This is a genomic window from Actinocorallia sp. B10E7 (assembly GCF_039871655.1).
Classification (GTDB): Bacteria; Actinomycetota; Actinomycetes; order Streptosporangiales; family Streptosporangiaceae; genus Actinocorallia.
Window position 1 is genome coordinate 55,685 of sequence record NZ_JBDPLZ010000015.1, and the last position, 92,811, is coordinate 148,495.

The 92,811-nt window shown below is 71.4% G+C and carries 87 protein-coding genes, 1 rRNA gene and 1 pseudogene (1 of these 89 running past the window's edge); 33 read left to right on the plus strand and 56 right to left on the minus strand.

Features of this window, described 5'->3' with window-relative positions; all coding sequences use genetic code 11:
* Positions 1-151: the 3' end of a TrkA family potassium uptake protein gene (locus ABGB12_RS32680; RefSeq protein WP_347684005.1), read on the plus strand. It extends 509 nt beyond the left edge of the window; the window shows 151 of its 660 coding nt (coding positions 510-660); the start codon falls outside the window, past its left edge; it ends in the stop codon at positions 149-151.
* Between the two features lie 75 nt (positions 152-226).
* Here ABGB12_RS32680 and ABGB12_RS32685 read toward each other — a convergent pair whose 3' ends face one another.
* From ABGB12_RS32685 to ABGB12_RS32730, 10 genes are all read right to left on the minus strand, one after another.
* Positions 227-598 (minus strand): metal-sulfur cluster assembly factor, encoded by a 372-nt coding sequence (locus ABGB12_RS32685; protein ID WP_347684007.1) that lies wholly within the window; start codon positions 596-598, stop codon positions 227-229.
* Positions 595-1,059, minus strand: coding sequence for a Fe-S cluster assembly sulfur transfer protein SufU (sufU, locus tag ABGB12_RS32690; protein ID WP_347684009.1), 465 nt, complete (start codon positions 1,057-1,059; stop codon positions 595-597). The genes ABGB12_RS32685 and sufU overlap by 4 nt, the downstream gene beginning before the upstream one ends.
* A gap of 4 nt (positions 1,060-1,063) precedes the next feature.
* Positions 1,064-2,326, minus strand: coding sequence for a cysteine desulfurase (locus ABGB12_RS32695; RefSeq protein WP_347684011.1), 1,263 nt, complete (start codon positions 2,324-2,326; stop codon positions 1,064-1,066).
* Between the two features lie 5 nt (positions 2,327-2,331).
* The gene (gene sufC, locus ABGB12_RS32700; protein ID WP_347684012.1) at positions 2,332-3,078 is read right to left on the minus strand and encodes a Fe-S cluster assembly ATPase SufC; all 747 of its coding nucleotides are present in this window, start codon (positions 3,076-3,078) and stop codon (positions 2,332-2,334) included.
* A 1-nt stretch (position 3,079) separates the two neighbouring features.
* Positions 3,080-3,412 carry a non-heme iron oxygenase ferredoxin subunit gene (locus ABGB12_RS32705; RefSeq protein ID WP_347684013.1) on the minus strand — a complete coding sequence of 111 codons (333 nt, stop codon included), beginning with the start codon at positions 3,410-3,412 and terminating at the stop codon, positions 3,080-3,082.
* Positions 3,409-4,533: a Fe-S cluster assembly protein SufD gene (gene sufD / locus ABGB12_RS32710; protein WP_347684014.1), complete on the minus strand. Its 1,125-nt coding sequence runs from the start codon at positions 4,531-4,533 to the stop codon at positions 3,409-3,411. The genes ABGB12_RS32705 and sufD overlap by 4 nt, the downstream gene beginning before the upstream one ends.
* Positions 4,533-5,945 (minus strand): Fe-S cluster assembly protein SufB, encoded by a 1,413-nt coding sequence (sufB, locus tag ABGB12_RS32715; RefSeq protein WP_347684015.1) that lies wholly within the window; start codon positions 5,943-5,945, stop codon positions 4,533-4,535. Before sufB ends, sufD begins: the two co-directional genes overlap by 1 nt.
* A complete protein-coding gene (locus tag ABGB12_RS32720; protein WP_347684016.1) occupies positions 5,942-6,682 on the minus strand; it encodes a metalloregulator ArsR/SmtB family transcription factor in 741 nt (246 codons plus the stop codon). Before ABGB12_RS32720 ends, sufB begins: the two co-directional genes overlap by 4 nt.
* A gap of 137 nt (positions 6,683-6,819) precedes the next feature.
* Positions 6,820-8,064 (minus strand): arginine deiminase, encoded by a 1,245-nt coding sequence (locus ABGB12_RS32725; protein ID WP_347684017.1) that lies wholly within the window; start codon positions 8,062-8,064, stop codon positions 6,820-6,822.
* An 85-nt stretch (positions 8,065-8,149) separates the two neighbouring features.
* On the minus strand, positions 8,150-9,061 hold the full coding sequence (locus tag ABGB12_RS32730) for a F0F1 ATP synthase subunit gamma (protein WP_347684018.1): 912 nt from the start codon (positions 9,059-9,061) through the stop codon (positions 8,150-8,152).
* A gap of 153 nt (positions 9,062-9,214) precedes the next feature.
* Between ABGB12_RS32730 and ABGB12_RS32735 the strand changes: the two genes are divergently transcribed.
* From ABGB12_RS32735 to ABGB12_RS32750, 4 genes are read left to right on the plus strand one after another with little or no spacing between them, the layout of a single operon-like run.
* Entirely contained in the window at positions 9,215-10,129 is a 915-nt protein-coding gene (locus tag ABGB12_RS32735) for an ABC transporter ATP-binding protein (RefSeq protein WP_347684019.1), read from the plus strand.
* Positions 10,126-10,908, plus strand: coding sequence for an ABC transporter permease (locus ABGB12_RS32740; protein ID WP_347684020.1), 783 nt, complete (start codon positions 10,126-10,128; stop codon positions 10,906-10,908). Before ABGB12_RS32735 ends, ABGB12_RS32740 begins: the two co-directional genes overlap by 4 nt.
* Positions 10,905-11,801: an EamA family transporter gene (locus ABGB12_RS32745; RefSeq protein WP_347684021.1), complete on the plus strand. Its 897-nt coding sequence runs from the start codon at positions 10,905-10,907 to the stop codon at positions 11,799-11,801. The genes ABGB12_RS32740 and ABGB12_RS32745 overlap by 4 nt, the downstream gene beginning before the upstream one ends.
* 41 nt (positions 11,802-11,842) lie before the next feature.
* Entirely contained in the window at positions 11,843-12,835 is a 993-nt protein-coding gene (locus ABGB12_RS32750; RefSeq protein WP_347684022.1) for a COX15/CtaA family protein, read from the plus strand.
* Here the strand turns inward: ABGB12_RS32750 and ABGB12_RS32755 are convergent.
* On the minus strand, positions 12,832-14,022 hold the full coding sequence (locus ABGB12_RS32755; RefSeq protein ID WP_347684023.1) for a PrsW family intramembrane metalloprotease: 1,191 nt from the start codon (positions 14,020-14,022) through the stop codon (positions 12,832-12,834). The two genes, ABGB12_RS32750 and ABGB12_RS32755, sit on opposite strands and share 4 nt — an antisense overlap.
* 51 nt (positions 14,023-14,073) lie before the next feature.
* On the minus strand, positions 14,074-15,054 hold the full coding sequence (locus tag ABGB12_RS32760) for a heme o synthase (RefSeq protein ID WP_347684024.1): 981 nt from the start codon (positions 15,052-15,054) through the stop codon (positions 14,074-14,076).
* Positions 15,055-15,369: 315 nt separating this feature from the next.
* Here ABGB12_RS32760 and tkt point away from each other — a divergent pair, with 315 nt between their 5' ends.
* The 6 genes from tkt (at position 15,370) to pgl (ending at position 23,737) form a co-directional block, all read left to right on the plus strand.
* Entirely contained in the window at positions 15,370-17,460 is a 2,091-nt protein-coding gene (gene tkt / locus ABGB12_RS32765) for a transketolase (RefSeq protein WP_347684026.1), read from the plus strand.
* A 3-nt stretch (positions 17,461-17,463) separates the two neighbouring features.
* Positions 17,464-18,567, plus strand: a complete 1,104-nt coding sequence (gene tal, locus ABGB12_RS32770) for a transaldolase (protein ID WP_347684028.1) — start codon at positions 17,464-17,466, stop codon at positions 18,565-18,567.
* Positions 18,564-20,216 carry a glucose-6-phosphate isomerase gene (locus tag ABGB12_RS32775; protein WP_347684030.1) on the plus strand — a complete coding sequence of 551 codons (1,653 nt, stop codon included), beginning with the start codon at positions 18,564-18,566 and terminating at the stop codon, positions 20,214-20,216. The genes tal and ABGB12_RS32775 overlap by 4 nt, the downstream gene beginning before the upstream one ends.
* A gap of 140 nt (positions 20,217-20,356) precedes the next feature.
* Complete coding sequence (gene zwf / locus ABGB12_RS32780; protein ID WP_347684032.1) at positions 20,357-21,904, plus strand: glucose-6-phosphate dehydrogenase; 1,548 nt, start codon at positions 20,357-20,359, stop codon at positions 21,902-21,904.
* A gap of 1 nt (position 21,905) precedes the next feature.
* Positions 21,906-22,976, plus strand: a complete 1,071-nt coding sequence (gene opcA / locus ABGB12_RS32785) for a glucose-6-phosphate dehydrogenase assembly protein OpcA (RefSeq protein ID WP_347684034.1) — start codon at positions 21,906-21,908, stop codon at positions 22,974-22,976.
* A complete protein-coding gene (gene pgl, locus ABGB12_RS32790; RefSeq protein ID WP_347684035.1) occupies positions 22,973-23,737 on the plus strand; it encodes a 6-phosphogluconolactonase in 765 nt (254 codons plus the stop codon). Before opcA ends, pgl begins: the two co-directional genes overlap by 4 nt.
* A gap of 7 nt (positions 23,738-23,744) precedes the next feature.
* Here pgl and ABGB12_RS32795 read toward each other — a convergent pair whose 3' ends face one another.
* Genes ABGB12_RS32795 through ABGB12_RS32805 form a run of 3 tightly spaced genes read right to left on the minus strand, consistent with a single transcriptional unit; the run spans position 23,745 to position 25,332 of the window.
* Positions 23,745-23,972, minus strand: coding sequence for a hypothetical protein (locus ABGB12_RS32795; protein WP_347684036.1), 228 nt, complete (start codon positions 23,970-23,972; stop codon positions 23,745-23,747).
* The gene (locus ABGB12_RS32800) at positions 23,969-24,781 is read right to left on the minus strand and encodes a class I SAM-dependent methyltransferase (RefSeq protein WP_347684037.1); all 813 of its coding nucleotides are present in this window, start codon (positions 24,779-24,781) and stop codon (positions 23,969-23,971) included. The genes ABGB12_RS32795 and ABGB12_RS32800 overlap by 4 nt, the downstream gene beginning before the upstream one ends.
* Before the next feature lie 32 nt (positions 24,782-24,813).
* Positions 24,814-25,332 (minus strand): GNAT family N-acetyltransferase, encoded by a 519-nt coding sequence (locus tag ABGB12_RS32805; RefSeq protein WP_347684038.1) that lies wholly within the window; start codon positions 25,330-25,332, stop codon positions 24,814-24,816.
* A gap of 132 nt (positions 25,333-25,464) precedes the next feature.
* Between ABGB12_RS32805 and ABGB12_RS32810 the strand changes: the two genes are divergently transcribed.
* Complete coding sequence (locus ABGB12_RS32810) at positions 25,465-26,865, plus strand: FAD-dependent oxidoreductase (RefSeq protein ID WP_347684040.1); 1,401 nt, start codon at positions 25,465-25,467, stop codon at positions 26,863-26,865.
* Between the two features lie 19 nt (positions 26,866-26,884).
* On the opposite strand, the gene glyA is transcribed toward ABGB12_RS32810, so the two are convergent.
* A complete protein-coding gene (gene glyA / locus ABGB12_RS32815; protein ID WP_347684042.1) occupies positions 26,885-28,150 on the minus strand; it encodes a serine hydroxymethyltransferase in 1,266 nt (421 codons plus the stop codon).
* Between the two features lie 139 nt (positions 28,151-28,289).
* Here glyA and ABGB12_RS32820 point away from each other — a divergent pair, with 139 nt between their 5' ends.
* Positions 28,290-28,916 (plus strand): histidine phosphatase family protein, encoded by a 627-nt coding sequence (locus tag ABGB12_RS32820; protein WP_347684044.1) that lies wholly within the window; start codon positions 28,290-28,292, stop codon positions 28,914-28,916.
* A 9-nt stretch (positions 28,917-28,925) separates the two neighbouring features.
* On the opposite strand, the gene ABGB12_RS32825 is transcribed toward ABGB12_RS32820, so the two are convergent.
* Positions 28,926-29,522, minus strand: coding sequence for a TetR/AcrR family transcriptional regulator (locus ABGB12_RS32825; protein WP_347684046.1), 597 nt, complete (start codon positions 29,520-29,522; stop codon positions 28,926-28,928).
* Positions 29,523-29,583: 61 nt separating this feature from the next.
* Between ABGB12_RS32825 and ABGB12_RS32830 the strand changes: the two genes are divergently transcribed.
* Together ABGB12_RS32830 and ABGB12_RS32835 are read left to right on the plus strand one after the other, a co-directional pair.
* On the plus strand, positions 29,584-30,930 hold the full coding sequence (locus ABGB12_RS32830) for a carotenoid oxygenase family protein (RefSeq protein ID WP_347684048.1): 1,347 nt from the start codon (positions 29,584-29,586) through the stop codon (positions 30,928-30,930).
* Positions 30,931-31,001: 71 nt separating this feature from the next.
* Positions 31,002-31,460, plus strand: coding sequence for a MaoC family dehydratase (locus ABGB12_RS32835; RefSeq protein WP_347684050.1), 459 nt, complete (start codon positions 31,002-31,004; stop codon positions 31,458-31,460).
* A 28-nt stretch (positions 31,461-31,488) separates the two neighbouring features.
* Here ABGB12_RS32835 and ABGB12_RS32840 read toward each other — a convergent pair whose 3' ends face one another.
* Positions 31,489-31,701, minus strand: coding sequence for a hypothetical protein (locus tag ABGB12_RS32840; RefSeq protein ID WP_347684052.1), 213 nt, complete (start codon positions 31,699-31,701; stop codon positions 31,489-31,491).
* A 35-nt stretch (positions 31,702-31,736) separates the two neighbouring features.
* On the opposite strand from ABGB12_RS32840, the pseudogene ABGB12_RS32845 reads away from it, so the two are divergent.
* A pseudogene (locus ABGB12_RS32845) lies at positions 31,737-32,132 on the plus strand (response regulator transcription factor); the annotation flags it as partial.
* 30 nt (positions 32,133-32,162) lie between these two features.
* On the opposite strand, the gene ABGB12_RS32850 reads toward ABGB12_RS32845, so the two are convergent.
* Complete coding sequence (locus ABGB12_RS32850) at positions 32,163-34,343, minus strand: MMPL family transporter (RefSeq protein ID WP_347684054.1); 2,181 nt, start codon at positions 34,341-34,343, stop codon at positions 32,163-32,165.
* A 158-nt stretch (positions 34,344-34,501) separates the two neighbouring features.
* Here ABGB12_RS32850 and ABGB12_RS32855 point away from each other — a divergent pair, with 158 nt between their 5' ends.
* Complete coding sequence (locus ABGB12_RS32855) at positions 34,502-35,083, plus strand: helix-turn-helix domain-containing protein (protein ID WP_347684056.1); 582 nt, start codon at positions 34,502-34,504, stop codon at positions 35,081-35,083.
* Between the two features lie 43 nt (positions 35,084-35,126).
* Here ABGB12_RS32855 and ABGB12_RS32860 read toward each other — a convergent pair whose 3' ends face one another.
* From ABGB12_RS32860 to ABGB12_RS32925, 14 genes are all read right to left on the minus strand, one after another.
* On the minus strand, positions 35,127-36,053 hold the full coding sequence (locus ABGB12_RS32860) for a DJ-1/PfpI family protein (RefSeq protein ID WP_347684058.1): 927 nt from the start codon (positions 36,051-36,053) through the stop codon (positions 35,127-35,129).
* A 7-nt stretch (positions 36,054-36,060) separates the two neighbouring features.
* The gene (locus tag ABGB12_RS32865) at positions 36,061-36,639 is read right to left on the minus strand and encodes an isochorismatase family protein (RefSeq protein ID WP_347684060.1); all 579 of its coding nucleotides are present in this window, start codon (positions 36,637-36,639) and stop codon (positions 36,061-36,063) included.
* Positions 36,640-36,716: 77 nt separating this feature from the next.
* Positions 36,717-38,060 carry an NAD(P)/FAD-dependent oxidoreductase gene (locus ABGB12_RS32870; protein ID WP_347684062.1) on the minus strand — a complete coding sequence of 448 codons (1,344 nt, stop codon included), beginning with the start codon at positions 38,058-38,060 and terminating at the stop codon, positions 36,717-36,719.
* 1,683 nt (positions 38,061-39,743) lie between these two features.
* Positions 39,744-40,004 carry a hypothetical protein gene (locus ABGB12_RS32875; protein WP_347684064.1) on the minus strand — a complete coding sequence of 87 codons (261 nt, stop codon included), beginning with the start codon at positions 40,002-40,004 and terminating at the stop codon, positions 39,744-39,746.
* 427 nt (positions 40,005-40,431) lie between these two features.
* Positions 40,432-40,806, minus strand: a complete 375-nt coding sequence (locus ABGB12_RS32880) for an RNA polymerase-binding protein RbpA (protein ID WP_347684066.1) — start codon at positions 40,804-40,806, stop codon at positions 40,432-40,434.
* Positions 40,807-40,890: 84 nt separating this feature from the next.
* Entirely contained in the window at positions 40,891-41,130 is a 240-nt protein-coding gene (gene secG, locus ABGB12_RS32885; protein ID WP_347684068.1) for a preprotein translocase subunit SecG, read from the minus strand.
* 151 nt (positions 41,131-41,281) lie between these two features.
* The gene (tpiA, locus tag ABGB12_RS32890) at positions 41,282-42,067 is read right to left on the minus strand and encodes a triose-phosphate isomerase (protein WP_347684070.1); all 786 of its coding nucleotides are present in this window, start codon (positions 42,065-42,067) and stop codon (positions 41,282-41,284) included.
* A gap of 4 nt (positions 42,068-42,071) precedes the next feature.
* Entirely contained in the window at positions 42,072-43,259 is a 1,188-nt protein-coding gene (locus ABGB12_RS32895) for a phosphoglycerate kinase (protein WP_347684072.1), read from the minus strand.
* A gap of 118 nt (positions 43,260-43,377) precedes the next feature.
* The gene (gene gap, locus ABGB12_RS32900; RefSeq protein ID WP_347684074.1) at positions 43,378-44,382 is read right to left on the minus strand and encodes a type I glyceraldehyde-3-phosphate dehydrogenase; all 1,005 of its coding nucleotides are present in this window, start codon (positions 44,380-44,382) and stop codon (positions 43,378-43,380) included.
* Between the two features lie 284 nt (positions 44,383-44,666).
* Positions 44,667-45,647 carry a DNA-binding protein WhiA gene (whiA, locus tag ABGB12_RS32905; protein WP_347684076.1) on the minus strand — a complete coding sequence of 327 codons (981 nt, stop codon included), beginning with the start codon at positions 45,645-45,647 and terminating at the stop codon, positions 44,667-44,669.
* 55 nt (positions 45,648-45,702) lie between these two features.
* Complete coding sequence (gene yvcK, locus ABGB12_RS32910) at positions 45,703-46,677, minus strand: uridine diphosphate-N-acetylglucosamine-binding protein YvcK (RefSeq protein ID WP_347684078.1); 975 nt, start codon at positions 46,675-46,677, stop codon at positions 45,703-45,705.
* Positions 46,678-47,556, minus strand: a complete 879-nt coding sequence (rapZ, locus tag ABGB12_RS32915; protein ID WP_347684080.1) for an RNase adapter RapZ — start codon at positions 47,554-47,556, stop codon at positions 46,678-46,680.
* Positions 47,553-49,526 carry an excinuclease ABC subunit UvrC gene (gene uvrC / locus ABGB12_RS32920; RefSeq protein ID WP_347684082.1) on the minus strand — a complete coding sequence of 658 codons (1,974 nt, stop codon included), beginning with the start codon at positions 49,524-49,526 and terminating at the stop codon, positions 47,553-47,555. Before uvrC ends, rapZ begins: the two co-directional genes overlap by 4 nt.
* Positions 49,527-49,620: 94 nt before the next feature.
* A complete protein-coding gene (locus tag ABGB12_RS32925) occupies positions 49,621-50,022 on the minus strand; it encodes a Rieske (2Fe-2S) protein (RefSeq protein ID WP_347684084.1) in 402 nt (133 codons plus the stop codon).
* Positions 50,023-50,115: 93 nt separating this feature from the next.
* Here ABGB12_RS32925 and ABGB12_RS32930 point away from each other — a divergent pair, with 93 nt between their 5' ends.
* Positions 50,116-50,910, plus strand: coding sequence for a methyltransferase domain-containing protein (locus ABGB12_RS32930; RefSeq protein WP_347684086.1), 795 nt, complete (start codon positions 50,116-50,118; stop codon positions 50,908-50,910).
* On the opposite strand, the gene ABGB12_RS32935 is transcribed toward ABGB12_RS32930, so the two are convergent.
* Positions 50,885-51,481: a hypothetical protein gene (locus tag ABGB12_RS32935; RefSeq protein ID WP_347684088.1), complete on the minus strand. Its 597-nt coding sequence runs from the start codon at positions 51,479-51,481 to the stop codon at positions 50,885-50,887. The two genes, ABGB12_RS32930 and ABGB12_RS32935, sit on opposite strands and share 26 nt — an antisense overlap.
* 64 nt (positions 51,482-51,545) lie before the next feature.
* On the opposite strand from ABGB12_RS32935, the gene ABGB12_RS32940 reads away from it, so the two are divergent.
* The 3 genes from ABGB12_RS32940 (at position 51,546) to ABGB12_RS32950 (ending at position 56,792) form a co-directional block, all read left to right on the plus strand.
* Positions 51,546-52,118, plus strand: coding sequence for a TetR/AcrR family transcriptional regulator (locus ABGB12_RS32940; protein WP_347684090.1), 573 nt, complete (start codon positions 51,546-51,548; stop codon positions 52,116-52,118).
* A 170-nt stretch (positions 52,119-52,288) separates the two neighbouring features.
* Entirely contained in the window at positions 52,289-55,126 is a 2,838-nt protein-coding gene (gene uvrA / locus ABGB12_RS32945) for an excinuclease ABC subunit UvrA (protein WP_347684092.1), read from the plus strand.
* 127 nt (positions 55,127-55,253) lie between these two features.
* On the plus strand, positions 55,254-56,792 hold the full coding sequence (locus ABGB12_RS32950) for a M28 family metallopeptidase (protein ID WP_347684094.1): 1,539 nt from the start codon (positions 55,254-55,256) through the stop codon (positions 56,790-56,792).
* A gap of 174 nt (positions 56,793-56,966) precedes the next feature.
* Here ABGB12_RS32950 and ABGB12_RS32955 read toward each other — a convergent pair whose 3' ends face one another.
* The gene (locus ABGB12_RS32955) at positions 56,967-57,482 is read right to left on the minus strand and encodes a methylated-DNA--[protein]-cysteine S-methyltransferase (protein WP_347684096.1); all 516 of its coding nucleotides are present in this window, start codon (positions 57,480-57,482) and stop codon (positions 56,967-56,969) included.
* A gap of 45 nt (positions 57,483-57,527) precedes the next feature.
* Complete coding sequence (locus ABGB12_RS32960; protein ID WP_347684098.1) at positions 57,528-61,106, minus strand: tetratricopeptide repeat protein; 3,579 nt, start codon at positions 61,104-61,106, stop codon at positions 57,528-57,530.
* 138 nt (positions 61,107-61,244) lie between these two features.
* Here ABGB12_RS32960 and ABGB12_RS32965 point away from each other — a divergent pair, with 138 nt between their 5' ends.
* Positions 61,245-61,961: a maleylpyruvate isomerase family mycothiol-dependent enzyme gene (locus ABGB12_RS32965; protein ID WP_347684100.1), complete on the plus strand. Its 717-nt coding sequence runs from the start codon at positions 61,245-61,247 to the stop codon at positions 61,959-61,961.
* Entirely contained in the window at positions 61,958-62,614 is a 657-nt protein-coding gene (locus ABGB12_RS32970; protein WP_347684102.1) for an MBL fold metallo-hydrolase, read from the plus strand. The genes ABGB12_RS32965 and ABGB12_RS32970 overlap by 4 nt, the downstream gene beginning before the upstream one ends.
* Positions 62,615-62,682: 68 nt before the next feature.
* Here the strand turns inward: ABGB12_RS32970 and ABGB12_RS32975 are convergent, their stop codons facing one another.
* Together ABGB12_RS32975 and ABGB12_RS32980 are read right to left on the minus strand one after the other, a co-directional pair.
* Entirely contained in the window at positions 62,683-63,309 is a 627-nt protein-coding gene (locus ABGB12_RS32975) for a DUF1524 domain-containing protein (RefSeq protein ID WP_347684104.1), read from the minus strand.
* 204 nt (positions 63,310-63,513) lie between these two features.
* Positions 63,514-64,398 (minus strand): SDR family NAD(P)-dependent oxidoreductase, encoded by an 885-nt coding sequence (locus tag ABGB12_RS32980; RefSeq protein ID WP_347684106.1) that lies wholly within the window; start codon positions 64,396-64,398, stop codon positions 63,514-63,516.
* A 167-nt stretch (positions 64,399-64,565) separates the two neighbouring features.
* On the opposite strand from ABGB12_RS32980, the gene ABGB12_RS32985 reads away from it, so the two are divergent.
* The 4 genes from ABGB12_RS32985 (at position 64,566) to ABGB12_RS33000 (ending at position 67,223) form a co-directional block, all read left to right on the plus strand.
* Complete coding sequence (locus tag ABGB12_RS32985; protein ID WP_347684108.1) at positions 64,566-65,138, plus strand: AAA family ATPase; 573 nt, start codon at positions 64,566-64,568, stop codon at positions 65,136-65,138.
* A 49-nt stretch (positions 65,139-65,187) separates the two neighbouring features.
* Entirely contained in the window at positions 65,188-66,102 is a 915-nt protein-coding gene (locus ABGB12_RS32990; RefSeq protein WP_347684110.1) for a helix-turn-helix domain-containing GNAT family N-acetyltransferase, read from the plus strand.
* A gap of 157 nt (positions 66,103-66,259) precedes the next feature.
* Positions 66,260-66,592 (plus strand): SPW repeat protein, encoded by a 333-nt coding sequence (locus ABGB12_RS32995; protein WP_347684112.1) that lies wholly within the window; start codon positions 66,260-66,262, stop codon positions 66,590-66,592.
* A 94-nt stretch (positions 66,593-66,686) separates the two neighbouring features.
* Positions 66,687-67,223, plus strand: coding sequence for a helix-turn-helix domain-containing protein (locus tag ABGB12_RS33000; RefSeq protein ID WP_347684114.1), 537 nt, complete (start codon positions 66,687-66,689; stop codon positions 67,221-67,223).
* A 232-nt stretch (positions 67,224-67,455) separates the two neighbouring features.
* Here the strand turns inward: ABGB12_RS33000 and ABGB12_RS33005 are convergent, their stop codons facing one another.
* The 13 genes from ABGB12_RS33005 to ABGB12_RS33065 form a co-directional block, all read right to left on the minus strand.
* Entirely contained in the window at positions 67,456-68,826 is a 1,371-nt protein-coding gene (locus ABGB12_RS33005; RefSeq protein ID WP_347684116.1) for a VWA domain-containing protein, read from the minus strand.
* A 13-nt stretch (positions 68,827-68,839) separates the two neighbouring features.
* The gene (locus tag ABGB12_RS33010; RefSeq protein ID WP_347684118.1) at positions 68,840-69,694 is read right to left on the minus strand and encodes a MoxR family ATPase; all 855 of its coding nucleotides are present in this window, start codon (positions 69,692-69,694) and stop codon (positions 68,840-68,842) included.
* Positions 69,691-70,206: a hypothetical protein gene (locus ABGB12_RS33015; RefSeq protein WP_347684120.1), complete on the minus strand. Its 516-nt coding sequence runs from the start codon at positions 70,204-70,206 to the stop codon at positions 69,691-69,693. The genes ABGB12_RS33010 and ABGB12_RS33015 overlap by 4 nt, the downstream gene beginning before the upstream one ends.
* A gap of 147 nt (positions 70,207-70,353) precedes the next feature.
* Positions 70,354-72,534 carry an acyl-CoA dehydrogenase gene (locus ABGB12_RS33020; RefSeq protein ID WP_347684122.1) on the minus strand — a complete coding sequence of 727 codons (2,181 nt, stop codon included), beginning with the start codon at positions 72,532-72,534 and terminating at the stop codon, positions 70,354-70,356.
* Positions 72,535-72,640: 106 nt separating this feature from the next.
* Positions 72,641-73,777, minus strand: a complete 1,137-nt coding sequence (locus ABGB12_RS33025; RefSeq protein WP_347684124.1) for a glycosyltransferase — start codon at positions 73,775-73,777, stop codon at positions 72,641-72,643.
* A 164-nt stretch (positions 73,778-73,941) separates the two neighbouring features.
* On the minus strand, positions 73,942-75,537 hold the full coding sequence (locus ABGB12_RS33030) for a lipid II flippase MurJ (protein WP_347684126.1): 1,596 nt from the start codon (positions 75,535-75,537) through the stop codon (positions 73,942-73,944).
* Positions 75,534-76,403, minus strand: a complete 870-nt coding sequence (locus ABGB12_RS33035) for a hypothetical protein (protein WP_347684128.1) — start codon at positions 76,401-76,403, stop codon at positions 75,534-75,536. The genes ABGB12_RS33030 and ABGB12_RS33035 overlap by 4 nt, the downstream gene beginning before the upstream one ends.
* Positions 76,400-77,368: a copper transporter gene (locus ABGB12_RS33040; protein ID WP_347684129.1), complete on the minus strand. Its 969-nt coding sequence runs from the start codon at positions 77,366-77,368 to the stop codon at positions 76,400-76,402. Before ABGB12_RS33040 ends, ABGB12_RS33035 begins: the two co-directional genes overlap by 4 nt.
* Entirely contained in the window at positions 77,365-78,549 is a 1,185-nt protein-coding gene (gene steA / locus ABGB12_RS33045) for a putative cytokinetic ring protein SteA (protein ID WP_347684130.1), read from the minus strand. Before steA ends, ABGB12_RS33040 begins: the two co-directional genes overlap by 4 nt.
* 101 nt (positions 78,550-78,650) lie before the next feature.
* On the minus strand, positions 78,651-80,360 hold the full coding sequence (gene recN, locus ABGB12_RS33050) for a DNA repair protein RecN (RefSeq protein ID WP_347684158.1): 1,710 nt from the start codon (positions 80,358-80,360) through the stop codon (positions 78,651-78,653).
* A gap of 84 nt (positions 80,361-80,444) precedes the next feature.
* Entirely contained in the window at positions 80,445-81,341 is an 897-nt protein-coding gene (locus ABGB12_RS33055) for an NAD kinase (protein ID WP_347684131.1), read from the minus strand.
* The gene (locus ABGB12_RS33060) at positions 81,338-82,135 is read right to left on the minus strand and encodes a TlyA family RNA methyltransferase (RefSeq protein ID WP_347684133.1); all 798 of its coding nucleotides are present in this window, start codon (positions 82,133-82,135) and stop codon (positions 81,338-81,340) included. Before ABGB12_RS33060 ends, ABGB12_RS33055 begins: the two co-directional genes overlap by 4 nt.
* Positions 82,132-82,299 (minus strand): hypothetical protein, encoded by a 168-nt coding sequence (locus tag ABGB12_RS33065; RefSeq protein ID WP_347684134.1) that lies wholly within the window; start codon positions 82,297-82,299, stop codon positions 82,132-82,134. Before ABGB12_RS33065 ends, ABGB12_RS33060 begins: the two co-directional genes overlap by 4 nt.
* A gap of 160 nt (positions 82,300-82,459) precedes the next feature.
* Here ABGB12_RS33065 and ABGB12_RS33070 point away from each other — a divergent pair, with 160 nt between their 5' ends.
* Positions 82,460-82,801 (plus strand): SCP2 sterol-binding domain-containing protein, encoded by a 342-nt coding sequence (locus ABGB12_RS33070; protein WP_347684136.1) that lies wholly within the window; start codon positions 82,460-82,462, stop codon positions 82,799-82,801.
* 313 nt (positions 82,802-83,114) lie between these two features.
* Entirely contained in the window at positions 83,115-83,549 is a 435-nt protein-coding gene (locus ABGB12_RS33075) for a nitroreductase family deazaflavin-dependent oxidoreductase (RefSeq protein ID WP_347684138.1), read from the plus strand.
* A gap of 64 nt (positions 83,550-83,613) precedes the next feature.
* On the opposite strand, the gene ABGB12_RS33080 is transcribed toward ABGB12_RS33075, so the two are convergent.
* Together ABGB12_RS33080 and ABGB12_RS33085 are read right to left on the minus strand one after the other, a co-directional pair.
* Positions 83,614-84,600 (minus strand): HAD-IIA family hydrolase, encoded by a 987-nt coding sequence (locus tag ABGB12_RS33080; protein ID WP_347684140.1) that lies wholly within the window; start codon positions 84,598-84,600, stop codon positions 83,614-83,616.
* Positions 84,601-84,604: 4 nt separating this feature from the next.
* A complete protein-coding gene (locus ABGB12_RS33085; RefSeq protein WP_347684142.1) occupies positions 84,605-84,973 on the minus strand; it encodes a tetratricopeptide repeat protein in 369 nt (122 codons plus the stop codon).
* A 319-nt stretch (positions 84,974-85,292) separates the two neighbouring features.
* Between ABGB12_RS33085 and ABGB12_RS33090 the strand changes: the two genes are divergently transcribed.
* Genes ABGB12_RS33090 through ABGB12_RS33100 form a run of 3 tightly spaced genes read left to right on the plus strand, consistent with a single transcriptional unit; the run spans position 85,293 to position 88,497 of the window.
* Complete coding sequence (locus ABGB12_RS33090; RefSeq protein WP_347684144.1) at positions 85,293-86,237, plus strand: hypothetical protein; 945 nt, start codon at positions 85,293-85,295, stop codon at positions 86,235-86,237.
* Between the two features lie 39 nt (positions 86,238-86,276).
* On the plus strand, positions 86,277-87,551 hold the full coding sequence (locus ABGB12_RS33095; RefSeq protein ID WP_347684146.1) for a DUF1015 domain-containing protein: 1,275 nt from the start codon (positions 86,277-86,279) through the stop codon (positions 87,549-87,551).
* Between the two features lie 28 nt (positions 87,552-87,579).
* A complete protein-coding gene (locus ABGB12_RS33100) occupies positions 87,580-88,497 on the plus strand; it encodes an MBL fold metallo-hydrolase (protein ID WP_347684148.1) in 918 nt (305 codons plus the stop codon).
* 121 nt (positions 88,498-88,618) lie between these two features.
* Here the strand turns inward: ABGB12_RS33100 and ABGB12_RS33105 are convergent, their stop codons facing one another.
* Together ABGB12_RS33105 and ABGB12_RS33110 are read right to left on the minus strand one after the other, a co-directional pair.
* A complete protein-coding gene (locus tag ABGB12_RS33105; protein WP_347684150.1) occupies positions 88,619-89,785 on the minus strand; it encodes an alkaline phosphatase PhoX in 1,167 nt (388 codons plus the stop codon).
* A gap of 392 nt (positions 89,786-90,177) precedes the next feature.
* On the minus strand, positions 90,178-90,891 hold the full coding sequence (locus tag ABGB12_RS33110) for a tetratricopeptide repeat protein (protein ID WP_347684152.1): 714 nt from the start codon (positions 90,889-90,891) through the stop codon (positions 90,178-90,180).
* Between ABGB12_RS33110 and ABGB12_RS33115 the strand changes: the two genes are divergently transcribed.
* On the plus strand, positions 90,826-92,400 hold the full coding sequence (locus ABGB12_RS33115; RefSeq protein ID WP_347684154.1) for a hypothetical protein: 1,575 nt from the start codon (positions 90,826-90,828) through the stop codon (positions 92,398-92,400). The two genes, ABGB12_RS33110 and ABGB12_RS33115, sit on opposite strands and share 66 nt — an antisense overlap.
* A 291-nt stretch (positions 92,401-92,691) precedes the next feature.
* Here ABGB12_RS33115 and rrf read toward each other — a convergent pair.
* Positions 92,692-92,808 (minus strand): 5S ribosomal RNA (gene rrf, locus ABGB12_RS33120).
* Between the last annotated feature and the right edge of the window lie 3 nt (positions 92,809-92,811).

The window sequence follows — 92,811 nt, forward strand, 5'->3', positions numbered from 1 at the left end:
GCTGCGCCGCAAGTACGGCGTCACCATCGTCTGCGTCAAGAGCAAAGGCGAGGACTACACCTACGCCACCCCCGACACCGTCCTGCAGTACGGCGACATCATCCTGGTCGTCGGCCCCACCGCCAAGGTGGAGCGCTTCACGACCCTCTGACGCCCGCCCCGCCCGAAACGGAAGACCCCGGCCCCTCCCGAAGGGAGGGGCCGGGGTCTGGTGTGCGGGGATCCGTCAGACGTTGAAGCCGAGGGCGCGGAGCTGCTCGCGGCCGTCTTCGGTGATCTTGTCGGGGCCCCACGGCGGCAGCCACACCCAGTTGATCTTCAACTCGTCGACCAGGTCCGCGGTGGCGCTCTGGGCCTGGTCCTCGATGACGTCGGTCAGCGGGCAGGCGGCACTGGTGAGCGTCATGTCGACGGTCAGCAGCCTGTGGCCGTCGGTCTCGGTGAGGTTGACGCCGTAGACCAGGCCGAGGTCGACGACGTTGATGCCCAACTCGGGGTCGACGACGTCGCGCAGGGCCTCGAGGATCTGCTCCTCCTCGTCTGAGGGGCCGGTCAGGGCGTCGAGGACTGCCTCTTCCGCCGCGTTGGTCTCGCTCATGATGACTTCTCCAGGGTCTGGGCGGTGGCGTCCTTCCAGGCCATCCAGCCGAGAAGGGCGCACTTGACGCGGGCGGGGTACTTCGAGACTCCGGCGAAGGCGACCGCGTCCTCCAGGACGTCCTCGTCGGGTTCCAGCTCGCCCCGGGACTGCATCAGCGCGAGGAACTCCTCGCTCAGGCGCATCGCGTCCTTGACGCTCCGGCCGATGATCAGATCGGTCATGACCGAGGCGCTGGCCTGGCTGATCGAGCAGCCCTGCCCCTCGTAGGACACGTCCTCGATCACCGAGTCCTCGCCGTCGGCGCCGGCGCCTTCGAGATGCACCCGCAGGGTGATCTCGTCGCCGCAGGTCGGGTTCACATGGTGGACCTCGGCCTCGTACGGCTCTCGCAGCCCGCGATGCTGCGGGTTGCGGTAGTGGTCCAGGATGATCTCCTGGTACATCGATTCCAGCTGCACTGTCTCAGACCGTCCCGAAGAACTTCTGCGCCTTGCGGATGCCCTCGGCCAGGGCGTCCACCTCGCTCAGGGTGTTGTACACGTAGAACGACGCCCGGGTGGTCGCGGGTATTCCGTAGCGGCGGCACAGCGGCCAGGCGCAGTGGTGTCCGACCCGCACCGCCAGACCCTGGTCGTCGAGGACCTGGCCGACGTCGTGCGGGTGGATGCCCTCCACCACGAAGGAGACCGTGGCGCCGCGGGCGGCGGTGTCGGCCGGGCCGATGATCCGCAGCCCCGGCATCGAGCCGATCTGGTCCAGGGCGTAGGCGGCGAGCGTGTGCTCGTGCTCCACGACCTTGTCCATGCCCAGAGCCGTCAGGTAGTCGCAGGCGGCGGCCAGGCCGACGGCCTGGGCCGTCACCGGCACTCCCGCCTCGAACCGCTGCGGCGGGGCCGCGTAGGTCGAGTGGTCCAGCTGGACGATCTCGATCATCGAGCCGCCGGTGATGAACGGCGGCATCGACTCCAGCAGCTCGCGGCGGCCCCACAGGACGCCGATGCCCAGCGGGCCCAGCATCTTGTGGCCGGAGAAGACCAGGAAGTCCGCGCCCAGATCGGCGACGTCCACCGGCAGGTGCGGCACCGACTGGGCGCCGTCCACCAGGACGAAGGCCCCGAACCGGTGCGCCCGCTCGGCGATCTCCTTCACCGGGTTGACCGTGCCCAGCACGTTGGACTGCTGGGTGAGCGCCACCAGTTTGGTGCGCTCGCCCACCAGCTCCTCGATGTTCGACAGGTCGAGCCTGCCGTCCTCGGTCAGCCCGAACCAGCGCAGCCTCGCGCCGGTGCGCCGGCACAGCTCCTGCCACGGGACGAGGTTGGCGTGGTGCTCCATCTCGGTGACCACGATCTCGTCGCCGGGACCCACCTTGAACCGCTCCGCCGACGGCCCGAAGGTCGCGGCGTTGCTCAGCGAGTAGGCGACCAGGTTGATCGCCTCGGTCGCGTTCTTGGTGAACACGATCTCGCCGGCCGGCGCGCCGATGAAGCGGCCGATGGTGGCGCGGGCCTCCTCGAAGGCGTCCGTGGCCTCTTCGGCCAGCAGGTGCGCGCCTCGGTGCACGGCGGCGTTGTGCCGCTCGTAGAACTCGCGCTCGGCGTCCAGGACCTGGCGCGGCTTCTGCGAGGTCGCGCCGGAGTCCAGGTACACGAGCGGGTGCCCGTTCCTGACCGTCCGGTCCAGGATCGGAAAGTCCTTCCGGATCTCCTCCGACAGCAGAGCCATGGCTTTTACACGCCCGCCTTCGTGTACTTCTCGTAGCCTTCGGCCTCGAGTTCCTCGGCCAGCTCCGGACCGCCCGCCGCGACGATGTGGCCGTCGGCGAAGACGTGCACGAAGTCCGGCTTCACATACCGCAGGATGCGGGTGTAGTGGGTGATCAGCAGGACGCCGGTCTCGCCGGAGGCGCTGAAGCGGTTGACGCCCTCGGAGACGACCTTGAGCGCGTCGACGTCGAGGCCGGAGTCGGTCTCGTCCAGCACCGCGACCTTCGGCTTGAGCATCTCCAGCTGCAGGATCTCGTGGCGCTTCTTCTCGCCGCCGGAGAAGCCCTCGTTGACGCTGCGCTGGGCGAACGCCGGGTCCATCTGCAGCTCGGCCATGCGCTCCTTGAGCTCCTTGGAGAACAATCGCAGCTTGGGCGCCTCGCCCCGCACCGCGGTGACGGCGGTGCGCAGGAAGTTGGACACCGAGACCCCGGGGACCTCCACCGGGTACTGCATGGCCAGGAACAGGCCGGCGCGGGCCCGCTCGTCGACCTCCATCGCCAGGACGTCCTCGCCGTCCAGGGTGACGGAGCCGGACGTCACGGTGTACTTGGGGTGGCCCGCGATGGCGTAGGCCAGCGTGGACTTCCCGGACCCGTTCGGGCCCATGATGGCGTGGGTCTCCCCCGCCTTCACCGTCAGGTTGACGCCCTTGAGGATCTCCTTGTCGGCGACCGTCACATGCAGGTCGCGGATCTCCAGCGTGGCCATGTCAGGACTCCCCATATTCGGACGACCCGTCGAGGTCCACGTAGACCTCGTCGTCCTCGATCTTCACTCGGTAGGTGGGCACCGCCTGCGTCGCGGGCGGACCGGTCGGCTTGCCGGTGCGCAGGTCGAAGCAGGACCCGTGCAGCCAGCACTCCAGTGTTCCGTTGTGGACCTCGCCCTCGGAGAGGGCGACCTCGGCGTGCGAGCACAGGTCCTTCATCGCGTACACCTCGCCGCCGGTCCTCACCAGCACGACGGGCGTGTCGTCGATCTCGGCGGCCAGCGGCGCGTCGTCGGCCAGTTGCGCCAGCGGGCAGATCCTCACGAAGCTCATCGGGCGAGCTCCACGTCGATCGCGGCCTCGACCCGCGCGCGCACCTCTTCCACCTCGATCTTCTCGACCAGTTGGTAGAGGAAGCCGCGCACGACCATGCGCTTGGCCTCCCGCGCCGGGATGCCCCGGGCCTGGAGGTAGAACAGCTGCTGGTCGTCGAGCCGGCCCGACGCCGAGGCGTGGCCCGCGCCGGCGACCTCACCGGTGAGGATCTCCAGGTTCGGCACGGAGTCGACCCGGGTGCCGTCGGTCAGCACCAGGTTGCGGTTGAGCTCGTAGGTGTCGGTGCCCTCGGCCTCGGCGCGGATGACGACGTCGCCGATCCAGACGGCGTGCGCGTCGTCGCCCTGCAGCGCGCCCCGGTAGTCCACGCGGGAGCGGCAGTTCGGCACGGAGTGGTCGGCCAGCAGCCGGTGCTCCAGGTGCTGCCCGGCGTCCACGAAGTACACGCCGTACAGCTCGGCGTCGCCGCCCTGCCCGTGGTAGGAGACCGACGGGCGGATGCGCACGAGGTCACCGCCGAGGGTGACGTTGAACCCGCTGAACTTCGCGTCCTTGGCCAGGTGGGCGTGCTGGTGGGAGACGTGCACCGAGTCGGGGTGCCACTCCTGCAGCGAGAGCACCTTCAGCGAGGCCTGCTCGCCGACGATGAACTCGGCGTTGTCGGCGTAGGTGGCCGAGCCGCCGTGGTCCAGGACCAGGGTGGCCGAGCCGAACGCCTCGACGATCACGGTGAGGTGGCCGTAGGCGGCGTTCGCGGCGCCCTCGCCGCGCAGCCGGACGACGATCGGGCGCTCCACGGAGGTCTCCCGCGGCACGGTGATCACCGTGGCGGTGGTGAAGGAGCTGTAGGCCTGGGCCGAGACCCGGTCGGTCGGGGTGTAGCCGGAGCCGACCCGCGGGTCGCCCCGTCCGACGGACTCCACGCGGACCTCGGGGTCCGCCTGGACCTCGACGAGCACCTTGCCGTCGGCGACCGCGGTGCCGTCGTGCAGCCCGCGCAGGCGGCGCAGCGGGGTGAACCGCCACTCCTCCTCGCGGCCGGTCGGCACCGGGAAATCGGCGACGTCGTACGAGGCCTTCTCCGCGAGCGTGGAGACAGGCTTAACTTCCAGGCCCATCAGCCGACGGCCCCTTCCATCTGCAGTTCGATGAGCCGGTTGAGCTCGAGTGCGTATTCCATCGGCAGCTCCCGCGCGATCGGCTCCACGAACCCGCGGACGATCATCGCCATGGCCTCGTCCTCGGTCATGCCGCGGCTCATGAGGTAGAAGAGCTGGTTCTCCGAGACCTTGGAGACGGTGGCCTCATGGCCCATCTCCACGTCGTCCTCGCGGACGTCGACGTAGGGGTAGGTGTCGGAGCGGGAGATCTGGTCGACCAGCAGCGCGTCGCACTTGACCGTGGACTTGCTGTGCTCGGCGCCCTCCTGCACCTGGACCAGGCCGCGGTAGGAGGTGCGGCCTCCGCCGCGCGCCACCGACTTGGAGATGATCGAGGAGGAGGTGTGCGGGGCGCAGTGCACCATCTTGGCGCCCGCGTCCTGGTGCTGGCCGGCGCCGGCGAAGGCGATGGACAGCGTCTCGCCCTTGGCGTGCGGGCCCATCAGGTAGATCGCCGGGTACTTCATGGTGACCTTGGAGCCGATGTTGCCGTCGACCCACTCCATGGTCGCGCCCTCGTAGGCCACGGCCCGCTTGGTGACCAGGTTGTAGACGTTGTTCGACCAGTTCTGGATCGTCGTGTAGCGGCAGCGGCCGCCCTTCTTCACGATGATCTCGACGACGGCCGAGTGCAGCGAGTCGGACTTGTAGATCGGAGCGGTGCAGCCCTCGACGTAGTGGACGTAGGCGTCCTCGTCCACGATGATCAGGGTCCGCTCGAACTGGCCCATGTTCTCGGTGTTGATCCGGAAGTACGCCTGCAGCGGGATCTCCACGTGCACGCCCTTCGGCACGTAGATGAAGGACCCGCCGGACCACACCGCGGTGTTCAGCGCGGCGAACTTGTTGTCGCCCACGGGGATCACCGAGCCGAAGTACTCCTGGAACAGCTCGGGGTGCTCGCGCAGCCCGGTGTCGGTGTCCAGGAAGAGGACGCCCTTCTCCTCGAGGTCCTCACGGATCTTGTGGTAGACGACCTCGGACTCGTACTGGGCCGCGACACCCGCGATCAGCCGCTGCTTCTCCGCCTCGGGGATGCCCAGCTTGTCGTAGGTGTTCTTGATGTCCTCGGGGAGGTCCTCCCAGGACTCGGCCTGCTTCTCCGTGGAGCGCACGAAGTACTTGATGTTGTCGAAGTCGATCTCCGACAGGTCCGACCCCCAGCCGGGCATGGGCTTCTTCTCGAAGAGCCGCAGTCCCTTCAGCCGAAGGTCGAGCATCCACTCGGGCTCGTTCTTCTTGGCCGAGATGTCGCGGACGACTTCTTCGGACAGGCCGCGCTTGGCCGAGGCGCCCGCGGCGTCCGGGTCGGCCCAGCCGTACTTGTAATTGCCCAGACCCTCGAGTTCGGGGTTGGCTGCCGTAGTCATAGGGAGATCCCTCCGGACTCCTCGTTAGCTGCTTTGACCGGTGAAACGTGGGTGGTGCAGACGCCGTCGCCATGGGCGATGGTCGCCAGCCGCTGCACCGGAGTGTCGAGCATCCGCGCGAACGCCTCGGTCTCGGCCTCGCACAACTGCGGGAACCGCTCGGCCACGTGCGCGACCGGGCAGTGATGCTGGCACAGCTGGGTCCCGCCCAGAACGCCGGGGCCCTTGCCGGCCGTGGCCGCGTACCCGTCCGCCGACAGCGCCTCGGCGAGCGCGTAGACCCTCTCCTGCGGCGGCAGGGCCCGCAGCCGGGGGGCGTAGCGCTCCTCGAGGTCGGCGAGCTGGCGCCGGGCGAACTCCGACACGGCGTGCTCTCCGACCGTCTCGGCCAGGAAGCGCAGCGCGCTCGCGGCCAGGTCGTCGTAGGCGTGGACGAACGCGTTGCGGCCCTTGTCGGTGATCGCGAAGAGCTTGGCGGGGCGGCCCCGCCCCCGCGACGCCGACGGCCGCGCCCGGCGGATCTCGATCATGCCGTCGGCGAGCAGGGCGTCGAGATGCCTGCGGACCGCGGCGGGGGTGAGCCCGAGCCGTTCGCCCAATGCGGATGCCGTCACCGGACCGTTCTCGAGAATGAGCCGCGCCACGCGGGCGCGGGTGTCACGCTCGGCCCGAGGCACGCCGGAGCCGCCCGCGGCGTCGGCCGCGGCGCTCCCGACGTGGGGCGTGAACTCGGGCATGTTTTTCACAACATCAGTGTGCCGTAATTCCTTCCTCCGAGACAAACGAATGACGGTAATCCACCTCACGCAGGCAAGCCTTACCTAAGTTTCGATCTCCCCCGGGCGGCCCGCGAAGACCCGCGGGAGCGCGGGGATCATGTCGCCTCGCGCTCCATGGGGCACGACATGCAGCGGGGTCCGCCGCGTCCGCGGCCCAGCTCGCTGCCGCGGATGGTGAGGACCTCGATCCCCTTCCTTCGCAGGAAGTTGTTGGTCGTGGTGTTGCGCTCGTAGGCCACGACCACCCCGGGTTCGAGGGTGAGGACGTTGCAGCCGTCGTCCCACTGCTCGCGTTCGGCGGACAGAACGTCCTGGGTGGCGGTGCAGACCTCGATCTCGTCGATGCCGATCGCCCGCCCGATGGCCTTGTGCATGTCCTCGGGGGCGTGGTCGGTGACCTTCAGCTCCTTCTCGTTGTCCCCGGGCTCGACCGTGTACGACGCGAGCATCCCCATGCCCGCGTACTTGGTGAAGATCCCGGGCGCCACGTTGGTCATGACGGTGTCCAGATGCATGAAGACCCGTGCCTTCGGCATGTCCAACGCGACGATCTTCCGTGCGGCGCCGGCCTGGAACAGCCGCCGCGCCAGCATCTCCACCGCCTGCGGCTGGGTGCGCTCGCTCATGCCGACGAGCACCGCGCCCTCCCCCAGGACCAGGATGTCGCCGCCCTCGATGGTGGCGGGGGCCATGGGGGTGCCGTGGTTCCAGACGTGGAAGCCGCCCTCCTCGGGACGGTCGTAGCCCTGGGCGAACAGGGGGTGGTACCGGTAGATCGCCTCCATGATCACCGTCTCGCGGGTGCGGGCCTTCTTGCGCATCACGTTGATGGACAGGCCGTCGTAGATCCAGCAGGAGGTGTCGCGGGTGAACAGGAGGTTGGGCAGCGGGGGGAGGATGAATCCGTCCGGGTGCAGGGAGTGGAAGGCGATCGACTTCGGCTCGGCGATGCGCGTCAGCAGCTCGCGCTTGGTGACGCCGCCGGTCAGGGTCAGTGCCAGCTCCGGGACGGGCATGGAGTCGAGCGCGCCGAGGATCGCGTCGGTGGCCAGGGGGCCGAACCAGCGCTCGTCCACCACCCTGCCCAGGATGTGCTTGCGCGCCTCGGGGACGGCGATCGTCTCCTGGAGCAGGTCCATCAGCAGATGGACCTCGATCCCCCGGCCCTCCATCAGCCGCCGGAACTCGTCGTGCTCCTCGCCGGCGCGTTCGACCCACAGCACGTCGTCGAACAGCAGTTCGTCCTTGTTGGAGGGGGTCAGCCGCTTGAGCGCGAGGTCGGGCCGGTGCACCAGCACCCGCCGCAGCCTCCCGACCTCCGAGTCGACGTGGAACGTCATGAGACCGTCATCGCTTTGATGTCCTTCTTCTCCGGGTTGGGCATGATCTGCCTCCCCGGTGATCACCGAGCGGAAACTCCCCGGCTCAGTCGCGGTCCCCGCCGGCCTCCGCCAGCGCGTTGGCGCCGCCCACGATATCGCTCAGCTCGTTGGTGATCTCGGCCTGGCGGGCCTCGTTCGCGCGGCGGCTCAGCTTGAAGATCAGCTCCTGGGCGTTCTCGGTGGCCGCCATCATCGCCTGCCGGCGCGCGGCGTGCTCGGAGGCCGCCGACTCCAGCAGCATGTTCCAGATCCTGCCGTTCACGTACTGGTGGATCAGGGCGTCGAGCACCTCGCCGACCGAGGGCTCGAAGTCATGGGAGGCCACCGGGCCGCCTTCGGGCAGCGCCTCGACCTCCTCGACCTCCAGCGGGAGGATGCGGTGCACGGTCGTCCGCTGCGCGATCATCGAGACGAACTGGGTGAAGACGACATGGACCTCACCGACTCCCCCCTCGGCGGTGGGCGTCTCGAAGGCCTCGACGAGCAGCCGCCCGATCTCGGCGGCCATCGCGTAGGAGGGCTCGCCGGACTGGCCCGTCCACTGCCCGGCCAGCGGACGCCGGTTGAACAGGAAGTTGTCGACGCCCCTGCGGCCGGTGACGTGGTACACCGGCTCCTTGCCCTCGCCCGCCAGCAGTTCGGCCAGCTGCCGCCCGGCCCGCAGCACGTTGCTGTTGTAGCCGCCGCAGAAGCCCCGGTCGCTGGTCATCAGCAGGACCGCCACCCGCGAGGCGTCGGTCTTCCGGTTGAGCAGCGGATGGTCCTCATGGGCGTTGTGCGTCAGCAGGGCGCTGACCGCCCGGGTGATCTGGCGCGCGTAGGGGCCCGAGGCCGTCTGGCGGGCCTGGGCCCTGGTGATCTTGGAGGTGGCGATCAGCTCCTGCGCTCTGGTGATCTTCGCGGTGGACTTGATGGACCGGATCCGGCTCCGCAACTGCCTGAGTTCTGCCCCCATAACTGGACAGTGCCAGACGATCGCCGCCATAACCCCTCAGGCAGCAGAGAATTGGGGGACGGCTTACCCGCGGCCCGGTTTCTTTACCCGCGGGGGCCGCTCGGCCGCGGCCCCCGTCAGGCCGCCGCCTGCGGCGGCCCTAGACTCGTGGCCATGGCAGCGCCCCCCGCACTCGAGATCACCGGACTGGTCAAGCGGTACGGTCCGGCCGCCGCGGTGGACGGGCTGTCGCTCACCGCGGCCCGCGGCGAGATCACCGCGCTGCTCGGCCCCAACGGGGCGGGGAAGACCACCACGATCGAGATCTGCGAGGGCTTCCGCGCCCCCGACGCGGGCACCGTCCGGGTCCTCGGCCTCGACCCGCGCGACCGGGCGCTCAAACCGCGCATCGGGGTGATGCCCCAGACCGGCGGAGTGCCCGGCACCGCCAGGGCCGGGGAGTTCCTCAGGCTCATGGCCTCCTTCCACCGCGACCCGCTGGACCCCGCCGCGCTCCTGGACCGGCTCGGCCTCACCCCGCACGCCCGCACCCCCTACCGGCGCCTGTCGGGAGGCCAGCAGCAGCGGCTGTCCCTGGCCGCCGCGCTGGTCGGCAGGCCCGAACTCGTCTTCCTCGACGAGCCGACCGCCGGGCTCGACCCGCAGGCCAGGCACGCCACCTGGGAGCTGGTCACGGATCTGCGCGCGGCGGGCGTCTCGGTGCTGCTGACCACCCACTTCATGGACGAGGCCGAGCAGCTCGCCGACCACGTCGTGATCGTCGACCACGGCCGGGTCGTCGCCGAGGGCAGCCCCGCGGAGCTGACCGGCGCCGAACGCCAGCTGCGGTTCCGCGCGCGGCCCGGCCTCGGCCTGGACGAGCTGCTCAGCGCGCTGCCCGCGGGCAGCGCCGCCAAGGAGTCCCCGGCCGGCCACTACCTCGTCGAAGGGGACGTGCGGCCTGAGCTGCTGGCCACCGTCACCGCCTGGTGCGCGGCCCACGGCGTGATGGCCGAGGACCTGCGCATCGAACGCCGCACCCTGGAAGACGTGTTCCTCGAACTGACCGGCAGGGAGCTGCGCGGATGACCGCCCACAGTCCGAAGGTCCTGGACCTCGCCCCGCGACCCGCCGCTGCCCCGCTGCCGAAGATGGTCGCCGCCCAGACCGCCTACGAGGTCAAGGGCATGCTGCGCAACGGCGAGCAGCTGCTGCTGACGATGATCATCCCGGTGTTCCTGCTGGTGCTGTTCAGCGTCACCACGCTGCTGGACCTGGGCGCCGGCTCCCGGGTCGACTTCCTCACACCCGGCATCATCGCGCTGGCGGTCATGTCGACCGCCTTCACCGGCCAGGCCATCGGCACCGGCTTCGAACGCCGCTACGGCGTGCTGAAGAGGCTCGGCGCCACCCCGCTGCCCCGGTCGGGGCTGATCCTGGCCAAGACCCTCACGGTGGTGCTGGTCGAGCTCCTCCAGGTGGTCGTCATCGGGGCCGTCGCCCTCGCCCTCGGCTGGTCCCCCCAGGGCAACCCCGCCGCGGCCCTCCTGGCCGTCCTGCTGGGCACCGCCGCCTTCAGCGGCTTCGGGCTCCTCATGGCCGGGACCCTGCGCGCCGAGGCCACCCTCGCCGCCGCCAACCTGGTCTACGTCCTGCTGCTCCTCCTGGGAGGCGTGGTCTTCCCGCTGAGCAAGTTCCCCGAGGGCCTCCGCCCCGTCCTGGAGTACCTCCCGATCTCCGCCCTCACCGAGGCGCTGCGCACCGTCCTCACCGGTGGCGAGGCCCTCCCCGGCAAGGAACTGCTCGTCCTCGCGGGCTGGGCCGTGGCGGGTCTCGTCCTCGCCGCCCGCTTCTTCCGTTGGGAATGACCACCCCGCGGGCCGGGCGGCTCGGGCTGGGGGCGATGCCGCCCTCGGTGCTGGTGCTGGGCGGCATCCTCTCGGTGCAGGCCGGGGCCGGGCTGGCCAAGGGGATGTTCGACCAGGTGCCTCCGACGGTCGTGGTGGTGCTGCGGCTGCTGGTGGCCGCGGTAGTGGTGGGATTCCTGGCGCGGCGGGCCCTGCGGCGGGTGCGGCACGACCACGACGCGAAGGACCTGGCGGTGGCGGCGGGCCTGGGCCTGTCGCTGGCGCTGATGAACTTCTCGATCTACCAGTCGATCCAGCAGATCCCGCTGGGCGTCGCGGTGACCATCGAGTTCCTGGGGCCGCTGCTGGTCTCGGTGGCCGCCTCACGCCGGCCGCTGGACCTGGTCTGGGCGTTCCTGGCCTTCGGCGGCGTGCTGCTGCTGTCGCGGGACGACGGCGCGGTCACCCTCCCCGGAGTGCTGTGGGCCCTGCTGGCCGCCGTGGGATGGGCCGCCTACATCCTCTTCGCCTCCGCCACGGGACGGCGGTTCCCCGGCAGCACCGGCCTGGCTCTCGCCAGCGCCGTCGCCACCGTCGCGGTCCTGCCGATGGGACTCCACGCCCTCGCCGGGGCGGGAGGCCCCGGGGTACTCACGCCGTCCCTGCTCGCGCTGGGCCTCGCGGTGGGCCTGCTGTCCTCGGTGGTCCCCTACACCCTGGAGCTGGAGGCACTGCGGCGGATCCCGCAGCGGGTGTTCGGGATCCTCATGAGCGTCGAGCCCGCGGTGGCCGCGCTGATCGGCGTCCTGCTGCTCGAGGAGTTCCTCGGCCCGCTCCAGTGGGCCGCCATGGGCGCGGTGATCGTCGCCTGCGCGGGGGCCACGCTCACCGCGCGGGACGGCGCCGGAACCTGACCCGGATCAGACCATCGCGCGGGCGGTCCTACGATGAGGCCGTGGCTGTGACGATCCCTGAGAACAAGACCTCCCCGCTGCTCAAGGCCAGGGACGCGGTCTGGAATCCCACCCCCGGCTCGCTGCGGTTCCTGGCCCTGCTGGGCGTGGTCGTGAACGCCGGGATCGTGCTCACCGGCGGGGCCGTCCGGCTCACCAAGTCCGGCCTGGGCTGCCCCACCTGGCCCAAGTGCACCGGCGAAAGCCTCCTGCCGAACTCCTCGCCCGAGCACTCCCCGCTCAACATGGCCATCGAGTTCGGCAACCGCACCCTGACCTTCCTGGTGCTGGCCGTCGGGATCGCCGTCTACGTGGCGGCCCGCAGGCTCTCGCCCAACCGCCCGGAGCTCACCCGCCTGGCGCTGTGGCAGCCGGTCGGCGTCGTCGTCCAGGCCGGGGTCGGCGGCCTCACCGTCCTCACCAAGCTGCACCCGACCATGGTCTCCCCGCACTACCTGCTCTCCATCGCGCTGATCTTCGTGGCGTTCCTGCTGTACGTCCGGGCGGGCGAGGGCGACGGGCCCGTCCGGCGGCTGGTCGAGCCGCTGGTGCACCGGCTCACCCTGGCGCTGGTCTGGGTGGTCGTCGCCGTCCTCGCCGTCGGCACCTTCGTCACGGGCTCCGGGCCGCACGCGGGCGACGCCGAGGCCACCCGCCTTCCCTTCCCGATCACGGACATCACCCGGATCCACTCGCTCCTGGCCTGGGCGACCGTCGGCCTGACGGTGGCGCTGCTGGTCCTCCACCGCAGGACCGGCGCCCCCGCCGGGGTCCGCAGAGCCGGCCTCCTCCTGCTGGGCGCGATCCTCCTGCAGGGCGTCATCGGCTACGTGCAGTACTTCCTGGGGGTGCCCGAACTCCTGGTCGGCGCCCACGTACTCGGCTCGACCCTGCTGTGGATCGCCGCCCTGAACCTCCTGTACTCCGGCCGGACCCGGCCCGCCCCGGCGGCCCCCGCCGGAACCCCGGCTCCGGCCGCCGCCCGCAGGCCTTAGCCGGGCGGCGGGGCGAACCCCGAGGGCCCCCAGGGCGGCGGGGCCAGAGGACCCGCCGGGATGCGGCTGAGGGCCAGCGCCTGGCGGGCGACGCTCATCAGCTGGAGGAGCTCGCTGCGGCGGCGGGCGAAGAACGGGACGTCGATCACCCCGTTGTCCATGCGCTTGTGCAGCAGGACCAGCTCCGTGGCCGCGAGCTGGTAGTCGCTCATCGCGCGGGCCGCGCCCTTGCCTCCGATGGAGCGCGCCCAGCGGCGGGCCTCGCGGCGCAGCGGCATCTGGCCCAGCATCGCGATGTCCTGCGGCGAGACCAGGCCCGTCTGCAGGTAGACGGGCAGGTAGTGGCCGATCTGGCGGACCAGCGCCCGGCGCTCCATGAAGATCAGGGTGAGCAGGACGACCAGGATGCAGAAGTCCAGCAGGTAGATCACCGCGAGCCAGCCCACGCTCATCAGCGTGCCGCCGTTCCACAGGGCGTGCAGCAGCGTCGCGGCCAGCAGGCCCATCACCAGGGCGGTGACCCTGCCGGTGCGCCGGTTGGCCGCGTACGCCACGCCCAGGCCCGTCATCGCGGTGAACAGGGGGTGGCAGAAGGGCGCGACGAGGCCGCGCAGGAGGAAGACCGCCTCCAGCCGCTGGGTGCCGCCGCCGTCCAGGGCCTGCAGGTAGTAGGCGATGTTCTCCATCATCGCGAAGCCGAGGGAGACCATCGTGGCGTAGACGAACCCGTCGGTGACGCCGTCGATCTCGTTGCGGCGGAACCAGAGCAGGACGAACAGCACGGCGCCCTTGAGGGCCTCCTCCACCACGGGGGCGCCCACCACGGTGGTCCAGAACCTGCCCTGCTCCCCGAAGACCGGCTCGGTGACGTACTTCAGCCCCGCCGTGTTGAGGATCAGGGAGCCCAGCACCGCCACGCCCGCCCCCCACAGGAAGGCGAAGAGCAGGTCCCTGGCCGGTTCGGGCTCCAGCCGGTCCAGCAGCAGCACCGCCGCGACCAGGAGGGGCACCGGCAGGACCGCCAGGCCCACGCAGACGAAGAAGTTCGCCCCGCCTCCCAGCAGGGCGAACAGGACCAGGGCCGTCAGCGCGCACAGCGAGGTGCCGACCATGCCGACCATCAGCTTGATCGAAGGCCGTCCGGGCGTGCGGCCCGCCAGGATCGCCTGCGGATCAAGGGAGGTCATGCCGCGAGCGTAGTCGAGCGGAACCGGACGCGTTAAGCCCGGACGCGGCGGTCACTGGAAGAGGAAGTCGATCGCCACGGCGGTGAACAGCAGCGCCAGGTAGGAGTTCGACAGGTGGAAGAAGCGCATCGGCCGCAGCAGCGCGCCGGTCAGGCCGCGGTTGACCCGGGCCAGCAGCCGGTGCCCCTCGACGAGGAAGACGGCGCCGAGGATGATCGCGACCGCGCCGTAGACGGGGGTGAGCCCGGCCACGGGCCACAGCGCCAGCGAGCACAGGACGGTGGCCCAGGTGTAGACGAGGCTCTCCACCACGACCCGCTTCTCGCTCGCCACCACCGGCAGCATGGGGATGCCGGCGACCGCGTAGTCCTCGCGGTAGCGCATGGCCAGCGTCCAGGTGTGCGGCGGCGTCCAGAGGAAGACCACGCCGAACAGCACGAACGGCGTCCAGGCCAGGGAGCCGGTGACGGCGGCCCAGCCGATGAGGACGGGCATGCAGCCGGCGATGCCGCCCCACACCACGTTCTGCTTCGTGCGGCGCTTGAGCACCAGCGAGTACACGAAGACGTAGAAGAGGATGGCGCCCACCGAGAGGGCGGCGGCCAGGGCGTTGACGGTGATCAGGAAGCCGACCGTGGAGATCACGCCGAGAGCGGCTCCGAACACCAGTGCGGCGCCGGGGCTCACCTGGTGGCGGGCCAGCGGGCGGCGGCGGGTGCGGCGCATCTTGGCGTCGATGTCGCGGTCGATGAAGCAGTTGACGGCGTTGGCGCTGCCCGCCGACATCGTCCCCCACACCAGCGTGAACAGCACCAGCCCCAGGTCGGGAACGCCCTTGGCGGCCAGGAACATCACCGGTAGCGTGGTGATCAGCAGAAGTTCGATGACCCGTGGCTTGGTCAGGGCCACGTAAGCCCTGATCTTGGCACCGAGCGTACGGGCCTGACCGTCTTCCGTGAGGAGGGCGGCAGGCGGATCCGCTTCGAGCTCGACACCGGTCGTGCCGCCGAGCCGGTTACTGAGCACCGTCACAACAGGGAAGCCTTCTGTTCATGGAAGCCTGATTTGCGACCGCCCCGTGCGACCGCGCCATCACTGTAGCCCCGGCCTGGGACACACCCGCCACCGGGTGCGGTGTTTCACCTGTCTTCTCCCTCGCCACGGGGAACCGGTGCGGGGTTGGCCGGGGAATCATCGGGCATGTGCCCGGTGTTCCGGGTAAAGGACCCAATGGTTTAGACCAATACCTCCGACCAGCATAATGAGTAGGCTCGGAGAGATCGGCGCCCCGGGGCACGGGCGTGGTCGACCTGACATCCCAACATCTGGAAGGACCTGAGCGTTCCGGTGACTACCGACAACAACCACCTTGACTGGTCCGAGCTGGACAACCGGGCCGTGGACACCGTCCGCGCCCTCGCGATGGACGCCGTCGAGAAAGTGGGCTCCGGGCACCCAGGCACCGCCATGAGCCTCGCTCCGGCCGCGTACCTGCTCTTCAACAAGGTGCTGAAGCACGACCCGTCGGACCCGGCCTGGCCGGGCCGCGACCGTTTCGTCCTGTCGTGCGGGCACTCCAGCCTGACCCTCTACATCCAGCTGTACCTCTCCGGCTACGGCCTCTCCCTCGACGACCTCAAGGCTCTGCGCACCTGGGGAAGCGCCACTCCCGGCCACCCCGAGCACGGGTTCACGCCCGGTGTGGAGACCACCACCGGGCCGCTGGGCCAGGGCATCGCCAACGCCGTCGGCATGGCCATGGCCGCCCGCCGCGAGCGGGGCCTGTTCGACCCCGAGGCCCCGGCCGGCGCCTCGCCGTTCGACCACACCATCTGGGCCTTCTGCTCCGACGGCGACATCCAGGAGGGCATCAGCCACGAGGCCAGTGCGATCGCCGGCCACCAGCGGCTGGGCAACCTGGTCGTGGTCTGGGACGACAACCGCATCTCGATCGAGGACGACACCCAGATCGCGATGTCCGAGGACGTCATCGCCCGCTACGAGGCCTACGGCTGGGACGTGCACCGCGTCGACTGGCTGAAGACCGGCGAGTACGTCGAGGACGTCGAGCGGCTGCACGCCGTCCTGCAGGCCGCCAAGAGCGAGACCGGCCGTCCCACCTTCGTCGCGCTGCGGACGGTCATCGGCTGGCCCGCGCCGAACAAGAAGAACACCGGCAAGATCCACGGCTCCGCGCTGGGAGCCGACGAGGTCGCCGCCACCAAGAAGATCCTCGGCATGGACCCCGAGGCGGCCTTCGAGGTCGACCCGCAGGTGCTCGAACACGCCCGCAAGGTCGTCGAGCGGGGCCGCGCCCTGCGCGCCGAGTGGGACGAGAGCTTCGCCGCGTGGCGGGCCGCCGACCCCGAGCGCGCCGCCGAGTACGACCGCATCGCCAAGCGCGAACTGCCCGAGGGCTGGGCGGCGAAGCTGCCGTCCTTCCCCGCGGGCAAGGACGTGGCCACCCGTGCCGCCTCCGGCGAGATCCTCGGCGCCGTCGGCCCGGTCCTGCCGGAGCTGTGGGGCGGTTCGGCCGACCTCGCCGAGTCCAACAACACCACGATCAAGGGCGAGCGGTCCTTCATCCCGGCGGAGTTCCAGACCGACACCTGGCAGGGCGGCCCGTACGGCCGCACCCTGCACTTCGGCGTGCGCGAGCACGCCATGGGCGCGATCCTCAACGGCATCGCCCTGCACGGCGGCACCCGCCCCTACGGCGGCACCTTCCTGGTCTTCTCCGACTACATGCGCCCGGCCGTCCGGCTGGCCGCGCTGATGGAGCTGCCGGTCACCTTCGTGTGGACGCACGACTCCATCGGCCTGGGCGAGGACGGCCCGACCCACCAGCCGGTCGAGCACCTGTGGGCGCTGCGCGCGATCCCGGGCCTGGACGTGGTCCGCCCGGCCGACGCCAACGAGACGGCCGTGGCCTGGCGCACGATCCTGGAGCACAACGACCGTCCGGCGGGCCTGGCGCTGACCCGGCAGAAGGTGCCGGTCTTCGACCGGGACAGGTTCGCCTCCGCCGAGGGCACCGCCCAGGGCGGCTACGTGCTCGCCGAGGCCGAGAGCGGCCACCCCGAAGTGATCCTCATCGCGACGGGCTCCGAGGTGGAGATCGCGCTCGCCGCGCGTGAGACCCTCGAGGCGGAGGGTACGCCGACCCGGGTGGTTTCCATGCCGTGTGTTGAGTGGTTCGCCGAGCAGGAGCAGTCCTACCGGGACGAGGTCCTGCCGCCCTCCGTGCGCGCCCGGGTCTCGGTCGAGGCGGGCATCGCGCTCGGCTGGCACCGGTTCGTGGGCGACGCGGGCGAGTCGGTCAGCCTCGAGCACTTCGGCGCCTCCGCCGACTACAAGACCCTCTACCAGGAGTTCGGTCTCACCCCCGACCGGGTGGCGGCCGCCGCGCGGTCCAGCCTCACCAAGGCCAAGGGATAGTTCATGACTGAAAATCTCAAGACTCTCTCGGACGAAGGCGTTTCCATCTGGCTCGACGACGTCAGCCGGGAACGCCTGCGTTCGGGCAACCTCGAACAGCTCGTCAGGGACAAGCACGTCGTGGGGGTCACCTCCAACCCGACGATCTTCGCCAACGCGCTCAGCAAGGGCGACGCCTACGACGCCCAGCTGCGTGAGCTCGCCGTGCGGGGCGTGGGCGTCGACGAGGCCTCCCGCGCCATCACGACCTACGACATCCGCTGGGCCTGCGACGTCCTGCGCCCGGTCTACGACCGGACCGACCGGGTCGACGGCCGGGTGTCCATCGAGGTCGACCCGCGCCTGGCGCGGGCGACCGAGGCGACGATCGCCGAGGCCAAGGCCCTGTGGTGGACCGTCGACCGGCCCAACCTGCTGATCAAGATCCCGGCCACCCTGGAGGGGCTGCCGGCGATCACCTCGGTGCTGGCCGAGGGCATCAGCGTCAACGTCACGCTGATCTTCTCCGTCCAGCGCTACGGCGAGGTCATCGACGCCTACTTCGCCGGGCTCGAGCAGGCTCTGGCCAAGGGCCTGGACATCAGCGGGATCGAGTCGGTCGCCTCGTTCTTCGTCTCCCGGGTGGACACCGAGGCCGACAAGCGGCTGGAGAAGCTGGGCAGGCCCGAGCTCAAGGGCCGGGCCGGAGTGGCCAACGCGCAGCTCGCCCACGAGCTGTACGACCAGAAGTTCTCCTCGGAGCGCTGGAAGGCGCTGGAGGCCGCGGGCGCCCGCCCGCAGCGGCCGCTGTGGGCGTCCACCGGCGTGAAGGACCCGTCCCTGCCGGACACCCTGTACGTCACCGAGCTCGTCGCCCCCGGCACCGTCAACACGATGCCCGAGGCCACCCTCGACGCCGCCGCGGACCACGCCGTGATCCACGGCGCCACCATCGTCGGCGCCGAGACCTACGCGGCGGCGCACGCGGTCTTCTCCGAGCTCAAGGACGCGGGCGTCGACTACGACGACGTCGTGCGGGTCCTGGAGGACGAGGGCGTGGAGAAGTTCGAGACCTCCTGGAACCAGCTCCTCGAGACCCTGAAGGGCGAACTGGAGGCCAAGGCGTGACATCAGTGGTCACCGCCGCAGGAGTCTCGGTCACTCTGCGCGGTGAAGCCGCCGAGGAGACCGAGACCGCCCTGCAGAGGCTGATCTCCGACGGCGTTCCCGGCGCGCTCGCCGCCAAGAACGCCAGTCTCTGGGGTCCGGACGCGATGGACGAGGCGGGCCGCCGGCTGGGCTGGCTGGATCTGGCCCAGACCTCGCGTCCGCTGGTGGGCCCGTTGAACGAGCTGGCCGCCGAGTACCGGGCCGAGGGTCTCGACCACTTCGTGCTGGCCGGCATGGGCGGCTCCTCGCTGGCCCCCGAGGTGATCACCCGCACCGCCGGGGTGGAGCTGACCGTCCTGGACACCACCGACCCGCACCAGGTCGGCCGGGTCATCGCCGACCGGCTGGAGCGCACGGTCGTGGTGGTGGCGTCCAAGAGCGGCGGCACCATCGAGACCGACAGCCACCGGCGGATCTTCGAGCAGGCCTTCAGGGAGGCCGGGATCACCGGCGACGCCCTCAAGCGCCGGTTCGTGGTGATCACCGACCCGGGCTCCCCGCTGGAGAACTCCGCCCGCCAGTGCGGCTACCACGTGGTCCTGGCCGACCCCGATGTCGGCGGGCGCTACAGCGCGCTGAGCGCCTTCGGCCTGGTGCCCTCGGCCCTGGCCGGGGTCGACGTGGGGCTCCTGCTGGACGAGGCGGCGGAGCTCTCCCCCGCGTTGCGCCAGCCGTACGACAACCCGGGCCTGACGCTGGGCGCGGCGCTCGGCGCCGCGGCGGCCGGGGGTCACGACAAGCTGCTCCTGGCCGACGCCGACTCGGGCATCACGGGGTTCGGCGACTGGGCCGAGCAGCTCATCGCCGAGTCCACCGGCAAGGAGGGCAAGGGCATCCTGCCGATCGTGCTGGAGGGCGTCGACGCGCCCGGCTTCGCTCCCGCGCCGGACGCGCGGGGCGCGGTGCTGGGCGAGTTCGACACCTCGGCGATCACGGTCAGGGGCCCGCTGGGCGCCCAGTTCCTGCTCTGGGAGTACGCCACCGCCGTCGCCGGCCGGGTGCTGGGCATCAACCCGTTCGACCAGCCCAACGTCCAGGAGTCCAAGGACAACACGGGGGCCCTGCTCAAGGCCGCCGAGGAGGGGGGCACGGCGGCGCTGACCGCCGGGGAGCCCGACTTGGTGGCCGGCGCCGTCGAGATCCACGCCGACGGCGCGCTCAAGGCCGACACCCTGCCCGAGGCTCTCGACGAGCTGCTCGCGCTGGTGCCCGGCCACGGCTACCTGGCCGTCATGGCCTACCTGGACCGCACCGGGGACGACGCCGAGGCCGCCGCGCTGCGGGGGCTGCTGGCGAAGCGTTCGGAGTCGGTGCGCGGCGGCCAGGGCCCTGCCCATGTCACCTTCGGGTGGGGTCCGCGGTTCCTGCACTCCACCGGCCAGTACCACAAGGGAGGCCCGCAGAACGGGGTGTTCCTGCAGATCACCGGCGAGGTGGAGCGGGACGTCCCGGTTCCGGGCAGGCCCTACAGCTTCAGGACGCTGCAGCTGGCCCAGGCCGTCGGCGACCTGCGGGCCCTGCGCTCGCGCGGGCGCCCGGCGGTGCGGCTGCACCTGCGTGACCGGGCCGAAGGACTGGCGCAGCTGCTCGACACGTTGAGAAACTGAGGAATATCGCACATTGCCGGGTCGTCCCCGTCTACTACTGAGACGGGGACGACCCGGCGGCCCACGGCAGACCGGTCGATCCCCTCCGCAAGACCGTGCTCCACCAGTCGAACGAACGACTCGTAGGAAAGGGACCGGGCATGCCATCGCCCGCTGAACTGATCGGGATCGACGGGAACCCCTTGCGGGATCCCCGTGACAAGAGACTGCCCCGCGTCGCCGGACCCAGCGTGCTGGTCCTCTTCGGGGTCACCGGCGACCTCTCGCGTAAGAAACTCCTTCCCGCCATCTACGACCTGGCGAACCGGGGACTGCTGCCGCCGGGCTTCTCGCTGGTGGGCTTCGCCCGCCGGGACTGGGAGAACCAGGACTTCCGGCAGCTCGCCTACGAGGCGGTCAAGCAGAACGCCCGCACCCCCTTCCGGGAGGAGGTCTGGAACCACCTGTCGGAGGGCATGCACTTCGTGCCCGGCGAGTTCAGCGACCCCGGCGCGTTCGACGCGCTGGCCATGGCCGTGAAGGAGCTCGACGAGACCCGCGGCACGGGCGGCAACTACGCCTTCTACCTGTCCATCCCGCCGAAGTTCTTCGACGTGGTCGTGGAGCAGCTGCAGCGCAGCGGGCTGGCGGAACGTTCCGAGTCGGCCTGGCGCCGGGTGGTGATCGAGAAGCCCTTCGGCCACGACCTGGCCAGCGCCCGGGAGCTCAACAACATCGTGCACCGGGTCTTCCCCGAGGAGTCGATCTTCCGGATCGACCACTACCTCGGCAAGGAGACGGTGCAGAACATCCTGGCGCTGCGGTTCGCCAACACGATGTTCGAGCCGGTCTGGAACCGCTCGTTCATCGACCACGTGCAGATCACCATGGCCGAGGACATCGGCATCGGGGGGCGCGCCGGCTACTACGACGGCATCGGCGCGGCCCGCGACGTGATCCAGAACCACCTGCTGCAGCTGCTGGCGCTGGCCGCGATGGAGGAGCCGACCTCCTTCAGCGCCGAGGCGGTGCGCGCGGAGAAGGCCAAGGTGCTCTCCTCGGTGCGCCTGCCCGACGACCTGTCGCTGACCACGACCCGCGGCCAGTACGCGGCGGGCTGGCAGGGCGGGGTGGACGTCCGCGGCTACCTGGAGGAGGAGGGCATCCCCGAGTCCTCCACGACCGAGACCTACGCCGCGGTCAAGCTGGAGATCGACTCCCGGCGCTGGGCCGGGGTGCCGTGGTACCTCAGGACGGGCAAGCGCCTGTCGCGCCGCACCACCGAGGTCGCCATGATCTTCCAGCGGGCGCCGCACCTGCCGTTCTCCCAGACCGAGACCGAGGAGCTGGGCCAGAACGCCCTGGTCTTCCGGGTGCAGCCGGACGAGGGCATCACGGTGCGGTTCGGCTCCAAGGTGCCGGGCACCTCGATGGAGGTCCGCGACGTCAACATGGACTTCGCCTACGGCGAGTCGTTCACCGAGTCCTCGCCGGAGGCCTACGAGCGGCTGATCCTGGACGTCCTCATCGGCGACCCGCCGCTCTTCCCCCGGCAGGAGGAGGTCGAGCTGTCGTGGCAGATCCTCGACCCGATCGAGGAGTTCTGGACCGGCCAGGGCAGGCCCGAGCAGTACAAGTCCGGCGGATACGGTCCCAAGTCCGCTGATCTGATGATGAAGCGTGATGGCCGCGCTTGGCGGAGGATCTGACGTGAACATCGATCTCACCTCGACCACCACTCGGCGCATCCAGGACGCGCTGACCCAGGCCCGGCACCAGATGGGCGGCCCGACGATAGGGATGGTGCTGACCCTGGTGATCGTCACCGACGAGTCGGCGCAGTACGACTCGCTGCGCGCCGCCAACGAGGCGGCCCGCGAGCACCCGTGCCGGATCCTGACCGTCATCTCCCGCGATCCGCGGGGCAGCTCCTCCCGGCTCGACGCGGAGATCCGCATCGGCGAGACGGGGCCGGGCGAGACGGTGCTGCTGCGCATGTACGGGCCGCTGGCCCAGCACGCCGACTCCGTGGTGGTGCCGCTGCTGGTGCCGGACGCGCCGGTCGTCGTCTGGTGGCCCGGCCAGCCGCCGGAGAACCCGGCGGAGGACCCGCTGGGCGCGCTCGGCCAGCGCCGGGTCACCGACAGTTACGCGGCGCCGGACCGGCTGGAGGCGCTCTGCCGGCTCAGCCGCTCCTACGCCCCGGGCGACACCGACTTCGCCTGGACCAGGCTGACCCCGTGGCGCACCCTGCTGGCGGCCTCGCTGGACCAGGCGACGCCGCCGCTGCGCTCGGCGGAGGTGCTGGGCGAGGCCGACAGCCCGAGCGCGGAGCTGCTCGCGGCCTGGCTGGAGGTCCGGCTGGGCATCCCCGCCCACCGGCTGGTCTCCGACGGTCCCGGCATCACCGCGGTGGTCCTGCACAGCGACGGGGGCGAGCTGGCCATGACCCGGCCGGACGGGCGGGTGGCGACGATGTCGCGGCCCGGCCAGCCCGACCGGTACGTGGCGCTGACGCGGCGTCCGATCGCCGAGCTGCTCGCCGAGGAGCTGCGACGGCTGGACCCCGACGAGGTCTACCACGAGTCGGTGATGCGCTTCGAGAAGGAGCAGAGCCGTCGCGGGGCCGCGCAGGACGCCTTCGGCGAAGGCGCCGAGGCTTCCGGGGAGTCCGGGGACCCCGAGACCGCCAGAAGCACCGACATCACCGCTCCCGCGCCCGACACGGGTTCCTCCGCGGCGGGCAAGGTGCGGCAGAGCAGGAAGAAGGCCGGCTCTTGAGCGCGCCCGGGGTCCTGGTCCATCCGAACGCGGAGCTGCTGGCCGCCGGCGTGGCGGCGCGGTTGATCACCCGGCTGGTCGACGCGCAGGCCCGGCGGGAGATCGCCTCGGTCGTGCTCACCGGCGGCGGGGCGGGGCTGGCCGCGCTGGCCGCCGTCGCGGACAGTCCCGCCAGGGACGCCGTCGACTGGGGGCGGGTCGACGTCTGGTGGGGGGACGAGCGCTTCCTGCCGTCGGGGCATCCCGAACGCAACGAGACGGGGGCGCGTGAGGCGCTGCTGGACAAGGTGCCGGTCGATCCGGCGCGGGTCCATGCGATGCGCGGGCCCGACGGCCCGGACGGCGACGACGCCGACGCGGCGGCCGCGCGGTACGCCGCCGAGCTGGCCGACGCGGCGGGGGGCGCGCCGGTCCCGGCGTTCGACGTGCTCATGCTGGGGGTGGGGCCGGACGCCCACATCGCCTCGCTGTTCCCGGGGCAGCCGACGCTGCGCGAGGAGAGGCTGACGGTGGTGGGGGTGCACGGTTCGCCGAAGCCGCCGCCGACCCGGATCTCGCTCACCGTCCCGGCGATCCGGGCCGCCGAGGAGGTCTGGGTGATCGCGTCGGGTTCGTCCAAGGCGGAGCCCGTCCGGCTGGGCCTGACGGGCGCGGACCCGGTGGAGGCGCCGGTGGCGGCGGCCCGCGGCCTGTGTTCGACGCTCTACCTGCTGGACCGGGACGCGGCCTCCGCGCTCCCGGCGGGGTCGCGGCCGGCCTGAGGCCCGGTCAGGCGTCGCTGAACCTGATCCAGAACTCCCGGCCGTTGGTGTAGCCCATCAACGGCCGGCCCAGCGTGTCCGAGGCCCGGCGGGTGACCTCCTGGAACATCCGCTGGAGCTCCTCGGTGTAGGCGCTGATCCTGAAGGTCTCCCCCTTCTGGACCTTGGCGACGACGATCGGCACCATCTCCCGGACGAAGCGTTCCTCCTCGACCGGGCTCAAGGGCTGTGTCATGTCCGGGACGATACCCGTTTCCTCCGGAACACGGTGATGAGTCGCCAAGCTGATGGATCGGTGGGCGGCACGTCGGCGAAGTCGCCGTACCGAGCGGTGATCTCCAGGGCCGTCCCGGGGTGTTCGGCGGCGGCGACCCGGACGGCGGCCTCCAGTTCGGTGGCGGTCCAGAACCGGTAGGGCACGGTGCCCTCGACGACCCGGACCCGCGCCGGGCCGCCGGGGCGCGCAGGGGGCTCGGTGACCTTGATCAGGACGTGGTCGTCCACGAGCTGGGTGAGCGGATCCAGGGCGTCGTCCAGGGAGCCCCAGCGCACCTCGGCGGTGACGCCGTCCCGTTCGGTGGTCCACTCGGTGGAGGTGGACGGTTCGGTACCGAGCCGGTCGCCGGGGTGGCTCATCTCCAGGATGTAGACCGCGCCGTCCGCCAAGTGGGCGGCGGCGCGGGTGAGGTGCGCGGCCATGGCGTCGAGGGTGTGCAGGTGGGCGGTGCTGTCGAGCATCGTGACGATCAGATCGAAACGCTCGGGGAGCTCGAAGTCCGTCATATCCGCTTGGACGACGGTCAGTTCGGGTGCCCGGGCGGCGGCGTAGGCGCACATCGCGGGGCTGAGGTCCAGCGCGGTGGCCTTCAGGCCCCGGCGGGCGAACTCCCTGGCGTGCTCGGCGGGGCCGGCCGCCAGCTCCAGGACGGTCTCCGGCGTCCGCCCGTGGCGGGCCGACCAGCGCAGGAGCGCGTCCACTTCGGCGGGGACGTCGCGGAAGGCGCAGGAGAGTTCGTAGGCGGCTGGGTCGTCGTAGATGGACACCCCGACATCGTCCCAGCCCTGGAGCGTTCCAGCTACGCGGCCGCGGCGGCCTCCTCGAGCGCGATGACGATCTCCAGCACGGACGGGTCCTCGGTCCGGCCGGCCCGGCCGCCCAGGGAGGTCAGCAGCCTGCGCATCCGGGCGTTCTCGCTGAGGACGCTGGCGCGCAGTTCCCGCAGCCCCTCCCGGCGTCCGAGGTCCACCATCCGCTCGGCGAGTGCGCGGCCCAGGCCCCTGCCCTGCCAGCCGTCCTCGACGAGGAAGGCGAGCTCGGCGGCGCCGGGCCGGGAGAGGTACATCAGGTGGCCGAGCGCGACGACGTCGCCCTCGGTGCTCTCGACCACCAGGGTCAGCCCGCGGGAACGCTCCAGGAACAGGTCGAAGAGCCGCTGCGGCAGGCCGGGCTTGGCGCTGAAGTACCGCATCCGGCGGCTGTTCACCGAGCACCGCGCGTGCATGGCGGCGACCGCCCGCTGGTCGGACGCGGCGAGGGGCCGCATGGAGACCGTCGCCGACGGCGGTGAGATCGGTGGCTCGATGAGAACTGTCATTGGAATTCCCCCTTGGTGTGTGATGCGTCCAGGTTTCCCGGCCCGTGTTACGAGGTCGTGTGGCGAGAGTTTCCGGCGGGCGAAGCGACACGTGATGTCCATCTCGTTGGGAGATGCAGGAAGATAGGCACCATGTCCCGGGTGAACAGGCCTTTCGTGAACGGCGCGGTGTCCCACTGGTTCGAGGAGATCGCACTCCCCCGGCCGTCAGCGCCGCTGCCGGGCTCCCGCGAGGCCGACGTGTGCGTCATCGGCGCCGGCTACACCGGCCTGTGGACCGCGTATTACCTGAAGAAGGCGCGGCCCGACCTGCGGATCGTCGTGCTGGAGAAGGAGTTCGCCGGGTACGGGGCGTCCGGCCGCAACGGCGGCTGGGTCCTCGGCGAACTGGCGGGGTCGGCCTCGCGTTACGCGCGCACGCACGGCAAGGACGCCGTCCTCCGATTGCAGCGGGCCATGTTCGACTCCGTCTCGGAGATCGTGCGGGTCGCCGCCGCGGAGGGCGTCGAAGCCGATCTGGAGCACGACGGCGTCGTGACCGTCGCGCGCAACCGGGCGCAGCTGCGGCGGCTCACCGCGCTGGTCGCCCACGAGCGGGAATGGGGCTGGGGCGAGGACGACCTGCGGCTGATCGAGCCGGGCGAACGCGTCGCCGTGGCCGGGACGGTGGGCGCGTCCTGGAGCCCGCACTGCGCCCGTGTCCAGCCCGCGAAACTCGTCCGGGGCCTGGCCCGGGTCGTCCGGGAGCTGGGCGTCGAGCTTTACGAAGGGACCGAGGTCACCGGGTTGCGTCCGCGCGGCGGCGGCCTGTCCGCGGCGGCCGTGACACCCCATGGGACGGTCAGGGCAGAATACGTCGTCCGCGCCACCGAGGGGTTCACCGCCGCCTTCCCCGGCGCGCACCGCGACTGGCTCCCCATGAACAGCTCAATGATCGTCACCGAGCCGCTGCCCGAGGAGGTCCTGGACGGGATCGGCTGGCGGGGCGCGGAGCTGCTCGGCGACATGGCGCACTACTACATGTACGCCCAGCGCACGGCGGACGGGCGCATCGCCTTCGGCGGCAGGGGGAAGCCCTACCGGTACGGGTCGCGGATCGACGACGCGGGCCGCACCCCCGAGGCGACGGTCCTGGCCCTGCGCGCGCTGCTGGCCGACATGTTCCCGGCGGCGGCCTCCGTCCCCGTCGCGCACGCCTGGTCGGGGGTCCTGGGCGTGCCCCGCGACTGGTGCTCGACCGCCTCCGTGGACCACCGCACCGGACTGGGCCACGCCGGCGGCTACACCGGCCACGGCGTGGCCACCTCCAACCTCGCCGGACGGACCCTGCGCGACCTGCTGCTGGGCGAGGAGACCGGCCTGACCACCCTGCCGTGGGTGAACAGGCCGGCCCGCCGCTGGGAGCCCGAGCCGCTGCGCTGGCTCGGCGTCCAGCTCATGTACTCCCTCTACCGCGCCGCCGACGACCGCGAGAAGAGGATCCACCGCACCTCGAAACTCGCCCGGCTCGCCGACCTGCTGTCCGGCCGGTGAGCCGGTGCCGTGCGCGGGCTCAGGGCGCGGGAGCCCAGCCCGGCATCGGGTGGGCGCCCATGAACTCGCGGATCTCGGCGGCGATCCGGCCGAGGAGCGCCTCGTCCTCGTGCGCCTTGACGACCTCGTCGATCCAGCCCGCGACGCGAGGCATGTCCTCCTCGGTGAGGCCGCGCGTGGTGATGGCGGCGGTTCCCAGCCTCAGGCCCGACGGGTCGAACGGCTTGCGAGGGTCGAAGGGGACGGTGTTGTAGTTCAGTTCGACGCCCGCCGCGTCCAGCGCCTGGGCCGCGGGTTTGCCCGCCACTCCCCTGTTCGTCAGGTCGATGAGGACGAGGTGGTTGTCGGTGCCGCCGGAGACCAGGTCGAACCCGCGCTCCAGCAGGGCCTGGGCCAGCACCCGCGCGTTGGCGACGACCTGGTGGGCGTAGGCGGAGAAGGCCGGGTCGGCCGCCTCCTTCAGCGCCACCGCGATGGCGGCGGTGGTGTGGTTGTGCGGGCCGCCCTGCAGGCCGGGGAAGACCGCCTTGTCCAGCGCGGCGGCGTGCTCGGCCGTGGACATGATCATCGCGCCGCGCGGGCCGCGCAGGGTCTTGTGGGTCGTGGTGGTGATCACGTCGGCGTGGTCGGCCGGGGAGGGGTGGGCGCCGCCCGCGATGAGCCCGGCCAGGTGCGCGATGTCGGCGACGAGCACCGCGCCGGCCTCGCGGGCGATCTCGGCGAAGGCCGGGTAGTCGATCGTGCGGGGGATCGCGGTGCCGCCGCAGAAGATGAGCTTCGGGCGCTCCTTCAGCGCCAGGTCGCGGACCTCGTCCAGGTCGACGCGGCCGGTGTCGGCGCGCACCCCGTAGCGCACGGGCGTGAACCACTTGCCGGTGGCGCTGACGGACCAGCCGTGGGTGAGGTGGCCGCCCATCGGGAGGGCCATGCCCATGACGGTGTCGCCGGGCCGCAGGAACGCCAGGTAGGCGGCGAGGTTGGCGGGCGAGCCGGAGTAGGGCTGGACGTTGGCGTGCTCGACGCCGAACAGGGCCTTGGCCCGGTCGACGGCCAGGGTCTCCACCTGGTCCACGAACTGCTGGCCCTCGTAGTACCGGCGGCCCGCGTAGCCTTCGGAGTACTTGTTGGTCAGGACCGAGCCGGTGGCCTCCAGGACCGCCGGGGAGACGTAGTTCTCCGACGCGATCAGCCGGAGCTTGTCGTGCTGGCGGGCCGCCTCGCCCTCGATCAGGGCGGCGAGGGCCGGGTCGGCGTCGTGCAGATGGGACAGGGCTGGCCGGTGCATGGCGTTCCTCCACGAGTTCGCGCGGAGGCACCCAGGCGCGCGGTGCCCGCTCGATCTCGCTCCCCGGTGGTGCTCCACCTTGACTGCGCCAGTCGCTTCTGTCTTCGGCGATCGTACAAGAGGGAACGAGATGAACACCATGGAATTGATCCTGATCCGGCACGGTGAGAGCACCGGGAACGCGGCGCGCCAGGCCGCGTTGCGAGCGGGCGCCGAGGTCATCAACGTCCCCGAGCGGGATCCTGACGTCCCGCTGTCGCCGCGCGGCCGGGAGCAGGCGCTGAGCCTCGGCCGATTCCTGGCCGAACAGGAGCCGCCGGATCTGATCGTCTCCTCCCCTTACCTTCGGTCGCTGGAGACCGTCCGCCTGGCCACCGGGCGCGACGACATCCGGCTGGACGAGCGGCTGCGCGACCGGGACCTGGGGGCGTTCGACCGGTTGACGCCCCACGGGATCCGGGCGCGCTTCCCCCAGGAGTGGCGACGCAAACAGGAGCTGGGGAAGTTCTACTTCCGGCCGCCTGGCGGCGAGTCGTGGGCCGACATCGCGCTGCGGCTGCGCTCCTTCCTGCGGGACCTGCCGCCGGAGAGCAGGACGCTGGTCTCCACCCACGACGCGGTGATCTTCGTCTTCGCCTATCTCCTCGAAGGGCTGGCCGAGGACGAGCTCATGGAGTTGGAGCGCACGCCGGTGGCCAACTGCTCGGTCTCGCACTGGCGCGACGGGGAGCGGCTGGTCTTCAACCAGGTCTCGCACCTGGGCTGAGCTGCGCCCTCAGACCCCGAAGACGCGGGCGCACAGGTCCGTGCAGCTTTCGGCGAGTTCCTCGGGGGTGGCGGGGTGCCGTCCGGCGAGCCAGGCGGAGATGAGGCCGCCGACGCCGCCCACGCAGAACAGCGCGGGGCCGCGGACGCCTCCGGGCGGGACGGGGGCGACGGAGCTCACCCCCTCGGCCACGGCGCCGGCGACGGCCAGGAGGGCGTCGTGGCGGCGGGTCTCCAGGGCGGGGCTGCCCGCGGGCTCGGTGAAGGCGATCCTGGCGTGGCGGGGGTCGTCGGCCAGCGCGGTGATGAGGGTGGTGAACATGGCCCGCATGACGGCGCGGGGTTCGCCGGTGAACGGGACGGCCAGCAGCCTGCCCGTCAGCTCGTCCCTGACCCGGTCGAAGACCGCCAGGAGCAGGGCGTCGCGGTCGTCGAAGGACTCGTAGAAGTAGCGGTCGGTCAGGCCCGATCGGGCGCAGACGCCCCGTACGGAGACCCCGGACCAGCCCAGCTCGCTCCACAGGTCCAGGCCCGCCGCCAGCAGCCGCTCCCGGCGCTCGGCGACGCGTTGTTCGGGGCTGCGCCCCCGGTAGGCCCGCGTGCTCATCGCGGATCATCTTGCCCCAAGTTATTGACGACAGGCGTCCTCAGATTGAAGGCTGGGGAACATGACCTACGGCGTGTTCGAACCCCTCCTCGAAGAGCACTCCTACGACGTCACCGAGTTCGACGGCGCCGTCCCCCGCGAACTGCACGGGACGCTCTACCGGAACGGGCCCGGCAAATGGCAGGTCGGCACCACCCTCCTGGACTGCATCTTCGACGGGGACGGCATGGTGTCGCGGTTCACCTTCGACCAAGGGCGGGTCGGCTTCCGCAACCGCTACCTGGACACCCCCCAGTACCGGGCCAGACGGCACTGGCGCCCCGGCGTCGGCACGTCCACCGGGATACCGATGCCGCCCACCAACACGGCCAACACCAACCTGTCGTTCCACGCGGGGGACCTGCTGGCCCTGTGGGAGGGCGGCAAGCCCACCCGGGTCGACCCCGACACGCTGGAGACCTACGGGCTGCACGACTTCGACGGAAGGCTCAAAGGCCTGGGGATGTGGTCGGCGCACCCCCGGTTCGACCCGGCCACGGGCGAGATGTTCAACTTCGGGCTGCGTTTCCTGCCGACACCCGGACTCCACTGCTACAGGACCGACCGCGAGGGGCGGATGACCCGGATCGCGTCCGTCCGGGTCAGAGGGCTGCCCTGGAACCACGACTTCGGGCTCACCGAACGGCACCTGGTGTTCGTGCTCAGCCCCGCCACCCCCGAGGTCGGGCGGATCCTGCGCGGCCACTCCGCGCTCTCGGCCCTGAACTACCATCCCGAGCTGCCGACGCGGTTCCTGCTCGTCCCCCGCGACGGCGGGGAGCCCCGGATGGTCGAGCACGACGCGACTATGTGCACGCACATCACCAACGCCTACGAGGACGGGACGGACACCGTGGTGGAGGTCGTCCGGTACCCCGACTTCACCATGTTGAAGGCCGACCTGCGGGACTTCCGGGAGAGGTTCCACCTGACGCGCCCCAACAGCCTCGCCCGCTACCGCATCACCCCGACCAGGGTGATCGAGGAGCAGCTCTCCGACCACCCGTGCGAGCTGCCGCAGTTCGACTGGCGCTGCTCGACGCGCAAGCACCGGTTCAGCTACCTGAGCGGCCACCACGGCGCCGAAGGGCTCTTCGACGCCGTGCTGAAGGTCGACCACGAGACCGGGGAGGTCACCTCCCACGTGCTCGGCGACTGCGTGGGCGAGCCCATCTTCGTCGCCCGGACCCCGGACTCCGCCGAGGACGACGGCTGGCTGCTCGCCGTCGTCTACCAGGAGTCCGGGCACCGCTCCGGACTGGCGATCCTCGACGCCCGGAACCTCGACCACCTGGCGACGGCGTGGCTGAACCACCACCTTCCCTACGGCTTCCACGGCGGGTTCACCGGCCGCCTTCCGTCCGCCTGAGCGCGGCGCATTCGCGCAGGTCGGCGACGCACGTCACAATGGTCGTCGACCGACGATCCGAGGAGTTGCAGATGCGCACGTTCGCCGACCTGGACGAGTTCGCCGCCGCCGTGGGCGAGGAGCTCGGCCACAGCGAGTGGCAGGAGATCACCCAGGAGCAGGTGAACCAGTTCGCGGACGCCACCGGCGACCACCAGTGGATCCACGTCGACCCCGAGCGCGCCGCGGCCGAGAGCCCCTTCGGCGGCACCATCGCCCACGGCTACCTGACCCTCAGCCTCGTGACGGCGCACGTCGTGCAGATCTTCACCATCGAGAAGCTCACCATGGTGGTGAACTTCGGCCTCAACAAGGTGCGCTTCCACACCCCCGTCGCCGTGGGCGCCAAGGTCCGCGCCAAGGCCGTGCTCATGGACCTCAAGAACTCTCCCGCCGGCAGGCTCGGCACCATGAAGGTCACCATCGAGATCGACGGCCAGCGCCGCCCCGCCTGCGTCGCCGAGGTCCTGGCCCTCTACCGCAACGACTGACGTCCGCCCGCGCGGCGGGGAGGCCGCGTCACGCGTCGCGGCCGCGCAGCACCGCGTGGCCGCCCAGCATCGCCGCGAGCGCCCACAGCACGAGCACCGTCAACGCGGTCCCGCCGCCGTACGGCTCAAAAGCCCCGGTCATCAGGACCGCGCCCGCCGCGCTCGGCAGGTACTCGCCGGCCGTCTCCAGCCGGCCGACACCGACGGCCTTCACCAGTTCGGGCAGGACCAGCGACACCATGATGATCGTCGTGATGGTGCCGGCCGCGCTACGGGTACATCACCCGGGCACTCGACCGGGGCGCGTCGGGCTTCCTGCTGAAGGCGTCGGATCCGCGTGAGCTGGTCGCGGGCGTGCGCGCGGTCGCGTCCGGAGGCGCCTGCCTGTCGCCGCTGGTGGCACGACGGCTCATCACCGAGCTGCGCCGCGAGCGCGTGCGCCCCGAGGCCGGAACGCAGGTGGCGGCACTGACCGCACGTGAGCGCGAGGTCCTCGGCCTGCTGGGCCGCGGCCTGTCGAACGCGGAGATCGCCCGCCGCCTCCACCTCGTCGAGGGGACCGTCAAGACCCACGTCAGCGCGATCTTCCAACGGCTGGGAGTCCGCAACCGGGTGGAAGCGGCGATCGTCGCCTACGAGGCGGGACTGGTGCGGCCCTCGCGACCGTACTGACGGAAACCGGGTGGAGGCGGGGCTCGTCGCCTACTTCGAAGGCATGGCGTCCGGGGTGGGCGGGACCGGGGCCTCCGGGCGCCTCGGACGCGTCGGCCACAGCGCCCGGTCGCCCAGGAGGCGGACGACGGCGGGCACCAGGAGCGGCCGGATGAGGAAGGTGTCCAGGAGGATGCCGAAGGCCATGGCGAAGCCGAACTGGAACAGCTCCCGGATGGGCTGGGTCATCAGGACCGCGAAAGTGGCCGCGAGGATGAGCCCCGCGGAGGAGACGACGCCGCCGGTGCGGGTCAGCGCGGTGCCGATGGCCTGGGCGGGCGGCGCGACGCCCAGTTCCTGCCTGAAGCGGCTCATGATGAAGATGTTGTAGTCGACGCCCAGCGCGACGAGGAAGATGAAGATGTAGACGGTGACGCGGTTGCCGATGCCCTCGTCGCCCAGGACGGTGAGTGCGAAGAAGGTGGTGGCGCCCAGGGTGGCCAGGAACGACAGGATCAGGGTCGCCACCAGGTAGAGCGGCGCGAGGAACGAGCGCAGCAGCAGGACGAGCACCGCGGTGACGATGGCCAGGACCAGCAGCGCGATGGACCTGGTGTCGCGGTCGAGGGCCTCGCGGATGTCGGCGTTCTGGGCCGTCTCGCCGCCGATGAGCACCGTGGCGTCGGTCAGGCCGGCGGCGTCGGCCGCGGCGCGTGCCGTCTCCTTCAGCGGGCCGATGGCGTCGAGCGCCTCGGAGCTGTAAGGGTCGTGGTCGAGGACGACGTCGTAGAAGACACTCGTGCCGTCGTCGTTGAAGCGCGGATGCCGCCCGACGCGGGCGACGTCGTCGTCCTCGGCGAGGGCCGCGGCGAGATCGGCGGGCGCGGACGTCGTGCGCAGGTCGGACGCGGCACTGACGATGACGGTGCTGGGGGCCAGTTCACCGGCGCCGAACCCCTCGCGGATGAGCCGCTGTCCGCGTTCGGACTCGGTGGCGGCGCGGAAGCCGCTGAGGGAGTCGAAACTCTCCTGGTAGCCGATCAGCCCGGCGCTCATCCCGATCAGCAGTGCCAGGACGACCGTGGCCACCTTGACCGGCGCGCGGGCCACCAGCGCGGCGACGCGGTGCCAGACCGCCGCTCCGCGGCTGCGTTCGGCGGCCTTGCGCACGCCGCCGGGCCAGAAGACGGCGCCGCCGAGAAGCAGGACCAGCGCGGGGATGAAGGTGAACGCCACCGCGGCCATGACGGCTACGCCCAGCGCGAGGTAGGGGCCGAAGCCACGCAGCGCTGGAGAGACGGCCACGAGCAGGGCGAACATGGCGAGCACGATGGTGGAAGCGCTGGCGAGCACGGACTCGGCGGTCTTGCGCACCGCGATCCGCATCGCACGGGGGCGGTCGGGGTGGTCGAGAAGGGCCTCCCGGTAACGGGAGGTGATGATCAGGGCGTAGTCGGTTCCGACGCCGAACAACAGCACCGTCATGATCGAAGCCGTTTGCGAGCTGATCGTGATCCACCCGGCGTCCGCGAGCAGCGCGCCGGTGGTCTCGGCCACCCGCATGGCCACGCCGACGGCGAGGAGCGGCACGAGCGCCATCAGGGGCGAGCGGTAGATGGCCAGGAGCAGGACGAGCACGAGCAGGATGGTGGCCAGCAGCAGGACCTTGTCTCCGCCGCTGAAGACCTTCACGGTGTCGGTGGCGATGCCGGCGGGGCCGGTGACAGCGGCCTCCGCGGGGCCCGCGCGGTCGGAGACGAGGGAGCGCAGTTCGTCGACGGCGTTCTGGAAGGACTCGTCCGAGGCGCTGCCCCTCATCGGCACGATGATCAGCTGCGCGTGCCCGTCCCGGGAGACCAGTTCGTCGGCGGCGTCGGGAGAGGTCGCCGCCGACACCGCGCCCGCGACCCGGTCGGGCCGGTCCGCCCCTGACAGCGCCGAGACGATCCGGGCGACGGCTTCCCGGGTGCTCGCCGCGGCCGCGTCACCGTCGGAGCTGACCACGATGACGGCGGGTATCGCGTCCTGGCCGGGCAGTTCGGCGCGGATGAGGTCGCGTGCCCGCATGGAGTCGGAGGCGGCGGGAGGGAGGTTGGCGGACGCGTTCTCCTCCACGGAGTCGAGAGCGGGCGCCACGCGGGCGAGGATGCCTGCGAGCAGGATCCAGAACACCACCACCGCGGCGGCGCGTTTCCTGGATCCCAGCAGTCCGCGGGCCAGGCGTGAGTACATCGGTTGCATCGGACGGCCTTTGCCGGAGGGATGAGGACAGAAGATAGAGACATGGTGTCTCTAAGTTGGCCTCAAGCTAGCACGGATCCTCTCGGCCGCCCGCCCGGCCCGGTAGATTGGCGGAGCGGGGTACGGCGCCTCGCGGTGGAGCGGAGAAAATGCCCAAGATCGAGGCAGGCAGCGTTCGCGAGCACCGGGCCCAGCGGCTCGCGCAGCTGATCGACGCGGCCCAGGCGATCCTCGAGGAGAAGGGCGTCGACGCCCTGACCGCGGGTGCGGTCGCCGCGCGGGCCGGGATCGCCCGCAACAGCATCTACCGCTACTTCGACTCCATCGACGACCTTCTGGAACTCGTCGTGACGCGCGGGTTCCACGCCTGGATCGAGGCCGTGGAGCAGGCCGTCGCCGCCGAGGCCGCGCCCGAGGACCAGGCCGCCGCCTACGTCAGGGCCAACCTCGAGCAGGCCGCGCTCGGCACCCACGGCTGGCTCGCCGCGCTCTCACGCGGCTCGTTGTCCCCTTCGGCGCGGCGGCGGGTCCAGGAGCTGCACACCTCGCTGCACGAGGTGCTCGCCGACGTCGTCCACCGGCTCGGCGCCCGCAGCCCCGAGCTGACCGTCGTCGTGGTGCAGGCCGTCGTCGACGCCTGCGTCCAACGCATCGACCAGGGTGACGAGGCGGCCGAGGTAGTGGACTTCGCCCAGGCGGCCACCCGCCGGCTGCTCGCACCGGGAGACTGATCCGGCCTCGGGCCGTCGACCGGCCGCTCGCCGTGGCGCCGGCTCAGCCGGCCCGCGATGACCGTCGTGTGTGGTCTGCGGAGGCGCGCCCGCGAAGTCGGCGGAGCATGCGGGCGTCCTCGAAACCGACGGTGTGGGCGGCGGCCTCCAGCGTGGAGCCTTCGGCCAGGAGCTGCTCGGCGCGCTCCAGACGCAGAAGCTGCTGATAGCGCAGCGGGGTGAGGCCCGTCGCGGCGGTGAACCGGCGGGTGAGGGTGCGGACACTGACTCCGGCCGACGCCGCCAGGGCGTCCAGCGGGAGAGGCTCGGTAAAGCGGTCGTCGATGAGGTCCTGGACGCGGTGGACGACGTCGGCCAAGTGGCCCCGGTAACGGAGCAGGGCGCTGGCCTGCGGCTGGTCTCCGTTGCGGCGGGCGTAGACGACCATCGAACGGGCGACCCTGGCGGCCGCGCCGTGGCCGTGGCGCAGCGCGATCAGATGCAGGGCCAGGTCGATGCCGCTGGCGATGCCCGCCGACGTCACGACCCTGTCGTCCGTCACGTAGAGGACGTCCCGCACGAGGGTCGCCTTCGGGTAGCGGCGCTCCAGCTCGTCCTGCAGGGCGTGGTGGGTGGTGAAGCGGCGTCCGTCCAGCAGGCCCGCGCGGCCCAGGGCGTCGGCGCCGGCACAGACGCTGGCGACGGTCCCGCCGGACGCGTGGTGTCCGGCCAGACGGCGGGCCGTCCGGCTGCCGATGGGGCCGTGGCCGTGCCAGCCGGGGACGGCGAGCAGGTCGTCCTTCTCCAGTTCGGGCCAGGTGGTCTCCGCGCTCAGCGGAACGCCCTGGTGGGTGGGCACGGACCGCTGTTCTGCCACGTACCGCAGCTCGTAGTCGAAGCCGAGGTTCGCGGCGCTGGAGAACGCCTGGGCCGGGCCCGCGAGATCGAGCAGGTGCAGGCCCGGAACCAGAACGAAGACGACCTTGGGCATGATCCGGTCAGGCTACCGCTTCCTTGATGGTGACGATCCGGGCGAACCGTCCGGCCAGCGCGTACTCCGTCCGGCGGATCACCTCCTCGGCGGGGAGCGTGCGAGGGTCGGCCAGCTGCTCCGCCACGCTCCGGTCCCCGGCATCGGGATGTGCCAGCGGATGCGTCGCGGTCGCCTCGGTGACGAACAGCACCTCGAACCCGAGGTCGGACGCCATCCGCGCGGTCGCCTCGCAGCACTGCTCCGTACGGATGCCCGAGACCGTCACCTCGCCGATCCCCCACGAGGTCAGCAACTGCTGCAGCCGGGTGGTCGTGAACGCGTTGTGCGCGGACTTGAGCAGCACCGGCTCCCCCTCTGCGGGCTCCAGGCCGTCCATCAGGCGCACGAACCCCAGGGCGGGGTCGAACGGCGTGCCGCTCCCCTCCGCGGAGTGCAGTACCCAGACCACCGGCTCGCCCTTGGCCCGTGCCCCCTCCACAAGTTCGGTCACCTTCTGGACGATCCGCGGCTCGGAGACCGCCTCCCACAGGGGCGACCGGCGGAACGATTCCTGGACGTCGATGACGATGTGAGCTCTCTTCATGCCCTCGATCCTTCCGCCGCGTCCGTCGGCGCGACAGGCACATTCCCGACCCCTGCCGGAACGATCCGGTCACCGTGCTACTTCAGATCGCGTAGCGCCTCCTCGATCGCCCGGTGGAAGGTCGGGTAGGCGTAGATCATGTGGGACAGCGAGGAGACGGGCACCCTGCCGTGGATCGCGACGGCCAGCGCGGACATCACCTCTCCCCCCGCCGGGCCCGCCGTGGTGGCGCCCACCAGTTCGTCACCCGCGGCGACCAGCTTGACGAACCCCTCCCCCCGGTGGATCCATCCCCGGGTCGAGGACGAGAGCGGCGTGTACGCCGTGCGCACCTCCAGGCCCTTCTCGACGGCCTGCGCCTCGGTGAGGCCCACCGCCCCGATCTCCGGGTCGGTGAACGTCACCCTCGGCAGCGCGCGGTAGTCGGCAGGCGGCCCGTCCTGACCCAGGATGTCGCGGACGGCGATCGCCGCCTGGTACATCGAGACATGGGTGAAGGCCCCGTGCCCGGTGACGTCCCCGATCGCCCACACCCCGTCCGCCGCGCGCATCCGCTCGTCGACGGGGATCGTCCTGGCCGATTCGTCCAGCCCTATCCGTCCCACTCCCAGCTTCGCCAGGTCCGTCCGGCGGCCGGTGGCCACCAGAAGCCTCTCCGCCTCGAAGGACCGGCCGCCGAACTCGACGGTGAACCGGCCGTCGTAGCCGACCCGGGTGGCCTTCTCCCCGGTGTGGACGCCGATCCCCTCCCGCGCGAAGACCTCGCCGACCAGTTCCCCGGCCTCCGGCTCCTCCACCGCGATCAGCCGGCTCCGCCCTTCCAGCACGGTGACCCGGCACCCGAACCGCGCGAACGCCTGCGCCATCTCCACCCCGATGGCCCCGCCGCCCAGCACCACCAGGGACTCGGGCGCCTCGGTCGCCTTGACGGCCTCGCGGTTCGTCCAGAACGGCGTGCCCTCCAGCCCCTCGACCGGCGGCACGAGCGGCTCGGTACCCGGGTTGAGCACGACGCCGCGCCGCGCCCGCAGCACCCGCTCCCCCACGGTCACCTCGCGGGGCCCCGTGAGCCTGCCGAACCCACGGACGAGCGTGCCGCCCTTGCCGGTGAACCGCTCGACGGCCGCCCGGTCGTCCCAGTCGGCCGTGGTCTCCCTCAGCCGCTCCGCCACCGGCTTCCAGTCGGGACGCACCTCGGCCTCCCCCGCCAGCCCCGGCACCCTGCGCGCCTCGGCCAGCGCGTCCGCCGCCCGGATCATCATCTTGCTGGGAACGCACCCGTAGTACGGGCACTCCCCTCCGACGAGCCCCGCCTCGACCGCGACCACCTCGAGCCCCGCCTCGGCCAGCCTCCCCGCGGCGTCCTCCCCACCGGGCCCCATTCCGACAACGACGACATCCACTTCCGTGACTTCAGCCATGCCGGATCCCTACCCATGACGGCGGTCCGGAGACCGCTCCCCCGTCGGCCCTTCTCGTCACGTCTCGTGCCCCACCCGGCGCAATCACGCCGACGGCCCGCCCCGGCAAGCAGGAGCCCGGTCACCGGGTTCGCGCATGACGAAGACCCGGCGCCCCTGGAAGGGAGCCGGGTCTTCGGGGGCCGTGCGCCTGCTAGGCCTGTCCCAAAGTGGAGCCGCAGGCGGATCGGTGGATGCGCCGGGAGGGATTCCTTCGTGGTTTACCGGAGGCCGGAAAGAACTTTGGTGACCGTATGCGTTCTGTCGGTCGCTCATGGCAGGATCCGGGGTCATGCAGACACCCGCCATTCAATCGGGGCCACCGAATACCTCCGGTGGCCCCGAGAGTGGTGTGCGCCGGACGCGGGGTGCGAACAAGGCTGCGGCGTGGCGGTGGGACGGCCCGGTGTCGGTGATCCGCCTGCCCTTGGTCGTCGACGAGCAGGCCTCTGCCCGGTTGGAGGCGTTGTTCTTCGCGATGTTCTGCCTCAAGCGTGCGGTGCAGCGTGAGGCCCGCTCCCGGACGGAGGCGTTCTGGAAGGGCACACGCCGCCGGGAGGCGGACGCGGCCGCCTGGCGCCGCGAGGTGAGCCTGACCCGCCCGGCCCTGGAGCGGGCCGCCTACGCCCATCTGGACGCCTCGGGCTGGCTGCGCCACCACGCCCCCAAGGCGTTGGCGCTACATCAGGCCGATGAGGTGTGGGCGGGGGTGGAGCGCCACCTGTTCCCCGACGCCTCCGGCAGGCGCGCCGGGCGAACCCGGACGGGCTCCTGGTGGGAGTACACGCGCATCCCCGGCCGGGCCCGCTCACACACTCAGACAAACAAGTGGGAGACGTTCCGGCTGCAGGGCCATCTGGACGCCTACCGCCATCCCGCTCTGTCCGCCCACGTGGCCACCCCGGCGCAGGCCGCGCGACTGGCGCCGGGCATCCCGGTGCTGGCCCAGCCCCGCCGCATGCCCGCTCCCCGGCCTGCGGCCGGTCGCGGGGGCAGGACCTCATGGTGGGAACATGAGGGGCCGCTGGCGGTGGTGTTCACCGGCGGTCCCGACAGCAAGCGCGGGGAGATCGTGCTGCCGGTACGGCTGCCCCAGGGCGCTGGCCTGTGGCGGCGGCTGTGCCACTTCCTCGACCGCCCACATCTGTGGCACAAGATCGACCTGGTGCGCAGGCCGCATCCCACGGCTCCCGGCGGGTGGGTGTACGAGGCGCACCTGATGGTCCTGGACGGCGGCTATGTCTCCCCGGCCACGGACGAGCGCCGCTGTCAGGCAGCCGCCCTGGAGCGGATCGGCGGGGTGGACCTCAACGTCTCCAACCTGTCCGTCGTCTCCCTGCCCGCCGCCCTCGATCCCTCCGGCGGGCCGGTGCTGGCCGACCAGATCACCCTCACCGACCTCGAGCGCACCGCCGTGGAACGCGAGCGGCGCACCGCCCGCAGACGCGCCCGGGCGCTGGAGCGCTCACGGCGCGCCAACAACCAGGCCCGCTACGAACTCTCCCGCCGCCAGCGCAGACGGCAACAGCGCAGGCAGGCCGCCGGACTGCCCGAGCGACGGGTCGACCTGCCCAAGGGGCCACGGCTGGCCGACGCGGCGGGCCGCCCCCTGACCTCCTACCGCAAAGACCGGGCCACCGGCGCCTACCGGGCACTGCGCACCCGCACCCGCGCGCAGCAGGCCGCACGCACCGAGGCCAAACACGCCCGCGCGAGGCGGGCGGCGGAGAGGATCACCGCCGTGCACGGGGTGCGGCTGACGGTCGAGGACGGGCCGGTCAGCTCGTGGTTCCGGCTGTGGGGGCGGGCGTGCGCGGTGTTCACCCCCGGCATGTTGAAGGCGGCGCTGGCCGCCGAATGCGCCGCAGTCGGCGGACGGCTGGGGCGGGCGGCCACGTTCACCACCGCCCTGTCCCAGCACTGCCTGTGCGGGCAGAGAACCCCCAAAACCCTTCGGCAGCGGGTGCACCGCTGCCCGTCCTGCGGGCTGAGGGCCGACCGGGACCTGGTCTCGGCCGCACTCGGCGCGTTCGTCACCTGGACCGATCCGGCCGACCCCACGACCGCGTCGGTCGACTTCGATGCTTCCCGACACGCCTTGGGCGTGTTCGGGCCGGGGCTGCAAGGAGCCCTGGCCGAGTCAACCGCCACCCGCCCCCTTCCCGCCCGCACAGGCGGCACCGGGAGGCGAGGCGGCAGCCGCCCTGAAGGGGCGGCCTCTGCTCGGCCGATTCCGGAATGCCGACTGCACCGACCCCGGACCGGGACCCTCCACGGGTCCCACCGGGCAGACGCCGCCGGGCACCGGACTGTTTCGACTTTGAAACAGGCCTTAGTTGCGGGCGGCGGCGGCCATGGCGGCCTGGACGAGGCGGCGCTGCTCGCGGAGCTTGCCGAGGGCCTCCTCGAGGATGGCCTGGCCGTCGGCGTCGGAGCGGCGCTCCTTCACGTAGGCGAGGTGGGTCTTGTACGGCTCGTTCTTGGGGGCCGCCGGAGGGTTGGCGGCGTCGGTGCCGGCCGGGAGACCGCAGCGGGGGCAGTCCCAGGTCTCGGGGACCTGACAGTCACTGGCGAAGCTGGGGCGGGTTTCGTGCTTGTTGGCGCAGTAGAAGCTGACGATGACGCGGGGTGCGGCCTCGCCGCGCTCCGCCTCGCCCATCGGGCCGGCGCCGACCCTGCTTCCGCGAATGGCACTGCCACTAGCCACGGGTACTCCTTGGAAATCACCGCACCGGGAGCTGTCGCTCCCGGTGCGCACTGTCGTACGTCTCCGGCGGGGACGCCGAGGGGTTCAGACGCCCTGTGCCTTGAACAGGAAGCCGAGCACCACGATCGAGGCGAACCAGATGACGCCGGTGGCGACCGTGAGGCGGTCCAGGTTGCGCTCGACCACCGATGACCCGCCGAGCGAGGAGGAGATACCGCCACCGAACATGTCGGACAGGCCCCCGCCCTTGCCCTTGTGCATCAGCACGAGCAGGATCATCAGCAGGCTCGTGATGATCAGCACGATGGAGCTCGCAAGAATCACAGCAGTTAGCGCCTTCTGGCCACCCCCGCGGAACGCGGGGCTCGAATAGTAGGACGACGGACAGGCAAATCGGTTTACCTGTCGTTATGAAGGGTACGACGAACCAGCTCGTGGTTCAGCAGAACCCGCCTGTCACTCGCGTAAGTTTGGCTCAAACCGATACCGGGAGATCCCGGTATCGGCAGATCTTGACGAACTCCTCGGCGTCGAGCGCCGCTCCGCCGATCAGACCGCCGTCCACGTCGGGCTGGGCCATGAGCCCGGCCACGTTCGAGGACTTCATCGAGCCACCGTAGAGGATCCGGACGCTCTGTGCCACCTCGGCGTCGTACAGCTTCTCCAGTCGGCCGCGGATCGCCCCGCAGACCTCCTGCGCGTCGTCGGGGGTGGCGACCTCGCCGGTGCCGATCGCCCAGACGGGCTCGTAGGCGATGACGACGGTCCTGGCCTGCTCGGCGGTCAGCCCCTCCAGCGCCCCGTCGACCTGGGCGAGGGTGTAGGGGACCTGCTCGCCGGCCTTGCGGACGTCCAGGCCCTCGCCGACGCAGACGATCGGGGTGATCCCGTTGGCCAGCGCGGCCTTGGCCTTGGCGTTCACCAGGGCGTCGGTCTCGTGGTGGTACTGGCGGCGCTCGGAGTGGCCGACCGTCGCGTAGGAGCAGCCGAGCTTGGCCAGCATCGCGCCGGAGACCTCGCCGGTGTAGGCGCCGGAGGCGTGGGCGGAGATGTCCTGCGAGCCGTAGGCGATCTTCAGCCGGTCGGCGTCGACGAGGGTCTGCACCGAGCGGATGTCGGTGAACGGAGGCAGGACCGCGACCTCCACCGCCTCGTAGTCCTTGTCCTTGAGCGCGAACGCGAGCTTCTGCACCAGCGCGATCGCCTCGAGGTGGTTGTTGTTCATCTTCCAGTTGCCGGCCATCAGGGGCTTACGGGCCATGGTTTCAGTCCTCCAGAGCTTCCAGGCCGGGCAGGGTCTTGCCTTCGAGGTACTCCAGGCTGGCGCCGCCGCCGGTGGAGATATGGGAGAAGGCGTTCTCATCGAAACCGAGGGTGCGGACGGCCGCCGCGGAGTCTCCGCCGCCGACCACGGTGAAGGCGTCGGAGTCGAGCAGGCCCTGGGCCACCGCCCGGGTGCCGTGCGAGTAGGGCTCCATCTCGAACACGCCCATCGGGCCGTTCCAGAAGACGGTCTTGGCGTCGGCGAGCCGGGACGCGAAGAGCTTGCCGGACTCGGGGCCGATGTCCAGGCCGAGCCGGTCGGCGGGGATGGCGTCCGCGGGGACCACGTCGTGCTCGGCGTCCGCGCTGAACGCGGTCGCGGCGACGACGTCGACGGGCAGGACGAACTCGACGCCCTTGGCCTTCGCCCGCTCCAGGTACTCCAGGACGGTGGGGATCTGGTCCTCTTCGAGCAGGGACTTGCCGACCTCGTGGCCCTGGGCCTTGAGGAAGGTGAAGAGCATGCCGCCGCCGATGAGGATGCGGTCGGCGGTCTCCAGCAGGTTGTCGATGACCCCGAGCTTGTCGGAGACCTTGGAGCCGCCCAGCACCACCGCGTACGGCCGCGCCACGTCCTCGGTCAGCTTCTTCAGCACGTCGACCTCGGTGGCGATGAGCCCGCCGGCCGCGTGCGGCAGCCGCTTGGGCACGTCGTAGACCGAGGCGTGCTTGCGGTGCACCGCGCCGAACCCGTCGCCGACGTACACGTCGGCCAGCGCCGCGAGCTCGTCGGCGAACGCGCCGCGCTCGGCGTCGTCCTTGCTGGTCTCGGCCGCGGCGAACCGCAGGTTCTCCAGCAGCGCGACCTGCCCGTCCTCGAGCGAGGCGACGGCGGCCTTGGCCGACTCCCCGACGGTGTCGGTGGCGAAGACGACGTCCCGGCCCAGCAGCTCACCGAGCCGCACGGCGACCGGAGCCAGGGAGAACTCCGGCTTGGGCTCGCCCTTGGGCCGGCCCAGGTGCGCCACGACGACGACCCGTGCGCCCTTGTCGACCAGCTTCCGGATCGTCGGCAGGCTCGCCCGGATCCGTCCGTCGTCGGTGATGACCCCGTCCTTGAGCGGCACGTTCAGGTCAGTGCGGACCAGGACCTTCTTGCCCTGGACGTCGAGATCGTCAACAGTCTTCATTCCACCCCACCCACGAGAGTTCACGCAGTCACAGCACTACAGGGCTTTAAGAGCCACCACCCGCGAGGGCCTTCCACGGAACACCGTGGAAGGCCCGGCCGTCGCGACGGAGTCCGGCTTAAAGGCTCGAGCCGACGAGCTTGACGAGGTCGACGAGGCGGTTGGAGTAGCCCCACTCGTTGTCGTACCAGCCGACGACCTTGACCTGGTCGCCGATGACCTTGGTGAGGCCGGCGTCGAAGATGCAGGAGGACGGGTCGGTCTCGATGTCCTTGGAGACGATCGCGTCCTCGGTGTAGGTGAGGTAGCCCTTGAGTGGGCCCTCGGCGGCGGCCTTGAACGCGGCGTTGACCTCTTCGGCGGTGGTCTCGCGCGCGAGGGTGACGGTGAGGTCGGTGGCCGAGCCGGTGGCGATCGGGACGCGCAGCGCGTAGCCGTCGAGCTTGCCCTGCAGCTCGGGCAGGACCAGGCCGATGGCCTTGGCGGCGCCGGTGGAGGTCGGGACGATGTTCAGCGCGGCGGCGCGGGCGCGGCGCAGGTCGCTGTGCGGGGCGTCCTGGAGGTTCTGGTCCTGGGTGTAGGCGTGGATGGTGGTCATCAGGCCCTTCTCGACACCGAAGGTGTCGTTGAGGACCTTGGCCAGCGGCGCCAGGCAGTTGGTGGTGCAGGAGGCGTTGGAGATGACGGTGTGGGCCGCAGGGTCGTACAGGTCGTCGTTGGCGCCCAGGACGATGGTGATGTCCTCGTTCTTCGCCGGGGCGGAGATGATGACCTTCTTGGCGCCGTTCTCGGCGTGCACCTTGGCCTTGTTGGCGTCGGTGAAGAAGCCGGTGGACTCCACGACGACGTCGACGCCGACCTCGCCCCACTTCAGGTTGGCGGGGTCGCGGTCCGCGAAGACCTTGATGCTCTTGCCGCCGACGATGATCTCGCCCGAGCCCGCCTTGACCTCCTCGGGGAAGCGGCCCAGGATGCTGTCGTACTTGAGCAGGTGGGCGAGGGTCGCGGTGTCGGTCAGGTCGTTGACCGCCACGATCTCGATGTCGGCGCCGCTGGCCTTAACGGCGCGGTAGAAGTTGCGGCCGATCCGGCCAAAGCCGTTGATTCCTACTCGGATGGTCACGACTCTCCTCAAGCGTTACGTCTACATAGCCAGGACCCGGACGCGCCCTGTTCCAGCCCGACCCTACCGAACGGGCGACGTGAACTCCGCCACTGGTAGGGGGTGAACACGGGGGTGAGCGCACTACCCCGGACCAGGGGAGATTCCCTCCCAGCGGGAGTGATCACAAAGGTCTAGACCGTATTGGTATAGAGGATTGGTCCAGACCAAGCGTGTGAGCAGGTGACCTCTCCACACCGGCCCCGCCGCCCCGGAGGAGCGACGCGGGGCGGATGGGAAGTTAATCACGGTACAAGCATGTCCGGGGTGAGATTCGCCTCTGTCCCTGGAAGTCCGAGATCGGCCGCCCGCTTGTCGGCCATCGCCAGCAGCCGCCGGATCCGCCCGGCGATCGCGTCCTTGGTCAGCGGCGGAGAGGCCAGCTGACCCAGCTCCTCCAGCGAGGCCTGTTTGTGCTCCAGCCGCAGCCTCCCCGCGGCGATCAGGTGCTCGGGCGCGTCGTCGCCGAGGATCTCCATCGCCCTGGCCACCCGGGCGCCCGCCGCGACCGCGGCGCGGGCCGAACGGCGCAGGTTGGCGTCGTCGAAGTTGGCCAGCCGGTTGGCCGTCGCCCTGACCTCGCGGCGCATCCGCCGCTCCTCCCAGGCGAGCACGCTGTCATGGGCGCCCAGCCGGGTCAGCAGCGCCGAGATCGCGTCACCGTCCCTGACCACCACCCGGTCCACCCCGCGGACCTCGCGCGCCTTGGCGTGGATCTTGAGCCTCCGGGCGGCGCCCACCAGCGCCAGCGCGGCCTCGGGACCGGGGCAGGTGACCTCCAAGGACATGGAGCGCCCCGGCTCGGTCAGCGAGCCGTGCGCCAGGAACGCCCCCCGCCACGCCGACTCGGCGTCGCAGGCCGCGCCCGCCACCACGTGCCGGGGCAGGCCCCGCACCGGACGGCCGTGATTGTCGATCAGCCCGGTCTGGCGGGCCAGGGACTCCCCGTCCCTGATCACCCGCACCACGTACCGGTTGCCCTTGCGCAGCCCGCTGGGCGCCAGCACGATCACGTCCGAGGTGTGCCCGAAGACCTCCGCGACGTCCTTGCGCAGCCTCCGGGCGGCCGAGCCGGTGTCGAGCTCCGCCTCGATCACGATCCGGCCGCTCACCAGATGCAGCCCCCCGGCGAAGCGCAGGATCGTGGACACCTCGGCCTTGCGGCAGCAGGGTTTGAGGATGGGCAGCCGGCTCAGCTCGTCTTTCACCACGCCGGTCATCGCCATGGATATTCCCTTCTTCCCCCGCCGGCACGGTCCTGACCGTGCCCGTCAGACAGCTTCACCAGTCTCCCGGATTCCGCGGCTCGCCGCCGCCGGTGGCGAAGATCTGTACGAAAGCTTGGGCGAGCAGCGCCGGATCATGACGGGGAGACCCGTCCCGCATGGCGACCTCGGCCAGCAGCAGCGAGCCGCCCAGCTCATGCACCGCCTTGTCGAGCGCCTCGGGCTCCTCGACCACCCCGGAGTCGGCCAGCACCACGTCGATCCTCAGATCCGGCGCGTGCCGGGCCAGCACCTCCAGATGGGCCTGCTGGGAGAAGTCGTCGGTCTCGCCCGGCTGCGGCGCCAGGTTCAGCGCCACCACCCGGCGGGCCTTCGTCTCCACCAGGGCGCGCTGCAGCTCGGGCACCTTCAGGTGCGGCAGCACGCTGGTGAACCAGGAACCCGGCCCGAAGACCACCCAGTCGGCCTCCTCGATGGCCTGCAGGGCCTGAGGGCTGGCCGGCGGGTCGGGCGGGATCAGCGAGACGCCCAGCACCTTGCCCGCGGTGCTCGCGCAGGCGACCTGCCCGCGCACCTGGGTGATGTCGTCGGGCTCCGCGGGATCGGCGCCCAGGACGTCCGCGACGATGTCCAGCGGCACCGTCGCCATCGGCAGCACCCTGCCCTGCGCCCCCAGCAGCCTGCCGACCCAGCCGAGCCCCTCGACGGTGTCGCCCAGCAGTTCCCACAACGCGACGATCAGGAGGTTGCCGACGGCGTGCTCGTGCAGGTCGCCCTCGCTGCGGAAGCGGTGCTGGATGACCTCGCTCCACGTCCGCCCCCACTCGTCGTCGCCGCACAGCGCGGCCAGGGCCATGCGCAGGTCGCCGGGCGGGATGACGCCCAGCTCCCGGCGCAGCCGCCCGCTGGAGCCTCCGTCGTCGGCGACGGTGACCACCGCCGTCAGTTGGTCGGTGACCCTGCGCAGCGCGGAGAGGGAGGCGTAGAGGCCGTGGCCTCCCCCCAGCGCGACCACCTTGGGGTTCTTCACTCATTCCCTGCCGAGGTCTCGATGGGCGACCTGGACGTCGATCCCCTCGTCGCGCAGCCGCTGGCCCAGCTGTTCGGCCATGGCCACGCTCCGGTGCTTGCCTCCGGTGCAGCCCACCGCCAGCGTCACGTAGTGCTTGCCCTCGCGCTCGTATCCCGCGGTCAGCAGGCGCAGGACCTCGGTGTAGGAGTCCAGGAACTCCTTGGCGCCGCGCTGGCCCAGCACGTAGTCGCGGACCGAGGCGTCCCTGCCGTTCTGCGGGCGCAGCTCGGGCACCCAGTGGGGGTTGGGCAGGAAGCGGCAGTCGACGACGAGGTCGGCGTCGACGGGCAGGCCGTACTTGTAGCCGAAGGAGACGACGGTCGCGCGCAGGCTGGACTCGCCGGTCGACTCGCCGAAGTAGCCGACGACCTTGGCCCGCAACTGGTGCACGTTCAGGTTGGAGGTGTCGATCACCAGGTCGGCCTCGGCCCTGATCTCCAGCAGCAGGGCCCGCTCCTGGGCGATGCCCTCGACGATCCGGCTGTCGCCCTGCAGCGGGTGCGGCCTGCGGACGCTCTCGAAGCGGCGCACCAGCACCTCGTCGGCCGCCTCGAGGAAGAGCACCCTGGGCCGGACCCCGCGGTGTTCCAGGTCCCTGATCGCCGACTCCAGGTCGGAGGTGAAGGCCCGGCTGCGCACGTCCACGACGACGGCGATGCGCGGCACCGCGTTCTGCACCCGGCCGCCCAGGTCGGCCATGGTGGACAGCAGCCCGGGCGGCAGGTTGTCGACCACGAACCAGTCCAGGTCCTCCAGTGCCTTGGCCGCGGTGCTGCGGCCCGCACCGGACATCCCGGTGACGATCACTATGTCCGGAAGATGAGCTCCGGTGGTCATCCCACTCCCCCCTGGAGGGCTTTCACGATGGTCTCCGCGGTCTTGAGCCCGATCCCGGGCACCTCTGCGATCTGCTCCGCGGTGGCCTCCTTCAGCCGCCGGACCGAGCCGAAGTGCTTCAGCAGCGCGGTGCGGCGGGCCGGGCCCAGCCCGGGCACGGTGTCGAGTTCGCTGGTGGTCATGCGCTTGGACCTCTTGGCCCGGTGGAAGGTGATCGCGAAGCGGTGCGCCTCGTCCCGGGCCCGCTGCAGCAGGTAGAGGCCCTCGCCGGTGCGCGACAGGATCACCGGGTCCTCCTCACCGGGCAGCCAGACCTCCTCCAGCCGCTTGGCCAGGCCGCAGACGGCGACGTCGTCGATCCCCAGCTCGTCCAGGGCCCGCTGGGCGGCGGCGACCTGCGGCGGACCGCCGTCGATCACCACCAGGTTCGGCGGGTAGGCGAACTTGCGGGGCCTGCCGGTCTCGGGGTCCAGCGGGCCGTTCCGCTCGTCGCCCTCGTCGCCGAAGCCGTAGGACGCCAGCAGCCCCTCGCTGCTGTCCCCGGTGATGCCCTCCGGGGACAGGTCTCCGGCCTTCTGCGACTCGGCCAGGTAGCGCTTGAAGCGGCGGGTGAGGACCTCGTGGATCGAGCGCACGTCGTCCTGGCCCTGGAATGTCTTGATCGTGAATCTGCGGTACTCGGACTTGCGGGCCAGCCCGTCCTCGAAGACGACCATCGAGGCGACCACGTCGGTGCCCTGCAGGTTGGACACGTCGAAGCACTCGATGCGCAGCGGCGCCTGGTCCAGGCCCAGGGCCTCCTGGATCTCCTGCAGGGCGCGGCTGCGGGCGGTGAGGTCGGAGGCGCGGCGGAGCCGGTGCTGGCGCAGCGCCTCTCCCGCGTTGCGCTCGACCGTCCCCAGCAGGTCCTTCTTGTCGCCGCGCCGGGGGACCCGGATGCGCACCTGGCCGCCGCGAGCGTCCGACAGCAGCCCGTTCATCGCCTCGAGGTCCGGCGGCTCCTCCGGCACCAGGACCTCGCGCGGCACCGCGTCGTTCTCGCCGTAGCACTGCAGCAGGAAGTCCTCGACGAGCTCGCCGGTGGTGCGCTCCTCGACCAGGTCGACGACCCAGCCGCGCTGGCCCCGGATGCGCCCGCCCCGCACGTAGAACACCTGGACGGCGGCCTCGAGCTGGTCTCGGGCGAAGGCGATCACGTCGCAGTCGGTGCTGTCGCCCAGCACGACGGCCTGCTTCTCCAGCGCCCGCTCCAGGGCGCGGAGGTCGTCGCGCCGGCGGGCCGCCGTCTCGAACTGCTCCTCCTCGGCGGCGGCGTACATCTCCTGCTCCAGCCGCTTGAGGAAACGGCCGGTGTTGCCGGTCATGAAGTCGCAGAAGTCCTCGGCCAGGGCCCGGTGCCCGGCCTGGTCCACCCGTCCGACGCAGGGCGCCGAGCACTTGCCGATGTAGCCGAGCAGGCAGGGCCGGCCGATCTGCCCGTGCCGTTTGAAGACCCCGGCGCTGCAGGTGCGCACGGGGAAGACCCGCAGCAGGAGGTCGACCGTCTCGCGGATGGCCCAGGCGTGGGAGTAGGGGCCGAAGTAGCGCACGCCGCGGCGCCTGGCGCCCCGCATGACCGTCACCCTGGGGAAGTCCTCGTTCAGGGTCACGGCCAGGTAGGGGTAGGACTTGTCGTCCCGGTAGCGGACGTTGAAGCGCGGGTCGTACTCCTTGATCCAGGAGTACTCCAGCTGGAGCGCCTCGACCTCGGTGCCCACCACCGTCCACTCCACGGACGCCGCGGTGGTGACCATGTTCTGGGTGCGGACGTGGAGCCCCGCGTGGTCGGCGAAGTAGGAGTTCAGGCGGGCCCGCAGGTTCTTGGCCTTGCCCACGTAGATGACCCGGCCGTGCTCGTCACGGAAGCGGTAGACCCCCGGGGTCTCTGGGATCGTCCCGGGGGCCGGTCTGTAGGACGCGGGATCTGCCACCCCGTCAGACTAAGGGCTCAGATGACCACAGCGCAGCGAGGATCATCTGAACCCTCAGCGGGGGTCTGGGGGTCGCCCCCCGGGCTCATACCGCTCAGAGGACGACGACGGCTCCGTTCTTGACCTCCGCCGGGTACTCCCGCAGCCCGCTCGTGGCGGGGCCCTTCTTGACCGAGCCGTCTGTGATGTCGAACTCGCTCCCGTGGCACGGGCAGTCGGCGATGCCGTCCTTGGGAGTGCTCACGCCGCATCCCTGGTGGGGGCACTTGGAGGTGAAGACCTTGAAGACGCCCTCGGTGGGCTGGGTGACCAGCAGTTTCAGCTCGCTGTTCAGCCGCCCGCCGCCGACGGGGACGTCGGCGATCTTGGCGACCTCCTTGCCGGAGAGGTTGGCGGGGGTCTCCGGCCCGCTGCCGGAGGCGCAGCCGGCGATTCCCGCCAGTCCGGTCAGACCGGCCACTCCCAGTGCCGTACGTCGTGTGAGTTCTTCAGCCATGCGACCATCTTGGCCGACGGTTTCCGATGCCCCGAACCGGGTCGGCGGACGGCGCCCCCTAGTGACATACTGGACACAAGGGGGGATATCGCCATGCCGGACTACCCGCTGGCGATGAGCGATCTGGAGATCGCGCGTTACCAGCTCATGGCCGACGCCGCGATGCGCGCGGAACGCGAGCTGTGGACCCACGCCGGAGCGGCGCCCGGAGCCCGTGTCGCCGACGTGGGCTGCGGTCCGGGAGCCGTCACCCAGCGGCTGGCGCAGCTCGTCCTTCCCGACGGCCACGTCCACGCGGTGGACCGGGACCGCGAGGCGCTCGCGGTGACCCGGGCGCTCGCCGCGGAAGGCGACCTTCCGGTGGAGGTCTCGGTGGCCCCCGCGGACGACACCGGACTCCCCGAACACCGGTTCGATCTCGTGATGATGCGTCATGTCCTGGCGCACAACGGCGGAGCCGAACAGCGCATCGTCGACCACCTGGCCACGCTCGTCCGCCCCGGCGGATGCGTGTACCTGGCCGACAGCGACCTGACGATGATGCGGATCAGAGGCCCGGTGGATCCCGCCTCCTTCGAGCTGCACAGCCGCTACACCGAACTGCTGCTGCGCCGGGGCGGCGACCTCGGCGTGGGGCTCCACCTGGACGAGCTGCTGGTGACCGCCGGGCTGAAGCTGCTCGACTTCCGGGGCAGGATCGACATCGTGGAGCTGCCCTCGAGCATGCACGGACCGGCCTGGGCCGCCCGTGAGACCCTGCTGGTCGAGGGTCTGGCCACCGAGGAAGAGCTGGCGGGCTGGGAGAAGGCCTTCCGGCGCAACGAACGCCGCGCCCTCCCCCGTACGCTCTTCGTCCCTCAGTTCACCGCCTACGCGCGGCTTCCGTGAGCTCAGGCGCGCCCTCGGCCTCCTTCGCCGTCTTCGGCCCGCCGCCCTTGAGGAACGCGAGCACGTCGTAGAGCATGACGGCGGCGTCGATCACCAGGATCAGCGTCCACAGCCTGACCAGGTGGAAGAGCGACTCGGTGCGCTCGGCGTCCCCGACGTACCAGATCCCGAGCAGGAGCAGGCCCGAACCCGTCGCCCACGCGATCACGTGGCGGCCGACCTGCGACGCCTCGTGCCGGAGATGCTCGAGACCGCCCTTCCGCCGCTTGACGGGCCGGGGTCCCCCGGCGAAGCGGTACGCCGTCCAGGCGTCGATCCCCTTGATGATCTGGTGCCCGTAGGCGACCGAGACCCCCAGGTAGACGGCGGCCAGCCCGTGGGCGAAGCCGGCCTTCCCCCCTTCCCGCAGGTCCAGGAATGTGACGGTCAGCAGGACGAGGTCGATCAGCGGCACGGCCAGCAGCAGCGCGCCGCCCAGGCGGGGCATGTGCAGCCCGTACCGGGCCAGCAGCCCCAGCGCGAGGACGACCCAGAAGGCCGCCTCGGCTCCGACGATCATCGCGACCAGCATCGGCACCCCTTATTTCACACGACTGTACTTTTTAGATTACAACACAGTTGTGCTACAAAAAAGGATGCCCAGGATCGTCGACCACGAGGCCCGCCGCAGAGAGCTCACCGAGGCGCTGTGGCGGGTGGTCTCGCGCGACGGCGTCGAGGCGGTGTCCGTCCGGGCCGTCGCGGCCGAGGCGGGCTGCTCCCCCGGGGCGCTGCGCCACTACTTCCCCGAGCAGAGGGACCTGATCGCCTCGGCGATGTCCCTGGTCGGAGAGAGGACGACCGCGCGGATCGAGGCGCTGTCCCCCTCCGGGAGCACGCTGGACCAGGTCCTGGCCTACTGCGAGCAGATCATCCCGATGGACGACGAGCGCCGGTTCGAGGCCGAGGTGTGGTTCGGTTTCATCAGCAAGGCCCGGCACGACCCGGAGCTGCAGGAGCTGACCAACGGCGTCCACCGCGACCTGCGGGGATTCGTCTCCGACCTGGTGCGGGCCATGGGCCTGGACCAGGACGAGACCGGACGCCTGCACGCCCTGATCGACGGGCTCTCCCTGCATCTGCTGCTCTATCCGGGGCAGGTCACCCCCCAGGAGGTGCGGGAGCACCTGCGCTCCCATCTGAGCGCGCTGCTCGAAGACGACTCGTAGGCGGAGAGCCTCCGTATCGGTGGCAGACGGTGTTCGAACACGTGTACGGTGACGACGGGCGCACCGGATCCGTGACGAAATCCGGAACGAATTGTCGGTCCCCGTGGTTAGCCTGTTTCCGGCCCCGCTTATCCGTCCGGGGCCGTCTCGATGAGCTGGGGAAACACACCGTGCATGATCGTCTTGTCGTTCGCGGCGCGCGCGAGCACAACCTCAAGGACGTCTCGCTGGACCTGCCGCGGGACTCCCTGATCGTGTTCACCGGGCTGTCGGGCTCGGGGAAGTCCAGTCTCGCGTTCGACACGATCTTCGCCGAGGGCCAGCGCCGGTACGTGGAGTCCCTGTCGGCCTACGCCCGCCAGTTCCTCGGCCAGATGGACAAGCCCGACGTCGACTTCATCGAGGGCCTCTCCCCCGCGGTCTCCATCGACCAGAAGTCCACCTCCAAGAACCCGCGCTCCACCGTCGGCACGATCACCGAGGTGTACGACTACCTGCGGCTGCTGTACGCCAGGATCGGCAAGCCGCACTGCCCCGAGTGCGGCAGGGCCATCTCCCGGCAGTCCCCCCAGCAGATCGTCGACCGGGTGATGGAGCTGCACGAGGGCACCCGGTTCCAGGTGCTGGCGCCGGTGATCCGCGGCCGCAAGGGCGAGTACCAGGAGCTCTTCCGCGAGCTGCAGAGCAAGGGCTTCTCCCGGGCGCTGGTCGACGGGGCCGCGGTCCGGCTGGACGACCCGCCCAAGCTCAAGAAGCAGGAGAAGCACGACATCTCGGTGATCGTCGATCGGCTGGCGGTCAAGGAGTCGGCGCGGCGGCGCCTCGCCGACTCGATCGAGACCGCCCTCTCGCTGGGCGGCGGCACCCTGATCCTGGACTTCGTCGACCTCCCCGAGGACGATCCGGGCCGTGAGCGGATGTACTCCGAACACCTCTACTGCCCGTATGACGACCTGTCCTTCGAGGAGCTCGAACCCCGTTCCTTCTCCTTCAACTCCCCCTACGGCGCCTGCCCCGAGTGCAGCGGCCTGGGCACCCGCATGGAGGTCGACCCCGAGCTGGTCGTCCCCGACGAGGAGCGCTCGCTGTCCGACGGCGCGATCGGCCCCTGGTCGGGCGGGCATTTCAGCGACTACTTCCAGCGGCTGCTGCAGGGGCTCGGCGCGGAGATGGGCTTCGCGCTGGACGAGCCCTGGCGGCAGATCCCGGCCAAGGCCCGCAAGGCGATCCTGCACGGCAGCACCGCCCAGGTCCACGTCTCCTACAGCAACCGGTACGGGCGCAAGCGCTCCTACTACACCGACTACGAGGGCGTCATCCCGTGGATCCAGCGGCGGCACGCCGAGGCCGAGAGCGACGCCTCCCGCGAGCGGTTCGAGGGATACATGCGCCAGATCCCGTGCCCGGCCTGCGCGGGCGCGCGGCTCAAGCCGCTGATCCTGGCGGTCAAGGTCGCCGGCCGGTCCATCGCGCAGGTGTCGGCCATGCCGATCGGCGAGTGCGCCGAGTTCCTGCGCTCCCTGGACCTCGGTGACCGCGACAGGCAGATCTCCGAGCAGGTGCTCAAGGAGGTCAACGCGCGGCTGGGCTTCCTGCTCGACGTCGGCCTGGACTACCTCACCCTGGACCGCGCCTCGGCCACCCTGGCCGGCGGCGAGGCCCAGCGCATCCGGCTGGCCACCCAGATCGGCTCCGGCCTGGTGGGCGTGCTCTACGTGCTGGACGAGCCGTCGATCGGGCTGCACCAGCGCGACAACACCCGCCTGCTGGAGACGCTCCTGCGACTGCGCGACATCGGCAACACCCTGATCGTCGTCGAGCACGACGAGGACACCATCCGGGCCGCCGACTGGGTCGTCGACATCGGTCCCGGCGCGGGCGAGCACGGCGGCCAGGTCGTCGTCTCCGGGACCGTCGAGGAGCTCCTGGCCTCGGAGAGGTCGCTGACCGGCCAGTACGTGTCGGGCCGGCGCTCGATCGAGGTTCCCGCGCTGCGCCGGCCCCGGCAGAAGGGCCGGGAGATCACGGTCAAGGGCGCGAGCGCCAACAACCTGCAGAACGTGGACGTGACGTTCCCGCTCGGGGTGTTCACCGCGGTCACCGGGGTGTCCGGTTCGGGCAAGTCCACGCTGGTCAACGACATCCTCTACAACGCGCTGGCCAAGCAGCTGCACGGGGCCAAGACCGTCCCGGGCAGGCACCGGCGCATCCTGGGGCTGGAGCAGCTCGACAAGGTCGTGCACGTCGACCAGTCGCCGATCGGGCGCACACCGCGCTCCAACCCGGCCACCTACACCGGGGTGTTCGACCACATCCGCAAGCTGTTCGCCTCCACCACCGAGGCCAAGGTCCGCGGCTACCAGCCCGGCCGGTTCTCCTTCAACATCAAGGGCGGGCGCTGCGAGAACTGCTCCGGCGACGGCACGATCAAGATCGAGATGAACTTCCTGCCGGACGTCTACGTGCCGTGCGAGGTGTGCCACGGGGCCCGCTACAACCGCGAGACCCTCGAGGTGCACTACAAGGGCAAGACCATCGCCGACGTACTGGACATGCCCATCGAGGAGGCCACCTCGTTCTTCGAGCCGATCACCGCGATCCACCGGCATCTGAAGACGCTCAACGAGGTGGGGCTCGGCTACGTCCGGCTGGGGCAGCCCGCGCCGACGCTCTCGGGCGGCGAGGCCCAGCGGGTGAAGCTCGCCTCGGAGCTGCAGCGCCGATCCACCGGACGCACCATCTACGTGCTGGACGAGCCGACGACCGGCCTGCACTTCGAGGACATCCGCAAGCTGCTGGGCGTGCTGAACGGCCTGGTCGACAAGGGCAACACGGTGCTGGTGATCGAGCACAACCTCGACGTCATCAAGACCGCCGACTGGGTCATCGACATGGGCCCGGAGGGCGGTTCACGCGGCGGCACCGTGGTGGCGACCGGCACGCCGGAGGAGATCTCGGCGGTGTCCGAGAGCCACACCGGCCAGTATTTGGCGAAGATCATGGGTTGATACACCCCCGGTCTCGGAACGGCCACAACTGGACCAGCTACGGGGAGAGATCTTTTCATCACTCGTCCTCGCGTTTACTTTCCCTTTACGCCAGTCACTCGGGGATCAACTCGCGAGGAGCCTTACCATGCGCAACCCCCAGCGCAGGGGTTTGTTCGCCGCCTCTGCCACCGCTCTGATCATGGCCGCCGCCGCGACGTCACCCGTCGCGGCGGCTCCCGATCCGCAGGCCCAGGCCGCCGCCGTCAAACCGGACGGGGTCAAGCGCCACCTCCAGGCGCTGCAGAAGATCGCCGACGCCAACGGGGGTACCCGCGCCTCGGGTACCCCGGGATTCGCCGCCTCCCGCGACTACGTCGTCAGCCGGCTGAAGGGTGCCGGTTACAAGCCGACGGTGCAGGAGTTCCAGTTCCCGTTCTTCTCGGAGAACTCGACCGCCGCCTTCCAGCAGCTCACGCCGGACGCGGTCACCTACGCGCCGACGCCGCCGGACGGCAGCTCGGTGGGCGACTTCGTCACGATGGAGTACTCGGGATCCGGTGAGGCGACGGGAGTCGTGCAGCCGGTGGACGTGATGATCCCTCCGGGCGCCCAGCCCAACTCCTCGACCTCCGGCTGCGAGGCCGCCGACTTCGCCGGCTTCCCCGCCGGAGCCGTCGCCCTCGTCCAGCGCGGTACCTGCACCTTCCACGACAAGGCGGTCAACGCGCAGGCCGCGGGCGCCTCCGCGGTGATCATCTTCAACGAGGGCCAGGACGGCAGGGCCGACGTGTTCGGCGGCACCCTCGGCTCGCCCGACGTGTCTGTCCCGGTCATCAGCACCAGTTACGCCATCGGCGCGGACCTCGCCTCCCCGGCCGGCACCACGGTCCGGATCAAGACCGACACCACCAGCGAGACCAAGACGACCTGGAACGTCATCGCCGAGACGAAGAAGGGCGACCCCGACAACGTCGTCATGTCGGGGTCGCACCTCGACAGCGTCCCGGCCGGCCCCGGCATCAACGACAACGGCTCGGGCAGCGCCGCCCTGCTCGAACTGGCGCTCAAGTCCAACAGGCTCCCGCTGAAGAACAAGCTGCGGTTCGCCTGGTGGGGCGCCGAGGAGAGCGGCCTGCTGGGCGCCGAGCACTACGTCGGCGCGCTGAGCACCGAGGAGGCCGCCCGGATCAGGATGTACCTGAACTACGACATGATCGGCTCGCCGAATTACGTCTACTTCATCTACGACGGCGACGACTCGGACGCGGTCGGCGCGCCCGCCGGCCCGGAGGGCTCCGCCGAGATCGAGAAGACCTTCGAGAAGTACTTCGACAAGCTCGGCCTGCCGCACAAGGGCACCGACTTCGACGGGCGGTCCGACTACGGCCCGTTCATCGCGGCCGGCATCCCCGCGGGCGGCCTGTTCACCGGTGCCGAGGGCGTCAAGACCGAAGAGGAGGCGGCCCTGTTCGGCGGCACCGCCGGTCAGGCGTACGACCCCTGCTACCACGCCGCCTGCGACACCATCGACAACATCGACTTCACCGCTCTGAAGGCCAACCTCGGCGCGATGGCCTTCACCGCCTACACCTTCGCCGGTTTCGGCAAGCTCCCCGGTTCCCGTGCCCGCAAGAGCGCCAAGTCCTTCGCCGCCCCCGAAGACCACCACCGTCCCTCCCGCTGACCCCCCGCTCCATCCGGCCGGGCTCCCCTCGGGGGCCCGGCCTTCGGCGTTCCCGGGACCGTGTGGACCCGTCGACGGCGAGGCCGCCCTGCCTCCGGCGGAGAACGGCGTCCGACGGTGGAGCCGTCGATCACGGAACCCGGGGCGTCCGGGCCTCTCCTGTCGCGCGGACGGTCAGAAGAGAGGGGCGGGGAGCACGCCTTCCAGGGCCAGGAGGATGCGTTTGGTCTCGAGGCCGCCGCCGAAGCCGCCCATCTCGCCGGTGGAGGTGATGACGCGGTGGCAGGGGACAACGACGGGGAGGGGGTTGGCGCCCATCGCGGTGCCGACGGCCCGTGAGGCTCCGGGGTCGCCCGCCCAGCGGGCCAGGTCGCCGTAGCCCGCGGTCCGGCCGTAGCCGACGCGGGTGTACAGCAGGCGCAGGACGCGTTCGTTGAAGCCCGAGGTCAGGCGCCAGTCCAGGGGGATGGTGAACTCGGTCAGGTCGGCGGCGAAGTAGGCCGAGAACTGGGCGGCGGTCTCGCACAGGCCGCCGCGCACCGGCCGGAGGCCGAGGCGGGAGGCGGCGCGGTGGGCGTGGTGCTCGGCGTCATGGGCGTGGAAGCGCACGTTGACCAGGCCCTGTTCGGTCTCCGCCAGCATCAGCGGGCCGAGGGGGCTTTGGAGGATGGTCCACCCGAAACTCTCCACGGTCCCAGGGTAGGAGAAGCCACCGACATTTCCAGAGGAAGCGGCTCAGCCGAGCCAGCGTTCCAGCGCGGCGATGCGGCGGCGGGTCTCCCGCGCCCCGTCCGCCAGGCCCAGCCCGTCCTGGCAGTCCGCGAGCGCGGTGAGCGCCTGGCGCTGGCCGCCGTGGTCGCCCATCTCGGCCCGCAGGTCGGTCTCCCGCTCGAAGTGCCCGCACGCCTCCTCCAGCCGCTTCTCGCGGATCCGGATCAGGCCGAGGACGTGGTGGGCCGCGGCCTCGTTGCGGCGGTCGCCGAGCCCGGTGGCCAGGACCCTGGCCCGTTCGGCGCAGGCCAGCGCGCCGGCGAGGTCGTCCAGGTGCAGCCGGGTCTCGGAGAGGTTGACCAGGGCGGTGCCGACGCCGTGCTGGTCGCCGGCCTCGGTGAGCGCGGCCAGCGCGTCCAGGGAGTTGCGCGCGGCCTCGTGCGGGCGGCCCATGCGGCGCAGGATCAGGGCGTAGGTGTCCAGCGCGGTGCCCATCCCGTACCGGTCGCCGATCTCGCGCCGGATCTCCAGGCCCAGCCCGGCGGCGTTCACCGCCTCCTCGAGCCAGCCGATCCGCAGGTAGGTGCGCGCGAGGCTGCCCAGCGCGCCGGCCTCGCGTTCGCGTGCGCCCAGCTCCTGGCAGAGGGAGAGCGCTTCCAGGCCGAGCAGGACGGCCTCGTCGGTGCGGCCGAGCCGGCGGGCGACGCGGCCCAGGTAGTCCAGGTCGTGGGCCTCTCCGTGCAGGTCGCCGATCTGCCTGCGGATCTCCAGCGCCCGCTGGAGGTTCTCGCGGGCCTCGGGGTAGCGGCCCAGCCAGTAGTAGGCGACGCCGAACAGGGCGGTGGCCTCGGCCTCGCCCGGGCGGTGCCCGACCGCCCGCAGGACCGGCAGCGCGTCCGCGCAGTGGGTGATGGCCTCCATGTGCCGGGTCTCGCCGATCGCGATGCGCGCCAGGATCACCAGGGTCTCGCCCTCGCCGGGCCGCGCGCCGACCGAGCGGTAGACGTCCAGGGCCAGCCGGGCGTCCCTGTCGGCCAGTTCCCGGTTGCCGAGCTGCTGGTGGACGCGGGCCAGCTCGGTGCGCGCCTCGGCCTCGCCGTGCCGGTGCCCCAGCTCCTGGTTGAGCTCGAGCGCCTCCAGGGCGACCACCGCGGCCTGCTGGAAGTTGCCGCGGTAGTGGTGGACGCGGGCGAGGCTGAGCAAGGTCTCGGCCTCGCCGCGCGGGTCGCCGAGCGTCCGGCGCAGGACGAGCGCCCGGTGGGCCTGCTCGTAGGCCTCGTCGTAGTGGCCGAGGCGTTGCAGGTTGCGGGCCAGGGTGTCCAGCGCGCGGGCCTCCCCGTCCGGCTCGTCCAGTTCGCGGTGCAGGGCCAGGGCCTGCTCGGCGTGTTCCAGCGCCATGGGACGGCGGCCCAGGTCGGTGTAGACGGCGGCGAGGGTGTCGAGCACGGCCGCCTCTCCGGAGCGGTCGCCCAGCGCCTGGAAGTAGCGCCGGGCGTCCTCGCCGTAGCCGATCGCCCGGACGCACCGGCCCAGCTCCCGGTGCGCGGCCGACAGGTGGTGCAACATCACCGCGATGGCGGCCCAGTCGCCGTTCGTCTGGGCGGAGGCCAGGCCGATGCGGTGGACGGTGATGTTGTCCTCGCTGTAGCGGCGGAACTCCAGGAAGTCGTACAGTGCCGCGGCCAGGCCGTGCGCGGTGGGGTGCAGGCCGAGCCGGGCGGCGTGGCGGACGGCCGAGACCAGGCAGCGGCGTTCGGCCTCGAACCAGGTGATCGCCTCGGCGCGGCCGGGCCCGTCCATGGCCTCTCCCGCCACCCTGGCCGCACGCAGGTAGTGGGACAGCATCCGGTACCGCGCGGCTCTCCGGTCGCCTTCGGAGTCCTCGTTCGCCGCCAGTTCTCTGGCGAAGTCCCGCAGCAGGTCGTGCAGCCGGTACCTGTCGTGGCCGGCGGAGACGACGAGGAAGACCCGTTCGAGCGCCTGGACGCGTTTGGCGGCGGTCCCCTCGTCCGTGCCGAGCAGCGCGGCCGCCGACGGGATCGAGAAGTCCGGCCCGACGGTCAGGCCCAGGCGCCGGAACGTCGCCCGCAGCACGGGGTCCAGCGCGTCGTAGGACACCTCGAAGGCCGCCCGCAGCGCTCCGTGCGAGTCCTCGGGGAGCGCGAACGCCGCCAGGCGGTCCCGTCCCGACAGCTCCCGGACGGTGTCGGCGATACTCTCCTCGGGGCTCGCGGCCAGCCGGGCGGCGGCGATCCGCAGAGCCAGCGGCAGGTGGTCGCACTCTCTCGCCAGTTCCTCCGCCGCCTGCCGCTCGGGTTCGACCCGGTCCCTTCCGACGACCGCCGCGACGAGCTCGACGGCCTCCTGCGGCGTCATCTCCGGCAGTTCCAGTGTCGGCAGCCCGGTGCCCGACAGGCGCCGCCGGGCCGTCACCAGGACGAACCCGCCGGAGCCGGACGGGATCAGCGGCCGGATCTGCTCGTCGTGCCCCGAGGCGTTGTCCAGAACGATCAGCACCCTCCGGCCGGCCAGCAGCGACCGGTAGAGCGCGGTCAGCTCCCCTTCCTCGGCGGGCAGCTGGTCTCCGGGCACGCCGAGCCGGCGCAGGATCTGCCCGAGCGCCTCCACCGGGGTCGCCGGCTTGCTGGGCCCCCGCAGGTCGACGAAGATCTGCCCGTCGGGGAAGCGGCCGGACTCCAGATGCGCCCAGTGCAGGGCCAGCGCGGTCTTGCCGACCCCGGCCATGCCCTGGATCACTGCGCCGGGCGGCCGGTCGGCCAGCAGCAGGCTGAGCCGTGACAGCTCGGCCCGCCGCCCGGTGAAGTGCTCGCCTCCGGCCGGCAGCCAGGTGTGGCCGGTGGCGACCGGCGGGCGGACCGCCAGGCTCACCCTGGGCTCGGGCCGCTCGGGCGCGTCCCACTCCTCCTCCGCCCAGGGCCCCGCCTCCTTGCGGATCCCCGCCAGGTCGAGCAGCAGCAGCGAACGCGGCACGGAGGTGTCGATGAGCGTGCCCCGCCAGCGGGCGAAGCAGCGCACCAGGGACTCCCGGGAGATGCCCACCCAATTGGCGAGCTCGCCCTGGTTGAACGGCATCGGGACGGTGACGCCGTGCGGGCCGACCCGCCCCGTGCGCAGCGCCAGCTCCAGCAGGTGGAAGGCGATGCGAGTGGACGGTCCCGCGCCGCGCAGGGCGAGCCTGCGCCCCGACCTCGTCCACCGGTGGGCCAGCGACTCCATCAGCGCGTCGGTGGCCCGGGGGCTGCCGGTGACGAACCCGGCGAACTTCCGGCTGTCGATGCGCAGGACCGTCAGGGTCGTCAGGGCCACGACCGACGCGCGTTGCGGGTGCCCCCACACCGCCAGGTCGCCCTCCAGGTCGCCGGGGCCCAGCAGTTCGAGGATCGCCTCGGTGCCGTCTTGGGCGTCGAACTGTTCCTTGGCGTGCCCTTCGACGATCAGCAGGACGTCGCGGGCCGGCATGCCCTGGTTGCACAGCGTGCCGCGGGCGGGCACGGCGCTCTTGTGGCCGATCGCCAGCAGCGCCTTGCGCTCGGAGTCGCCGAGCGCCCTCCAGAACGTTCCCTCACCGGGATTCCTGATCATTTGGTGTCCCGTTCGTCACATCGGCTTTCCAGGAAACCCGACAAACGGCGTCGGCACCGTAGCGTGTGCCCCATTTCTCCGGAGTCTTCGGACTCATCCGATGACGCGGTGACGCCGCCGGTGCGCGAAAATGAGGGCATGCAGATCGCGAAGCGGGTCTTGGCGGAGGTCGTCGCCTCCCAGGAACGACTGGAACGGACGCTGGAAGCGATCGACGAGTCCGCCGCACGCGGTCCGTCCCCCCTGGAAGGCTGGACGCGCGGCCACGTCCTCCAGCACATCGCACGCAACGCCGACTCCTACTGGCGCCTGCTGGAATGGGCCCGGACCGGCGTGGAGCACCCGCAGTACCCGAGCGTCGAAGCCCGCGAGGCCGAGATCGAGGCGGGCGCGGACCGGCCGGTCGCCGAGCTCGCCGCCGACGTCCGCGAGTCGAACGCCCGGTTCGTCGCGCTGGCCGAGAGCCTGACGGACGAGGCGTGGAAGGCGACGGTCCGCGCGATGCCGGGCTGGCCGCACCCCGCCTGGTACACCCTGCACCGGCGCTGGCGCGAGGTGGAGGTCCACCACGTCGACCTGGACGCCGGTTACGCCCCCGCCGACTGGCCCCGCTCCTACGTCCGCTGGGAGCTGGACGACTCGCTGCCTCCGCTGCGCGGCGGGCTCCCGTTCTCCCGGGTCACCGCCACCGACCTGGACCTGACCGTCGAGCTCGGCGGTGACGGCCCGGCCCTGGAGGACGAGGGACACCACCTGCTGGCCTGGCTGACCGGCCGGGCCGCCGCCTCCCGGATCGCGGTGCCCGCGCCCGCGTGGCCCTCCGCTCCGGCCGTCGATTGGAGCCAGGTCTCATGAGCTACACCGGTGACGTCGCCGTCGGCGGCCCCGCCGACACCCGGGAGCCGCTGCCCGGGCTGGCCCTGTGGAAGCTGGCGGTCGGCCCCTACGACAACAACTCCTATCTGCTGCGCGACGAGGAGTCGGGGGACCAGATCCTCATCGACGCCGCGGCCGAGCCCGAGCGCCTGCTGCGGCTGGTCGGCGACCGCCCCCTGTCCCGGATCGTCACCACCCACCGCCACCAGGACCACTGGCAGGCCCTGGAGGAGGTGGTCCGCGCGACCGGTGCCGCGACCATCGCCCATCCCCACGACGCCGAGCCGCTGCCCGTCCCCGTCACCACTCCGGTCGAGCACGGCGACGTCATCGCCCTGGGCGCGCACTCCCTCGAGGTCATCCACCTGCGCGGCCACACACCCGGCAGCATCGCGCTCCTGCTCCGGGCCCCCGACCGCCCCCACCTGTTCACCGGCGACAGCCTCTTCCCCGGCGGCCTCGGCAACACCTGGGGCGACAGCGCCCTCTTCCACCAGCTCCTGGCCGACGTCACCGAGCGCGTCTTCGACCGCCTCCCCGACAACACCTGGTTCTACCCGGGCCACGGCAAGGACTCCACGCTCGGCAAGGAGCGCCCGAGCCTCTCCGATTGGCGCGAACGGGGCTGGTGACCGCCACCGGGCCGTGGGACGGGAAGGGGACGCCCGGCTGACCGGACGTCCCCTTCGCCAGGGCTGGATCAGCAGTAGCCGAGCATGGTGTTGAGGGCGGTCTTCTCGGAGCTCTGGAGCTTCAGGCCCCAGTAGTACTTGGTGGCGATCCAGGACTTGGCGTAGGTGCACCAGAAGCTCGTCAGCGAGGGCTTCCAGCTGGCCGGGTCCTTGTCGCCCTTGGCCTGGTTGACGTTGTCGGTGACGGCCCACAGCTGGGGGCGGCTGAGGTCGTTGGCGAAGGACTGGCGCTTGCTGGTGGTCCAGGCCGACGCGCCGGACCGCCACGCCTCGGCGAGCGGGACGAGGTGGTCGATGTCGACGTCGCTGGCGGCGGTCCAGGTGGCGCCGTCGAAGGGGCTGTACCAGCTGCCGGAGGTGGCGGCGCAGGAGGAGTCGGTGACGACGTTCACCCCGTCCCGCTTCAGGACGGTCTCGCGGGTGTTGCACGTGCCGGAGATGGTGATCCAGTGCGGGAACAGGTCGCGGTCGTAGGTGGAGGCGTTGGCCTCGGCGGCGACGGTCAGCGCGGCGAGCTGGCTCTGCGCGGTGGACAGGGAGGGGATGCCGGGCGGGGTGGCCGCGGCGGGTGCGGGGGCGAGGATCGCGGTGAGGAGGAGGAAGGGGGCGGCCAGAGCGACAAGGACCCGTCTCACGAGTCTTTCTCCTTCTGCGCCGGAGATCTCGGCCGGGGTAGGGGGATCCCGGTCGTGACGAGTTTCGGCGCACGGCGAGTATCACAAAAGCCGCCAATCGCCTTAAAGTGCCCAGCCAGAAGTTCAGATCATCATCAAAGAAAAGCCACGAATGCGACATCTCGGATTGGAGAAGTTCACCAGGACTGAGATTCTCAGCACCGCTCAGACGACCAGGGAACGCGCCGGGAAGACCGGCCGGACGCCCGTCAGCGCCTCGGACTTCAGCCACAGGTCGCGGGCGAGCGCCTGGTCCTGGACGAACCTGGGCAGCGGGGTCAGCCTGGGCACCCCCCTGCGCCCGGAGGCCGCGTAGAAGCCGCCGGGCACCACGCCCGGGGCGGTGGCCGCGTACAGGATGACCGACGCGGCGCGCTCGACCGGCCGCCTCAGCATCCTGTCCAGGCCGCTCCTCATCCGCCAGAAGGGGCCGGAGCTGTGCCGGTACAGTCCGGTGTCGGCGCTGCCCGGCTTGACCGCCACGCTGGTCAGCGCCCTGGTCGCCCGGCGCTGGAGCTCCAGGGCGAACAGCAGGGCCGCCACCTTGGACTTGGCGTAGGCGGCCAGCGGCCGGTAGTTCCGCTCGCTCATCAGGTCGGTCAGGTCCAGGACCGGCACCCGGGCGGTGATCGACCCCACCGTGACCACCCTGGGGTCGGGCGCCCGCAGCAGCAGGGGCAGCAGCCGCCCGGCCAGCGCGAAGTGCCCGAGATGGTTGGTGGCCATGGTCAGCTCGAAGCCGTCCTCGGTGAGGGTGCGCTGCGGGATGTTCAGGACCGCCGCGTTGTTGATCAGAAGGTCCAGGGGGCGGTCCCGGTCGGCGAGGCGTCCGGCGAACTCCCGGACCGAGGCCAGCGAGGCCAGATCCAGGCGCTCACCGCGGATGCGGGCTTCGGGATGCTGCGCCAGGACGCGGTCGGCGATCTGGCGCAGACGGTCGGGGTCGCGGCCCGCGATGACGACCTCGGCCCCCGCACGGGCCAGCCGGGTGGAGGCCGCCAGGCCCAGACCGCTGCCTCCTCCGGTCACCACGACCAGCTTGTTCGCCATATTTGGAATGGCATTCAAATTCCAGTTGTGCGGCACGGGTCCCCCGATCCCAGGTCGTCACCATGGTAATTACCGGTTATGTCCGGTTCTATTCGGGGAACGACGAGCAGCCTCCCCGCGTTGCACCGAGGGAGCACGATGCGGATCTTCACGGAAGAAGAGGAGCGATGGCGGAGCAACAGGACCTGGTCTTTCCCGTGGGTTCTCTGGTCCTGGTGGCCGGACTGCCCGGCGCGGGAAAGAGCACCTTGCTGCGCCGTCTCTACGGGCTGACCGATTCCGAGACCGAACCCGTCCCCATCGGCGGCGCGCTGGTGATCGACTCCATCCAGGCCCGCAACTGGTGGTCGGCCTATCTGCGTCCGCTGCCCCCGCGGAGCCGCATCCCCTTCGTCTACACCACCCACGTGTGGCGGATCGGCAGGGCGCTGACCGACGGCCGGTCGGTGGTCGCCCACACCCGCGGCACCTGGCCCCACCTGCTGTACGGCTTCGGATGGCTGGCCCGCAGGGGCGGAGCAGGGCTGCACCTGGTCCTGCTGGACGTCCCCCCGGACCTCGCCAGGGCCGGGCAGCACGAGCGCGGCAGGGTGCTGACCAGCCCGGTGTTCGCACGACACGTCCGGCGCTGGCACAAACTCGTCGACCGGGCCCACGGCGGCTCACTGCCCCCGGTCGCCTCCGTCACCGTCCTGCGCCGCGAGGACGCCGACCGGCTGCGGGACATCCGGTTCGACTGATCGGGACCGGTCCTCGCCTCCTCCCCGCCCCTCGTGTTTGACTGAGTCAATGAATGATGAGATCGAGGCGGTCAGGACCTTCAACCGCGAGTACACCCGGCTGCTGGGCGTCCTCGACGAAGGCCTGCTCGACAGCCCCTACTCGCTGACCGAGGCCAGGCTGCTGTTCGAGCTGGCCAGGGGCGGGGAGTCGGCGACGCTCGGACTGCGCGAGGCCCTGGGCCTGGACCCGGGCTACCTGAGCCGGCTGCTGGCGCGGCTGGAGGCCGACGGGCTGGTCACCCGCTCCCGGTCCGGCACCGACCTGCGCCGCCAGCTCGTCCGGCTGACCGAGCGCGGCCGCGAGGTCTTCACCGAGCTGGACGGCCGCTCGGCGGCCCAGGTGGAGGGACTCCTCGAAAACCTGCCCGCCGACCGGCGCCACCGGCTGGTCGCGGCGATGAACGCCGTCCGGGAGATCCTGGCGGGCGCCTCCCCCGAGCCCTACGTCCTGCGCCCCCTGCGGCCGGGCGACCTGGGCTGGGTCGTCTGGCGGCACGGCGTCTTCTACGCCGAGGAACGCGGCTGGGACTCCACCTACGAGGCCCTGGTCGCCCGGATCGCCGCGGGCTACGGCGACCACCACGACCCGGCCCGGGAGAACGCCTGGATCGCCGAGATCGACGGAGAGCCGGTGGGGAGCGTCTTCTGCGTGCGCGCCGACCGGCCCGGACCCGTCGCCCAGCTGCGGCTGCTGCTGGTCGAGCCCCGGGCCCGCGGGCTCGGGCTGGGGCGGCGGCTGGTGGACGAATGCCTGGCCTTCGCCCGGGCGGCGGGCTATGCGGAGATGGTCCTGTGGACGGTCGCCGGACTGCCCGCCTCCCGCCATCTGTACGTGAAGGCGGGTTTCGAGCTGGAGTCCGAGGAGGCCGACGAGCGGTTCGGCGACAAGATCATCGGCCAGTGGTGGCGGCTCCGCCTCTGATCGCCATTACCAACCCCGCCGGGACCGCGTCCAGCCAAGTAAGGGTGATCTTTCCTCAGCGCCAGCGGTTTGTCACTGATTCGACTGATTGACCGTCCGGTCAATCGGGAGGACTTTCGAGGCAGGACGAAGAAGTCCAACCCCCCGGAGGTGGCGGATGTCCCTGAAGTTCTCCTACGAAGCCGCGGTGGCCTTCCTGGCCGGACTGGCGGCCCTGCTCGCGCCGGACCTGTGGGCCGACGGCGCGGGGCGCACCCCCCTGATGGTGCTCGGCGTCCTGCTGGCGCTGGCCGGCCTGTACGGGCTGCTCGGCGCGCCCGGCCCCAGCGCGTGGACCGCGGCGGCCTTCGCCGCGCTCCTGTTCACCGCACCCTGGGCCTGGCAGTTCACGGGTCAGGACGGTGCGGCCTGGACGGCATGGATCGCGGGCGGCGCGGCGGTTATCGTCGCCCTGTACACCGCCATGCGGCCCGCCGCGACCGAAACCTGATGAACTGACGGAACGGTCGGCCCGGCCGACATGACCCAGGTGGTCCCCGGCACCCCCGGTGTCCGGGGACCTCGACCGTCCACGGGGGCCGGCCATGAACGACTCGCGCACCAGGATCCTCGACGCCGCCGAGGCCCTGTTCGCCGAGACCGGCTACGAGGCGACGTCGACCGCCCGCATAGCCCGGGCCGCCGACGTCCCCAAGGGACTGGTCTTCCACTACTTCCCGCAGAAGATGGACGTCCTGCTCACCCTGATCGACGAACGCACCGAGATCGAGGAACTCCCCGAGGAGCCCCTGCCGCCCGACCCGGCCGGCGCGCTGCGCCGCCTCGCCGCCCGCCTCCCGCTGCGCGCCTCCCCCAGCATGCGCCGCATCCTCTTCCGCGAGGCCGACACCCACCGCACCGCCCGCGACCGCCTGACCGCCCTCAACCGCGAACTCGTCCGCCGCGCCCGCCTCGCCCTCGAGCTCACCCTCCCCGGCTCCCGGGGCGACGCCGCCCGCCTGGAGGTCGCCGCCGCCACCTTCGCCACCGTCCTCCTCTACCAGGAGAACCTCTTCCACCTCACCGGCGACCGCGTCGACCCCGACGCCCTCGCCGACCTCATCACCCGCGCCCTCTCCTGATCCCACCGCTCGACGCGTTCCATGACCACGGCGGCCGCGGGAACACACCGCTCACCCTTCCCGGGGGCCGCGCGTGAGCGGCATCCATGACCGCACGCCCCGAACGGTGCCGGATGCACCGGTCGGCCGCTTCGGCGACCGGGCGGAGGCACGTGTCCGCGGTCCGACCCCGGAGGGCGGCGTCCCTCACGACCGGCGGCCCTGGAGATCACGCCGCGGCCGTGTCCGGTGGTCAGGCGAGGAGTTCGATGAAGTCGGCCAGCTGGGCCAGGTTGCGGCACTCGTGCATCTCGATGACCTCGCCGTAGGCGGAGGCGGCCGAGTCGCCGGTGTCCCAGTCGCGGACGGGCTCGGGGTTGAGCCAGTAGGCGTGACGGGCGGTGCGGGCCATGTTCCGGACCAGGGGAAGGGAGAGCGGGCCGTAGTTGGAGCGGGCGTCGCCGAGGATGAGGAGGGCGGTCTTGGAGGTGACGGCGTCGGCGTACTTGTCGTCGAAGGTCTTGAAGGCGTGGCCGTAGTTGCTGCGGCCGGTCAGCCAGACGAGGTCGGCCTCGCGGGCCATGCGGGTCATGGCGTCCACGACGTCGGCGCCGGGCTGGAAGAACCTGGTGATCTCATCGGTGGCGTCGATGAACGCGAAGGCCCGCACCTTGGTGAACTGCTCGCGCAGCGCGAAGGTGAGCAGCAGGGTGAAGTGCGCGAACGCCTGGCAGGAGTCGCTGGCGTCGCAGAGGATCACCAGCTCCGGCTTGTGGGGGCGTTTGGGCTTGAAATAGGTGTTCAGCGGGACGCCGCCGGTCGACAGGGAGGCGCGGACGGTGCGGCGGAAGTCCAGGCGGCCCCTGTGGCCGTGCCGGTTGCGCTGCACGAGGCGGGCGGCGAGCCTGCGTGCCAGCGGGTGGACCTCCCGGCGCAGGGCGGCCAGATCGGCGCGGCTCGCCCGGCTGAAGTCGAGCCGTTCCAGCGGCGGGCGGGTGGCGACCCTGGAGGTGCGCTCCACCCCGGTGTCCTCGGCGATCCGGCGGCGCACCTCGGTCGCGACCGCCTGCTCGAACCCGGTGATCCGGGCGCGGAACGTCTGCCTCGCGGCCTTCTCCTCCAGGCCGCCGCGCTCACTGAGGACGGCCTGCAGCAGCCCCGCCATCAGCGTGTCCGCGGACATCGCCCTGACCACCGGGGACGACAGCCACGACTGACCGCCCCGGGTGCGCCCGAACCGCCCGACGGCCATCCGGGCGAACTGACGGATCCCGGCCTCGTCGTTGCGGAGCAGCAGGTCGAACAGCTCCTGCCGCATCCGCTGGACCTCCGGGTCCAGCGCGGGGGGAGTCGAGGGGCGCTCCTCGTCGGGGACCCGGTCGGTGTTGCCCTCTCCCGCGCCAAGCGCCGCCGGGAACCACAGGTCGAAGAGCACGTCGAACTGGGGCCGGTGCGTCGGGCGCTTGACCAGCGTCGCCGCGTAGACGGCCCGCAGCGTCTCCCTGTCCAGCAGATCGATGTGCCTCAGCGCCCGGGCCGCGTCCAGCCCCTCGGCCGGCGACACCGGCAGCCCGGCCTCCCGCAGCGCCTGCACGAAGCCGGTTTGCCGTTCGACCAGTCCCATCAGCGGCCGTCCATCAGAGGTTGAGCTCCTTGATGGCGCGCTGCTGGTCGGAGACGTGCTTGAGCACGACCCCGAGGGTGGAGCGCACAGTGCCCTCTTCCAGGGTGTCCAGGCCCAGCGCCAGGAGGGTGCGGGCCCAGTCGATCGTCTCGGCGATGGACGGCGGCTTCTTGACCTCCAGCGCGCGCAACGTACCGATGATCTTGACGAGCTGCTCGGCGAGGCCCGCCTCCAGACCGGGGACCCGCGACAGGACGATGTCGCGTTCCCGTTCCAGGGACGGGTACTCCAGGTGCAGGTAGAGGCAGCGGCGCTTGAGCGCCTCCGACAGCTCCCGCGCCGCGTTGGACGTCAGGACGACGAACGGCCGGTGCGTGGCGGTGATCGTGCCCAGTTCCGGGATGGTCACCTGGAAGTCCGACAGGACCTCCAGCAGCAGGCCCTCGACCTCGACGTCGGCCTTGTCGGTCTCGTCGATGAGCAGGACCGTCGGCCCGTCCCTGCGGATGGCCGCCAGCAGCGGCCGCTCCAGCAGGAACTCGTCGGTGAAGATGTCGTCGTGGGTGGCGTCCCACGACTCCTCCCCCGCCGCCTGGATGCGCAGCAGCTGCTTCTTGTAGTTCCACTCGTACAGCGCGCGGGCCTCGTCCAGGCCCTCGTAGCACTGCAGGCGGATGAGCTCGGCCCCGGTCGCGGCGGCGACCGCCTTGGCCAGCTCGGTCTTGCCGACGCCGGCGGGCCCCTCCAGCAGCAGGGGCTTGCCGAGGGCGTCGGCGAGGAAGACCGTGGTGGCGATGGCCGGATCGGCGAGGTAGCCGGTCGTGGCCAGCGCCTCGGCGGCCTGGTCCGGAGAGGTGAAGAGCGTCATGTGGTGGGTTTCTTGGTGGTGTCCGCCGCGGCGGGCTTCTTGACCTTCTTGTACACCTGGCCGTTGGCGGCGAAGGTGAGCTCGTTGCCCTCGGCGTTCAGCTGGACCTGCCAGTAGGCGGCGCCGGGGTCGGTGCCCTGCCAGGAGAGCCGGAAGATGTTCTTGCCGGCGGGGATGACGGTGCCGGTCCACAGCTCCTTGCCGGAGGCGATCAGCTTGCCCGACCCGTTCACGGCGAAGACGAAGTACTCCTTCACCGGGGTGGAGCTCTGCCAGGTGCCGACCAGGGCCTTGACCTGGTTGGGCTTGGGCGTCGGCGCGGGCTTGCCGCTCTCGGTCGGCTCGGCCAGCGGGGTGCCGCTCTTGGGCGACAGCCCGGGCGAACCCGACTCCTGCGCGGCGGGTGAGGAGGCCTCGGCCGATGAGGACGTCTCGGGCGAGGCGTTCTCACTCTCCCCGCCGCAGGCGGAGAGTGCCAGCAGGCCGGCGAGGGCGAGAGCGAGGGGTTTCACGGGGCCTCCGGGTGGGCTGGGGGGTGTCGGGTCCGGGCGTGAAGTGTACCCAGCGGTAGGGGCAGCGTCATGATCCACTGCCCCTACCGTCGAGGTTTTTCCCCTTCGTCACCCTTGTCCGTCCCTCCCCGGGACGGACGTCCGGTGTTACTTGCCCGGCTCCGGGTCGCGGGGGAGGCCGAGGAGACGCTCACCGATGATGTTGAGCTGGACCTCGGTGGTGCCGCCGTAGATCGTCATGGCGCGGCTGAACAGCATGGCGCGGGCGACGATGCCGGTGGCGGCCATCGGCTCCTCGATCGCGGCCAGGGCGCCCTGGGAGGCCCAGCAGTAGTCGGCGACGTTCTGGTTGAACTGCACGCCCAGCAGCTTGCGGACCGAGGCCTCGGCGCCGGGGTTGACCCCCGACAGCTGCTTGAGGGTGGTGCGCAGGCCCAGCAGGTCGATCGACTGGCCCTCGGCGATCAGCTTGCCGACCTCGGCCTTGGCGGCCGCCGCCGGCTCCTTGCCCTTGAACCAGGCGAGCAGCTCCGGCACGCCCATGCCCAGGCCGCCGCCGGTCGACAGGGAGACCCGCTCGTTGGAGAGGGTGTTGCGGGCGACCTGCCAGCCCTTGTCGACCTCGCCGACCACGCAGTCGTCCGGCACGAAGACGTCGTCGAGGAAGACCTCGTTGAACAGCGCGTCACCGGTGAGCTCGCGCAGCGGGCGCACGTCCACCCCGGGGGCCTTCATGTCCACCAGGAAGTAGGTGATGCCCTCGTGCTTGGGCGCGTCGGGGTTGGTGCGGGCGATGCAGAAGCCCCACTCGGCCCGGTGCGCGACCGACGTCCAGATCTTCTGGCCGGTCAGCTTGTAGCCGCCCTCGACCCGCTCGGCCTTCATCGACAGCGCGGCCAGGTCGGAGCCGGCGCCCGGCTCGGAGAACAACTGGCACCAGATGATCTCCCCGCGCAGGGTCGGGCGCAGGAAGCGCTCCTTCTGCTCGGCGGTGCCGTAGGCGACCAGGGACGGCACCAGCCACGCGCCGATGACCAGGTTGGGGGCCTTGACCTTGGCGGCCTTCAGCTCCTGCTGGATGAGGATCTGCTCGATCGGGTTCGCGCCCCGGCCCCACGGCTTGGGGAAGTGGGGGACCGTCCAGCCCTCGTCGCCCATCTTGGCGTTCAGCGCGTCGCGGTCCTCGACGGCCTTGAGCTCGGCGACCTCGGCCCGGATGCGCTCGCGCAGCGGGGCGGTGTCCTCGTCCAGCTCCAGCTCGACCTCGCGGCGGCCGCCGGCCAGCGCCAGCTCCGCCACCTCGACGGCGGCGTCGTGCGCCGACGCCGACAGCGACTTGTTGGTCAGGGCGCGGCGCAGGTAGATGTGCGCGTCGTGCTCCCAGGTGAAGCCGATGCCGCCGAGGATCTGGATGGCGTCGCGGGCGATCTGCGCGCAGGTGTCCGGGGCGATCACGGCCGCGACGGCGGCGGCGAAACGCGCGTCCTTCGCGTTGTCGCCCACGGCGCGCGCGGCGTCCCAGACGGCGGCGCGGGCCTGCTCCAGGCCGATGAGCATACGGGCGGCCTTGTGCTTGACGCCCTGGAACTGGCCGATGGGGCGGCCGAACTGCTCGCGGACCTTGGCGTACTCGGCGGCGGTGGTGACGCACCAGGAGGCGGCACCGACGCTCTCGGCGCCCAGCAGCACCGAGGCCAGGTCGCCCACCCGCTCGTCGGTGACGCCGTCGAGGATCCGCTCGGCGGGGACCGTGAGGTTCTCGGCCTCGATCCGGCCGGAGCGCCGCACCGGGTCCAGGCTGGGACGGGCGGTGACGGTCAGCGCGGAGGCGTCGAGGGCCACCCAGTCCTCGCCGGCCTTCAGCACGATCACGTCGGCGAGGCAGGCGCCCAGCACCGGCTCGGCGGAGCCGCTGACGACCAGCGAGTCGCCGTCGCGGGTGGCGGTGAAGCCACCGGCCAGGGAGAGCGCGCCGGTGCGGGAGCCGTCGGCGAGGGCGGCCAGCAGGCCGTGCGCCTTGGCGTTGGTGGAGGAGGCGATCACCGCGCTCGCCAGCACGGTGGGCAGGAACGGTCCCGGCGCGGCGGCGCGGCCCAGCTCCTCGACGACCACGGCCAGTTCCAGCAGCCCGGCGCCCTGGCCGCCCTGCTCCTCGGGCAGGTGCAGGCCCAGCAGGCCCTGCTCGGCCAGCCGGGACCAGAACTCGGGCCTGGTCTCCTCGGCGGCGTCGAGCGCGGCGCGCAGCACCGCCTGGGTCACATAACGCTCGGCGAAGCCCCGCACCGACGCGGCAAGGTCCTCGTGCTCCTCGGTGAGTCCGATGGCCATGTGCACACCTCTCCAGTTAGTCCGGACACGGCTCCGCCCAGGGGTGCGGTCCCGTTGTCGAGGATTATTCTAGAACGGGATTCAAGCACACCGGGGAAAGGTGACTCTACTCACTCCCCCCGCCGCGCAGAAAGCCCCGGTAGTAGCCCAGGAGCTGAGCCACCGCCTCCTCCTCGTCCGGAAGCTCCCGCGCCCGCCGCGAGGCGGCCTCGGCCAGCCGCCGGGCCAGCTCCGGATCCTCCAGCACCGACGTCACCGCCTTGGCCAGCGCACCCGCGTCCTGCGGCGGCACCAGCAGCGCGGCCTCCCCCACCATGCCGGGGATGCCGCCGACCTCCGTGGCCACCAGCGGGCGGCCCGCCCGCAACACCTCCTGGACGAACAACGGCTGCCCCTCCCACAGGCTGGGCACCACCACGAGGTCCGCGGCGGCCAGCAGCTCCGGGACGTCCTCGCGCCGCCCCAGCAGCCGGACCGGCAGGTCGTCCGCGGCGATCCGCTCCCGCAGCCTGGCGTCCAGCGGTCCGTCGCCCACCAGGAGGAAGAGCGTCTCCTTCTCCCTCAGCCAGCCCGCCACCTCCAGCAGGTCGAACAGTCCCTTCTGGTCGGCCAGCCGGGCCACCGTCAACACCGCGTTCTGGCCGCCCAGGCCGAGCTCCTCGCGCAGCCGCTCCCGGGCGCTCTCGGCGGCCTTCTCCCCCTCCCGGACGGGGGAGGGCACCATCGCGTGGCCGACCCTGCGCGCCCCCAGCGACCGCATGCGCTCCTCGAGATCGGGCGAGACCCCCAGCACCCCGGAGGCGCCCCGCGCCACGAGACGCTCCAGAGCCGCGTAGGCGGCTCCGATCGTCCCTCCCGCCAGCACCGCGTTGTGCAGCGTGACCACCACCGGCGGACCCGTCTCGATCCGGAGCCCGGCGAGCCTGCCCCGGGCCAGCACCGCCAGCCCCCCGGCCCGCAGCCCGTGCGCGTGCACCACGTCGGCGTCCCGGACCAGCGACCGCAGCCTGCCCACCGTCCGCAGGTCCGCGCCCGGCCGGGGCCGGTCGGCGATCTCCACCGGGGCGAACCGCACCCCGGGCCCGGTGAATCCGAAGGTCTTCTCGGTGGCGGCGGGCCCGCACACCAGCACCCGCGCCCCCCTGGCCGCCAGCCCGGCCGCCACGGATTTCACGTGCCTGCCGACCCCGCCCGCACTGGAGCCCAGCACCAGCGCCACCCTCATGCCCTGACCTTCGTCCATGTCCTCACCCTGCCGTAGTCGAACTTCCCCCGCGGGACCGCCCCGTCGGCCCACCGGACGGCCCGCTCCCCGACCGTAGCCCGGCGGCCCGCTCCGCGGGCCGTGCCTGTGGACAACGCGCCGATCAAGATCTGCCGGGATCCCTACCCCTCCCCCGACCTGGTCTAGCGCCGCCGCGCCAGGATCTCCCGGAGATCGTCCCGGGCCGTGAAGGCGGCGAGTGCGCCGAAGACGATCGCGGCGGACAGCGCGGCGGCGGCGGCGCTCAGCAGGTTGTGCACCTGGCCGTCCACCCCGAACGCCGCGGCCACCGAGTACCCGGCCGCCGCGCCCACGGAGCCGCCCAGCAGGCCTCCGAGCGCGGCTCTGGGCAGCCCTTCGGCGGCCGCCGGGCCCCGGGCGCGGATCAGCGCCGCCAGCAGCAGGGCCCCCGCCACGGTCATTCCGATGGTGTTGCCGAAGCCGAAGGCCGCGACCACCCAGTCCTCGGGGACCACCCAGACGACGAGTACGACGTCCGAGAGGAGCACCGCCGTCCAGCCGATGACAATGGCCCGAGCCGATTCCCTGCCCCTGTCGCAGGCGTACAGGGCCCGTCCCAGATGGGCGACCAGCCCGTAGCCGAGCAGACCCGGCGCGAACGCCAGCAGCGCCCGGGACAGCACCTCCGGCTGGGCGTTCGGCTCGTTGTCGAAGAAGGCGGCGACCGGTACCGCGACCGAGGCGACCAGGGCCGCGCCCAGGCAGGAGACCAGCACCACCGCCCGGGTGGTGGTCGCAGCGATCCGGTCGAACCCGGCCGGGTCGGCGTCCTGCGAGCGGGCCGACAACGCCTGGAAGGCGCTGGTGGCGATCGGCACGGCCAGGATCGCCCACGGCAGCAGATAGACCGCCCAGGCGTAGCCGTAGTCGGTCAGCGCGCCCCCGGTCCCCTCGTTCTTCAGTACCAGGACCGCCAGCGTCGCCAGTTGCTGCGCCACCACCGTCGCCAGGCCGGCGAACGCCAGCGTGCGCACCTGCCGCCCCACCCCGTCGGGGAAGCGCAGCGTGGGCCGCAACCTCATCCGCAGCGGCCACCCGGCCACCAGCGCCACGACGACCATCGCCGACACCCCCACCGTCGTGCCGACCGAGAGCATCAACTCGGCGTCACGCGGTACCTCCGGCAGCCGCCAGGGGTCGTGCCCGTCCATCACCGGGACGTAGGCCAGATAGGCCCCGATCATCACCAGGCTCGACACCAGGGGGGCGATGGCGGGCCCGGTGAACCTCCGATGGGACTGCAGCACCCCGTACAGCACGACGGCCAGCCCGTACATCACGATCTGCGGCGCGAACACCACCAGCATCCGCGCCCCGATCGCCCGGTACGCCGCCACGTCGCACCCGCCGATGTCGCCCTGGCCGAGCGCCGTCATGATCGGCCCGGCCAGCAGCGCCACCAGCAGCGCCAGCGGCACCAGCAGCATCAGCACCCAGGTGAGCATCGCCGAGGCCGTGCGCCGGACGGTCTCGGCGTCACCGCGTTCGGCGGGGCCCGCCAGCACCGGCACGACCATGCTGGCCAGCGCTCCCCCGGCGACGATCTCGAACACGATGTTCGGAACGTGGTTGGCAGTGAAGTACACGTCGCTCAGACACGACTTGCCGACCGTCTGGGAGAAGACCGCGGTGCGGCCGAATCCGGCGACGCGCGCCAGCACGGTGAGGACGGCGATGAGGACGGCGGCGCCGGCGATGCCGCTCGCGAGGCGTCTCACCGGACCTGAACGGGCTCCGGCTTGGTCTCGACCGGGCGGCGGCCCAGCATGTCCACCCAGTTCAGCGGCGGGCTCTCCCGGATGACCTTGGTGAAGCTGACGTACTCGCTGGCCGCGTTCAGCGCCACCAGCCCGCCCAGCACCGCCAGCCGGCCGGGCAGCGGCAGCCGGGTCGCCGACAGGCCGAGCAGCGCGCCCAGCGCGTTGGCCCCGCAGTCGCCGAGCATCGCCCGCTCGCCCAGGTCCTCGGGCAGCAGCGCCACCGCCGCGCCCAGCGGCGCGGCCACCACGGCGGCGCCCGCCCCGGCGGCCAGCGGCAGCCCGGTGAGCAGCCCGACCTTGATCGCCCGGCCGGGCCGCAGGTCGAAGAGGTTCATCAGATTGGCCCCGGCGGCGATGATCGCCCCGTTGAGCAGGGTGTCCAGCGCCTTCCCCGGCACCGTGCGGGCCGGGGACCCGGCGAGCGCGGCGGCCGCCAGCCCGGTCGCGCCGATGCCCAGCACCTTGACCGCCCCGGTCGTCATCTCGCCGCGGGTCAGCGCCATCAGATGGCCTTTGAACCCGCGCGAGGAGCCGTCTCCGGCCAGGTCGTCGTAGGCGCCCAGCAGCCCGGAGGCGGTGCCCGCGACCAGCGCGGCGGCCCGCAGCCGGGCGGGCAGGCCGGGGGCGGTCAGGGTCGCGGCGGCGGCCCCTGCGACGAACGCCGGGCCCTCCAGCAGAGTGACCGGTTCGGACCGGTGGTTGACGCGTCCCCACACCTCCTGCCCGGTGAGCCCGTTGAGGCCGGGCGGGCGGCGGGTGAGGGCGGTGTAGGCGGCGCGGGCGGCGGCTGCGCCCAGCACTCCGCCGATCAGAAGGCGCTTCACGGCTTGGCTCCAGTGGTCGGGACGGCGGGCAGGGGATCGGGCAGGTAGCCGCTGACATCCGATCCGGTGCCGTAGTGGCCGGACTTCCCGCCCAGCTCGACGTTGAGCGCCAGGACGGTGACGACCTGCCCGGAGGAGGTGTCCGCGGCGTCCACCGAGGAGACCGACGAGGACGTCTCCGACGAGCGGAGGGCGGACAGAAGGCCGCCCGTGCCCGCCGAGGAGACGTTACCGGCCGCCACGGTGCCACGGGTTCCCCGGTCGAGCGCCGCCGTCAGCGCGACCAGCGCCTGGTTGTCGTCTTCGGCGCCTGCGCCTTCGTACGGCTTCGCCGGGGCCACCACTACCGCGAGTGTGGCACGAGCACCCGGCTTTCCGCCGGTGGTCAGCAGACCCTGGTCCCGGAAGGCCTGCAGGACCGAGCCGGAGCCGACCTCCTCGTGTCCCGCCTTCTCCGCGTCCCGGGTCACCAGCATGGACGCCAGCAGCGTCCCCGCCTTCTCGTACGTCCCCGCGCCCTCGGGGTAGGCGACCCCGGCGGGCTTGTGGAACTCGGCGAGCTGGTCGACGGCCGGGGTCTGGTCGTCCGCGAGGAGCTTCTCCTCGAGGTTCACCCAGCCGGTGACGGTGCCGCCCGCGGCCTTGACCGCCGCGTCCAGGCCGGTGCGGGTCTTCTCCTCCGCGCCGGGCGCCAGGACGAAGACGACCGACTCGTTCTTCAGCCGGCCGGCCAGCACCTGCGGGCCCAGGATCCGGGCGAACTGGTCGTCTCCGGAGATCCGGTCGCCCTGCTGGGTCACCTGCGCCCGCAACTCGTCGTTGTTGCGCTGGATGACCTGGACGTTCTGGTCGACGAGCTTCTGGGACGCCTCCTGGGCGGCGGTGGTGGAGCCCAGCAGCAGGCCCGTCGCCAGGGCCAGGAAGACGGCGACGATGGAGACGAGGTGGTAGCGGAAATCGATCACGTGAAGAATCCGGTCAGCCAGAAGAGGAAGGAGTGCCAGTACTCGATCAGGGCCGACATGATCGTCGGCCCGGACGGCGAGATGGCCAGTGCGGCGACCATGGCGACCAGTGCGGCGGCCACCAGGACCAGCAGGGCCGAGGAGGAGATCCGGCTGCGGTACAGCAGGCTCACGCCCTTGGCGTCGACCAGCTTGCTGCCCACCCGCAGCCGGGTGAGGAACGTGCTGGACATGCCGGCGCGGCCCTTGTCGAAGAACTCGACCATGTTCATGTGGGTGCCGACCGCGACGATGAGCTCGGCGCCCTTGTCGTCGGCCAGCAGCATCGCGCAGTCCTCGCTGGTGGCCGCGGCGGGGAACACCACCGCGTCCCGGCCGAGGGCCTCGACCCGCTTGAGGCCGGGCGCCCTGCCGTCGCGGTAGGCGTGCACGACGATCTCGGCCCCGCAGGTGAGCGCCTCGTCGGACACCGAGTCCATGTCCCCGACGATCATGTCGGGTCTGTAGCCGGCCTTCAGCAGCGCGTCCGCGCCTCCGTCCACGCCGATGAGCACCGGCTTGTACTCGCGGACGTAGGGGCGCAGCGTGGCGATGTCCTCGCGGTAGTGGTAGCCGCGCACGACGATCAGCGCGTGCCTGCCCTCGAACGAGGTGCGCACGTCGGGAACGCCGACGCCGTCGATGAGGAGCTCCTGCTCCTTCTTGACGTACTCCATCGTGTTGGCGACGAACGACTCCAGCTGCTCCGACAGCCCGGCCTTGGCCTGCTCGATGGCCCGCTCGACCGTCTCGGGAGTGTGCCGGATGCCCTTGGCGATCAGCTCCTCGCCCCGGTAGACGGCGGCGCCGTCCAGCCGCAGCACGTCCCCCTCCGAGACCTTGTCGAAGATCTCGGGGTCGACGTCGTCGAGCAGCGCGATGCCCGCCTCGATCAGGATCTCCGGGCCGAGGGTGGGGTAGCGCCCCGAGATGCTGGGCGCGACGTTGACCACGGCGGCGATCCCGGCCGACACCAGCGAGTCGGCGGCGACCCGGTCGAGGTCGACGTGGTCGATCACCGCGATCTCGCCCGGTTGCAGGCGCTTGGCCAGATTCTTGGTGCGCTTGTCGATCCTGGCGGTGCCGCTCACTTCGGAGCGGCCGTCCTCCCCGCCGGAACGGCGCAGGCCGAGGAGACGCACGCCACGCAGGAAACGCGTGAGCGTGTCTGATTCGGCCCCCGGTTCGCTCATGACCTCTACATCCTGCCAGAGCCGTACAACCCGTCGGCCTGCCGACGGGATCAGGCGTGTCCGTTCTTGTCCTGGGCGGCGATGGCCAGCAGTTCCTCCGCGTGGGCGCGGCCCAGTTCGCTGTCCTCCAGCCCGGCCAGCATCCGGGACAGCTCCCGGACCCTGGCTTCGGTGTCCAAGGTTTGCACACCGCTGCGGATGATGGTGCCATCATCGGACTTTTCCACCAGCAGGTGCTGGTCGGCGAACGCCGCGACCTGGGGCAGGTGCGTGACCACTATCACCTGCGCCGTCCGGGCCAGCTTGGCGAGCCTGCGGCCGATCTCGACCGCCGCCTTTCCGCCGACCCCGGCGTCGACCTCGTCGAACACGAACGTCGGCACCGGGTCGGCGCCGGCGAAGACCACCTCGATGGCGAGCATCACCCGGGAGAGCTCACCGCCGGACGCGCCGCGGCCCAGCGGCAGCGCGGGCGCGCCCGGGTGGGCGGCCAGCCTCAGCTCGACCTCGTCGACCCCGTGCGGGGTGAACCCGGAACTGCGGGTGAGCGCCACCACGACGCACGAGTGCGGCATGGCCAGCGCCGTCAGCTCGGCGGTGACGGCCTCGGAGAACCGTTCGGCGGCCGCCTCGCGCACCTCGGTGACCCGGGCGGCCAGCTCGTGCAGCCGGGACGCCAGCTCGGCCTCCTCGGCCTCCAGCTCGGCGATCCGCTCGTCGTCGCCCTCCAGGTCCTGCAGCCGGACCGCGGCGTCCCGCGCCCAGGCCAGCGCCTCGTCCACGCTGCCGCCGTACTTGCGGGCGAGCATCGACAGGTCGGCCCTGCGCTCCTGGACGGCGGCCAGGCGCTGCGGGTCGGCCTCGACGGACTCGGTGTAGGCGGCCAGCTCGCCGCCGATGTCGGCGATCAGGTAGCCGGCCTCGGCCAGCCGGTCGGCGAGCACGCCCAGCTGCGGATCGTGGTCGCGGGCCGCCTCCAGCGCGCCGCGCGCGGTGCCCAGCAGGCTGGTGACGTCGGCGAAGGCCTCCACCTGGGAGGGATCGCCCAGCAGGGCCTCATGCGCGGTGCTGGAGGCGGTGCGCAGCGCGTCGGCGTTCGCCAGCCGCTCGTCCTCCGCGGCCAGTTCCACGTCCTCGCCCTGCCTGGGATCGATCTTCTCGATCTCCTCCAGCCCGAACCGCAGCCGTTCGGCCTCGTCGGCGCGGGCGCGGGCCTGGGTGGTGAGCTCCCCCAGGAGCTTGCTGACCTCGCGGTGCCGCTGGTAGGCCTGGGTGTACTCGCGCAGCGGCTTGACCAGGCCGGCGCCCGCGTAGCGGTCCAGCGCCTCGCGCTGGCGGCCCGGCTGCAGCAGCCGCTGCTGGTCGGACTGGCCGTGTACGGCCACCAGGTCGTCCGCGAGCGTCAACAGGGTGCTCACCGGAACGGAACGGCCGCCCAGATGCGCGCGGGAGCGGCCCTCGGCCGACACCGTGCGGGTGATGATCAGCGCGCCCTCGTCCAGCTCACCGCCCGTCTCCTCGACCCGGGCCGCGGCACGGCCCGCCGGATCGAGTGTGATCCGGCCCTCGACGACCGCCTTGTCCGCGCCGGGCCGCACCCGCTGCGGGTCCCCCCTGCCGCCGAACAGCAGCCCGAGGCTGGTCACGACCATGGTCTTGCCCGCGCCGGTCTCGCCCGTCACCACGTTGAAGCCCGGCGACAACTCCAGCACGGCCTCGTCGATGACGCCCAGGCCCTTGATCCGGACCTCTTCGACCATCGGTCTCAAGGGGACACCTCATCCGCTCGCGCAGTATCCGTTTTTTCGCCGGACCCGGACGGGCGGCCCGGCTCCGGGGAAAGATTATCGCTCCTGTGTGCGAACGCGCCCCCGCCAGCCCGCGACCGGGAGCCCGAACTTGGTCACCAGGCGGTCGGTGAACGGGGTGAGATGCAACCGTGCCAGGCGTACCGGGACCTCGCTGCGGCGCACCTCGACCCGGGCCCCGGGAGGCAGATCGACGGTCCTGCGTCCGTCGCACCACAGTACGGCCCCCTCGTTCTCCTGGGTCACCTCGACGGCGACCGTGGAGGCCGGGGAGACCACCAGCGGCCGCGCGAACAGGGCGTGCGCGCTGATCGGCACCACCAGCATCGCCTCGACCTCCGGCCACACCACCGGCCCGCCCGCCGAGAAGGCGTAGGCGGTGGAGCCGGTCGGGGTGGCGACCACCACCCCGTCGCAGCCCCAGTGCGACAGGGGCCGCCCGTCGATGCCGACGACGAGCTGCAGCAGCCGCTCCCGCGCCACCTTCTCCACCGAGGCCTCGTTGAGCGCCCAGGTGCGGTGGTCGGTGCCGTTGTGGCGGACGACGACGTCGATCGCCATGCGCTCCTCGACCTCGTACTCGCCGGCGACGACCCGGCCCGCGACCGCCGCCAGGTCGGCCCGTTCGGCCTCGGCCAGGAACCCGACATGGCCCAGGTTGACGCCGAGCACCGGGGTGCCGGTCTCGCGGGTCAGCTCGGCGCCGCGCAGCAGGGTGCCGTCCCCGCCCAGGACGATCACCAGTTCGGCGCCCTCGCTGGCGTCCGGGGCCGCGGGGCAGACCTCGGCCTTGGCGCAGCCGATGTCCTCGGCCTCGTCCTCCAGCACCCGGACGCCGATCCCGGCCTCCTCCAGCTGCCGGATCACCAGCCGGGCGCTGGTGACCGCGCCGGGCCGCCCGGTGTGCGCCATGATCAGCACCGTGCGGCTCATCGGGGCCCCTCCTCCACCGCCCGCTCCAGGTCCTCCTCCGCCAGCGGCGGGGCCCCGGCGCGCAGCCACAGGAAGTACTCGACGTTGCCCGACGGGCCGGGCAGCGGGCTGGCCGCCACCCCCAGCACGCCGAGCCCGAGTGTCGCCGCGTACGCCGCGACGCCGCGCACCGCCTCCTTGCGCAGTTCCGGATCGCGGACGACCCCGCCCGCGCCGACCCGCTCCTTGCCGACCTCGAACTGGGGTTTGACCATCATCGCGTAGTCCGATCCGGGCGCGACGCACGCCCGGATCGGCGCGAGGACCTTGGTGAGGGAGATGAACGACAGGTCCCCGACGACGAGATCGGGCGGCTCCCCCACGTGCTCGGGCGTCATGTCCCTGATGTTGAGCCGCTCCACCACGGTGACCCTCTCGTCGGTGCGCAGCGACCAGGCGATCTGCCCGTAGCCGACGTCGACCGCCACCACGTGGGCGGCGCCCGCGCGCAGCAGGACGTCGGTGAACCCGCCGGTGGAGGCGCCCGCGTCCAGGCAGCGCCGCCCCCGCGGCTTCAGGCCGGGGAACGCCTTCAGCGCCCCGGCGAGCTTGTGGCCGCCCCGGGAGACGTATTCGGGGCCTTCGTCCTTCTGCTCGACCAGCAGCGCCGCGGACGTCTCCACCTGGGTCGCGGCCTTGGTGGCGAGCTGGCCGCCCACCTTCACCCGCCCCTCGGCGATCAGCTGCCCGGCGTGCTCCCGAGAGCGGGCGAGCTTGCGCCGGACCAGTTCGGCGTCGAGCCTGCGTCGGCTCATCCGGCGTCCCGTCCCGTCCCGTCGGTGTCGGCGAGGACCTCCTGCAGGCCCAGATGCACCCGCTCGAAGACCGCGACATGCCCGGCGACCGGCGTCCCCTGCAGCGTGCCGAGGACCGCCAGCGTGGCGTCGACCCGCTCGTCCCCGGTGGACCCTGGCTCCATCTCCCCGCCCATCCCGCTCGACGATCACTCTGCCTGTGATGAACCGGGCGTCCCAGGAGGATCCGGTGTTCCCGGCGTGCCGCGGTTCGCGTGCGGCACACCAAGAACGCTACCGTCCTGTGAAGACCATGATGTCGACGGAACGGGGAATAGGCCTGTCATGGCGACGGTGGAGCAGTGCGAGGCCGCCCTGGCCGACCTCGTCTCCCGTCTCGACGAGGTCGACCCGGGCAAATGGGCCCAACACGCGGTCAACCGCACGATCAGCTGCCACATCAGCGATCTCGGCGTCTCCTACGCCAGCCGCCTCAGCAAGAACGGCGTGGCCCCCTTCACCCCCACCGGCGACCCGAAATCCGCCCAGGTCCGGCTGACGGTCTCCGCCTCCGACCTCATCGACCTCGCCGCCGACCGCCTCAGCCCGACCAAGGCCTGGGTCTCCGGCAGGCTCAAGATCGAGGCCAGCGTCCTGGACCTCCTCCGCCTTCGCAAGGTCCTCTGACCGCCTGATCACCACGGTTGACACGGCTCGCGCCGGGTGTTCTCATGTCACCCGTGTCCGCGTGGCACCGGCCAGAGAGCAGTGGGCAGGCCGGCGACCGGGCGAGACACATGACGCGAAGGAGCCGAGCCATGGGTACTTTCCCCGCGCGCAGCGCCTGACGTTCGACGTCCCCGCACGGCTTCTCCTCTTACCGCGGCTTTCCGCCCTTCTCGACGGGCCTCCGCGCAGCCGTGCGCTCCCCGGCCTCCCCAGGCCACCCGTTCTTCCACACTTTCACCTTTCCCCCTCTCTTCTGGAGAAGTCACAAAGCATGCCTGTGCCCTCTGACAACCCGATGGCGGCCTTCAACCGATCGATCATCGAGGAGTTCCGCGCCAACGGCGGCAAGGTCGGCGGCCCCTTCGAGGGCGGCGACCTCCTCCTGCTGACCACCACCGGAGCCAGGTCCGGCCAGGAGCGCACCGTCCCCCTCGGCTACATCCGCGACGGCGCTTCCCTGTTCGTCATCGGCTCCGCCGGAGGCTCCGACCGCCATCCCGCCTGGTACCGCAACCTGCTCGCCCACCCCATGGTCCGGGTGGAGATCGGCGACGAGGCGTTCAGGGCCGTCGCGGTCCCAGCGGAGGGCGCCCGCCGCGACGAGCTGTTCGAAAAGGCGGTGCGCAAGGCCCCCGGCTACGCCGGCTACCAGGCCGGGACGTCCAGGATCCTGCCGGTCATCGTGCTGGAGCGCTCCGAGCCCTAGACCGGCACTCCTCCCGCCGACCTGGCCGGAATCCCCTTCCCACCCGCCGTACGTCCCCAGGCCCCTAGCTCAGCCGCAGGACGGCGAGAGCCGCTTCGACGGCTTCGCGAGGGGCCGGGGACGGGTCTCGCCAGGCGGCCGCGGCCAGGGCGCGCAACCCGTCCCAGGGGTCGCCGTCCCCGGTGAGGGCGATGGCGGGGCCGTTCCAGGCGGCGGTCCAGCCGCCGCAGGTGAAGCTCTCACTCGCGTGGACCGCCCGGGGGTGGTCGAGGAGCAGGCCGGTCAGGTCGGGGGCCAGGTAGGTGGGGCGCTGGTGGGGTGGGGCGGTGAGCGCCGTCAGGGGGTCGGTCACTCCGGTGAAGACCAGGAGGCTGTCGGCGCCGCCGTTGTGGGCGCCTTCGATGTCGGTGTCGAGGCGGTCCCCGACGATCAGGGGGCGTTCCGCGCCCGTCCGCAGGATGCTTTCGCGGTGCAGGGGTGTCTCGGGTTTGCCGGTGACGATCGGCTCGACGCCGGTGGCGTACCTGATCACCTGCGCGAGGGAGCCGTTGCCGGGCTTGGGCGGTCCGAAGGGGGCCGGGACGGTGAAGTCGCCGTTCGATGCCACGAACAGCGCGCCGTCGCGGACGGCCTGGGCGCCCTGGGCGATCAGGCTGTACTCCAGGGTCGGAGAGAAGCCCTGCACCACGGCCTGCGGGCGTTCGGCGGCCGTCGAGACGGGCCTCAGCCCCTGCGCGTACAGCGCGTGGCGCAGGGACGTGCCGCCCACGACCAGGACTTTCGCCCCCGCGGGAAGCCGTTCGGCCAGCAGCCGGGCGGCGGCCTGGGCGGAGGTCACCACGTCCTCGGCGGCGGCCGGGACGCCCAGGCTCGTCAGCAGGCCGGCGACGGCACTGGGCGTCCGGGACGCGTTGTTCGTCACATAAGCCAGCCGCATCCCCTGGGCACGGGCTTTGGCCAGGGACTCGGCGGCGTTCTCAATGGGGTGGTGGCCTCGGTAGACGACACCGTCGAGGTCCAGCAGCGCCACGTCATAGGCGTCGATCAGCATTCGGTCATCTCCGGGAGTCGAGGGTGGCTCGGGCATGCCGCAACGCGGAGGCGTAGTCCCGGTTCTCCGGCCGCATCGCCGCGGCCAGGGCCAGGTGCTCCACCGCGGCCTCGAACTCGCCCATCCGGCTCAGCGCCAGGCCCAGCCCGAACCGGGCATAGTCCTCGGCAGGATTCTCCTCGATGATCGACCGGAAGCTCTCGGCGGCCTCGGCGTAGTGCCGTGCCCCGAACAGCGCGCGCCCCAGCGCCTCCCGGATGCTGGGGGACTGCGGCTCGGCCTCGACCGCCCTGGCCAGCAGCTGCACGGCCGCCGCGGGACTGCCCGCGCCCAGCAGCTTCATTCCGCGTGAATAAAGGTCGTAGACGTCCACCGGGCTTTCCTGCGGCTCACCTGGACCTTGAACCAAGGTGTGCACCTCCCATACACCTCAATCCGTAGCATGCCCCGATGCGGATCACATGAGTCATCGGCGGGACACCCGTCTCGTCCTCTCGCCGGCGCTCACTCCCCTCCCAGCCTCCTTGGAACCCGCGGGCGCTCACCCGTCCACCGTATGCGCCCCGCCCGCCCCGGGTCAGGGCACCGCCCTCACGCCCGTCCCGCAGACCGGCGATCTTCACGCGCGTTTCCAGTAGCCTGGCGTGATTTCCAGCGAACGGTTCGAGGTTTCGATGGCTGTCATGCCCCTCATGTCCTGGCTCCGGATGTCCGCCCTTGCGGCCGCAGCCGCCCTGGGCTCGGCCCTGGCCTCTCTTCCGGCCTCGGCCGCTCCGGCGAAGTGGCGGGTCGAGGGCACCCGCGGGGCCGAGATCAAGGTTCCGGCGGACTGGCGGACCAACGACTTCGGCTGCAACATGAGCGACGCGCCCAGCGTGGTCAGGCCTTCGGGGCCCCAACCGGCGTGCTACACCCCCGAGTCGCCCCGCAAGGAGGTGGCGATCCTCGGCAGCGGAGAGTCCCAGCCCGAAGGCGTGAAACCGACCGGGACCCCCGTCACGGTCACCGTCTCCGGCAGGAAGGCCACCCGGCTTGAGGAACGGCTTCCCGACGGCCGTTACGCGGGATACGTCAAGGTCCCCTCGGCCTGGATCGTCCTGACCGTCCGGACGCTCAGCCGGTCCGAGACCACCCGCATCCTCGACAGCCTCCGCATCGTCAAGACCGACGTGAACGGCTGCGCCGCCAACAGCCTCCGGGCACCGCGTCGTCCCGGAGGCGTGAAGGGAGCCCGCCTCGCGCCCGCCTCCCCCGCCTCGGTCTCCGTCTGCTACTACGGCGGCGGCGAATACGGCGACAGCCCCCGAGCGGTCAAGAAGCACGGTCTCCCCATCATCGCCTCCTACCGGGCGAAGGGCGCCAAGGCCAAGCGCCTGGCCGCCCTTCTCAACACGGCACGACGCGGCGGCAACAAGGCCGTCCCCTCCTCCGAGTGCAGCGGAGGAGCCGCGCCGTACCCCGACGTCGTCCTCGTCTTCAAGAGCAGCTCCGGTAAGCGCGGCGTCCTCTTCTTCACCTTCCAGACCTGCAAGAAGCGCGGCATCGACAACGGTTCCCGCAAGGGGAAGATCACGGAGAGGATCCTGCACCCCCTCATGGAACCGCTGTCCGTGGGCTATAGCTGGTCTCAGCTTTGAGTCTGGGAATCCTTCGGAATCACGGGAACTTGAACGAATGTGAACGTTTCTTCCACATCACCCGGCATCGGCCCCTCCGAACGAGGGCTGGAGCTCTCCCCTTTCTCCGGCGTGCGGTTCTCCCCTTCCGCGGTGGGGAACCTCGATGCCGTCACCTGCCCGCCGTACGACCTCATCGACAAGGCGGATCTGGGACGGCTGAGGGCGGGGGCGTCGCACAACATCGTGCAGATCACCCTGCCCGGCGGCGGTTACGAGGAGGCCGGACGGTTGCTGCGCGAGTGGCTCGCCGACGGGACGCTGGTCATGGACGACTCCCCCGCCCTGTACGTCTACGAGATGGGCGGGCCGAGATTCCTGCAGCGCGGGCTGATCGGCTGCGTGGGCCTGCGGGACGAGTCCGAACGGGTGATCCTGCCGCACGAGAACGTGTACCCCGGCCCCGTACGCGACCGGCTCGCCCTCCTGGAGGCCACCCGCGCCAATCTGGAGCCCATCTTCCTGACCTATGAGGGCGACGGCCCCGCCAGCGATGTGGTCGACCGGGTCGCAGACGGCTCCGACCCCGTCCTGGAGATCGTCTCGGGCGACGGGACGCGGCACCGCCTGTGGCGCCTGGAGGACGACGGCACGATCGCGGACGACCTGCGGGGTCGCCGGGCGCTGATCGCGGACGGCCACCACCGCTACGCCGCCTACCGGGAGTTCCAGGCCCGCCGGGACGGGCCGGGTCCGTGGGACTACGGCTTGGCGCTGCTGGTCGACTCGCTGCGCTATCCCCCGCATCTGGGTGCCATCCACCGCGTCCTGCCCGGCCTCGACCCGGCGGAGGCCGCCCGGGCGGCGGAGGAGGCCTTCGAGGTCACCCCGCTGGAGGGCGGCCTGGCCAAGGCGCTCGCGGCTCTGGAGGCGACGCCGGACGGGCTGCTGCTGGCGGGCTCCGGCTGCCGCCTGTGGCTGCTCAGCGGCCCCGATCCGGCCCGGCTGGCCGCCGCGCTGCCCGCCGACCGGTCCGCGCGCTGGCGTTCCCTGAACACCGCCGTCCTGGACGGGCTGCTGATCGGCGACCTGTGGAAGATCACTCCCGACGAGCACAGCGTCCAGGTGGTGCACGACGACCCGGCCCACGCCGTCTCCCGCGCCTCCGGGAGCGGGGGGACCGCGGTGATCCTCAACCCGCTGACCGTGGCGGAGGTGATGGCTCTGGCCGCCGACGGCGAACGGGTGCCCAGGAAATCGACCTCGTTCGGGCCCAAGCCCCGCACCGGTCTGGTCATGCGGCTGGTCCAGACGGACGAGGCCTTTACGTTGTAGATCATATGCATCGGCTACCGTGAAGGCCATGGCGAACCTGATCACACCCCTCGGCGACGACGTCTACGAGATCGACACCCAGATGGCCGGCCACCAGGGCATCACCGCCGGCTACCTCATCCTCGGCGACCGGCCCTGCCTCATCGAGCCCGGCACCGCCGGGTCCGCGCCGATCGTCCAGGAGGCGCTGTCCTCCCTGGGCGTATCGGCGAACGACCTGGCGTCCGTGGTCGTCACGCACATCCACCTCGACCACGCGGGCGGCGTCGGGGACATCGCCGCCCTCTACCCGTCCGCGGAGGTCGTCGTCCACGAGAAGGGCGCCCGGCACCTGGCCTCGCCCGAACGGCTCGTGCGCAGCGCGCGCATGGTCTTCGGCGACCTGTTCGACGTGCTCTTCGGCGACCTGAAGCCGACGGACGCCGCCCGCATCACCTCCGTCGAGGACACCGGAGCGGTCGACCTGGGCGGCGGGCGCCGCCTGGAGACCTACTACTCCCCCGGCCACGCCCGCCACCACGTCGGCCTGCTGGACTCCCTCACCGGCGACCTGTACGTCGGGGACGCCGCCGGCATCTACATCCCCGAGACCGCCGAGGTCCGCCCCGCCACTCCCCCGCCGGACTTCGACCTGGAGACGGCCCTGGCCTCCCTCGACCGGTTCCGGGAGTTGCGGCCCACCCGGTTGCTGTTCGCCCACTACGGCCCCGTGACGGACGTCGCCCTCACCCTGGACCGCTCGGAGGAGGAACTGCGCCTGTGGGTCGAGACCGTCCAGCAGGCCCACGACGCCGGACTGGACGTCGACCACGCCGTCGCCATGGTCCAGGAGCGCACCGCCGGACGGTACCGCGCCTACGAGGACCTCGAACTCCAGAGCAAGTACGAGGTCCTCAACAGCACCACCAGCAACGTCGCCGGGATCATGCACTCGCTCAGGACCTGAACGGGAGACCGGGCGGACGGGGCCTTCGCCCCGGTCCTTCTCGGAAGAGAGAACACCGCGGCGTTCCCCACCCTCTTCTCGATGGTCTCCATCCTCGAGGCCGGGACCTCGACCTGAGGATTCAGGACCGGAACGGGCCGCTCACCTCGTAGGTCACCCCGCCGGTGCCGAGGATGACGCCGTCGGCCCCCCGCTGGGAGGAGAAGTACAGGCGCTTCCCGTCCGGGGAGAAGGCCGGTCCGGTGATCTCCGAGCCGGGGTGCCCCTCGATCTGCAGGAACGGGGCGACGACCCCCTCGGGGGTGATCAGGTTGATCTGCATGTCGTCGCCGTCCTCGGCGACGTAGAGGTCGCCGCCGCGGGTGCCGGTGATGTTGTCGACGCCCTTCAGCGGTGCCGCGCCGCCCTGCACGAGGTCGTCGTCGTAGGCGAGGCCGAGGGTCTCGGCCGCCGCGTCGTACGTCCACACCCGGTTGTCGCCCTTGGTCGTGAAGTAGCAGACGCCGTCGGCGTAGTAGCAGCCCTCGCCGCCCTTGAAGCGCATCGCCCCGGCCACCTGGTCGCGGGTGGGGGTGAGCCACAGCTGAGGCCGGGGTACCCGTTCCCAGCGCACCTCGCCCAGGCCGGAGCCCACCAGCACCTCGAGAGTGCCGGACGACAGATCACCCCATGTCTTCGGGATGAAACGGTAGAAGCAACCGTCGGACTGGTCCTCGGTGAGGTAGACGACCTTCCGGTCGGGGTCGCAGGCCGCGGCCTCGTGCTTGAACCGGCCCATCGCGGGCCGCTTCGCCGCGGCGTTCCTCCCGTAGGGGTCGGTCTCGTAGACGCTGCCGTAGTCGTACTCCTCGCACGACAGCCACGTCCCCCACGGCGTGGCCCCGCCGGCGCAGTTGAGCTGTGTCATCGAGAGCGTCCGGTAGGCGCCGAGGATCGTCCCGTCCGCCCCGAACCGCACCGCCGAGGCCCCGCCGACGAGCGGTACCTCGGAATTGCTCACGTAGATCCAGCCGTCGCCATCGGGGAAGCAGGCGCCTCCGTCCGGTGCCGCGTGCCACCGGTAACCGGTGCCGGCGACCTCCTGCATGGAGCGGGCGATCACCCTGCCGCTGAACCCCTGCGGCAGCCGGAGCCCGTTCACGTCCGCGGCCCCGAGCGACCCGTACGGCCCAGCTCCCGGCTGTGCCGGCCCCGCGAACGCCTCCTGCCACAACCCGCCCACGAACGCGGTGGCTCCCATGCCCACCACCGTCGCCCGCAGGAAATCCCGTCGAGCCACACCGCGCATAGCGTTCACTCCTTCTCGAGCATCACCGAACGCCGTGCAGTCGATCATCAGATCCCGCGCCAGACCACAACAGCCCCGTGAATATGTCGCGAACGAGACAGACCGTCAAGGGCCCGGTGATAGCCCCCAGCCCGAACGACCCACCTTCCGCGGACCTCGCCCTTCCCGGCAGCCACTCGCGTTCCTGGACCGAGGAGTTGCCGCCCCGATCATCCGTGAGGGGCCACCTGGCGCTACCGGCCGAATGCCCCGAGTAACGGGAAGCCGGATCTCTCGGAGCTGTCCGCCCTGCCTGGATGGAGGACGGCCCGGCTGGTCTCGACGCCTCGGGCCGGAACCGAGAAGACCCCGGAAAAGAAGAAGGCCCGCCGCTCGGGGCGACGGGCCTTGTGTCAGTCGGATTCTTCGGGTTCTTCGGTCCGGGGGTCCTCCGGGTCGGGGACGGCCTCCGGCGGGGGCTGGAAGGAGAGGGTCAGAGGGGACTCCGGCTCGGTCGTCTCCTCGGACGACTCGGGGTCGACGGTGTCGATGATCTCCAGACCGTCGAGTTCGGCGTAGCGTTCGGTGGCGTCGGTCTCCTCCTCGCGGTCGGCGGCGGCCGAACGCAGGAACCAGTCCTTGGCCTCCTCCTCACGGCCCGCGGCGACGAGGGCGTCGGCGTAGGCGTAGAAGAGGCGGGCCGACCACGGACGCAGCCTGCGGTCCTTCAGCTCGGGGATCTGCAGGGCCACGACCGCGGCGTCGAACTGGCCGAGGTCGCGGCGGGCACCGGACTCCACGATGTGGAGTTCGACCCGCTCCTCCCTGGGAAGGGAGCCGGCCTCCTTGGAACGGGTGATCTCCAGGGCGCGTTCGGGACGGCCCAGGCCACGTTCGCAGTCGGCCAGGATCGGCAGGTACAGCTCCTCGCGTCCGGGCAGGCGCCGTGCGGCGCGCAGTTCCGACAGTGCCTCCGACCAGGCGCCGGCGTGGTAGGCGGCCAGACCGCAGGCCTCGCGGACTACTCCGACCCTGCTGGCGAGCCGCCGTGCGGTCTTGGCGTGCCGGTAGGCGAGGTCGGCGTCGTCCTCGACGAGCTGTCCGGCCGCGACCAGGTGCCGTGCCACGAGCGCGGCCAGGTCCTTGGGCAGCGTCCGCAGTTCCTCGCGGGCCTCGACGTCCAGTTCCTCACCCGTGATCTCCTCGGGGATCACCGGGTCGTCGTAGGACGTCCGCTTCGGATCCCGGTCCTCCCGGGCCCCGTACCCGCCGCGCTGAAGCCGCTCCTCACGACGCTCGCCGAACTTCTCCTCGGCCGACCGCTCACCACCGCGGAACTCACGCCGCTCACCCGACTGGGGACGCTCGTCACGACGCCCGAAGCCACGGTTGTCATCACGACGGAACTCACGCCGCTCACCGGGCCTCGAACGCTCATCCCGCCCGGAGCCACGGTCATCACGCCGGAACTCACGCCGCTCACCCGACTGGGGACGGTCATCACGACGCCCAAAACCACGACCGTCGTCCCTGCGGAACTCACGCCGCTCACCGCCCTGCGGACGATCGTCACGACGGAACTCACGCCGCTCACCGCCCTGAGGGCGGCCACGGTTGTCACCACCGCGGAACTCACGCCGCTCACCCGACTGGGGACGCTCGTCACGACGCCCAAAACCACGACCGTCGTCCCTGCGGAACTCACGCCGCTCACCACCCTGCGGACGATCATCCCGCCCGGAGCCACGGTCATCACGACGGAAATCACGACGCTCACCGCCCTGGGGGCGGCCACGACCGTCGTCCCTGCGGAACTCACGCCGCTCACCGCCCTGAGGGCGGCCACGGTTGTCACCACCGCGGAACTCACGCCGCTCACCCGACTGGGGACGCTCGTCACGACGCCCAAAACCACGACCGTCGTCCCTGCGGAACTCACGCCGTTCACCGGAAGGGCTGTCTTCCCGCTTCACGAAGGGACGCTGGGAGCGCCCATCACCGGACCGTCCCTCGTCACGGCGGTCAAAAGAACGCCCCCGCTCCTCCCGAGACTGGGGCTTCCCAAAACGATCTTTCGAGCGTTCGCCCGGCCGGCCCTGCCAACCCCCGGCGCGTTGCCCCGAACCCGCCGACTGAGGCCGACCCTTCTTGACGGCACCCGGCTTGAACGGCTTACGAGCACTAGGCTTACGCGCCGGCCGACCGTTCCCACGGCCTCCGTTCGTCCCCTGCTGCCCCTGACGTCCCTCGCGGTTGTCGCCGCGGCCTTCCTCTTCCTTCACCTCTACATGGTAGACGGAACACAGCAAGCCTCAGACGCCGAACGCCCAGAGCCACCCAGCCGCAAAACCCGAAGAAATAAGAAATCCCCTCCAGCCGAGAAGGGAAATACAAAAGCCCGGACCTTCTCCGGAGCTTTCAGGACCCAGGAGCACCATCCTGCAAGGAACCTGCGTCACGCCTCCGGTCTGCTGCTCGATGCGCGGACCCGCCCTCGGCCACACGAAACACCGCAGTACGCACCGCCATCCTCGAGAAAGACGACTTCGACACGTTCTTCTCCCGCCCACGATGTCACCGACTTCGGTGGCACCCGATCCTGCTCGCCGGACGCGTCTCCAGGAGCCGGCCGCTGAGGACTTGGCCGCGCTCATGGCACGGCACCTGGTCGCGGCCGGACAGCTCGTCGAGGACGACGCCGACCTCGCCTACCGGCACGCCAAGACCGCACGGCGGCTCGCCAACAGGAGTCAGCCGCGGACGCGCTGCTCCGCGGCTGACGGCCCGCCACCGAGCCACCGCAGGACGGCGAAACCCGCCGTGAGTAAGGGGGGGCTCTCACCCCCCCTTTTTTCTCGCCGCTCGGGAAAAGGCCCCCGGAAATACGGAAAGGCCCCGGACAGATGTCCGGGGCCTCTCAACGCTGATTGCGGCGGTGACCTACTCTCCCACACGGTCTCCCATGCAGTACCATCGGCGCTGGAGGGCTTAACTTCCGGGTTCGAGATGGGACCGGGTGTCTCCCCTCCGCCATGACCGCCGCAAGT

Coding starts and splice junctions, on each gene's coding strand:
- ABGB12_RS32865 (WP_347684060.1), bottom strand. CDS start 36,639: ATGAAGAGAGCTCACATCGTCATCGACGTCCAGGAATCGTTCCGCCGG.
- ABGB12_RS32935 (WP_347684088.1), bottom strand. CDS start 51,481: ATGCTGGTCGCGATGATCGTCGGAGCCGAGGCGGCCTTCTGGGTCGTC.
- ABGB12_RS32725 (WP_347684017.1), bottom strand. CDS start 8,064: ATGACGTTCCACGTCGACTCGGAGGTCGGGAGGCTGCGGCGGGTGCTG.
- ABGB12_RS32855 (WP_347684056.1), top strand. CDS start 34,502: ATGCCCAAGATCGAGGCAGGCAGCGTTCGCGAGCACCGGGCCCAGCGG.
- ABGB12_RS32730 (WP_347684018.1), bottom strand. CDS start 9,061: ATGGGGGCAGAACTCAGGCAGTTGCGGAGCCGGATCCGGTCCATCAAG.
- ABGB12_RS32695 (WP_347684011.1), bottom strand. CDS start 2,326: ATGGCTCTGCTGTCGGAGGAGATCCGGAAGGACTTTCCGATCCTGGAC.
- ABGB12_RS32735 (WP_347684019.1), top strand. CDS start 9,215: ATGGCAGCGCCCCCCGCACTCGAGATCACCGGACTGGTCAAGCGGTAC.
- ABGB12_RS32930 (WP_347684086.1), top strand. CDS start 50,116: ATGCCGGACTACCCGCTGGCGATGAGCGATCTGGAGATCGCGCGTTAC.
- ABGB12_RS32980 (WP_347684106.1), bottom strand. CDS start 64,398: ATGGCGAACAAGCTGGTCGTGGTGACCGGAGGAGGCAGCGGTCTGGGC.
- ABGB12_RS32835 (WP_347684050.1), top strand. CDS start 31,002: ATGCGCACGTTCGCCGACCTGGACGAGTTCGCCGCCGCCGTGGGCGAG.
- ABGB12_RS32740 (WP_347684020.1), top strand. CDS start 10,126: ATGACCGCCCACAGTCCGAAGGTCCTGGACCTCGCCCCGCGACCCGCC.
- ABGB12_RS33105 (WP_347684150.1), bottom strand. CDS start 89,785: ATGCGCGGTGTGGCTCGACGGGATTTCCTGCGGGCGACGGTGGTGGGC.
- rapZ (WP_347684080.1), bottom strand. CDS start 47,556: ATGACCACCGGAGCTCATCTTCCGGACATAGTGATCGTCACCGGGATG.
- ABGB12_RS32825 (WP_347684046.1), bottom strand. CDS start 29,522: ATGAGCACGCGGGCCTACCGGGGGCGCAGCCCCGAACAACGCGTCGCC.
- sufC (WP_347684012.1), bottom strand. CDS start 3,078: ATGGCCACGCTGGAGATCCGCGACCTGCATGTGACGGTCGCCGACAAG.
- ABGB12_RS33090 (WP_347684144.1), top strand. CDS start 85,293: ATGTCCTGGCTCCGGATGTCCGCCCTTGCGGCCGCAGCCGCCCTGGGC.
- ABGB12_RS32950 (WP_347684094.1), top strand. CDS start 55,254: ATGCGCAACCCCCAGCGCAGGGGTTTGTTCGCCGCCTCTGCCACCGCT.
- ABGB12_RS33025 (WP_347684124.1), bottom strand. CDS start 73,777: ATGGACGAAGGTCAGGGCATGAGGGTGGCGCTGGTGCTGGGCTCCAGT.
- tpiA (WP_347684070.1), bottom strand. CDS start 42,067: ATGGCCCGTAAGCCCCTGATGGCCGGCAACTGGAAGATGAACAACAAC.
- ABGB12_RS32745 (WP_347684021.1), top strand. CDS start 10,905: ATGACCACCCCGCGGGCCGGGCGGCTCGGGCTGGGGGCGATGCCGCCC.
- ABGB12_RS32870 (WP_347684062.1), bottom strand. CDS start 38,060: ATGGCTGAAGTCACGGAAGTGGATGTCGTCGTTGTCGGAATGGGGCCC.
- tal (WP_347684028.1), top strand. CDS start 17,464: ATGACTGAAAATCTCAAGACTCTCTCGGACGAAGGCGTTTCCATCTGG.
- ABGB12_RS33005 (WP_347684116.1), bottom strand. CDS start 68,826: ATGGGACTGGTCGAACGGCAAACCGGCTTCGTGCAGGCGCTGCGGGAG.
- ABGB12_RS33070 (WP_347684136.1), top strand. CDS start 82,460: ATGGCGACGGTGGAGCAGTGCGAGGCCGCCCTGGCCGACCTCGTCTCC.
- ABGB12_RS32965 (WP_347684100.1), top strand. CDS start 61,245: ATGCAGATCGCGAAGCGGGTCTTGGCGGAGGTCGTCGCCTCCCAGGAA.
- ABGB12_RS33060 (WP_347684133.1), bottom strand. CDS start 82,135: ATGAGCCGACGCAGGCTCGACGCCGAACTGGTCCGGCGCAAGCTCGCC.
- ABGB12_RS32970 (WP_347684102.1), top strand. CDS start 61,958: ATGAGCTACACCGGTGACGTCGCCGTCGGCGGCCCCGCCGACACCCGG.
- ABGB12_RS32805 (WP_347684038.1), bottom strand. CDS start 25,332: ATGACAGTTCTCATCGAGCCACCGATCTCACCGCCGTCGGCGACGGTC.
- ABGB12_RS32990 (WP_347684110.1), top strand. CDS start 65,188: ATGAATGATGAGATCGAGGCGGTCAGGACCTTCAACCGCGAGTACACC.
- ABGB12_RS32850 (WP_347684054.1), bottom strand. CDS start 34,343: ATGTACTCACGCCTGGCCCGCGGACTGCTGGGATCCAGGAAACGCGCC.
- ABGB12_RS32830 (WP_347684048.1), top strand. CDS start 29,584: ATGACCTACGGCGTGTTCGAACCCCTCCTCGAAGAGCACTCCTACGAC.
- sufD (WP_347684014.1), bottom strand. CDS start 4,533: ATGGGCCTGGAAGTTAAGCCTGTCTCCACGCTCGCGGAGAAGGCCTCG.
- ABGB12_RS33020 (WP_347684122.1), bottom strand. CDS start 72,534: ATGGCCATCGGACTCACCGAGGAGCACGAGGACCTTGCCGCGTCGGTG.
- ABGB12_RS32705 (WP_347684013.1), bottom strand. CDS start 3,412: ATGAGCTTCGTGAGGATCTGCCCGCTGGCGCAACTGGCCGACGACGCG.
- whiA (WP_347684076.1), bottom strand. CDS start 45,647: ATGGCGATGACCGGCGTGGTGAAAGACGAGCTGAGCCGGCTGCCCATC.
- ABGB12_RS33100 (WP_347684148.1), top strand. CDS start 87,580: ATGGCGAACCTGATCACACCCCTCGGCGACGACGTCTACGAGATCGAC.
- ABGB12_RS32995 (WP_347684112.1), top strand. CDS start 66,260: ATGTCCCTGAAGTTCTCCTACGAAGCCGCGGTGGCCTTCCTGGCCGGA.
- ABGB12_RS32940 (WP_347684090.1), top strand. CDS start 51,546: ATGCCCAGGATCGTCGACCACGAGGCCCGCCGCAGAGAGCTCACCGAG.
- ABGB12_RS32985 (WP_347684108.1), top strand. CDS start 64,566: ATGGCGGAGCAACAGGACCTGGTCTTTCCCGTGGGTTCTCTGGTCCTG.
- ABGB12_RS32960 (WP_347684098.1), bottom strand. CDS start 61,106: ATGATCAGGAATCCCGGTGAGGGAACGTTCTGGAGGGCGCTCGGCGAC.
- glyA (WP_347684042.1), bottom strand. CDS start 28,150: ATGCACCGGCCAGCCCTGTCCCATCTGCACGACGCCGACCCGGCCCTC.
- ABGB12_RS33055 (WP_347684131.1), bottom strand. CDS start 81,341: ATGAGCCGCACGGTGCTGATCATGGCGCACACCGGGCGGCCCGGCGCG.
- ABGB12_RS32810 (WP_347684040.1), top strand. CDS start 25,465: ATGTCCCGGGTGAACAGGCCTTTCGTGAACGGCGCGGTGTCCCACTGG.
- ABGB12_RS33000 (WP_347684114.1), top strand. CDS start 66,687: ATGAACGACTCGCGCACCAGGATCCTCGACGCCGCCGAGGCCCTGTTC.
- zwf (WP_347684032.1), top strand. CDS start 20,357: ATGCCATCGCCCGCTGAACTGATCGGGATCGACGGGAACCCCTTGCGG.
- ABGB12_RS32820 (WP_347684044.1), top strand. CDS start 28,290: ATGGAATTGATCCTGATCCGGCACGGTGAGAGCACCGGGAACGCGGCG.
- ABGB12_RS32755 (WP_347684023.1), bottom strand. CDS start 14,022: ATGACCTCCCTTGATCCGCAGGCGATCCTGGCGGGCCGCACGCCCGGA.
- ABGB12_RS33075 (WP_347684138.1), top strand. CDS start 83,115: ATGCCTGTGCCCTCTGACAACCCGATGGCGGCCTTCAACCGATCGATC.
- ABGB12_RS32895 (WP_347684072.1), bottom strand. CDS start 43,259: ATGAAGACTGTTGACGATCTCGACGTCCAGGGCAAGAAGGTCCTGGTC.
- ABGB12_RS33080 (WP_347684140.1), bottom strand. CDS start 84,600: ATGCTGATCGACGCCTATGACGTGGCGCTGCTGGACCTCGACGGTGTC.
- ABGB12_RS32925 (WP_347684084.1), bottom strand. CDS start 50,022: ATGGCTGAAGAACTCACACGACGTACGGCACTGGGAGTGGCCGGTCTG.
- ABGB12_RS33065 (WP_347684134.1), bottom strand. CDS start 82,299: ATGGAGCCAGGGTCCACCGGGGACGAGCGGGTCGACGCCACGCTGGCG.
- recN (WP_347684158.1), bottom strand. CDS start 80,360: ATGGTCGAAGAGGTCCGGATCAAGGGCCTGGGCGTCATCGACGAGGCC.
- ABGB12_RS32720 (WP_347684016.1), bottom strand. CDS start 6,682: ATGCCCGAGTTCACGCCCCACGTCGGGAGCGCCGCGGCCGACGCCGCG.
- ABGB12_RS33010 (WP_347684118.1), bottom strand. CDS start 69,694: ATGACGCTCTTCACCTCTCCGGACCAGGCCGCCGAGGCGCTGGCCACG.
- ABGB12_RS32860 (WP_347684058.1), bottom strand. CDS start 36,053: ATGCCCAAGGTCGTCTTCGTTCTGGTTCCGGGCCTGCACCTGCTCGAT.
- ABGB12_RS32795 (WP_347684036.1), bottom strand. CDS start 23,972: ATGACACAGCCCTTGAGCCCGGTCGAGGAGGAACGCTTCGTCCGGGAG.
- sufB (WP_347684015.1), bottom strand. CDS start 5,945: ATGACTACGGCAGCCAACCCCGAACTCGAGGGTCTGGGCAATTACAAG.
- ABGB12_RS32840 (WP_347684052.1), bottom strand. CDS start 31,701: ATGGTGTCGCTGGTCCTGCCCGAACTGGTGAAGGCCGTCGGTGTCGGC.
- ABGB12_RS32685 (WP_347684007.1), bottom strand. CDS start 598: ATGAGCGAGACCAACGCGGCGGAAGAGGCAGTCCTCGACGCCCTGACC.